At 53.0% G+C, this 115,343-nt stretch carries 103 protein-coding genes and 1 tRNA gene (2 of these 104 cut by a window edge); 69 read left to right on the forward strand and 35 right to left on the reverse strand.

Translation table 11 applies throughout. The features are described from left to right. Nucleotides 1–918 carry the 5' portion of an MBL fold metallo-hydrolase gene (locus tag LMED105_RS00280; protein WP_156799461.1) on the reverse strand. It extends 87 nt beyond the left edge of the window, so 918 of the gene's 1,005 nt are visible here — the first part of the coding sequence; it begins with the start codon at nt 916–918; its stop codon lies off the left edge, out of view. Between the two features lie 67 nt (nt 919–985). Continuing rightward, nucleotides 986–1,567 carry a cytochrome P460 family protein gene (locus LMED105_RS00285; protein ID WP_008246976.1) on the reverse strand — a complete coding sequence of 194 codons (582 nt, stop codon included), beginning with the start codon at nt 1,565–1,567 and terminating at the stop codon, nt 986–988. 282 nt (nt 1,568–1,849) lie between these two features. Here LMED105_RS00285 and LMED105_RS00290 point away from each other — a divergent pair, with 282 nt between their 5' ends. From LMED105_RS00290 to LMED105_RS00320, 7 genes are all read left to right on the forward strand, one after another. Beyond that, a complete protein-coding gene (locus LMED105_RS00290; protein WP_040511992.1) occupies nt 1,850–2,401 on the forward strand; it encodes a hypothetical protein in 552 nt (183 codons plus the stop codon). Between the two features lie 10 nt (nt 2,402–2,411). After that, the gene (locus LMED105_RS00295; RefSeq protein WP_040511994.1) at nt 2,412–4,058 is read left to right on the forward strand and encodes a methyl-accepting chemotaxis protein; all 1,647 of its coding nucleotides are present in this window, start codon (nt 2,412–2,414) and stop codon (nt 4,056–4,058) included. Nucleotides 4,059–4,174: 116 nt separating this feature from the next. Then, the gene (locus tag LMED105_RS00300) at nt 4,175–5,566 is read left to right on the forward strand and encodes an alkaline phosphatase PhoX (protein ID WP_198006756.1); all 1,392 of its coding nucleotides are present in this window, start codon (nt 4,175–4,177) and stop codon (nt 5,564–5,566) included. Nucleotides 5,567–5,600: 34 nt separating this feature from the next. Continuing rightward, nucleotides 5,601–7,340, forward strand: a complete 1,740-nt coding sequence (locus LMED105_RS00305; RefSeq protein ID WP_008246980.1) for an alkaline phosphatase — start codon at nt 5,601–5,603, stop codon at nt 7,338–7,340. A gap of 71 nt (nt 7,341–7,411) precedes the next feature. Then, a complete protein-coding gene (locus tag LMED105_RS00310; RefSeq protein ID WP_008246982.1) occupies nt 7,412–8,329 on the forward strand; it encodes an acetyltransferase in 918 nt (305 codons plus the stop codon). A 69-nt stretch (nt 8,330–8,398) separates the two neighbouring features. Then, the gene (locus tag LMED105_RS15945; RefSeq protein ID WP_008246984.1) at nt 8,399–8,743 is read left to right on the forward strand and encodes a hypothetical protein; all 345 of its coding nucleotides are present in this window, start codon (nt 8,399–8,401) and stop codon (nt 8,741–8,743) included. Nucleotides 8,744–8,839: 96 nt separating this feature from the next. Continuing rightward, nucleotides 8,840–10,900 (forward strand): TonB-dependent receptor, encoded by a 2,061-nt coding sequence (locus LMED105_RS00320; protein ID WP_198006758.1) that lies wholly within the window; start codon nt 8,840–8,842, stop codon nt 10,898–10,900. A gap of 15 nt (nt 10,901–10,915) precedes the next feature. On the opposite strand, the gene LMED105_RS00325 is transcribed toward LMED105_RS00320, so the two are convergent. The 4 genes from LMED105_RS00325 to LMED105_RS00340 are packed head-to-tail and all read right to left on the reverse strand — an operon-like array spanning nt 10,916 to nt 13,875. Then, entirely contained in the window at nt 10,916–11,467 is a 552-nt protein-coding gene (locus LMED105_RS00325) for a copper chaperone PCu(A)C (protein WP_008246989.1), read from the reverse strand. 5 nt (nt 11,468–11,472) lie between these two features. Further along, nucleotides 11,473–12,174: a DUF4197 domain-containing protein gene (locus LMED105_RS00330; RefSeq protein WP_198006760.1), complete on the reverse strand. Its 702-nt coding sequence runs from the start codon at nt 12,172–12,174 to the stop codon at nt 11,473–11,475. Nucleotides 12,175–12,197: 23 nt separating this feature from the next. Further along, nucleotides 12,198–12,893, reverse strand: a complete 696-nt coding sequence (locus tag LMED105_RS00335) for a response regulator transcription factor (RefSeq protein WP_008246993.1) — start codon at nt 12,891–12,893, stop codon at nt 12,198–12,200. A gap of 22 nt (nt 12,894–12,915) precedes the next feature. Beyond that, nucleotides 12,916–13,875, reverse strand: a complete 960-nt coding sequence (locus LMED105_RS00340; protein WP_008247001.1) for a patatin-like phospholipase family protein — start codon at nt 13,873–13,875, stop codon at nt 12,916–12,918. Between the two features lie 190 nt (nt 13,876–14,065). Between LMED105_RS00340 and LMED105_RS00345 the strand changes: the two genes are divergently transcribed. From LMED105_RS00345 to LMED105_RS00375, 7 genes are all read left to right on the forward strand, one after another. After that, nucleotides 14,066–15,787 (forward strand): NAD(P)H-dependent oxidoreductase subunit E, encoded by a 1,722-nt coding sequence (locus tag LMED105_RS00345; RefSeq protein WP_008247003.1) that lies wholly within the window; start codon nt 14,066–14,068, stop codon nt 15,785–15,787. Beyond that, complete coding sequence (gene fdhF / locus LMED105_RS00350) at nt 15,784–18,522, forward strand: formate dehydrogenase subunit alpha (RefSeq protein ID WP_008247004.1); 2,739 nt, start codon at nt 15,784–15,786, stop codon at nt 18,520–18,522. Before LMED105_RS00345 ends, fdhF begins: the two co-directional genes overlap by 4 nt. A 154-nt stretch (nt 18,523–18,676) precedes the next feature. Further along, entirely contained in the window at nt 18,677–20,545 is a 1,869-nt protein-coding gene (locus LMED105_RS00355) for a hypothetical protein (RefSeq protein WP_156799463.1), read from the forward strand. An 83-nt stretch (nt 20,546–20,628) separates the two neighbouring features. Next, nucleotides 20,629–21,789, forward strand: coding sequence for a cyclopropane fatty acyl phospholipid synthase (gene cfa, locus LMED105_RS00360; protein WP_008247006.1), 1,161 nt, complete (start codon nt 20,629–20,631; stop codon nt 21,787–21,789). 86 nt (nt 21,790–21,875) lie between these two features. After that, complete coding sequence (locus LMED105_RS00365) at nt 21,876–22,313, forward strand: MarR family winged helix-turn-helix transcriptional regulator (RefSeq protein ID WP_040511997.1); 438 nt, start codon at nt 21,876–21,878, stop codon at nt 22,311–22,313. Beyond that, nucleotides 22,310–22,726, forward strand: a complete 417-nt coding sequence (locus LMED105_RS00370; protein WP_008247008.1) for a PaaI family thioesterase — start codon at nt 22,310–22,312, stop codon at nt 22,724–22,726. Before LMED105_RS00365 ends, LMED105_RS00370 begins: the two co-directional genes overlap by 4 nt. Beyond that, complete coding sequence (locus LMED105_RS00375) at nt 22,726–23,193, forward strand: PaaI family thioesterase (protein ID WP_008247010.1); 468 nt, start codon at nt 22,726–22,728, stop codon at nt 23,191–23,193. The genes LMED105_RS00370 and LMED105_RS00375 overlap by 1 nt, the downstream gene beginning before the upstream one ends. A 10-nt stretch (nt 23,194–23,203) precedes the next feature. Here LMED105_RS00375 and LMED105_RS00380 read toward each other — a convergent pair whose 3' ends face one another. From LMED105_RS00380 to dnaA, 4 genes are all read right to left on the reverse strand, one after another. Further along, entirely contained in the window at nt 23,204–24,706 is a 1,503-nt protein-coding gene (locus LMED105_RS00380; RefSeq protein ID WP_040511999.1) for an MFS transporter, read from the reverse strand. Nucleotides 24,707–24,800: 94 nt separating this feature from the next. Beyond that, complete coding sequence (gene gyrB / locus LMED105_RS00385; protein WP_008247015.1) at nt 24,801–27,326, reverse strand: DNA topoisomerase (ATP-hydrolyzing) subunit B; 2,526 nt, start codon at nt 27,324–27,326, stop codon at nt 24,801–24,803. Nucleotides 27,327–27,358: 32 nt separating this feature from the next. Further along, nucleotides 27,359–28,465 (reverse strand): DNA polymerase III subunit beta, encoded by a 1,107-nt coding sequence (gene dnaN / locus LMED105_RS00390; protein ID WP_008247016.1) that lies wholly within the window; start codon nt 28,463–28,465, stop codon nt 27,359–27,361. Between the two features lie 228 nt (nt 28,466–28,693). Then, nucleotides 28,694–30,082: a chromosomal replication initiator protein DnaA gene (gene dnaA / locus LMED105_RS00395; protein WP_040512124.1), complete on the reverse strand. Its 1,389-nt coding sequence runs from the start codon at nt 30,080–30,082 to the stop codon at nt 28,694–28,696. Between the two features lie 283 nt (nt 30,083–30,365). Here dnaA and rpmH point away from each other — a divergent pair, with 283 nt between their 5' ends. The 5 genes from rpmH to mnmE all read left to right on the forward strand — a co-directional run bounded on the left by rpmH (nt 30,366) and on the right by mnmE (nt 34,188). Then, entirely contained in the window at nt 30,366–30,500 is a 135-nt protein-coding gene (gene rpmH / locus LMED105_RS00400) for a 50S ribosomal protein L34 (RefSeq protein WP_008247028.1), read from the forward strand. Nucleotides 30,501–30,605: 105 nt separating this feature from the next. Beyond that, nucleotides 30,606–30,893 (forward strand): ribonuclease P protein component, encoded by a 288-nt coding sequence (locus tag LMED105_RS00405; RefSeq protein ID WP_232222681.1) that lies wholly within the window; start codon nt 30,606–30,608, stop codon nt 30,891–30,893. A gap of 20 nt (nt 30,894–30,913) precedes the next feature. Then, nucleotides 30,914–31,105, forward strand: coding sequence for a membrane protein insertion efficiency factor YidD (yidD, locus tag LMED105_RS16585; protein ID WP_349677627.1), 192 nt, complete (start codon nt 30,914–30,916; stop codon nt 31,103–31,105). A gap of 28 nt (nt 31,106–31,133) precedes the next feature. Beyond that, a complete protein-coding gene (gene yidC / locus LMED105_RS00410) occupies nt 31,134–32,837 on the forward strand; it encodes a membrane protein insertase YidC (RefSeq protein WP_040512002.1) in 1,704 nt (567 codons plus the stop codon). After that, entirely contained in the window at nt 32,809–34,188 is a 1,380-nt protein-coding gene (gene mnmE, locus LMED105_RS00415) for a tRNA uridine-5-carboxymethylaminomethyl(34) synthesis GTPase MnmE (RefSeq protein WP_008247035.1), read from the forward strand. The genes yidC and mnmE overlap by 29 nt, the downstream gene beginning before the upstream one ends. Before the next feature lie 3 nt (nt 34,189–34,191). On the opposite strand, the gene LMED105_RS00420 is transcribed toward mnmE, so the two are convergent. Further along, nucleotides 34,192–34,593 carry a hypothetical protein gene (locus LMED105_RS00420; protein ID WP_008247036.1) on the reverse strand — a complete coding sequence of 134 codons (402 nt, stop codon included), beginning with the start codon at nt 34,591–34,593 and terminating at the stop codon, nt 34,192–34,194. 224 nt (nt 34,594–34,817) lie between these two features. Between LMED105_RS00420 and LMED105_RS00425 the strand changes: the two genes are divergently transcribed. Further along, on the forward strand, nt 34,818–35,474 hold the full coding sequence (locus LMED105_RS00425; RefSeq protein ID WP_008247037.1) for a response regulator transcription factor: 657 nt from the start codon (nt 34,818–34,820) through the stop codon (nt 35,472–35,474). Nucleotides 35,475–35,480: 6 nt separating this feature from the next. Here LMED105_RS00425 and LMED105_RS15950 read toward each other — a convergent pair whose 3' ends face one another. From LMED105_RS15950 to LMED105_RS15955, 4 genes are all read right to left on the reverse strand, one after another. Continuing rightward, a complete protein-coding gene (locus tag LMED105_RS15950; protein WP_008247038.1) occupies nt 35,481–36,080 on the reverse strand; it encodes a hypothetical protein in 600 nt (199 codons plus the stop codon). A gap of 19 nt (nt 36,081–36,099) precedes the next feature. Next, nucleotides 36,100–36,552 carry a hypothetical protein gene (locus LMED105_RS00435; RefSeq protein ID WP_232222682.1) on the reverse strand — a complete coding sequence of 151 codons (453 nt, stop codon included), beginning with the start codon at nt 36,550–36,552 and terminating at the stop codon, nt 36,100–36,102. A 141-nt stretch (nt 36,553–36,693) separates the two neighbouring features. Beyond that, complete coding sequence (locus tag LMED105_RS00440; RefSeq protein WP_008247048.1) at nt 36,694–39,690, reverse strand: ATP-binding protein; 2,997 nt, start codon at nt 39,688–39,690, stop codon at nt 36,694–36,696. Nucleotides 39,691–39,726: 36 nt separating this feature from the next. Further along, nucleotides 39,727–40,401, reverse strand: coding sequence for a LuxR family transcriptional regulator (locus LMED105_RS15955; protein WP_008247054.1), 675 nt, complete (start codon nt 40,399–40,401; stop codon nt 39,727–39,729). A 222-nt stretch (nt 40,402–40,623) separates the two neighbouring features. Between LMED105_RS15955 and LMED105_RS00450 the strand changes: the two genes are divergently transcribed. Next, entirely contained in the window at nt 40,624–41,136 is a 513-nt protein-coding gene (locus tag LMED105_RS00450; protein ID WP_008247055.1) for a hypothetical protein, read from the forward strand. A gap of 13 nt (nt 41,137–41,149) precedes the next feature. Here LMED105_RS00450 and LMED105_RS15960 read toward each other — a convergent pair whose 3' ends face one another. Continuing rightward, nucleotides 41,150–43,528 carry a GAF domain-containing protein gene (locus tag LMED105_RS15960; RefSeq protein WP_008247057.1) on the reverse strand — a complete coding sequence of 793 codons (2,379 nt, stop codon included), beginning with the start codon at nt 43,526–43,528 and terminating at the stop codon, nt 41,150–41,152. A gap of 120 nt (nt 43,529–43,648) precedes the next feature. Further along, nucleotides 43,649–44,110, reverse strand: a complete 462-nt coding sequence (locus LMED105_RS00460) for a DUF1499 domain-containing protein (protein ID WP_008247058.1) — start codon at nt 44,108–44,110, stop codon at nt 43,649–43,651. A gap of 66 nt (nt 44,111–44,176) precedes the next feature. On the opposite strand from LMED105_RS00460, the gene LMED105_RS00465 reads away from it, so the two are divergent. After that, on the forward strand, nt 44,177–44,446 hold the full coding sequence (locus LMED105_RS00465) for a TIGR03643 family protein (RefSeq protein ID WP_008247059.1): 270 nt from the start codon (nt 44,177–44,179) through the stop codon (nt 44,444–44,446). Between the two features lie 52 nt (nt 44,447–44,498). Further along, nucleotides 44,499–45,527: a hypothetical protein gene (locus tag LMED105_RS00470; protein ID WP_008247060.1), complete on the forward strand. Its 1,029-nt coding sequence runs from the start codon at nt 44,499–44,501 to the stop codon at nt 45,525–45,527. A gap of 6 nt (nt 45,528–45,533) precedes the next feature. Here the strand turns inward: LMED105_RS00470 and LMED105_RS00475 are convergent, their stop codons facing one another. Beyond that, nucleotides 45,534–46,139 carry an MOSC domain-containing protein gene (locus tag LMED105_RS00475; RefSeq protein WP_040512006.1) on the reverse strand — a complete coding sequence of 202 codons (606 nt, stop codon included), beginning with the start codon at nt 46,137–46,139 and terminating at the stop codon, nt 45,534–45,536. A gap of 258 nt (nt 46,140–46,397) precedes the next feature. Here LMED105_RS00475 and LMED105_RS00480 point away from each other — a divergent pair, with 258 nt between their 5' ends. The 22 genes from LMED105_RS00480 to LMED105_RS00585 all read left to right on the forward strand — a co-directional run bounded on the left by LMED105_RS00480 (nt 46,398) and on the right by LMED105_RS00585 (nt 69,445). Continuing rightward, nucleotides 46,398–48,239 carry a phosphoenolpyruvate carboxykinase (GTP) gene (locus LMED105_RS00480; RefSeq protein WP_008247067.1) on the forward strand — a complete coding sequence of 614 codons (1,842 nt, stop codon included), beginning with the start codon at nt 46,398–46,400 and terminating at the stop codon, nt 48,237–48,239. Between the two features lie 97 nt (nt 48,240–48,336). After that, entirely contained in the window at nt 48,337–49,137 is an 801-nt protein-coding gene (locus LMED105_RS00485) for a TSUP family transporter (RefSeq protein ID WP_008247068.1), read from the forward strand. A gap of 579 nt (nt 49,138–49,716) precedes the next feature. Next, a complete protein-coding gene (mnmG, locus tag LMED105_RS00490; protein ID WP_008247070.1) occupies nt 49,717–51,669 on the forward strand; it encodes a tRNA uridine-5-carboxymethylaminomethyl(34) synthesis enzyme MnmG in 1,953 nt (650 codons plus the stop codon). Continuing rightward, on the forward strand, nt 51,666–52,343 hold the full coding sequence (gene rsmG, locus LMED105_RS00495) for a 16S rRNA (guanine(527)-N(7))-methyltransferase RsmG (RefSeq protein ID WP_008247076.1): 678 nt from the start codon (nt 51,666–51,668) through the stop codon (nt 52,341–52,343). Before mnmG ends, rsmG begins: the two co-directional genes overlap by 4 nt. A gap of 30 nt (nt 52,344–52,373) precedes the next feature. Further along, nucleotides 52,374–53,150, forward strand: a complete 777-nt coding sequence (locus LMED105_RS00500; protein ID WP_008247077.1) for a ParA family protein — start codon at nt 52,374–52,376, stop codon at nt 53,148–53,150. 21 nt (nt 53,151–53,171) lie between these two features. Then, the gene (locus tag LMED105_RS00505) at nt 53,172–54,053 is read left to right on the forward strand and encodes a ParB/RepB/Spo0J family partition protein (protein ID WP_008247079.1); all 882 of its coding nucleotides are present in this window, start codon (nt 53,172–53,174) and stop codon (nt 54,051–54,053) included. 161 nt (nt 54,054–54,214) lie between these two features. After that, the gene (locus LMED105_RS17115) at nt 54,215–54,547 is read left to right on the forward strand and encodes an ATP synthase subunit I (protein WP_083797047.1); all 333 of its coding nucleotides are present in this window, start codon (nt 54,215–54,217) and stop codon (nt 54,545–54,547) included. Between the two features lie 2 nt (nt 54,548–54,549). Beyond that, complete coding sequence (gene atpB / locus LMED105_RS00515) at nt 54,550–55,410, forward strand: F0F1 ATP synthase subunit A (RefSeq protein WP_040512007.1); 861 nt, start codon at nt 54,550–54,552, stop codon at nt 55,408–55,410. A gap of 59 nt (nt 55,411–55,469) precedes the next feature. After that, nucleotides 55,470–55,712 carry a F0F1 ATP synthase subunit C gene (gene atpE / locus LMED105_RS00520; RefSeq protein WP_008247085.1) on the forward strand — a complete coding sequence of 81 codons (243 nt, stop codon included), beginning with the start codon at nt 55,470–55,472 and terminating at the stop codon, nt 55,710–55,712. Between the two features lie 75 nt (nt 55,713–55,787). After that, nucleotides 55,788–56,258, forward strand: a complete 471-nt coding sequence (locus LMED105_RS00525) for a F0F1 ATP synthase subunit B (protein ID WP_040512009.1) — start codon at nt 55,788–55,790, stop codon at nt 56,256–56,258. A gap of 25 nt (nt 56,259–56,283) precedes the next feature. Beyond that, nucleotides 56,284–56,817: a F0F1 ATP synthase subunit delta gene (locus tag LMED105_RS00530; protein WP_008247087.1), complete on the forward strand. Its 534-nt coding sequence runs from the start codon at nt 56,284–56,286 to the stop codon at nt 56,815–56,817. Nucleotides 56,818–56,849: 32 nt separating this feature from the next. Beyond that, nucleotides 56,850–58,391, forward strand: coding sequence for a F0F1 ATP synthase subunit alpha (gene atpA / locus LMED105_RS00535; RefSeq protein WP_008247088.1), 1,542 nt, complete (start codon nt 56,850–56,852; stop codon nt 58,389–58,391). A gap of 73 nt (nt 58,392–58,464) precedes the next feature. Further along, entirely contained in the window at nt 58,465–59,334 is an 870-nt protein-coding gene (gene atpG, locus LMED105_RS00540; RefSeq protein ID WP_008247094.1) for a F0F1 ATP synthase subunit gamma, read from the forward strand. Nucleotides 59,335–59,372: 38 nt separating this feature from the next. Next, entirely contained in the window at nt 59,373–60,764 is a 1,392-nt protein-coding gene (atpD, locus tag LMED105_RS00545; RefSeq protein ID WP_008247095.1) for a F0F1 ATP synthase subunit beta, read from the forward strand. A 69-nt stretch (nt 60,765–60,833) separates the two neighbouring features. Next, the gene (locus LMED105_RS00550; RefSeq protein ID WP_040512011.1) at nt 60,834–61,253 is read left to right on the forward strand and encodes a F0F1 ATP synthase subunit epsilon; all 420 of its coding nucleotides are present in this window, start codon (nt 60,834–60,836) and stop codon (nt 61,251–61,253) included. Between the two features lie 134 nt (nt 61,254–61,387). After that, a complete protein-coding gene (locus LMED105_RS00555) occupies nt 61,388–61,777 on the forward strand; it encodes a hypothetical protein (RefSeq protein WP_008247112.1) in 390 nt (129 codons plus the stop codon). A gap of 35 nt (nt 61,778–61,812) precedes the next feature. Continuing rightward, entirely contained in the window at nt 61,813–62,637 is an 825-nt protein-coding gene (locus tag LMED105_RS00560; RefSeq protein WP_008247114.1) for a metallophosphoesterase, read from the forward strand. After that, nucleotides 62,634–63,443, forward strand: coding sequence for a hydroxypyruvate isomerase family protein (locus LMED105_RS00565; RefSeq protein ID WP_008247123.1), 810 nt, complete (start codon nt 62,634–62,636; stop codon nt 63,441–63,443). The genes LMED105_RS00560 and LMED105_RS00565 overlap by 4 nt, the downstream gene beginning before the upstream one ends. 31 nt (nt 63,444–63,474) lie before the next feature. Further along, nucleotides 63,475–63,903, forward strand: coding sequence for a CoA-binding protein (locus LMED105_RS00570; protein ID WP_232222684.1), 429 nt, complete (start codon nt 63,475–63,477; stop codon nt 63,901–63,903). Between the two features lie 25 nt (nt 63,904–63,928). Further along, nucleotides 63,929–65,023 carry a uroporphyrinogen decarboxylase gene (gene hemE / locus LMED105_RS00575; protein WP_008247126.1) on the forward strand — a complete coding sequence of 365 codons (1,095 nt, stop codon included), beginning with the start codon at nt 63,929–63,931 and terminating at the stop codon, nt 65,021–65,023. Nucleotides 65,024–65,355: 332 nt separating this feature from the next. Continuing rightward, entirely contained in the window at nt 65,356–67,398 is a 2,043-nt protein-coding gene (locus LMED105_RS00580; RefSeq protein ID WP_008247127.1) for a primosomal protein N', read from the forward strand. Between the two features lie 46 nt (nt 67,399–67,444). After that, entirely contained in the window at nt 67,445–69,445 is a 2,001-nt protein-coding gene (locus LMED105_RS00585) for a UvrD-helicase domain-containing protein (RefSeq protein ID WP_008247128.1), read from the forward strand. Nucleotides 69,446–69,464: 19 nt separating this feature from the next. Here LMED105_RS00585 and LMED105_RS00590 read toward each other — a convergent pair whose 3' ends face one another. The 3 genes from LMED105_RS00590 to LMED105_RS00600 form a co-directional block, all read right to left on the reverse strand. Then, nucleotides 69,465–69,830 carry a response regulator gene (locus LMED105_RS00590; protein ID WP_008247129.1) on the reverse strand — a complete coding sequence of 122 codons (366 nt, stop codon included), beginning with the start codon at nt 69,828–69,830 and terminating at the stop codon, nt 69,465–69,467. A 37-nt stretch (nt 69,831–69,867) separates the two neighbouring features. Next, nucleotides 69,868–70,530 (reverse strand): NAD(P)H-binding protein, encoded by a 663-nt coding sequence (locus tag LMED105_RS00595; protein ID WP_008247130.1) that lies wholly within the window; start codon nt 70,528–70,530, stop codon nt 69,868–69,870. Nucleotides 70,531–70,604: 74 nt separating this feature from the next. Then, complete coding sequence (locus LMED105_RS00600) at nt 70,605–71,501, reverse strand: SDR family oxidoreductase (RefSeq protein WP_008247131.1); 897 nt, start codon at nt 71,499–71,501, stop codon at nt 70,605–70,607. 112 nt (nt 71,502–71,613) lie between these two features. Between LMED105_RS00600 and LMED105_RS00605 the strand changes: the two genes are divergently transcribed. After that, nucleotides 71,614–72,282 (forward strand): TetR/AcrR family transcriptional regulator, encoded by a 669-nt coding sequence (locus LMED105_RS00605; RefSeq protein ID WP_008247132.1) that lies wholly within the window; start codon nt 71,614–71,616, stop codon nt 72,280–72,282. A gap of 69 nt (nt 72,283–72,351) precedes the next feature. Here LMED105_RS00605 and LMED105_RS00610 read toward each other — a convergent pair whose 3' ends face one another. After that, nucleotides 72,352–72,879: a cytochrome c5 family protein gene (locus LMED105_RS00610; protein WP_008247133.1), complete on the reverse strand. Its 528-nt coding sequence runs from the start codon at nt 72,877–72,879 to the stop codon at nt 72,352–72,354. 245 nt (nt 72,880–73,124) lie between these two features. On the opposite strand from LMED105_RS00610, the gene LMED105_RS00615 reads away from it, so the two are divergent. The 3 genes from LMED105_RS00615 to LMED105_RS00625 all read left to right on the forward strand — a co-directional run bounded on the left by LMED105_RS00615 (nt 73,125) and on the right by LMED105_RS00625 (nt 74,911). After that, nucleotides 73,125–73,673: a cytochrome b gene (locus LMED105_RS00615; protein WP_232222686.1), complete on the forward strand. Its 549-nt coding sequence runs from the start codon at nt 73,125–73,127 to the stop codon at nt 73,671–73,673. A 34-nt stretch (nt 73,674–73,707) separates the two neighbouring features. Continuing rightward, a complete protein-coding gene (locus LMED105_RS00620) occupies nt 73,708–74,265 on the forward strand; it encodes a YceI family protein (RefSeq protein ID WP_008247136.1) in 558 nt (185 codons plus the stop codon). Nucleotides 74,266–74,332: 67 nt separating this feature from the next. Beyond that, nucleotides 74,333–74,911: a YceI family protein gene (locus tag LMED105_RS00625; protein ID WP_008247144.1), complete on the forward strand. Its 579-nt coding sequence runs from the start codon at nt 74,333–74,335 to the stop codon at nt 74,909–74,911. Between the two features lie 67 nt (nt 74,912–74,978). On the opposite strand, the gene LMED105_RS00630 is transcribed toward LMED105_RS00625, so the two are convergent. Continuing rightward, nucleotides 74,979–75,977 carry a TerC family protein gene (locus LMED105_RS00630; RefSeq protein WP_008247145.1) on the reverse strand — a complete coding sequence of 333 codons (999 nt, stop codon included), beginning with the start codon at nt 75,975–75,977 and terminating at the stop codon, nt 74,979–74,981. 135 nt (nt 75,978–76,112) lie between these two features. On the opposite strand from LMED105_RS00630, the gene LMED105_RS00635 reads away from it, so the two are divergent. Further along, entirely contained in the window at nt 76,113–76,988 is an 876-nt protein-coding gene (locus tag LMED105_RS00635) for a LysR family transcriptional regulator (protein WP_008247146.1), read from the forward strand. On the opposite strand, the gene LMED105_RS00640 is transcribed toward LMED105_RS00635, so the two are convergent. The 4 genes from LMED105_RS00640 to LMED105_RS00655 form a co-directional block, all read right to left on the reverse strand. After that, nucleotides 76,985–77,581, reverse strand: coding sequence for a CBS domain-containing protein (locus LMED105_RS00640; RefSeq protein ID WP_040512135.1), 597 nt, complete (start codon nt 77,579–77,581; stop codon nt 76,985–76,987). The genes LMED105_RS00635 and LMED105_RS00640 overlap by 4 nt on opposite strands. A gap of 218 nt (nt 77,582–77,799) precedes the next feature. Continuing rightward, complete coding sequence (locus tag LMED105_RS00645; protein ID WP_008247148.1) at nt 77,800–78,525, reverse strand: triacylglycerol lipase; 726 nt, start codon at nt 78,523–78,525, stop codon at nt 77,800–77,802. Nucleotides 78,526–78,612: 87 nt separating this feature from the next. After that, nucleotides 78,613–80,811: a cyclic nucleotide-binding domain-containing protein gene (locus tag LMED105_RS00650; protein WP_008247149.1), complete on the reverse strand. Its 2,199-nt coding sequence runs from the start codon at nt 80,809–80,811 to the stop codon at nt 78,613–78,615. Between the two features lie 52 nt (nt 80,812–80,863). Continuing rightward, nucleotides 80,864–82,375 (reverse strand): CoA-acylating methylmalonate-semialdehyde dehydrogenase, encoded by a 1,512-nt coding sequence (locus LMED105_RS00655; RefSeq protein ID WP_040512137.1) that lies wholly within the window; start codon nt 82,373–82,375, stop codon nt 80,864–80,866. Nucleotides 82,376–82,594: 219 nt separating this feature from the next. On the opposite strand from LMED105_RS00655, the gene LMED105_RS00660 reads away from it, so the two are divergent. The 5 genes from LMED105_RS00660 (at nt 82,595) to LMED105_RS00680 (ending at nt 91,916) form a co-directional block, all read left to right on the forward strand. Continuing rightward, nucleotides 82,595–85,324 (forward strand): penicillin acylase family protein, encoded by a 2,730-nt coding sequence (locus LMED105_RS00660; RefSeq protein WP_198006763.1) that lies wholly within the window; start codon nt 82,595–82,597, stop codon nt 85,322–85,324. Nucleotides 85,325–85,456: 132 nt separating this feature from the next. Further along, nucleotides 85,457–86,446 carry an ABC transporter substrate-binding protein gene (locus LMED105_RS15965; protein ID WP_008247158.1) on the forward strand — a complete coding sequence of 330 codons (990 nt, stop codon included), beginning with the start codon at nt 85,457–85,459 and terminating at the stop codon, nt 86,444–86,446. Next, nucleotides 86,443–89,160: a response regulator gene (locus LMED105_RS00670; RefSeq protein ID WP_008247160.1), complete on the forward strand. Its 2,718-nt coding sequence runs from the start codon at nt 86,443–86,445 to the stop codon at nt 89,158–89,160. The genes LMED105_RS15965 and LMED105_RS00670 overlap by 4 nt, the downstream gene beginning before the upstream one ends. 120 nt (nt 89,161–89,280) lie before the next feature. Continuing rightward, nucleotides 89,281–90,273 (forward strand): ABC transporter substrate-binding protein, encoded by a 993-nt coding sequence (locus LMED105_RS00675; RefSeq protein WP_008247161.1) that lies wholly within the window; start codon nt 89,281–89,283, stop codon nt 90,271–90,273. Between the two features lie 26 nt (nt 90,274–90,299). Beyond that, entirely contained in the window at nt 90,300–91,916 is a 1,617-nt protein-coding gene (locus LMED105_RS00680; RefSeq protein WP_008247163.1) for an ATP-binding protein, read from the forward strand. A gap of 18 nt (nt 91,917–91,934) precedes the next feature. On the opposite strand, the gene LMED105_RS00685 is transcribed toward LMED105_RS00680, so the two are convergent. Together LMED105_RS00685 and LMED105_RS00690 are read right to left on the reverse strand one after the other, a co-directional pair. Beyond that, a complete protein-coding gene (locus LMED105_RS00685) occupies nt 91,935–92,291 on the reverse strand; it encodes an Hpt domain-containing protein (RefSeq protein WP_008247166.1) in 357 nt (118 codons plus the stop codon). A gap of 9 nt (nt 92,292–92,300) precedes the next feature. Next, complete coding sequence (locus LMED105_RS00690) at nt 92,301–92,774, reverse strand: acyl-CoA thioesterase (RefSeq protein WP_008247167.1); 474 nt, start codon at nt 92,772–92,774, stop codon at nt 92,301–92,303. 70 nt (nt 92,775–92,844) lie between these two features. On the opposite strand from LMED105_RS00690, the gene LMED105_RS00695 reads away from it, so the two are divergent. The 5 genes from LMED105_RS00695 to LMED105_RS00715 all read left to right on the forward strand — a co-directional run bounded on the left by LMED105_RS00695 (nt 92,845) and on the right by LMED105_RS00715 (nt 97,927). Further along, complete coding sequence (locus tag LMED105_RS00695; RefSeq protein WP_008247168.1) at nt 92,845–93,669, forward strand: YdcF family protein; 825 nt, start codon at nt 92,845–92,847, stop codon at nt 93,667–93,669. Next, nucleotides 93,666–94,697, forward strand: a complete 1,032-nt coding sequence (locus LMED105_RS00700; protein WP_008247169.1) for an amino acid ABC transporter substrate-binding protein — start codon at nt 93,666–93,668, stop codon at nt 94,695–94,697. Before LMED105_RS00695 ends, LMED105_RS00700 begins: the two co-directional genes overlap by 4 nt. A 12-nt stretch (nt 94,698–94,709) precedes the next feature. Then, nucleotides 94,710–95,537: an ABC transporter permease subunit gene (locus tag LMED105_RS00705; RefSeq protein ID WP_008247170.1), complete on the forward strand. Its 828-nt coding sequence runs from the start codon at nt 94,710–94,712 to the stop codon at nt 95,535–95,537. Continuing rightward, complete coding sequence (locus LMED105_RS00710) at nt 95,534–96,532, forward strand: amino acid ABC transporter permease (protein ID WP_008247173.1); 999 nt, start codon at nt 95,534–95,536, stop codon at nt 96,530–96,532. Before LMED105_RS00705 ends, LMED105_RS00710 begins: the two co-directional genes overlap by 4 nt. A gap of 111 nt (nt 96,533–96,643) precedes the next feature. Beyond that, nucleotides 96,644–97,927: a triacylglycerol lipase gene (locus LMED105_RS00715; RefSeq protein WP_008247175.1), complete on the forward strand. Its 1,284-nt coding sequence runs from the start codon at nt 96,644–96,646 to the stop codon at nt 97,925–97,927. Here the strand turns inward: LMED105_RS00715 and LMED105_RS00720 are convergent. From LMED105_RS00720 to LMED105_RS00730, 3 genes are all read right to left on the reverse strand, one after another. After that, a complete protein-coding gene (locus LMED105_RS00720) occupies nt 97,924–98,490 on the reverse strand; it encodes a hypothetical protein (RefSeq protein WP_008247177.1) in 567 nt (188 codons plus the stop codon). The two genes, LMED105_RS00715 and LMED105_RS00720, sit on opposite strands and share 4 nt — an antisense overlap. Before the next feature lie 125 nt (nt 98,491–98,615). Beyond that, nucleotides 98,616–101,462 carry a hybrid sensor histidine kinase/response regulator gene (locus LMED105_RS00725; protein WP_008247179.1) on the reverse strand — a complete coding sequence of 949 codons (2,847 nt, stop codon included), beginning with the start codon at nt 101,460–101,462 and terminating at the stop codon, nt 98,616–98,618. A 49-nt stretch (nt 101,463–101,511) separates the two neighbouring features. Further along, entirely contained in the window at nt 101,512–102,288 is a 777-nt protein-coding gene (locus LMED105_RS00730) for a sulfite exporter TauE/SafE family protein (RefSeq protein ID WP_008247180.1), read from the reverse strand. Between the two features lie 116 nt (nt 102,289–102,404). On the opposite strand from LMED105_RS00730, the gene LMED105_RS00735 reads away from it, so the two are divergent. After that, entirely contained in the window at nt 102,405–103,310 is a 906-nt protein-coding gene (locus tag LMED105_RS00735) for a LysR family transcriptional regulator (protein WP_008247181.1), read from the forward strand. 11 nt (nt 103,311–103,321) lie between these two features. Here the strand turns inward: LMED105_RS00735 and LMED105_RS00740 are convergent, their stop codons facing one another. Next, nucleotides 103,322–106,456, reverse strand: a complete 3,135-nt coding sequence (locus LMED105_RS00740; protein ID WP_008247183.1) for a DUF748 domain-containing protein — start codon at nt 106,454–106,456, stop codon at nt 103,322–103,324. A gap of 77 nt (nt 106,457–106,533) precedes the next feature. On the opposite strand from LMED105_RS00740, the gene LMED105_RS00745 reads away from it, so the two are divergent. From LMED105_RS00745 to LMED105_RS00765, 5 genes are all read left to right on the forward strand, one after another. Continuing rightward, a tRNA-Arg gene (locus LMED105_RS00745) sits at nt 106,534–106,609 on the forward strand. A 526-nt stretch (nt 106,610–107,135) separates the two neighbouring features. After that, nucleotides 107,136–109,094, forward strand: coding sequence for an AAA family ATPase (locus LMED105_RS00750; protein WP_008247186.1), 1,959 nt, complete (start codon nt 107,136–107,138; stop codon nt 109,092–109,094). Nucleotides 109,095–109,185: 91 nt separating this feature from the next. Next, nucleotides 109,186–110,448 (forward strand): hypothetical protein, encoded by a 1,263-nt coding sequence (locus tag LMED105_RS00755; RefSeq protein ID WP_008247191.1) that lies wholly within the window; start codon nt 109,186–109,188, stop codon nt 110,446–110,448. Nucleotides 110,449–110,538: 90 nt separating this feature from the next. Then, a complete protein-coding gene (locus tag LMED105_RS16735) occupies nt 110,539–110,895 on the forward strand; it encodes a 4-fold beta flower protein (protein WP_040512015.1) in 357 nt (118 codons plus the stop codon). Nucleotides 110,896–110,967: 72 nt separating this feature from the next. Further along, nucleotides 110,968–111,897, forward strand: coding sequence for a phage exclusion protein Lit family protein (locus LMED105_RS00765; protein WP_008247193.1), 930 nt, complete (start codon nt 110,968–110,970; stop codon nt 111,895–111,897). A gap of 223 nt (nt 111,898–112,120) precedes the next feature. On the opposite strand, the gene LMED105_RS00770 is transcribed toward LMED105_RS00765, so the two are convergent. Next, the gene (locus LMED105_RS00770) at nt 112,121–112,822 is read right to left on the reverse strand and encodes an SOS response-associated peptidase (protein WP_008247195.1); all 702 of its coding nucleotides are present in this window, start codon (nt 112,820–112,822) and stop codon (nt 112,121–112,123) included. Between the two features lie 4 nt (nt 112,823–112,826). Continuing rightward, a complete protein-coding gene (locus LMED105_RS00775; protein ID WP_040512143.1) occupies nt 112,827–113,036 on the reverse strand; it encodes a helix-turn-helix transcriptional regulator in 210 nt (69 codons plus the stop codon). Nucleotides 113,037–113,163: 127 nt separating this feature from the next. Between LMED105_RS00775 and LMED105_RS00780 the strand changes: the two genes are divergently transcribed. The 3 genes in view from LMED105_RS00780 to LMED105_RS00790 are tightly spaced (at most 9 nt apart) and all read left to right on the forward strand, a layout consistent with a single transcriptional unit that may run on beyond the window. Next, nucleotides 113,164–113,376 (forward strand): hypothetical protein, encoded by a 213-nt coding sequence (locus tag LMED105_RS00780; protein ID WP_008247198.1) that lies wholly within the window; start codon nt 113,164–113,166, stop codon nt 113,374–113,376. Nucleotides 113,377–113,385: 9 nt separating this feature from the next. Further along, nucleotides 113,386–114,840 (forward strand): Arm DNA-binding domain-containing protein, encoded by a 1,455-nt coding sequence (locus tag LMED105_RS00785; RefSeq protein WP_083797050.1) that lies wholly within the window; start codon nt 113,386–113,388, stop codon nt 114,838–114,840. A gap of 2 nt (nt 114,841–114,842) precedes the next feature. After that, nucleotides 114,843–115,343, forward strand: the 5' portion of a protein-coding gene (locus tag LMED105_RS00790; protein ID WP_008247202.1) for a hypothetical protein. Its footprint extends 651 nt past the window's final position; only the first 501 of its 1,152 coding nucleotides appear in the window; its start codon is at nt 114,843–114,845; its stop codon lies beyond the right edge, outside the window.

Below are 115,343 nucleotides of genomic sequence, written 5' to 3' on the forward strand. Positions count from 1 at the left end.
TGGAAGGTCATCCAGCAACTTGGGCATGGGTTTTAAGGCAACCGGGTCACCCTCTTTAATGAGGGGCTGTGTGAAGTCATCCCAGTGAATCAGGTACACATGCTTTGCTTGTGTACGCACGACCATTTCCTGCCAGTAGTTCTCAATGTAGGCGTCGCTTAACTTACCCAAACCACCCATGCCCAAAAACACATGCTTCACAGAAACACCTTTGTTTTGACCTTCGACATAACCGGCACTGGGCTGAATCAGGGCGAATGGCCCAGACCCCAAGCTGGGATGGGACACCACAAAGGAATAGCTGATTCCTTCCTTAAACTGCAAGGCATGGGCAGGAAGATAAACGGGTTTGCTGTTGAACCCACCCGTGAAACCTGTAGGCGCATGGGCAGACTGAATTAACTGAATGTCGAACTCGCCCAGTTTCACGCGGCCGCCACCCGGCACCACTTCCATTTGCGTGTTGGGCAAGTCTTGCCCTTTGGCAATTTGCAGGGTCGATTCTGAACCCACCACCCGCGCGCCGTATTGTTTGGCCAGAAACGGTGCATCCATGGAATGGTCGTAATGCGAATGCGCCACCAGGATGCCACTCAGCACACTGGGCATGTTCAGGCGCTTGAACATTTCCGTGGCCACCGCACCCACCTGAGTTTCATTCACTTTCAAACGGGTGAAAGCAACCTCGGACAAAGGTTGACGCGAGAAAAACCCGTCCACCAGCCAGGTGCTTTGTCCATCGGTCCATGCCATGGACGATGTTCCCAAAAACAGGGTTCGAACACCGGTGGCAGGGTTTTGTTTCAATGGGTCTGGAAATTGAACCGCGGGGTATGAGTTCACCAAGAAAACCAGTGCACCAAGCCCCAACAGGACAAATGCGAACAAGGCAAACAAAGTGAAACGCACAATGCGCATGGCATACCCCAACAAAAAAGCCACCCGGCCTTGGGTGGCTTTTTATTGTATTGAAAAACCCAGAGGTTTACTTGCTTACCAAGGCGGCCAAGTGGGCTTCTTCAACAGACATTGCTACTTTGCCTGCATGACCGTCCAGAATCTGGGCGCTCTTGCGCGTGTCAAAGTACTTGTCGTAATGGAAAATGTAGTCTTTGTCGGCCAATGGCAGGTGGCAACCACGGCAGGTGGCGTAATCCACTTTGGCTGGTTGGCCATTTGCCTCAAACGCGGCATACACCCAATCGCCAGTCTTCATGCCCTCTGGTGCAGTACTGCCCCAGTTGTTACCCTTGTACATGACGAACACTTTTTCCAGACCAGTCTTGGTCATTTTGTCGCCGGTTTTGCTGGCTTTGTAAATTTCCATCACGCTAACAGTGCCATTGGCAAAGGCTTCGCCTTTCTTGGCTGCGGCACCGGTGGGGTTGATGTAAATGTCACGAATGTGACCGGTGGGCTTTTCGATTCCGGCCAGGAATACAGGCCATGATTTGTAATCGGTGGGCTGGGCCAGTTCACCGTCTTTCGGGGCCGGGCCAAACATACCACCAGCAGCACAACCTGCCAATACAACAGCTGCGGAAGCAGCAAGCATCAATTTCTTCATTTTTTCCCCTTTTTTATTTGCGCAACAGTCGTTACCAGTCTAAACATAGCGCCAACCCTTGTTCTACGCAACTGTTGTGTCTAGCCATGAATAGATGCAAGGGTTTACCCTTATTACCCCCCTCCATTTTGACCAACGAATTTTAGTAAGGCCTATTCCCACTGCTTATTAACAAATTGCATTGAGAATCAAATCCTTAACCTAGATACATCCCCCTTGTGGTGGAAAAAATTTAACAATCAACCGATTGAGACCCATGCTCAATCCAATGGAGCACAGCACATGAACCGATTCCAGTCTTTCGCAAAGGCCAGCTTGGCCACTTTCATTCTGACCACAGGCAGCGCCGTGTTTGCAGGCACCGCCAATGATGTATTGCCTGAAATCAAAGCGATTGCCGCCAAACCTGAGGTGATTGCCGCTGTGAAGGCCCAAAACGGAAAAGGGCTGACGCTGGACGCCATCAAGACAATGGACGGCAAATGGATTGCCGCATCGGGCGGTTTGCCAGAGGGCAAAGCCATGATGGAAAGCCCGGTATCAAAAGTGCTGCTGGCGGCTGAAAAAGCCAAGCCCTATTTCACTGAGACCATTTTGACCGACAACCAGGGTGCCAACGTGGCCATCAGCGCCATGACTTCAGACTACTGGCAAGGCGATGAGCCCAAGTTCGTGAAGGCGTGGGCCGACGGCAAAGGCGATGACTACATTGCCCGTGCAAAGAAGGATGAAAGCTCTGGCGCAGTGGTTTCGCAAGTGTCCGTACCTGTAATGGATGGCGGCAAAGCGATTGGTACGTTAACTATCGGCGTGAATGTTCAAGCCCTTCCATGAGCAAGTAACTATGTCTTCCACCTTTATGAACAAAATCATCAATACCAGCCTGAATGTTCGGCTGGGTATTGTCATGGGCATACCCATAGCGGCCTTGCTCGCATTGAGTGTGTTTGCTGTTTATCAAATTCATGCATTGAACCAGTTCAATCAGGAAAACACGGAAAAGCAGGTTTCTCTGTTGACCCAGGTGTCTAACCTGGGCAGTAAATCCGCGCTGCTGGCGCGCGAAGCCCGCAACGTGATTCTTGCCGATGAGCAAGAGCGGTTTGATTTGGCCAAATCACGCATGTTGGCGCTGGATGCTGAAATCGATTTGCTGGGCCAAAGCATGCTGGCCAGCGCGCCCGCGGGCGAAACACGTGGGCTGATCGAAACCATCAACACCGACAACTCAGCTTTGCACAAGGTATACCAGAAGGTCATAGAACAATCCGAGTTAGGCGAAGTACAGGCAGCAACCCTGGTCTTACTGGGCGAAGGCGATCCGCTGGAGCAGCAAATTGACAACGCCATGAATGCGTTGAACTCGAGTGTGAAAAGCACCATGGAAGCCGCGGTAGCCCAAGGCGATTCTGTGTTCCAGAACGCGCTGGTGACCATTGGCATTGTGTGTGTGGCCATTGTGCTGTTGTGCGGCATTACAGTGGGTATGGTGGCGGCCTCGCTGCGCAAGCAAATTGGTGGTGAACCCGCCAAGGCGCTGAATGTGGTGGTGACCATGGCGCAAGGCAATTTGACTCAATCCGTTCCGAAATGCGAAAGCGGCTCGCTGATGGACGGCATGCAGCAACTGCAGGTGCGTTTGCGGGAAATCATCAACCAAGTATCACAAGCCTGCGGTACTTTTAAAACCGCCTCCAGTGAATTGGTGAATGTGGCATCGGGTTTGTCGGGTTCTGCAGAAAAACAGGCCGACAGCTCCAATGCCACAGCGGTCAGCGTAGAGCAGATGAGCGCCAGCGCCAAGTCCATTTCGGACTACGCGCACAAAACCGAAGTGCAGGCCAAGTTATCGGCCGATACGGCGAAAAGTGGCATGGCCTTGATGCAAACCCTGCAAGGCAAAATGAACGATATGGCGGGTCAAATGCAAACCACCACCCAGGAAATTGCGGGGCTTGTGGAACGTTCTGACCGAATCAACGGCATTGTGTCCGTCATTCAGGGCATTGCCCAGCAGACCAACCTTCTCGCCTTGAATGCCGCAATCGAAGCGGCCCGCGCTGGTGAGCAAGGCCGTGGCTTTGCAGTGGTGGCCGATGAAGTGCGCACCCTTGCGCAAAATACTGCTACTGCCACGGATGAAATTCGCACCTTGATCGGTGAAATTTGCACCTACTCCGAGCGCTCCAATAAATCGGTGGAGCAGGTGGGCGAGCACATGAGCGAGAACATGCAATATGCCGACAAGCTCATGGGTGGTCTACAGGAAATTGTTCAACACTTCGAGCAGTCCGTTGAATATGCGCTGGCTGTGGCCAACTCGACCAAGGAACAGGAAGCTGCAAGCATGGACATTTCCGAGCGGGTCAGCGATATTTCTGCCTTGTCCGAACAATTGAAAATGGCGAGCATGCAGCTTGAGGGCCAGTCCCGTCAGGTGGAAAGCATGTCAGAGGACCTGCAGCGGGCGGTGTCTTACTTCAAAACCTGAAGTGCTGCACCTCAGTGTGACAACTTGGTGAATCGTCACACTGAAGACCGCTTCGGAAACCAAAATTCAGTTTGGCGGGTATTACAGGTTGATGTTGTTCAATCTGGATGCCCGCCATGTCGTTTTCACCCGCTTTGCTCCCCAGCGTTCGCCGACGCAATCTGCTTAAAACATTCCTTTACGGTGCCAGTGCCAGCGCGCTGCCGTGGATGGCGGGCTGCGGCAGTTCAGACAACCCTTTGGGCTCAACCGGGGGGCGCGTGGGCGCCTCTGAAACAAACAGGTTTGGTGGAACGGCACTGAGCAACAACCAGTTTCGCTTCCGTAATATCGGCCCACTGGGCGAACCCGATGCCAACGGCGTGCGCACCGCGGCTGGCTTTTCAACTCGCGTAGTCGCCATCAATAGTCTGCCGCCCGCACCGGGCGCGACCCCCTGGCATATCTTCAATGATGGCGGCGGCGTGGTGCCGCGCGAAGATGGCGGCTGGATTTACTGCTCCAACAGTGAAGTACCCGGCGTTGGCACCCTTGGTTTTCAGGTTCCTCAATTGGCTCCCCTCACCAATCCGCTAGAGGCACTGGTGCCCGGCCTGGGTGGTGCAAGCGCGTTGGTGTTTGGCCCGGACGGTACGATTGAAGACAGCTACCGCATATTACGCAACACTACATTTAACTGCGCAGGCGTAATAACACCCTGGAAAACCTGGCTCAGCTGTGAGGAAATTCCGACGGGCCTGGTGTGGGAATGCGATCCATTCGGTATCCAAGCTGCGCGCCCACTCCCAGCATTGGGCATGTTCAGCCATGAAGCCGTGGCCATCGACAGCGAACGCCGCGTGTTTTACATGACCGAAGACATGCCCGATGGCCGGTTCTACCGCTGGGTACCTACCGCAGGTGATTGGCCAGCGGGTGCGGAACGCGCCAACATGAATCAGGGTTTGCTACAGGTGTTAAAAGTGGAAGGGGATGTAGCCGACGCGTTGAACGGCCCCGTGCGCTACAGCTGGGTGAATGCAGCCAACCCCAACGCACCCCAAATGGACAACCGATTGCCTGAAACTGCTGCGTTTGACGGTGGTGAAGGTGTTTGGTACCAAAACGACCGCGTATTTTTCGCCACGAAAGGCGATGATCGGCTTTGGATGTTGAATACCACTGCCCAAACCATCGAAGTGGTCTACGACATGGCCACCGCCACAGCCCCCAACAATATTTTGTCCGGCGTGGACAATATCACCATGACGCCATTTGGCGAAGTACTGGTGGCCGAAGACGGCGGTGACATGCAAGTAGTTGTGGTGTACCCCGACGGCGTGCTGGTACCCCTGTTGCAAATTGTGGGGCAAGACCAATCCGAAATCGCAGGCATTGCCTTCAGCCCTGATGGCAAGCGCATGTACTTCACCAGCGACCGGGGAGGCCCCAACCTGCAAGGCGGTTATGGCCTTGGTTTGGGCATGCTCTACGAACTGATGATTCCCGACACCCTGCCCAACGCATAACAAACACACTCAAAACACTTTCAGGAATACCGCCATGTCAGGTCCACGCCGCAAACGCAGTCGAATTCAAAAACGCCCTGGCATTACACGCCGCTTCTTTTTGAAAGGTTTGGGACTGGGCACAGCCGGAGTGGGTGGGCTAAGCCTGCTGCAAGGTTGTGGCAGTGACAACAACAACGGCCTGACCGATGGCCGCACCACACCGAATGAAGAAACCTCCACGCAGAATGTGCAGTTCTTGCACAGTGTGGCCAGTGGCGACCCTGCATTCGACAGCGTGGTGCTGTGGACTCGCATTACGCCTGAAAATACAAACCGCACCATTGCTGGCCGCGTGGATGTGTTCAAAGACGAAGCATTGACCATGTTTGTGAAGTCCATGGACTTTCAAACCTCCTCGGCACAAGACTTCACCGTGAAACTGATTTGCGACGGTCTTGAACAGGACACGGTGTATTTCTACCAATTCCGCAGCAACGGCAAAACCAGCCCGGTTGGCCGCACCCGCACCACGCCCGCAGCAGGCAACAAACGACCCTTGAATTTTGGTGTGGTTAGTTGCTCCAGCCTGGCGCATGGCTTTTTCAATGCCTATGCCAAACTGGCCGAGCGCGACGACATCGACGCCATCATTCACCTGGGCGACTATATTTACGAATACGGCACAGGCCAGTACGGCAACGTGCGCGAGTACGAACCGGCGACAGAAATAATCTCGCTGTCCGACTACCGCACCCGCCACGCGCAATACAAGCGCGACGAAGACCTGCAGAAGCTGCACCAGCGCTTCCCGTTCATCACAATTTGGGACGACCATGAATCCACCAACAACTCTTACCGCGACGGTGCAGAAAATCACACCGAGGGTGCGGAAGGTGTGTGGGAAGAACGCAAGGGATTTGCCCAGCGCGCCTACGACGAGTGGATGCCGATTCGCCTGCCGGAGCCCGGCAACCGCGCGAAAATTTTCCGCCGCGTGCAGTTTGGCGACATGGTGAACCTGTTCTTGCTCGACACCCGCCTGTTTGACCGCGACATTGAGGCTGCAACACCCGTAAACCCCACCGACGGCGTGGCCAGCCAACCCGACCGCACCATGATTGGTGAAGAGCAGTACAACTTTTTGATTAACGGCATGCGTGCATCGCAAGCCCAGTGGAAGCTGATTGGCAACCAGGTGGTGTTTCACCAGTGGATCATCAAGCCCGGTTTGAATAATCCCGCACCGGCGCAATTGGGCGAGCTGCTTGCGCCATCGGGTCTGAATGGCGACGCTTGGGACGGCTACAGCGCCGAGCGCCAGCGCATCATCAATGCCCTGCGGGGTGACGATGGTGGCGAAGCCATCAACAACGTGGTGATTCTGACCGGCGACGTGCACACCAGCTGGGTAGCTGACATCACCGACAACCCCAACCAGCCTGTCGATGTGGTGGGCGGCTACAACCCAATCACCGGGCAAGGCAGCGTGGCCACCGAGTTTGTGGTGACTTCGGTGACCTCACCCGGCCTGGATCTGCCCAACCAGATCATTCAGGCCATTCGCCTGACCAGCCCGCACATCAAGCACGTGAACGTGACGGAACGCGGTTACAGCGTACTGCGTGTAGCCGAGGACAAAACCACTTGTGAATACTGGGCAGTCAGCACCATTCTTGAGCGCGGCGGCTCCGAAACTTTGTCCGCCGCTTTTGAGGTGGCCGATGGTGCCAACCGAATCACCCCACAAGGAATTTACCCCGTGGACGTGGTCACCGGCCTGTTGGGTGTTTAAGGGTTTCTGGGGTAAGATCCGGGCTGTTTGATTGAACAGCCCCCAAAGCTACAACGCCCCGGATCCCCAAAGTGCCATTGTCCAAAATTCTTCCCGCTCCCATCATCGGTGTACTCACCGTCACCTTGATGAGCCTGTGCATCACCTTCTGGTTCATCGTGATGTTTCCCTTCATCATGCTGCGCCTTGTGCCGGTGTACCGTGTGCAACGCGTGGCATCCAATTGCTGCGTGCAAATTGCCACTTGGTGGGTGGGCTCGGACAAGCAACTGTACAAACTGCTGCATGGCCAGCAGGGGCAGGTTGAAATTCATGGCAAGTTCAAACCGCACAGCAGTTATTTGGTTGTCAGCAACCACACGGCTTGGGCCGACATTGTGGTGTTGTTCGATGTGCTTCACGGCCACGCACCTTTTGGCCGGTTTTTCCTGAAAAAAGAACTGATTTGGGTTCCCATTGTGGGCGTGGTGTGTTGGGCCATGGACTTTCCCTTCATGAAACGCCACAGTCGCGCCGCCATTGCGCGCAACCCGGTGCTGGCCAGCCAGGACCTGGAAACCACCCGCAAAGCCTGCGAAGTGTACAAGGAAAGCCCGGTCACCGTGATCAACTTTCTGGAAGGTACCCGCTTTACGTCCGCCAAAAAGGCCAAAACCAAATCACCCTACACCAACCTGCTGGGCCCGAAGTACGGCGGCCTGTCTGCTTCGCTCAACGCCATGGGCGAACAATTTGAAGGCATGGTCAATGTCACCATTGCATATGGACCAAGCCAAGGCAACATCACCTGGAGTTGGCTGTGTGGCAAGCAACCCAATATGCAGGTGCACATTGAAATTTTGCCCATTCCTGCCGACATGATTGCGGGCGACTTCCGCAACGACCTTGAATTCAAAAATCAATTCAAGACCTGGATTGGTGACATTTGGACCCTGAAAGACAAACGCCTGGCGGAAATGCGGCGCAAAGCCGGGCACCCATCACCGTGAACCACACCAGCCCCGCTTGACAGGTTTGCTAAACTACACAAATCGCAGTTACTCGAAGTGATTTCCCCAATGCCCACCCGCTGGTTCCAACACATGCTGATCGCGCTGGCCGTTTTGGCCACGCAATGGGCAGGTCTTGCCCACAGCATTGAGCACCGGGACACGCTGCAAGCCGAATCGCACGGCCACGCACACAGTCACAACAGCAAACACGCTGCCGCCAGCGATTTACTGCATTCCTGCCTGCTGTTCGATGGGCTTGCCACCGCACAGGCTGCGGTTTCCAATCCACCCACCGGCTGTGCATTGCCCCTGCTGGCCCAACTGGGCATTCAAAGCAATGCGGTCGCAGCGCCCAGAAATACCCTGTTCGCGCAACGCGTTCGAGTGCGCGACCCACCCCATTTTTCCTGAAGCAAACAACCCCATTTAATTTTTGTGTCGCAGCGCCTGTCCTTGTGTATTCAACACAAGGCAGGGCAGCGGCGTGCTGTACTTCAGGAAATGAACATGAACCAATCTCAATTTCAGCGCCGTGCAGTTGCACTGGCCAGCTTGCTTTTTATTGCCCAAACCCACGCCATGGCCCAGGAAGCCCTGCTCGAGTCCGTGGTGGTCACAGGCACGGCCGAGCAGCCCGAGTCCATCACCAAACCCTTTTCAATCATCACAGCCGATGAGCTGAATGCCAATGGTGCCAGCACTGTGGGCGAGGCACTGCGCTATCAACCCGGTGTGTCGGCCACTGGTTTTGGTCCCAACTCAAGCCGCCCGATTGTGCGCGGCCAAGACGCGGATCGGATCAAGATTCTGCGAAATTCAGCCGCCACGGTGGATGTATCTGCACTGAGCTTCGACCACGCCTTGCCAGTCGATCCTTTTGCATTGCACCAGGTTGAAATTCTTCGGGGTCCCGCGGCGCTGGCTTACGGTGGCAATGCGGTAGGCGGTGTCGTCAACCTGATCGACCAGCGAATTGCGCGCAAACCTGTGCAAGGCCTTCAGGGCGAAGTCAATTTGCTGGGTGGAGGCGCAGCCGACCAAACAGCAGGCGGCTTCAAACTCGATGCCGGCTTGGGGCAGGGCGTCAGCATTCACCTCGATGGCTTCAAACGGACCACGCGCGACCTTGAAACCCCCACCTTCACCGACCCTGAAGGCGTCACCGGAAGCCGGGTACAAAACTCGTCCTCAAAATCCGATGGCGCTTCAATCGGCGCGTCGTTTCAAACCGGCAATGGTTACATTGGCGTGTCCGCAGAACGTTACAACAACGAATACGGTGTGCCGAAATCGCTGGATGTACGCATTGGCATGGAAAGTGAACGCTACGCACTGGAAGGCGAACAAAATTTCAACGGTGCAGCGTTCAAGCAAGTGAAATACCGCTTGGCCAAAACCGATTACCAACACCAGGAATTTGAAGACGGCGCACCGGCTACACTGTTTGTAAATGATGGTGTCGACGGCCGCGTGGAAGTTGCTTTGCAGCCATTTTCAATGGCCGGCATGAACATCAATACCAGCACCGGCCTGCAGTTTGAGCGAACCGACTTCTCGGCGATCGGCGATGAAGCCTTTGTGCCCAGCACCAGCACCGATCAAACCGGCGTATTCACAATTTTCCGCGCCAGCCGCGGACAAGAAAACAGTGGCGTGTTCGAGTTTGGCTTGCGTGGTGACCAGGTCGACGTGAATGCCGCCACCAGTGGTTTGTCGGCCTTGAACGGCCCTGTCGCAGGTGCCGGTGTCGACGCTGGCCCCGCCATCAACCGTTCTTTCACACCCAGTTCAGTGTCGCTGGGCTACACCGCACCCATCGGCAATGGCTGGTCACTGGGTGGTTCGTTGTCTCGCGTTGAGCGCGCACCCTCCAGCTTCGAGTTGTACGCCGACGGCGTGCACGTGGCCACCGATGCCTATGAAAAAGGCAATCCGAATTTGCAGGAAGAACGTGGCCGCCACGTTGAAGTGACCAGCACTTGGGCGCAAGGAGAATCCAAATTCAATGCCACTGCGTTTGCAAGCCGGTACAGCAATTACATCGCCTTGATTGGCCGCACAGGGGCCGATGCCGAATTTATCGAAGCGCCGGGCGAGCCACCCATTCAAGTGTTCGACTTCACCGCTGTGCCCGCGGAATTTCAGGGCATCGAGCTGGGCTATCAAACCGCCTACGCCATGGGTGCAGGCCAATTGCAACCCAGCATTCAATACGACCTTGTTCGCGGCAAACGCACCGATGGCGGCGGCAACCTGCCTCGCATCAGCCCGCAACGTGTGGTGGCCAGCGCGGCATACACACAAAGTGGCTGGACTGTTACACCAGAGCTGATTTGGGTCAGTGACAGCAAGGCCGGTGCGGGCGATATTGAAGTAGAGGGTTATGAGCTGGTGAACTTGCGCATCGGCAAGGCATTCACTTGGGGCAATACTGGTGGCGAAGTATTCGCCAACCTGCAAAACCTGACGGATGAGTTGGCATTTTCAGCCACCACGCTGAACACCGTGCGCGGTTACACGCCACTGGGTGGGCGTTCCGCGCTGGTGGGTGTGAAACTGGCTTTCTAAAGCGAGTTTAATTATTCAATGTTTGTGATCACCACCGCCATGGCTGTGGTGGTCACCTGCGGCATTCTGGCCTGCCACCGCCTTCACCGGCATTTCAATTTTGCTGCCATCGGCTTTTTCAAATTGCAGGCTCAATTCAATTTCCTGACCTGCCTCTACCGGTGCAGTCAAGGCCATCAACATCACATGGTAGCCACCCGGCTTTAATTCCAACGGTTCACCTGCCTTCATTTCAATGCGCTCGGCCATGCGCATGCGCATGATGTCGCCATCCATTTTCATTTCATGCACTTCAGCAATTTCAGCCGCAGGCGTGGCCACGCCCACCAAAGCCAAGGGCTCCTCGCTGGTAATGGTCAAGTAGGCACCGGTGGCATCTTGTTCACCCACGGTGGGGCGCACCCAGGCGTTCTGAACCGAAATACCGTTCTGAACCTGTGCGGGAGTTGAGGCTTGCTCCACCGCAACAGGCGCATCGTGAGAGTGGCCCGACTCTGCACCATGGTCATGATGTTCAGAACAGGCTGCCAAAGCCACTGCGGCAGACAAGGCCGCCAGTTGAATCATTTTCTTCACTTCAAACTCCCAAACACTTTTTTAAGCACGGCGCTACCTGCCGCAACCGGATTGGCCCGAATCGCTTTCTCTTCCTCGGCCACCATCAAAAACAACGCATCAAGCGCTTTGTTGGTGACATAACCTTCCAAATTGGCGTCTTCCGCCTTCACCAAGCCAAAGCGACTGCCCTTCTCGGCCAATGCATTGTATTGTTGAGCCAAGCCCACCTGCGCGGTTTTGCCCTTCACAATCGGCAAAAGCTGGGCGTACAAATCAGCCTGGGATTTGCTTCTGAAAAAGTCGGTTACTGCCGTGTCACCGCCACTCAACACCTGTTTGGCGTCTTCAACTGTCATGTTCTGGATTGTTTTTTTCAACACGGCTTTGGCTTGCGGTACCGCTGCTTCCGCCGCGCGGTTCATGCTGATTTCCATTTGGTCGAGCTGGTCACCCATGCCCACCATTTTCAGCAACCCCTTGCTGTTTTCCAGGTACTCCGGCAACTTGATTCTCACCGCGGGGTTGCCCAGAAAACCATCAGCCTTACCCAAACTGCCCACCGCAGCATCAGCTCCCTTGCTAAGCGTAGTGCGCAAGGCCGTTACCGCCTCTTTGCTGGTGATGCCGCTTAAATCTGCGGCCACCACCGTACCCGTAAAAACCACGGGGAACAAAGTCACAAACAAAGCAAATATGGAACGCATCGAACGGATCATCTAGGCCTCCCAGCCAAGGGTGTTCAAGAATCGAGCAAACGTGCCTTACGCTCGGCGCGAATAAAAATATCAACTGCCTGACCTTTGTTTTTAGCGCCCAGCCGCAAGAATATTTCCTTGATGTGCCCCCGCACCGTGTCCGGACTGATGTCCATTTCACGCGCCACTTCCTTGGCCGACAAGCCTTCAGCAGTTTTGCGCATAATTTCCACCTGCTTCCAGGTCAAGGGTTTGTCCGATCCCGGGGCATAAATGTTGGAATGGTATTCATTGGCCGCCTTCTCCACGCCTTTGGGCACCTCGTCCAGCACACCTGCCTCTATCAGCAGGTTTTGAAGGGCACGAAGCAGTTCGGGGTAAGTACTGGCTTTGTTCACATAAAAATAGCCCGCGCGCTCGGCCTCACGCGCCAGGTTTTTGTCCAGCACACCCGAACAAATCAATTTTGGGCATTGGGGAAACAGCACCGCGAAGGTGTTGATGGTGTTCACACCTTTGGAGTCGGGAAGATCCAGATCGGCGATGACCAGGTCTGGTTGAACCTGAATCGCTCTGGCTTTTTCCATGCTTTCCACCACGATGATTTCGCTGTGGTTGACCAGCTGGTCAATCATGTCAGCCAACATAATGGAAATCATCGGGTGATCTTCAGCGATCAAAATCGTGGGTTTGTCCGTCAGCGAACCCATGTCTGCATGCCCTGTTTTTTCTTTTGTCATCAGGGCATTGTACTGCGAAAATTTAGAGCCGTGCCTGCGGGTTTGCCTGTGCCATCAGCCGTTCACGGCTTCCCTGTATGGCGGCCTGAATTTTTGGCACCAGTTTCTGAGCCACCTTTTCGCCCTCCAGCAAAAACTCGTGTCGCTGGTCGAGGTTCAATGCGTCGGCATGCTGAACGCTGGGTTGTATCACCACATCGGCGCGGGCCAGCTCGGCACGAATGGCTTGCTGGCTCAGAATATTAATACTTTGATCCAGCAGCCCCCACCATCCCATCGCACCAGCTCCAGTGCGTGGTTTGGCAGAAATATCCACAGCAATCACCACATCGGCACCCATTTCCCGGGCAGTCAAAACCGGTACCGGACTTACCAAACCGCCATCCACAAACTGGCGTTTTCCAATTCGAGTGGGCAAAAACACATTCGGAATGCTGCACGAGGCACGCACCGCCTGCCCCGCGTTTCCATAGTTGAACGCCACTTTCTCACCACTTTCAAGGTCGGTGGCCACCGCTGCAAAACGTATTGGAAACTGGTGAATGGCTTTGTTCTTCACCTGTGTATTCACATACTGCTGCAGTTTGTCGCCAATCAAAAAACCCTGGCTGCTCAAAGTCAGGTCGCGAATGTCGGCCTCCTGCATGCCCAAAGCCACGCTTTGCAATGTGTAGGCATTCATGCCGCTGGCATACAAAGCGCCCACAAAGCTGCCCGCACTGGTGCCCACCACAATGCTGGGCTTAATACCATGGTTTTCCAGCACCTTGATCACACCCACATGGGCAAAGCCTTTCACGCCACCACCACCCAATACCAAGGCAATCACTGGCTCGCGGGTTTTCGGGGCAACCGGGTCTTGAGCCTGGGCGGCCGGTACTGGTTCAGGCGACGGCGCCACGGGCGGTGCAACCGTTGCACAAGCTGACAGCATCAAGGCCAACATAGACGCCAATAAAATGCCAAAAGGCTTGTTTTTCATACACATTTTTCAAAAACATATTAAGAACAGGATGCTACCGCAGTGCAGCATACTTGGGTTGACAGAATGCACTAACGGCGAATCGACCCGCAGGTTTACGATGAACTTCACCGCAACCCCCTGGTCCTAGAAAGGGCCGTGTAAGTTCAATAACGGCCTAATAGGGCAAACAACAGAAGGTGGAGACAAGATGAACCGGGCAATCATACCGATTGCAACTGCTGTTGACTTTGCGCAACAACAACGCGGAAAACCCAAAGGTCGGCAAGCTGCTGCACTCGACATGTCAGAAGTGCTGGCCATTCTGGGCCCCGGTGCACACCGCCGAGACCTGCTCATTGAATACCTCCATCAGTTACAAGACCACTTGGGCTGTCTGCCCAAAACCCACCTGTCCGCACTCGCTGAGTGCCTGAAACTGTCTCAAACCGAAGTATTCGAAGTTGCCACTTTTTATCACCACTTCGATGTGGTCGAGTCAAAGAACGCGGTGAACCACACTTTAACCGTGCGCGTTTGTAATGGCCCTTCTTGCTGCATGGCTGGTGCGGAAGAACTGATCGAAAAATTGCCAACACTCCTGGGCAGCACCGTGCGGGTTCAAGCTGTGCCCTGCATTGGTCGTTGCGAACAAGCCCCGGCTGTGGCTGTGGGTCAGCATGAAATGGGCTGGGCCAATCACCACCAAATCATGGAAGCGGCGTTTGGGCAACATACCAAGGCCTTGCCACCGCACTGCGCCAGCGAACCCCAATACAAAGCCACTGGGGGTTATCAGCTTTTGCAAGCGTGTGTATCGGGGCAACGCACAGTTGAGTCGGTCATAGACACGCTGTCCAGTTCCGGTCTCCGGGGTTTGGGTGGCGCAGGTTTTCCGGCGGGGAAAAAGTGGGCCATTGTGCGCGAGCAAACTGCGCCCCGTTTAATGGCGGTGAACATCGACGAAGGCGAACCTGGCACCTTCAAAGACCGCAGCTACCTTGAACGCAACCCACATCAATTTTTGGAGGGTATGCTGATTGCCGCTTGGGCCGTAAACGCCAGCGCAATCTACATTTATCTGCGCGACGAGTACCACGCCTGCCGGTCCATGCTGCAAAACGAACTGGCCCTGCTCAAAGCCAAACCGCCAATGCCCAATATGCCCGTGATCGAACTTCGTCGTGGTGCAGGGGCCTACATTTGCGGTGAAGAATCGGCCATGCTGGAATCGATTGAAGGCAAACGGGGTTTGCCCCGGCTGCGCCCACCGTATGTGGCCCAAGTGGGTTTGTTCAACAAACCCACCCTGGTTCACAACTTTGAAACCCTGTACTGGGTTCCAGTCATTCTTGAAAAGGGCGCACAGTGGTTCGCTTCGCAAGGTCGACACGGGCGTGGCGGATTCAGGTCTTTTTCTGTGTCAGGCCGGGTTAACAAACCCGGTATTCACCTGGCGCCTGCGGGCATTACCCTGAATGAACTGATTTCAGAGTACTGCGGCGGCATGCAGACTGGCCACACGCTTTATGGTTATTTGCCGGGCGGTGCATCGGGCGGAATATTGCCCGCAGTGCTGGCCGATGTACCACTCGATTTCGACACGCTGCAGCCCCACGGCTGCTTCATTGGTTCTGCCGCCATTGTGGTCTTCTCACAAGCCGACAGCGCCGTGAATATGGCCCGCAATCTGATGCGTTTTTTCGTACATGAAAGTTGCGGCCAATGCACCCCCTGCCGCACTGGCACGGCCAAAGCCCTGGCCTTGATTAATCAGCCCCAATGGAATGTGCCACTGCTACAAGAACTGTCCGCAGTGATGCGCGATGCCTCCATTTGTGGCTTGGGCCAGGCCGCCCCCAACCCGATCGACTGCGTCATTCGCTATTTCCCGCAAGAACTGGAATCCCGGCCAAAAGGCAAACAACCATGAACGCCTCGCAAATGATCCGCCTTCAGTTAAATGGCCAAACCGTTGAAGCGTTGCCCGGTGAAACACTGCTGCAAGTGGCGCAGCGCGAAAACATCGATGTGCCCCACCTTTGCAACAAAACCGGCCTTGAACCCGCCGGCAACTGCCGCGCCTGTGTGGTCGAAGTGGAGGGCGAACGCACTTTGGCTGCATCGTGTTGCAGGCAGGCCGCACATGGCATGGTGGTCCACACCGATTCAGGCAAGGCCATCGCCGCGCAGAAAATGGTGCTGGAACTGTTGCTGGCCGACATGCCCGATCACGCAAACCCCACGCCCTTAAAAACCGACAACGAGTTGACCCGTTGGTGTCAGCAAATGGGCATTGAAGGCACCCGATTCGAAGCGCGGGCAGCCGTGCCTGCTGACCTGTCCCACCCAGCCATTGCGGTGAACATGGACCATTGCATTCAGTGCACCCGCTGCGTGCGTGCCTGTCGGGAGGTGCAGGTTAACGATGTCATTGGACTGGCTTTTCGCGGTGAACACGCTGCAATTGTGTTTGATCAAGGTGACGCTTTGGCCCAATCCACCTGCGTGGCCTGTGGCGAATGCGTGCAAGCCTGCCCCACAGGTGCGTTGAGCCCGGCCAAACCTGCGGCACACCAGCCCGCGGATAAAACAGTGGATTCCATTTGCCCTTATTGTGGGGTGGGCTGTCAGCTCACTTATCACGTGAAGGACAACACCATTTTGCGTGTTGAAGGTCGACTAGGACCAGCCAACCACGGGCGCCTGTGTGTGAAAGGGCGTTATGGCTTTGACTACGTTCACCATGAACAACGCTTGACTCAACCACTGATTCGCCGTGACGGTGTTGCCAAGAACCCAGTCAATCTGCTGAATCCTGAAGAGGTGAACCACGCGTTTCGCACCGCCACGTGGGACGAGGCCTTGGCGTTGGTTGCGAAGAAACTAAACCACATCAAACATGCTCACGGTTCAAACGCGCTGGCGGGTTTTGGTTCTGCCAAGTGCAGCAATGAAGAAGCCTATCTGTTTCAAAAGCTGGTGCGTACAGGCTTCGGTACCAACAATGTCGATCACTGCACACGCCTTTGCCATGCCTCGTCGGTGGCCGCCTTGCTGGAGGGTATTGGGTCCGGCGCAGTGTCCAATCCGGTGATGGATGTCCAGCAGGCCGAGGTGATCTTCGTAATTGGCGCCAACCCCACCGTCAATCACCCCGTGGGCGCCACCTGGATTAAAAATGCTGTGAAAAACGGCGCCAAACTGATTGTGGCTGACCCCAGGCGTTCAGACCTGGCCCGGCATGCCACCCATTTTCTGCAATTCAAAGCCGACAGCGACGTGGCACTGCTCAATGCCTTGCTGCACGTCATCATCAAAGAAAACCTGATTAATCAGGAATTCATCGATCAACGCACAGAAGGCTTTGACGAGCTGAAGGCGAATGTAGCGGCCTACACGCCCGAAGCCATGTCACCTATCTGCGGCATTTCACCCACCGAATTGCGCGCAGTGGCCCGCCTGTATGCCGGCGCCAGCGCATCGATCATTTTGTGGGGTATGGGTATTTCCCAGCACACCCACGGCACCGACAATGCACGTTGCCTTATTTCACTGGCGCTGATTACCGGGCAAATTGGTCGACCTGGCACGGGCTTGCACCCCCTGCGCGGTCAAAACAATGTGCAAGGTGCCTCGGACGCCGGGCTAATCCCGATGATGTTTCCAGACTACCAAAAGGTGTGCAATCCCGAGGCGCAACAACGGTTCGAATCCCTTTGGAACTCCTCACTTTCCAACACACCCGGGCTGACCGTGGTCGAAACCATGCAAGCCATTACCGCTGGCACGGTGAAAGGCATGTACATTCTGGGCGAAAACCCCGCCATGTCCGACCCCGATTTAAACCATGCCCGCAAAGCCTTGGCTGCGCTCGATTTTCTGGTGGTGCAAGACATCTTCCTCACAGAAACAGCAAGCCTTGCCGATGTTGTTTTGCCCGCCAGCGCCTTTCCCGAAAAAACCGGCACCTTCACCAACACCGATCGCCTGGTGCAGCTTGGGCAACAAGCCATTGACCCGCCAGGGCAAGCACGTCAAGACCTGTGGATTATTCAAAGCATTGCACAGGGACTTGGGCTGGACTGGCACTACCGCAGTGTAGAAGAAGTGTTTGATGAAATGCGCCACGCCATGCACAGCATTGAGGGCATCACTTGGCAACGCCTGGAACGCGAACATGCGGTGGTGTACCCCTGCGCCCATGAAGGGGACCCTGGCCAGCCTGTGGTATTTACCGAGCACTTCCCGACACCCAGCGGCAAAGCCCGACTGGTGCCCGCGCAATTCCGCCAAGCCGCCGAAACACCCGACACCGAATTTCCATTCGTATTGATCACCGGGCGACAGCTGGAACATTGGCACACCGGCAGCATGACGCGCCGTGCCAGCGTACTGGATGCCATTGAAGTTGAACCCACTGCATCGCTTCACCCCAACGATCTAAAGGCCTTGAACATTGAGGCGGGCGGCACCATTCGACTCCAATCCCGTCGCGGTGAAGTGCAACTATTTGCGCGAGCCGATGCGGGTACACCAGTGGGACACGTGTTTGTACCTTTTTGTTATGCCGAGGCCGCGATCAACAAACTGACGCACGCAGCGCTCGACCCCGACGGCAAAATTCCAGAGTTCAAATACTGCGCTATTGCGGTGCACAAAAAATAGGGAAAACCCTGGCTTTGTCAAACTTTAATGAATAAAGTGACACAGAACAGGTGATACCTCTTTGCCCGCTTTTGGACAAATTCACAGTTTGTGACATGTTTAAGGTCAAAGAAAAATCGAAATGCACCCGAACCGTGCGTTCTGGAGACCTGTCGTGGCCTTGCAAATTACTGCCTCACCCAACTTGATAACGCCTGCGCTTGACCGCGGGATCAAGAACAACATTGCCCGCAAATCGGGCAATAAACACGTGCATGGTGACACTTACAAACAGCGCACCACCTGGAAAAAAGTATGTGACTTTGTGGGCTCAACGCGCGCCGTTAACGTTGTCGGCAAAGCGCATTTTGAATCCAAACAATACTCCGAAGCCGCCATTTTGCGCAAAGACTACCAAGCCACGCAAAAATCGGAGGTGCTGGGCCGCGATCTGACCGACAAGGAATACGACGACGCGGTGTGGAATTCCACCGGCGTTCAAAGCCGCTTGATGCGTGAAGACTATATTCGCTACAGCCCGAACTACTACAGCAAGGAAAACGGCACCACCTCACGCAATCTGTGGGCTCGCCGATTCTCCAAACTAAGCCATTGTTTGCATGGTTTGTGTGAAATGAATGCAGCACCCACGGGTATGACCTATAACGTGATGCGTAATGCCGGTACAAGTGGTGTTGATGAGAAAAGTACCAAAAACAAAATTCTCATGTTCGGTTTGCTGGGTTTTATTGGTGTAGCCACTACTGAATTGTTGACCGCAATACGTGGCCTTTCCAGCAACAGTGCCACTTTCCTGGGTCAAGGTATTCTGGGTTTGCTGGTCGCATTCCCGGTGGCTTCCTCTGCCTTGGGGTTCTTGGGGTTTTGTGCAGGGCTGGCCAGCCAAATTGCGGTTCAAAAACACAAAGTAAATCCGAAACAAAAAGAAGATTTGTCAAAAGACGTCAGCGAGAATCTCCAAAAAATACTGTCGCAACTCAAATCCATCAAAGACAAACCCGAGCTGATTCAAGTCATGGCCAAAGCCATGCAGGGCAAGCACCATGTGCTGAAGAAAATCGGGCCAGGCAGTGTGGATGCTCAAGGTATTCCCACTATTCTAAATTCCTCTCTCGCAGCAATCGACCCTGTTAAAAGCGACCTGGAAAACATGCAGGCGCTCAGAAATGCTTTGGGGCAATACATGCAGGTGGAAAAGCCAAGCGCTGAATCTGCAACCCTGTGGGCGCGCTACCGTTATGCCAAAGCAATAACCACCAAAGAAAGCCATTACGTCGCGCTGGCCAGCACCGTTGACCACATGGAAATTGCAAACCCCCACGCAAAAGCGATGAAGGACGCGCGCCGACAAACCGAAGAAATTGCAGCACCTGCCTTACACAATTTCGTGCTGAGAACACTGGCTTATCCAGCAACTTTGCTTGATCGCGTGGCCAACACCCAAATAGCGCCCACCTTGCGAAAATGGGCCAGCGAAAGCTACCAAAAAGAACAGATCAAGAAAATGAGTGATCCCGACCGAGCCTCAAAGAACTGTTTCAAAGGCGAGTACATGGCCAAAAATATTCACCAATATGGTCCCGTAACCCGTGCATGCATCAAAATTGCTGAAGGCATGCGTTTGTTCAACATGAATGTGGTCTTGGCTTCGAACGCCAACCTGTCACGAATATTCAACAACATTGCGCTTCTGGCCCACAACGCAGTCGGCACCAGCCCAGCCTCACGTTCCATGTGCAACAGTCTTGGGCGTTTCTTTGGGGGCGCTGTACTGGCGATCATCTTCGGCACTTTCATTCCGATAGCGGCCGACGCAACAGGAGGCCCGTCAACCGTCAGCACCAATGGGAATTTTCCGGTGAATTTTTCCATGACCAACATTGGTATATTGATGTTCTTGTTGTCTGCACCCACGTTGCTGGTTCAAGGGCTTGCGCACGTCGCAGCGCGTGTAGAAGGCTGGAATGGCAACATCGCCAAAACCGTTCCAAACGGAGTTCCTGCATTTCAATTTTCGCGCTGAAATTTCACGCCAACAACGGGTTTGGCAAGCACCATTCAAGTCTGCAATAATCAGTTTGTCGTCATAGCCACTTCACAGGTCCTATGAAAACAAACACCCACGATTTAGTCGATGCCCAAAGGGTGCCCAAGCCCATTGCCAGTCTTTTACACAGCGCTGGCATACACATCAATGGCGCCGAACCCCACGACATTCAAATACTCGATGAACGCTTGTTCAACGCAGTACTCAGCCATGGCTCTCTAGGCCTGGGCGAGGCCTACATGAACGGATGGTGGACAGTCGAGCGGCTCGATGAAATGATGTTTCGCCTGATGCGCAACAACGCGGATGAACACACCAAAGCCTGGACCAAAATGCAATGGTTGATGTTGGCTTTGCGTGAGAAGGTCATCAATCTGCAAGCACCTACTCGCGCCTTTCAAGTGGGCGAACACCATTACGACACAGGCAACGATTTGTTCGAAGCCATGCTTGATCCGCTGATGATTTATTCCTGCGGATACTGGGAAAGTGCCAATAATCTGGAACAGGCCCAGCTCCACAAACTCGACATGATTTGCCAAAAGTTGCAGTTGCAGCCTGGCGAAAAACTGTTGGACATCGGTTGCGGCTGGGGTGGGCTGGCCTGGTATGCGGCAAGCCATTTTGATGTGCAAGTGCTGGGCATCACCGTGTCGGCCCAGCAGCAACAATACGCCCGTGCGCGTTGTGCCGGTTTGCCTGTAGAAATTGAATTGATTGATTACCGCAACCTGCAAGGGCAGTTCGACAAAGTGGTGTCTGTGGGTATGTTTGAACATGTGGGTTTGAAAAACTACCCGGCCTATTTTGATGCGGTACATCGGCTGTTAAAACCCGATGGGCTGTTTTTATTGCACACCATTGGTGGTTTTAACAAAACCGAGGCTACCGATCCCTGGATCGACAGATACATTTTCCCGAACGGAAAAATTCCTTCACCCAGCGAAATAACTGAGCACATTGACGGCAAACTGGTGCTTGAAGACTGGCACAACTTTGGCTCCGATTACGATAAAACTTTGATGGCCTGGCATGCCAATGTTGAAAAAGCCTGGCCTGCACTCAAAGCAAATTACGACGAACGCTTTCACCGCATGTGGACGTATTACCTGATGACCTGCGCGGCCTACTTCCGTGCCCGAAAGGGCATGCTGTGGCAACTGGTTCTCAGTCACCGCGAGCACCCACAGGTTTACCGAAGCAAACGACCCCGGTTCTGAATTCATTCGATTTATTACACACACGTAATAATTGACTCCTCTCTTTCATTCCCATATATTACGCATACGTAATAGTTGGAATCCACATGGATCGTCGTCTTTTCTTCATGCTCAACCGGGCACGCGCAGTGCTTTATCGCCACGCGGACAGTGGTGTTGAACAGGCCATTGGGGTGCCCGCCGCGCAAGTTAGTTTGCTGTTTGCACTGGATAAATTTCCACAAGCTTCCATGCAAGAACTTGGTGAAGTACTTGGCTTAAATAGCTCTGCCATGACAGGTCTGGTACAGCGCATGAAAGTTGCCAAGCTGATTGAACGGGTGGTTTCACACGAAGACGCCCGCGTGGCTCATCTGCGAATGACCAACAAAGGCAGGGACAAGATGATTGCAGCCAAACCCCTGTTGGCCAAGCTGAACAAACAATTGGTCGAAGGTTTTAGCGTAGACGAAATCAACACCGTGCTTAAATTTTTGAACACTGTACACACACGTTTCTCGCAACCCAAAGGAGACACTGAATGAACGCCATGCGCCTGGCCCAAACACTGGCCAGCAATCCTTTTTTCCAGTTTGCAAAACTGGGCACTGTGAACAAAAACTCCGAGGAACATCTTCGACTGGGTTTCGATTCTTTCTTGAAAAATCACATTGGTACATTGCATGCTGGTGCCTTGTTCACAGTGGCACAAGCCGATGCACACTCAAACCTGGTGCATGCCCTTGAGCAACACAACCCCGGTTGGAAAGTTGCTACCTACACCAGCCAGATTTTTTATGAACGACCCGCCAAAGGACCTGTGTGGGTCAACACTACTGCACCCACCCTGGATTGGGAAAAAAGAGTTGCGCACACGGTCAGCACTTTGAACAGTGAGACAGATGAACCAGTGGCCGAACTTCATATTGAGTTCAGGCTGACCCAAGGAGAACTGTAATGCTGGACGCACTACTCACCTTGATCATGCGGCCTTTGGTCAAAATGCAAATGGGTGGAAAAGTACCTTTTGCCAAAGCCTGCGGCGTGCTTTTAAACAGCATGGGCAACGGCGTTGCTCATTGTGAAATGCCGCAAAAACCCGAGTTGCTCGACAGCACAGGCCATGTTGCCGACGGCGCACTATTCACCCTGGCAGAGACATGCTCCGGCGCAGCCATGGCTGGTGGTTTTGCCTCTGTCATTCTGAGTGTTCGACCTGTCGCCGCCCAAGTGGAATTTGAAGTGCTTCGGCCAGCATCTGGTCTTGTGCATGCCCAAGCCAAAGTTGCTCAAGCCATTTCACCGTTGAAGCAAACACTTCGAACAGCCGGAAAAATCAATTTTCCGGTTGAGGTCGAGGTCAGTGATGCAAGCGGGCAAACCGTAGCCCAAATGCGTGTTATCTGGAATTTGAAGAAAAATTAAACCAGCCGTATTAACCGTGTGCGTTCAGATGTTTGAGGCTTTTGTAGGCTAAAACGCTTGCCAGCAACATCAGCAAGGCGCCCGCTATCGAAGTCAGCTGCATGCCTTCCATGAAGGCATGCCTGGAAGCCTGCAACAGTCCAGTTTGCTCCACCAGTGGCAATTGCGCGGCCGATGCTACAGCACCACCCAGTGTGTCTTGCGCAGCGCGCTGCACCTCACTTGGCCAGGTCGGGTTCAGCAAAGTGTCCATTCGGGCGCGATAAATGGCCACACCAATACTGCCAAAAACCGCAATGCCCACGGCGCCCCCAAATTCAGCACCTGTTTCAGCCAAGGCAGAAGCAGCGCCAGCCTTTTCGGGTGGTGCACTGTTGATGATCAATTCAGTGCCCAAGGTAAACATCGGCGACAAGCCCAAAGCCAGCACCACAGTGGCAATGACCAGCAAAATCATGTCCGCTTGTACCGTCAACAACGCCAGGCCTGCAAAACCAATGCCCGTACCCACCAAACCACACACCACCAAACGGGCTTGGCCCAATTGTTTCGCCAACCAGGGCGTTATGTTGGTGCCCACCACAAAGGCCAGTGCCCAAGGTACTGTCCAGGCACCCGCCACCAATGGTGTTAAACCCAAAACCAATTGCAGGTATTGAGCGATGTATACATACACACCAAACATGGTCAGGCAACTTAACAGGTAAGTACCCAACACAGCCTTGAAACCAGGTGCTTTGAACAGGTTTAAATCAATTAACGGATCTTTCAAGCCGGCTTGCCTGCGCACAAACCACACACCCAGCCCTAGGCCCATGGATAAACACATAGCACCCGTCATATTGACACCCATTTCCGCAGTGTGTTTCAAGGCATAAATAACCAAAAGCACTGCACTCAGCGAGAGTGCCGCGCTGGGAATATCCATTCGGCCGGCTGATTCATCCTTGTATTCAGGCAATAGACGTGGCGCAAGCACCAGAAGCAGAATCATCACGGGTACATTGATCAGAAAAACCGAACCCCACCAGAAGTACTCGAGCAGTACACCGCCAACCAATGGCCCCATGACCGCACCGATTGAGAAACTGCTGATCCAGATGCCAATCGCCTTCATACGCTCGGCGGGATCATCAAACATGTTTCGAATCAAAGAAAGTGTGGAAGGGGCAATCGTTGCGCCCGCCAAACCGTGTAAAGCGCGCGTCACGATCAACATTTCTGCGCTGTTTGAAAAGGCCGCCAACACTGAGGCCACACCAAAAGCAGCTGCACCAATCATCAACAGCCGCCTGCGACCAATTCGGTCACCCAGTGTGCCCATGGTGATCAAAGCACCAGCCACCATGAATCCGTAAATATCTACAATCCACAGCAGTTGTGCGCTGCTGGGCTGAAGATCTGCACTGATGGCGGGAATTGCCAGGTTCAATACCGTCAAGTCCATGGAATACAACACACAGGCCAATGCGATCACTGACAGGCCCATCCACCTCGCTTTGCTGGATTCCATCAAACTTGCGTCCCGAATAAAAAAACCCCACAACGGAATGTGTGGGGTTTGAGCTTAATCGAAGATTGTGATTATCTGATCAAGGGCGTTGTGCTTACACGTCAATATTGCCCGCTTTCAAGGCGTTGCTTTCAATGAACGCACGCCTGGGTTCAACTTCATCGCCCATCAGGGTCGTGAAAATTTGATCTGCCGCAATGGCGTCTTCAATTTGAACACGCAGCAAACGGCGCACGGTGGGGTCCATGGTGGTCTCCCACAACTGCTGTGGGTTCATTTCACCCAGACCTTTGTATCGCTGTTTGGTAATCGCTTTTTCAGCCTGTTCACGCAACCAGTGCATCGCTTCACGGAAGCTTTGCACCGCTTGTACTTTTTGTTTCTCGCCTTCGCCACGCTGAATTTCAGCGCCTTCCATGATCAGGCCTTTGAAAGTTTTCGCAGCGTGGGCCAGCAATGGATAGTCAGCACCGTGAACAAAATCTGGGTCGATTGTGGTCACACGCACATTGCCATGGTGGCGGCGGTGAATCAACACACGGTGCTTGTCGCTTTGTTCGTCAAACTGCGAGAACACTGTCATGATGGTTGGGTCAAGCACTGCTTGCAAACGGGCTGCACTGGCCTTGGACGCTTCTTCAGAATCAAGATCCAGCTCAACGCCCTCCACAATGGCGTTCAATACATCGGGATCAATCATTCGGCTTAAACGACGCACCACGGCTTCAACAGTCACAAACTGGCGAGCAAGTTCCTCCAGAGCTTCGCCCTTGATCGGCTCTTTGCCTTCACCAGGAATCAACCCGGCTTTTTCCAAAGCAATGCCCAGCATGTACTGTGCTTCTTCCTGGTCGTCTTTCAGGTAACGCTCGTCTTTGCCGTGTTTGACTTTGTACAGTGGTGGCTGTGCAATGTACACATGCCCATGTTCAACCAGTTCCGGCATTTGACGGTACAACAGGGTCAACAACAATGTTCGAATGTGTGCACCGTCCACGTCCGCGTCGGTCATGATGATGATGCGGTGGTAACGCAGTTTGGCGAGGTTGAAATCGTCCTTGCCAATGCTGGTACCCAAGGCTGTAATCAGCGTAGTAATTTGCTCCGAAGTCAGCAGCTTGTCGAATCGTGCTTTCTCTACGTTCAGTACCTTCCCGCGCAACGGCAAAATTGCCTGAAACTTGCGATCGCGGCCTTGCTTGGCCGAGCCACCCGCAGAATCACCCTCGACGATGTAAATTTCACATTTGGCAGGGTCACGCTCCTGGCAGTCAGCCAACTTGCCAGGCAAACCAACGCCGTCCAGTACGCCTTTGCGGCGTGTCATATCGCGCGCTTTGCGCGCAGCTTCACGGGCACGTGCCGCTTCAACAATCTTCAAACAAATCAGTTTGGCATCGTTGGGCCGTTCTTCCAAAAACTCACCGAGCACCTTGGCCACAATGTCTTCCACAGGTGCACGCACCTCGCTGGACACCAGTTTGTCTTTGGTTTGGCTTGAAAACTTGGGTTCAGGTACCTTCACCGACAACACGCAACACAGGCCTTCTCGCATGTCGTCGCCTGTCACTTCAACCTTTTGCTTCTTGGCAATTTCATTGACTTCAATGTATTTACCAATCACGCGCGTCATGGCCGCACGCAAGCCGGTCAGGTGGGTACCACCATCGCGTTGCGGAATATTGTTGGTAAAACAAAGGACCGATTCATTGAAACCATCATTCCATTGCATCGACACTTCAACACCAATGCTTGTGCCTGGAATGCCACCGTAAGTTTCAGCCGGACGTTCGCCCGCTGCATAAAACGTATTCGGGTGCAGAATTTTTTTGTTCGCGTTGATGAATTCAACAAAACCCATCACACCACCGCTACCCGCGAAATCGTCTTCCTTGCCGGTTCGCTCGTCTTTCAGGCGAATGCGCACACCATTGTTCAGAAAGCTGAGTTCACGCAGGCGCTTGGCCAAAATTTCATAGTGAAAATCATTGTTCTGCTGAAAAATCTGCGTGTCTGGCAAAAAGTGAACTTCAGTGCCTCGTTTGTCAGTGGTGCCCACAATTTTCATGGGCGACACATCGACACCGTCGACTTGCTCAATGATCCTGTTTTGAACAAAACCACGTGCAAATTCAAGCTGGTGAACTTTGCCTTCGCGGCGAACAATCAAACGCAACCAGCTTGACAAGGCATTCACACAACTTACACCCACACCGTGCAAACCACCGGAAACCTTATAACTGTTCTGGTTGAATTTACCGCCAGCGTGCAATTCGGTCAGCGCAATTTCAGACGCAGAGCGTTTGGGCTCATGCTTGTCATCCATTTTTACGCCGGTCGGAATGCCCCGCCCGTTGTCGGTCACACTGATTGAATTGTCTGCATGTATGGTGACCACGATGTCATCACAGTGACCAGCCAAGGCCTCATCAATCGAGTTGTCAACAACTTCAAACACCAGGTGGTGCAAGCCAGTACCATCGGAAGTATCACCGATGTACATGCCCGGCCGCTTTCGAACCGCTTCCAGGCCTTCGAGAATTTGAATTGAGCCTTCGCCGTAATCTGCGTTGTTGCCTTGCACTGGCAAGTCACCGCCGTTCTGTGTTTCTGAAGTCATAAGGGTGTTGTTGTTTTCGTTTTATTGTCGTTTTAAATACGCATGGGCATAACGACATACTTGAAATCGTCTTTGCCTGGGGTGGTCACCAATGCACTGCTGTTTCCGTCTTGCAACGTAAACTGCACGGTTTCCGACTTGAGGTTGTTCAACACATCCAACAAGTAGTTTACGTTAAAACCAACATCAATCTCCGGACCTTGGTACTCGACTTCCATTTCATCCCGCGCTTCTTCCTGGTCCGAGTTGTTGGCCACAATGGTTAAGCCATTGGCACCCAGTACCCAGCGAATGCCACGAAATTTGTCACTGGTCAATATTGAAGCGCGTTGCAATGAATGCAACAAGGCATCACGAGCAATCACCACATGGTGCTGGTGCGTTTTTGGAATAACCCGTTGGTAGTCGGGAAACTTGCCCTCAACCAGCTTGGTAATCAGAGTGATGTCCGAAAAAGTGAATTTCGCTTGGTTGCTCGCCAAATCAATGGTGACAGTGTCATCGGTATCATTCAGCAAACGCGACAACTCAAGCACTGTTTTACGCGGAATGATCACTTCATGCTTGGCAGTGCCACCTTGACCGGGTGCATCTGCATAGGCCAGGCGGTGTCCATCGGTGGCCACAGCACGTACACAGGCACTTTCAATCACCAACAAAACACCGTTCAGGTAATAACGCAGGTCTTGTTGAGCCATGGAGAAGTGAACCATGCCCAACAGGTTCTTCAACATTTTCTGCGGCAAACTAATTTGTGTGACCCATTCCTTGGGTTCCTGCACCAGCGGGAAATCTTCTGCAGGCAGGGTTTGCAGTGCAAAGCGGCTTTTTTTGGCTTGCACCGACATCTTCTTGCCGTCCAGTTTCACCATCACATCTGAATCTTCAGGCAGCGATCTCAAAATATCCAGGAATTTTCTAGCAGCCACAGTGGTTGCGGTGTCTTCACCACCTGCACCCACTTCAGCACTGGTTTCAATCTGCATTTCAATGTCTGAAGACAGCAGTGTCAGCAGGCCGCCCTGTTTCTTCAACAGAATGTTGGCCAACACCGGCAAGGTGTTTCGACGTTCGACGATGTTGCTGACGATTTGCAGTTTTCGAACCAATGCATCGCGTGAGCTATGAATTAATTCCATTTAATATTTCCTTATAGGATTAGTTAATAGAGTTGATTCAATTCTGTGGACAACTCTATTTTTCCCTTTGAATTGAGCTTCTTAGGTTCTTTCAAAATTGGTGTAGAACTTCTGGGACTCGATCTGCATACTGTGGATAACTTTTTTCGAATTTCCTGGGTTCTTTTTTTTCTGTGGATAACTCGTGTTGTTGTGCACGGTTGTTACACAGTTATCCACAATTCTAAATCAACCCTTCAAGGTTTGGTCCAGCACATGCAGCGCATGGTTCAACTCTGAGGATTGATTTCGCAATTCCGATATCTTGTTTACTGCATGCAGCACGGTGGTGTGGTCTCTTCCGCCAAACAACTCACCAATTTCTACATAACTTTTCTCGGTCAACTCTTTGGCCAAGTACATGGCCACTTGGCGCGGCAGCACAATTTGCGCCTGCCTGCGCTTGGAAAACATGTCTGCAACCTTGATTTTGTAGTAATCAGCCACTGTTTTCTGGATGCTTTCCACGGACACCTGCCCATGGTGCACTGAAATCATGTCGCGCAAGGCTTCACGCACCAGGTCCATGGTCACGGGCTTGTTGTGAAAACTGGCAAATGCCATGATTCGTCGCAGGGCGCCTTCCAGCTCGCGGATATTGCTGCGCATGTGCTTGGCCACAAAAAAGGCCACGTCTTCCGAAAACATTATTTTTTGCTGTTCAGCTTTTTTCAGCAGAATAGCCACTCGCATCTCGAGTTCGGGCGGTTCAATGGCCACGGTCAAACCACTGTTGAAACGGGAAATCAGCCGGTCGTCCATGCCCTGAATGTCTTTTGGGTAGGTGTCGCTGGTGATGATAATTTGCTTCTTGGCTGCAATTAATTGTTCAAAAGCATAGAAAAATTCTTCTTGCGTTCGGCTTTTGCCCCCGAAAAACTGAATATCGTCGATCAAAAGCAGATCAAGCGAGTAATAAGAGCGCTTGAATTCTTCAAATGCCTTCTTTTGATAGGCCTTCACCACATCGCTGACGTATTGTTCTGCGTGAATGTACCGAATCTGGGTATTGGGGTTTTGTTCCAAGAGGCGGTTGCCGATGGAGTGAATCAAGTGGGTTTTGCCCAGGCCCACTCCGCCATACAAGAAAAGCGGGTTGTAACTAACGCCGGGGTTGGACGCCACTTGTTCAGCGGCAGCCCTGGCCAGTTGGTTGGCACGGCCCGAGACAAAATTGGAAAAACAAAGGTCGCGATTCAAACGGCTGCGTTCGTAAACGGTGGCAGCAATTTCGTCGCGCTTGACGGCAGCAACCTTGGGCGCTCCTTGCGTTACTGCTTCACTGTTGTTTTTGGCTGCGGCCGGGGGAGGGGCCACCAAAGGGCTGGCCTGTTTGGCAGCCACTTGCCATTGAATGGCCATGTCGCAACCAAAAAACTCGGTGGCCAATTCATTAAAACGGCCGCCATAGTTATTCAGTACCCAGTCCAGCTTAAAGCGGTTAGGAGCAGCCATGCTCAGGCTAGCGGTGTCTTCATCAAATTCAACCACAGTCAGTGGTTCGATCCACAGCTTGATCTGTTGGGCTGGAATTTCCTTCCGAAGCGCTTCAACACAGTGGTTCCAGAATTGATCAATCACGTTATGAACAGCCTTATTATTCGGATGAACTGCTTTGCAGGAATTAAAACTCAGCGCTCCATTGTATCCAAACCCCCACGGATTGAGTGAGTGATTGGCCGCCTTCAAGCGAACTTGCAGATTTTTCTAGGTTTTTCCCGAATTTGCCTCTATAATTTCGGGTTCCCTTGGTGTGAGCTTCGATCCTTATTGTTTTCGTCTAATATGCCAACTCAAGGGCCAAACCAGTTTTAAACTATTTTTCGCCAAATTTTAAGCCCATGTGGGCCAGAGGCTTGCCATGAAACGCACTTATCAACCTTCTAAAGTTCGCCGTCAAAGAACACACGGCTTTTTGGTACGTTCACGCACCCGTGGTGGTCGTGCCGTGCTGCGCGCACGTCGCTCCAAAGGTCGTGCACGTTTGTCCGTTTAAACCTGGCGCTTTGAACATTCTGAATTGCACAGGGTGGGTTCCGGGTCGCATGCGACAAAAATCACTCGATCTGAAACATTTGGTGGTCTGTTAAAAACCAGGCCAGTGGCCAAAACAGATCGATTGATGCTTCACGCGTTGTTCGAAGACAGCCCACCGCAGTTCGGAATACTGATTCCCAAGCGCTTGGCCAAACGTGCCGTGGATCGAAACACGCTTAAACGCTTAATCCGCCATGCCTGCCAAGATGCACTGGGTAACTACCAAGGCAAATTTCTGGTTCGCTTAAGCAAGCCAGTGTGTGCAGTAGGTCATTCAGATCGAGCGGCGTGGTGGACAGAACTCCAACAACTTTTCAACGATCTCTCACGGCGCGTGCCATCACAGCACTGATCCGTGGTTATCAGCTCGCTGTGAGCCCCCTTTTCCCGCCTTCTTGCCGTTTTTACCCCAGTTGCTCGGAATATGCCCTTGAAGCAGTTAAAATTCATGGCGCATGGAAAGGCGCGGCTTTGTCTTTTGGCCGCATTTGTCGATGCAACCCCTGGAATGCCGGCGGTCTGGACCCTGTTCCTGAAGCGCACCGCACCAGTCACGACTCTTAGTCATTAAGCTTAGTAATTAAGGATTTAAATGGAAACGCGCAGGCTAGTCCTCTTGATGATATTCAGCTTGTCTCTCATCATGCTTTGGGACAACTATCAGGCTTCTATCGGTAAACCCACCTTGTTTGGGTTGAGCACAGGCGCTCAAACCAGCGACAAAAGCGATGCTGCCAAGGCTGGTAATTTGCCAGCTGGCGGTTCCAGTGCAGCCAATGACCTGCCTCAGGCAGTGGCTCCCACTGCTGGTGACGTTCCTGCCGATCCAAATGCAATTGCCCCCAGCATTGCTGAAGCGGCACCTGCTGCACAAACCATCACTGTTAAAACCGATGTACTTGAATTGCAGTTTTCAAGCCAGGGTGCGCAGCTGATTACTTCAAAATTACTGAATCACCCGGCTGCCGAGAATCCAGACTTGCCAGTACAACTTTTTGAACAAACAAGCAATCGAACCTATGTGGGTCAAGCTGGTTTGGTGGGTGTACCCGATGCGCCCAATCACCGTACCTTGTTTGAGTTGGTGTCTGGTTCTACTGAATTTGCACCAGGTCAGGATCAATTGAAGCTGGTGTTCAAAGCTACAAGCGGTGGTATTGAAAACACAACCACCTACACCATTTTCAAGAATCGCTATGACATCGATCTGGTAATCAACGCACGCAACACAGGTGTTGAGCCCGTGTCACCCAGTGCCTATGTGCAGATTACCCGCGACGGTAACCCGCTTGAAAGCGATTCTTCACTGTACGCAACCTTCACTGGTCCGGCTGTTTATACACCCGAGAAGAAATACCAGAAAATCGATTTTGAAGACATCGCTGATCGCAGTGCGGACTATGTAAAAACTGCCGATTCTGGCTGGCTCGCCATGATTCAGCATTACTTCGTGTCGGCAATTGTCGGTCAGGATGGTCCCCGTGAGAATTACACGCGCCAGGTAGACTCCAACTTGTATTCCATCGGCCTGGTCAGCAGCCTGGGCACTTTGGCGCCCGAGCAAACTGCGACTTACACAGCCAAGTTGTACACGGGTCCGCAAGATCAAAGCGTGTTGGAAGCCTTGTCACCTGGCTTGGATTTGGTGGTGGATTACGGTTGGCTTACCGTGATTGCTCAGCCCATTTACTGGTTGCTCGAAAAAATTCACAGTTACATTGGTAATTGGGGTTGGGCCATTGTGGTGCTGACCATTTTGATCAAGCTGGTGTTTTTCCCCTTATCGGCAGCCAGTTATAAATCAATGGCAAAAATGCGCAAAGTAGGCCCGCGCATGCAGAAGCTGAAAGAGCAATATGGCGACGATAAAATGGGCTTTCAGCGCGCCATGATGGAAATGTACAAGCGCGAAAAAATCAACCCCTTGGGTGGTTGTATGCCGATTCTGATTCAGATCCCGGTGTTCATCGCTTTGTACTGGGTGTTGCTGGCCAGTGTGGAAATGCGCAATGCTCCCTGGTTGGGTTGGGTGACCGACTTAGCTGCGCCGGACCCCTTCTACATCTTGCCGGTGATCATGGCAGTAACCATGTTTATCCAGACCAGGTTGAATCCAACGCCGCCCGATCCCGTTCAAGCCAAGATTATGATGATCATGCCTTTGGTATTCTCAGTCATGTTTATTTTCTTCCCAGCTGGCCTGGTGTTGTACTGGGTGGTCAACAACATTTTGTCCATTGCCCAACAATGGGTAATTACGCGTCAAATTGAGTCTGCACCAGCCACAGCACGGTGACCCCATCGTTGCCATTGCCACCGCGCCCGGCAAGGGCGGGGTGGGGGTGGTGCGGTTTTCTTTTCCTTCCTCCTCCAGTTTCCAGGCCTTTTGTGCGGCTTTTTGCGGCAAGTTGCCCAAGCCCCGAATGGCAACGCTTTTAACGCTTCGAGATGTTGATCAACATGCCATCGATGAAGGCATTGCCTTGTTGTTCAATGCGCCGGCGTCATTCACGGGCGAGCATGTTCTGGAGTTTCAAGGCCACGGGGGTCAAGCGGTGTTACAAGGCGTTGTGGCGCATGCCTTGGCCGTTGCCCGGCAGCTCAACATTCCGCTGCGGCATGCCATGGCAGGTGAATTCACACAGCGTGCGTTTTTAAACGACAAACTGGATTTGGCTCAGGCTGAAGCGGTGGCTGATTTGATTGATGCCGGTTCCATGGCCACTGCCAAAGCCGCTGCGGCTTCGCTGAGCGGCGTGTTTTCAAGGCAGGTCAATGAGCTGGCCGACCGAATTGTGCATTTGCGTTTGTTGCTTGAGGCCACGCTCGATTTTCCCGAAGAGGAAATCGAGTTTTTGGAGAAGGCCGATGCGAAGGGGCAGCTTGCCGGAATTTTGAATGCGCATGGTCAGCTGCTGAATGCCGCGCAGGAAGGCGTGAAATTTCGCGATGGCTTGCAAATTGTGTTGGTGGGCGAGCCCAATGTGGGCAAATCGAGTTTGCTGAACGCCTTGGCTGGCGAAGAAATTGCGATTGTGTCGGCCATTGCGGGCACCACGCGGGATCGAATTAAACAAGAACTGAATATTCGAGGCATACCGTTGGTGCTGGTTGATACCGCAGGTTTGCGTGAAACCGTGGATGAGGTAGAACGAATCGGCATTGAGCGAACGCGAAAGTCAGTTCAGGAAGCCGATTTGTTGCTGATCCTGAAAGATGCAACACAGGGCCCCCACGATGCCTTGCATCAGCACCTTGAATTGCCAGTGCATTTGCCGACCCTTACGGTTTTAAACAAGGTTGATTTGCTGCCCGAGGCGCCACAATTGCTGCAAGATGTTTTGCCGGTGTCTGCAAAGAATGGGCAGGGGCTAGAGCAGCTGAAGGACGCAATACTGGCCAAAGTGGGCATTGCTCACACGCCCGATCATGGTTTCATGGCGCGGCAGCGTCATGTAGATGCATTGTTGGTCTGTGGTCAGCATTTGGTTGCTGCGCATGAGTTTGCGCAACAGGACGATCGGATTCTGGACTTGTTTGCCGAGGAGTTGCGCTTGGCGCATGATGCTTTGGGCGAAATCACCGGGCGTATGTTGCCCGATGATTTACTGGGCTTGATTTTTAGCCGGTTTTGTATCGGCAAGTAAGTGTTAGTCGCACAACACCAATTGTGAATCGGCGAAAGCCATTTGATCGATCAATTCAGATTCCTGTTCAAACACGGCACTTAAAAACACCAACTGTTCGCACAGTGATTCAATGGAATCATGGTGGCTTTCCGGATCGAGGTGCACGACCTGTTGGGTGCGTTCGACTTCGTCAAGGTATTGGGCCAGCAGGGTTTGCAGGGTTGGTTTATTCAGTGTCCAGGTTTTAAGCTGAACCACCAATGCAAAGCATGCTTGCGCCGAGCTGGTTTTGCGCAATTGTTGAGCAAAATGTTTCAGGCCATGGGCAACGTTGTCCAGTTCCATGGTGACTCTGGCTTCGGACTGGCGAAAATAAAGTGGCTCACAATCGTGTTGGTGATGTTGGACCAGTGCAATTGTCATGATGGCTTGCTCCGCAAAGGATTCGGTATAAGTCCATCTTACTGACTTGAATTTTCCTGCCCATTCCGTGAAATGAGGATGCTTGTTTCTGATGCCCCCCCGAAATGCGGAACCCTTTGTAAAAAAAGGCAAAATGCGGACTTAATTGTTGCTCTGAATTCATGTACTCTTTGGGTGGAAGAAGAGACCCAAAGGTCCTGTGTGCCTGACTTAGCCTGCGAACAATGAAAAATCAAAAAATATTGGTGCTCGAAGATCACCCGCTGATTTCGATGGTAATCGAGGACGTCTGCAAAGACATGGCCCCCCACGCCCAAATCCATGTGGCGACAAGCCTGGTTCAAGCCCGAGAACATCTGTTTGAAAAACCTGATCTGATTATTTTCGACTTGACCTTGGTAGACTCCAAGGGCCAAGAAACCATTGACTGGCTTGATTCCATGTTTCCCAAAGTGTGCGGCTTGATTTATACCGGCTTTGTAAGCGAGGCCATTGAAGCACGTGCCGCGCAGTCAGGTTACTCGGTGGTGGAAAAGACCTGTAGCCAGTCGGCCTTGGCTCATGAAATCGAGTCTGTACTTTTTAAGTCCGGTATTTTGAATGGCAGCTCTGCAGACAGTGTGCCGGCCAATGAACATCAATCCAATATTGTGGCGTATCCCGGCGCTAAACCTTTGACCTGGCGCCAAGTCGAAATCATGCGAATGACAGCCGAAGGTTTGTCGGCAAAAATGGTGGCTCAGCGCATTGGTCTCAGTCCTGAAACTGTGCGTGGCCACATTCGGGAAATTTTCAAACGCTTGGAAGTATCGAACAAGGCCCAAGCGGTGAATGTGTTTCTGAAGGCCGAGCGCAGCGTGAAAATGAAGCTGAACGATTAATTTGCTTTAGTGGTTGGGGTGGGGCACTCGCTTAAGGTCCACGCCCACTGTCAATGTGCCTATCATGTAATCTCCGTCATACACCGGTACGCTCACCTGGGCAATCATGGCTTTGGTGCTGTCGTCCCAGCGGGCTCGGGAAATGTGTGAGTCGGGTTTTCTCGAGGGCAAGTTGGTGTCGAAAATGGCTGTGAATTTTTCTTCGTCGCCTTGCCAGTAATCGGTGGTCACAATGTTCATGGCAACCGTTTCACCCTGGTTGCCAGTCAAAATAGCTTCCTTGAAATAACTTTGCATTTTCATTTCTGTGGCCAACACAGCGGAAGCTTTCGAATTCTTGATTTGATCGGCTTCAGGAAGTCGGCCTTTTAGTTTGATCCACTTCTCGTCCAGTTCCAGGACTTGTTCTTTGGAAAGCTGGCGTGCGTTGGACGCTTTGACAGCCTCGATTATTTCGGGTTTGGCAGCGATCGATTTGATCTCTTTGATTAAGGTGCCTGCGCAAAAGGCATAGGCGTTGGCGCTTGCGAGAAACAAGGCCACGAATAAAAGGCCCAGGCGCGCAAAAGGCCCTTTGCATTCAAACTTTAGGCTGGGCTTTTCCATGATTTGTTTTCTGGACCGTTTATTCGGCCAGTACCTTGATGAATTTTAATTTAGACCTTGCTGCACTGCCTTGCAACTCTTTTCGGGTGAGGTAGCCCAGAGCGTTTGGATTGTTGGCCAGAAGGTCGACCATGTGCTGGCTGTCGCGCGCCACGGTGGGTGCTTTGCTGATACCAATGCATTCCAGAAGTCGCTGAACGGTGCGAAATTCTTCAGTGGTGAAACCCAGGGTGCCTGAAATAAACCGACTGCGTTCGCCAAATGCGTCATCCCGATCAATCACCAACACGGCGGTATCGCCCACCGCCTGGCTTTGGCCTGTGTACAGATCGCGCAGTTTTGTTTTCGAAATTTCATTGAAGTGAATGCTGCTGGAGCCCACCAATACCACTTCGGCTTGAACCACGCCGGGGGCTCCGACCATCGTCAACAACGCGAGGCTGGTAATCATTGAATGCAAAAAATGTTTCACGTCAAACCCTTGAAAATACTTTGACTACTTTGGGTAAGTTCTTGACACTACAAATACTAGGAACTTTTTATTTTGTTAAATCTTGTGAACTCAGTGTAAAACATGCCGTGTACGAAAACAATTAGTTGCGCACGGCTTCGCTCAATGTTTTCCGAAACGATTAATCAACACCAGAATTTTCTCGGCCTCATCCACGATGGTGGGCCACACATCCTTGATTTCAGTCATCACCGTGGTTTGTGCTGTCGGGTCTTCCAGTGATTTGTCCATTCTTGAGAACTGTTGTTTCACACTCTCTGTGCCCAACATGCCCAGTACACCGGCCAAAGAATGAATTTCTCGCTTGAAGGTCTGGATGTCATTGGCTTTTGCGCAATCCTCCAGGCGTTCAATCAGGTTTTCACTGGTTTGTAAAAACTTGCCCAAGTACTTGGCCATTCGTTCGGGTTCGAAGCTGTCGACCTTGAAAATCGCAGAGTGGCGCGGGCTTGTTGCAGGTTCTGTGGCCGTGGCGGCGTGCTCTGACAAAGGCAAGCGAGGCGCTTCAAGTCGGGTTTCAAACCCGGTCAACACACCTTCCTTGTTGCGCAGGCAGCGCTTGATGGCATCGAACAGGTTTTTCTCGTGAAATGGTTTGGTGAGCACATCATTAATGCCATGTTCTTCGCAGCGCACACGGGTTTGTTCAAAGGCATGCGCTGTCAAGGCCATGATCGGTGTGACGCAATGCACCGCATTTTCGCGAACCCAGGTGGCCAACTGGTAGCCATCTACGAACGGCATCTCCAGATCCGAGATCATCAGGTCAAAAGGCTCCGGTGTGTTCTTCAGTATTTGAATTGCTTCGCGACCGTCTTTGGCACAGCGAATCTGGTAATTTTTCGGGCTCAGAAAATCAAGCAGTAATTCCATGTTCAAAGGGTGATCTTCCACGATCAACAGTTTGGCTGAACGCGCCTGCGTTGCATCACTTACCGGTGTTTCGCTGGATTGGACCGCCTTGTTCGGAGCGGTCGTTTTCGTGATTGAGGCAGGTGTGGACTGCTGTACTTGACGCTCGGCCAGTTTCATCAGGTGAACCGGCAATATGGGTGTGGTCAACACGCGGTTGTTGGGATCTGCCCCATGAATGCGTTGCAGTTCGGTAGCGTTGCGGTTGGATAGCCAAACCAGATTGTTGTTTTGGTTCAGATGATTTGCTTTGAGCAAAGACAACAGTTCGGGCGACGTCGCGGCAATGTCACTGTCGATGAACACAATGTCTTTGGCTTCAAACGGACGTTGGTCTGTGACAAGTTCTTCTGCCGACAACGCGGCCAGAGGTACATAGAACTGGTCAAGAATGCTGGAGATTGAACGATGCAGCTTTTGGTCCAGCGAGCAAATATAGGCGCGTTTAATGTCCGGGCCATGCAGCAAATTCGGATTGCGCGCGGGCGCTTCCGCTTCCTGGGTTTTCAGGTTCAGGGTGAAGTAAAACACCGATCCGCGCCCGGGTGTGGAGTGGGCATGGATATCACCTTCCATCAGATGCACTAGCTCCTTGGCAATACTGAGGCCCAGGCCGCTGCCTCCAAACATGCGCGTGGTGCTTGAGTCAGCCTGGGTGAACTTGTCGAACACCCGTTGCAGCTGGTCTTTGCTCATGCCAATGCCAGTGTCACTGACACTGAATTGCAAGGTCACTTGATCATCGAGTTGCTTGAGCACCTTGACGGTGAGGTTGATATGCCCTTCGCTGGTGAACTTGATTGCATTGCCGATCAGGTTTTTTAGAATTTGTCCCACGCGCAAAGAGTCGCCGACCAGCCGGTTCAGGGTGGACTGCAAACCTTTGCCTTGCAGGGTGTACAGCAGGCGAATGTTTTTATCCAGCGCAGAATTACCCAAGGTGCCAAATACTTCTTCCAGCACATCATCAAGGCGGAAGGGACGCTGTTCAAGCTTGAACATGTCCGATTCAATTTTCGACAAGTCCAGAATGCTGTTGAGCAAGTGAAGCAAGTTGTCGCCCGACAATTGGATTTTCGTCAGGTAGTCTTTTTGCTTCTCGTTCAAATCAGTCTTCAGTGTCAGCGCAGTCATGCCGAGAATGGCATTCATGGGCGTGCGAATTTCGTGGCTCATATTGGCCAGGAATGAGCTCTTGATTCTTGATTCATTCTTGGCCCGTTCTTTTTCGACGTTGGCCAGGCTGACTTCTTCAAGCGCTTGTTTTACGCGTTCGCTTTTTTCCAAATCCCGCTGGAATGAGCGAATCATTCGGTTGAATGCGCGAATCAGCAAGTTGATTTCGTGCGAACCAGTGCGGTTATTGACACGTACGGTGTAATCGCCCTTCATGATTTCTTCACTGGCGTTGTACAGCGAATTGATCGGATCGATTACTTTTTTCTTGATGGATACCAAGCCTACGAACAAGCCCAGGAGGAACAGCAAGGTGAACACCACGTCCAGATAAACGCTGTAAGTCAGTTCTTTGCGGGAGGCATCAATTAAACCCAGGTAGCGGCTTTTCTCACGTGCAATGAAGGAGGACAGTTCCGCGGACAAGGCGTTGGTCAGCTCAATGTGTTCGCGATCAAACAACACACCGAATGTTTCTTTGACTTCGGGTGGTGACAGGTATTGGCCTTCCTGTTTGTCAACGAAACGGGTAATGCCACTGGCAAAGGCGCTCAGTTCATTTTTCTCAAGTTGATGTCGCAGGTCGAGTATTCGCTCAATGGCAGGCTCGTTCTCCGCGATAAATCGCAGTGAATAAAGCCTCTCACTGAGGTTTTGCCCAATGCCCCACGACACGGCAGAATCTTTATTCTGTCCAGTGATGACATCGACCCAGTAGTCTGCTTCCACTTCGGTGGTGTAAATGCGGCTGCCGTTGTGCAGACCCACAATGTCAAGGTAATGGTTGATGTACTCGGGGTTGCGACTGGCTGCGTACAGCAACACCAGTTTTCGCATGGCTTCGAACTCGGCAAGTGTGCGAGTCAAAATGGCTTCGTCGGAAGCCCAGGCCTGATAATAATCTTCCTGAACTGTTTGCTGGTGAATCGAAATACTCTTCACACCGATGCCGAATACCGAGAACACCAGAATGAGTAAACCAAATATTCGAATCAGCAGGGTCAGTTTCATGGGCCAGCCTTGTTATTGGAATTGTTCGGCCCTGGCTCAGTGACTCTGCGCTTCTTCAAGTAACCGCGATTGTCGTTCTGCCTTGGTGAAAATAGACACTGCATGGGCTCGGTTTTGAGCGCCTAGTCTAACAAGTACTTCACGCATGTGGGCTCGAACAGTCTCTGGACTCAAGTTCATGTCACGGGCTGCTTCCTTCGCGGTCATGCCCACAGCAATGCGACGCATGATTTCGACCTGCCGCCATGTGAGTGGTTTTTTCGAGCCCGGTGCGATGATGTTGGACTGAAACTCGTTCTTTGACTTCATCTTGTCCGCACTCATTCCTTCCTGGCAGCTTACGCCTGTGGCCATCAGCCCCTTCATGACCGCATCCAGCAGTTCATGGTAGTCAGCGGATTTGCGCACACAAGGAATTTCCATCTCGGCCAGTTCCAGAAGGATGTCGTCGTGCGTGGTTCCAGTAAATGCCAGCAGTTGTGAGAACGGAAACAGGTCGCGTACACGCTGGGCAGAATTCACCCCTTCGCAGTCGGGCAAGTTCAGATCAAAGATGACAAGGCGCGGATTCTCATGAATATGTTGCTCGCTGGCCTGAATGGTGGGCACTTTGAGCACACTCAGGTCTGGGGCATGCTCGGTCAGCATGTCGGCCAGCATCATGGACACCAGTGGATGATCTTCAATTAAAAGTACAGCGTTGGGGTTCATTCGGCAACCTCCCAATTTGTTTGCCAAAAATAAAAACCGGTATTACCGATAATGTTCAAATCATGTTACGTGTGAACCCTCGAAGCGATGCCCCTTCATTTGGAGGATGGCTTCATTTGAAGCGTGCGAGTACGAATTGATTTCTCCCTCAAATAGGGGGGGGTCTCTTTGTGTTGATAGCGGCATCCCGGCTATCCACTAACCTAACGTTATTGAGTCTAAATGCCGTTTGGCCAGGTGAATGTAGTGAGTGAGTCAGAATCAAAACCATTGGAAGTCTGGGTCGCTGAAGATTCACCGTTCTACCGGCTTGTGGTGGAAGAGGCCATTGAAGAAATTGCCAAGGTGACTTACCTGTCCATTTCGCTGACTGTGTTCGAGCGCTTTGGTGACATCCGTGCCGCCTTGGATCAAGCGGAACGCGGCTTGCGGCCTTTGCCGGCAGCCGTGCTGTCCGATCTTCACTTTCCTGACAATGCACACGACGACTTGCAAGACATTTTGGTGTTTTACAGCAGGTATGTGCATGCAGTGCCAGTGTCTTACATGTCTTGTAATCTTGAAAGTCTGGAGCTTGCTGAAAGCCTTGCCGAGCAGCGATCGGACGCCATGCAGCAGGCCCGGTTTTTGCGCAAAGACACCGCAGAAACCATGACCAACCTGGTCAAGACCATTCATGCCATGGTGTTTGCACCACGCACTCAACACTCAAGTCTTGGGGCCACGCTGGCCTGAGTTTGAGTTCAGATCAGCTTTCAAATACCCGGAATACAATCAGAAAACACGGCGCGTTGCGTGCAGTGTCCAAAAACGGTGAGATCAAAATGTCGCAAGGCACTTTGTTCTCCGGGTTAATCTCGTATTCGGTTTTCACCAGAATTTTCTGGTGGCTTAGAAAACCGACGAGTAACTGGCGATAGTGTCTGGTCGGAATGCGGCCATGGATCAGGTGGTATGGGTTGCGCCCAAGCCATTTGTCTCGACCCTGGCCGACAAATGTTTCGAAAGCAGAGTTCACATACAACAAGCCAAAAGGATCTTTGGTGTTGCGAATGTCGTTGGTCACCATGATGACTTCCCGGATTTGTTCAATCGCCGAGTTCAACATGTACAAATCGCTGCTTTGATTTTTACGTTTGGTGATGTCTTTGATCAGGATGGTATAGCCAGTACCCGATTTGAACACACGCAGTGAAATCCAGCGTTTGATGAATCCTACAAACTGTTCTACCGATTTTGAGAAACCCACCTGATTTACGGTTTCCAGCAAAGCGGCAAATTGGGTTTTGTCGAGGTCAGGAATCAGTTCATTCAAGGGCATTGCGTGGACAAACAGCTCTTTGTCTTTTTGCAGCAAGGTTTTTGCATTCCGGTTTACAAAGCTCACATTCAGGCTGGAATCAATTTCGACCAGGCCATCGGTGAGGTTGTCGACAATCAGGTTGTAGGTCAGCAGGTTCTTTTCCAGTGCCTGCTCGACACGGCGTGTTTCGGAAATATCAACAATCGAGCCATAAAGGCCCATGGGTACGCCCTCATCACTGATGGAGGGGCGAATCATCATGCGAAACCATTTCTTTTTTTCATGTTGCCCAAGTGCCTCAAATTCAAGACTGGCCGGCTTGCGGTTGTTGATGCACTCAATAAAAAGTACCGCGATATTGCGACCAGACAATCTGGAGAGAATCGAGCTGAGATGGAAAATTGAATTGAGGGAGTCTTTGCTGGAGCCCAGTACTTCGCGGAGTATTTCAGTGGTTTTTAGCGATCCACTTTCAAGGTGATAATACCAGCCACCCACTTTGGCCAGGGTTCCGGTCAAATTCAAAAGACTTTCATCAAATATTGATTTTTGAACGGAAGATGACTTGTTGATCATTGCCGTGAAATTGGCGATCACCGATGGTTTCTTGAATGCAGTGAATCCTTTTTTTGGGCAAAGCTCCATGCGCAGCCAGGTACTGTTCTCATCTTGAAAGTTCAGGCGTGCCCACACCTCAGAAGGTGAGTTGTTTTTCAGGCATTGATTCAGGATTTTCGAGAATGTTTCCTGATCTTCACCGTAAAGCAAATCAATAAAACTTTCTTTGTGTTTGATCTTTGTGAATTCTTCGTCACCCGCGTTGGCCAGGCCGGTGATCAATCCTTGATGATCCAGGGCAAGCCTGCCTTTTACTGTCTCCCTCAAGAAAGACTTGGGAAACTTTTTCAGGTCCTGAGCGGGTTCCATGCGTGGCAAGCCGTCGGGGTCGCTTGGGGCCTCTTTGTGAAGATTTTCCAAAGCAGGTTCGCTGATTTTTTTTACCAAACCAAACAAGCGGGTATCACCTGCGTTGCCGCTGTCATAGACCTGTTCTTCAAAACGCACAATGTCGCCACTGGGCAAACGGACGCGGTACACAAAGGCATTTCCATCGCGTTCAAGTCGTGCCTTTTCGACCATTTCACGATCTTCATCGATCGGTAAACTGTTGAACCAGTTGGCCTGTACCACACGGGTTTGTGAGAGATTCAACCATTTCTCCATGGAGGGCGACAATTCAATCAGTCCGCCATGATCGGTGTTCTTCCAGCTACCCAAACCTTGATTGTTGTAGTTGTGTTGTTGTTTGGAATTCAATTCGTTTGATTCTTTGGCTTTCAACGCACGTTCAACAAGACTGTGTTCAACCAGTTTGGCCAAGGCCATTGCAACGGTCACTTCAGATTTGGTCCAGGTTCGCGCAGTGTTGTCGAGCAGGCAGAATGTGCCAATGTTGTTGCCGTTCACAGAGCGAATGGGGATACCCAAGTAGGCGCGAATCCAGGGGCTACCGAGCACCAGGGGGTTGGTCTTGAACACAGGGTGTTCAAGGCAGTCGTTGATCACATGCGGTTGATCGTGTTGAATGGTGTGAGAACAAATGGAAAGATCGCGCGGGACTTCCCGTACCTCGAATCCACGTTTGGCTTTGAACCAAAGTCGATCAGAATCAACAAACGCAATGAAGCAGAATGCGCAATTGAACGCGGATAAGCCCAGGTCCACTAACGCTTCAAAGTACTCTTCTTTTTCCGTGTCCAGAATATCGAGTTGGTACAGCTCAGTGAGCCTGACCGCCTCGTTGATTTCCTTTGGACTGCTCATTGTGGAAGTGTCTCCGTCCCTTTTTCCTCTCGGTACTCACTTTACACTTTGTCACCCGTACGAGGGACCACACTTTTGAACTACCCAATAAAAAATAGGAAAGTTTCGTGAGTAATTACCCTAGTTTGTGCTTAAAAGCACCCGCATTTGCTCTACACGTTTGCGGTTCGCGTCCAGGTCGCTGTATCCAACTCGCGAGGCAGAGCGAACATGAAGCAGGCCGCTGCCTTGATCAACGCGAAACTCCACATCATCGACAAAGCCAAAAAGGTCGCTCGTGAAAGTACTGGCCATGTATTGATCGTTGGAAAAATTGACATCGCCACCCAAGAGTTCGATGACTTCTTTCACTTTCAACAGGGGTTCCTCCCCCATGCCTGGCGTGATCTGCAAAGCGGCGATGGCGTGGTCGTCAGAAGGAGAGCTCTCGCTGCTTACACAGTTGGGTTTATTGGGGCAGGGGGCCAACTGGCCATTGGCCAGTCCGGGGGGCGCACCGGTTTCTGAGTACAGGCCCAAGCCGAAGAAGACAACGATCACCAATGTGATCAACACGATCAAGCTGAGCAGTGCTCTTTTCACTTAGTAGCCCCTTCTGTCATATACTGATTGTTAAATTTTCTCCAGTTTAGCGGTCAGTGAGATCAGATGTCCAAGCCTTTGCAGTTTAAGTTGTCCGAAGAAGATATTTCCCGCATCGTAGAAATGGCCTGGGAAGATCGAACGCCATTTGAAGCCATCGAACTTCAGTTTGGTTTGAATGAATCTCAAACCATTGAGCTGATGCGCGCCAGCATGAAAGCCAGTAGTTTCAAAATGTGGCGTGAACGTGTCACTGGCCGAAAAACCAAACACCTGAAGTTGCGTGGCTTTGTTCGCACCAAAGCCTATGCGCCAGGGCATTACAAAGTTCGCTGACTGAGTTTGTTCACCGAGTGACTCGACACCAGTTTCAATCGGGAGGTCTGAAATGCTAAAAGAACAGCACAACTCCCCACTGGCCGCGCGTAGTGGGCGGGACTGGATGCTGTGGTTCGGGCGTGCCTCGCAGCATTTGCCCGACCTTCACCGTGCGTTCCAGTTTTTGGAAAGTAGTTGTGAGCTTCTTGACGCCACTGATGAGGCCGAGTCAAAGTCCAGACTGCGCAAACTCAAACAACTGATTAATCGCTATGTTGGGCAGGCCCGTTGCCCTTCAGCCCAATCGTGCGAGCGAATCGCGATACGCACACAAGTACTTGATGGATGGTTGCAATCGGAACTGCAGCGCCAGCAAGACCCCAATTTGTTGGTGGAGTTGGGCGCGCACGGACTACAAAAATTGCTGGCCATTTGTGAAGGTGCTGACGACAAGCATGGCTTGTTGCTCAAAGCTGTGCGCGAATTCACGCGCGATTGGCTGAGCATTGTTTCGGCGCGGATTGAAAACCCAATTGAGCGCGCTTACTTGGTGTATCCGGTGGCCATGCTGGATCAGGCTGGCTTGGTCGATCCGTCCTGGTGGTGGAAGCAGATTGCCTTGTGTGATCGTCACACCGTTCTGGGTTTGCTTGAGCTTGAAATCAATGAAATGAACGAAATGCAGCCCACCAGCAATGTGAGTTGGCGTTCTTTCGACAAACGGTGGAGAAGGTTGCGTGTTCGCGCACTTCTTGAATATCTTGGTGAAAAGCGCCTGTTGGCTGAGTTGCTGCGAAAGTCGGCTGTTGATGATTTTGAGGCTGTAGTGGCAGTTCGTATGTTGCGTGAAACGGGCCGTTCACGCGATGCGATTGTGCAGGCCGAGCAATGGCTGCGCGCCCTTCCAAGAAGCCCGGTACTGGCTGAAGCTTTGTTCGATTTGTACTGCGATGACGGCTGGGATGAAGAGGCACTGGCGCTGGCTGTGACCCACTATGGTTACGACCCTAACCCAGTGTGGATTGATCGATTGGGGCGTTTGGTGTCGCCTTCAGCCAAGGCACAAATCAGGGTTTGGAAAAAGCAGCCAATCGCCTAGGCGCCACTAAAGCAGGTCCATTTGTCCTTTGCGGGTTTTAAAACGAAAGGACTCAAGCACAGTTTTGCCCTGCGGGTTGGCAAAGTGTTTTAACTCCACGCCTGCATGCAACTGCCCTGCTTGCACAACGCGCAAATACCAGCCGCAGTTGCCCTGCTGAATCATTTGTTTTGGGGCTGCGCTGTAACCCATGCGAATGGCAAATTTGTGGCATGGTTCGCGCGGATCAGTTACCCGAAGCCGTACTGCGCCCAACTCAAACTCATCACCTATCCGTACTTGGGTTTCATCCAGACCTTCTACCACCAGGTTTTCACCCAAGAATCCCCACGGTAGATCGGTGTCCAGGTTCTTTTCCTGGCGGCGCGCTTTCCAGAATTCATAGTGCTCAGCCGGCATCATGTACACGGCCTTGTCCAATCCACCATGCACCGACAAATTGCATTGCTCATCGCCTTCCAGACCCAGCTTTTTCAGTTCGATGGGGATCGGGTTTTGTTCAGTGCTTACAGCCTGTTTTTTGATCCCGCTTGCCTCGGTTTTGATGTCACCGGATGCTGTTCGATAGACCAATGGGGCGACCAGTCCCGTGCAAATTGCAATCAGCTTCATGAGGCTCCCGTATTCGTTCAGTTTCGCCACTTTACATGGCCTGTGTCGGAAAGCAAACACCGTATGCGATTAGGTGATAATGCCTATAGGAAAAACTTATTTCCGTTTGCTTACAACATGTTAAACTCGAGGGCTAAGTTTGCGGATAAGCGACATACTGATCGCCCGTGTGCTTGGTGTCATGTTCCGGTCACACTGTAGAGCAGCGCCAAAGCCCCCGCACAAAAGAATTACATTTGTCTATCTGGAGGTTTTAGCATGAGTGCAGTGCTGTCTATGGTCAGCCAGACCGTGCCGTCATACGTCAAGCACAAGAAGCTTGTGGCTTGGGTGCAAGAAATTGCAGCCCTTACCGAGCCCAAGAACATTGTGTGGTGTGACGGTTCACAAGAAGAGTACGAACGCCTTTGCGCAGAAATGGTTGAAGCAGGAACACTGCGCAAACTCAACCCTGAAAAGCGCCCCAATTCTTACCTGGCTTGGTCTGATCCCTCAGACGTGGCCCGCGTGGAAGACCGCACTTACATCTGCTCTGAAAAGAAAGAAGATGCGGGCCCCACCAACAACTGGGAAGACCCCGCCAAAATGCGCGCCACCCTGAACGGTTTGTTCAAAGGTTCCATGCGCGGTCGCACCCTTTATGTGGTGCCATTTTCAATGGGTCCTTTGGGTAGCCCAATTGCACACATTGGTGTTGAGTTGTCCGACTCAGCCTATGTGGTTGTCAACATGCGCATGATGACGCGCATGGGCAAAGCCGTTTACGACGTGCTGGGCGAGAGCGGCGAGTTCGTGCCTTGCGTACACACCGTGGGCGCACCCTTGGAAGCTGGCCAGAAAGACGTTGCATGGCCTTGCAACCCAAGCACCAAGTACATTGTTCACTATCCAGAAACCCGCGAAATCTGGTCTTATGGCTCCGGCTACGGCGGCAATGCATTGTTGGGCAAAAAGTGCCTGGCCTTGCGCATTGCGTCGACCATGGGTCGCGATCAAGGCTGGTTGGCCGAGCACATGCTGATTTTGGGTGTTACCAACCCCGAAGGCAAGAAGTACCATGTGGCTGCGGCTTTCCCGTCTGCCTGCGGTAAAACCAATTTTGCCATGTTGATTCCACCCGCATCCATGCAGGGCTGGAAGGTCACAACAATTGGTGACGACATTGCCTGGATCAAGCCGGACGCCAACGGCAAGTTGCGCGCGATTAACCCTGAAGCGGGTTACTTCGGCGTAGCCCCAGGTACCAACACCAAGACCAACTCAAACTGTATGGCTTCTTTGAACGCCAACGTAATTTTCACCAACGTAGCCCTGACAGATGATGGTGATGTGTGGTGGGAAGGTTTGACCAAGGAAGCGCCTGCGCACCTGGTTGACTGGACCGGCCAGGACTGGACACCTGATTGTGGTCGCAAGGCCTCGCACCCGAATGCCCGTTTCACCGTGGCTGCTGAGCAGAACCCTGTGATCGATAACAACTGGGACAATCCAGCTGGTGTTGAAATCGACGCATTCATTTTTGGTGGTCGCCGTTCAACTACAGTGCCTTTGGTTACTGAAGCTCGCAACTGGGTTGAAGGCGTTTACATGGCGGCAACCATGGGTTCAGAAACCACAGCTGCAGCTTTTGGTCAGCAAGGCGTGGTTCGTCGCGACCCGTTTGCCATGTTGCCATTCTGTGGTTACAACATGTCTGACTACTTCCAGCACTGGCTCGATTTGGGCAAGAAGCTTGAGTCGTCTGGTGCCAAGTTGCCCAGTATTTTCTGCGTAAACTGGTTCCGCACTGATGCAGAAGGCAAGTTTATCTGGCCAGGTTTCGGCGAAAACATGCGTGTTCTGGCGTGGGCCTTGGAACGCGTGGAAGGCAAGGGCAAAGGCGTGGATCACGTATTTGGCACTTCACCCAGCTACGACGATATTTCTTGGGATGGTTTGGAGTTCAGCAAAGAGCAGTTTGATTCCATCACGGCAATCGACAAGGCAGCATGGCTTGAAGAACTCGACCTGCATGCCGAGTTGTTTGAGAAATTGAAGCACAATTTGCCAGCACAGCTCGAAGAGACCAAAGCGCAAATCGCCAGTCGCTTGGCGGCCTGATCTGGCTTGAATGTTTTGACTTTATTCTGATACTCCGGAATTAGTCCTATGGCGGGCGCCCACAAGGCGCCCGTTTTCTTTTCTGCGGATATTCTTCATGTTTGAAAACATTGAGCTGTGGGTACTGGTGGCCTTGTGTGTGGCAGCATTTGGTGCAGGTTTGATCGACGCGATGGTTGGCGGAGGTGGGTTAATTCAAATCCCCGCCTTGTTTGGTTTGATGCCAGGTCAGGGGCATGCCACCTTGCTGGGTACCAATAAGATTTCTAGTGTGGTGGGCACTACATTTGCCGCTTACAAGTATGCCAAGGCCATTCAAGTGCCCTGGAATGCAGTGTTGCCTGCCACGGTCATGGCTTTGATTGGCGCCTATTGCGGTGCCTACATCGTCACCCAAATTTCCACTGAAGTATTGCGTTTGATGCTGCCGTTGCTCCTGATTGCAGTGGCTATTTATACGTTTCTACGTAAAGACCTTGGCAGTGTGCACGCGCCCAAGTTGGATAAGAATCGCGAACGATTCTTTGGTGCCTGTGTGGGTTTGGCGATTGGTTTTTATGATGGATTCTTCGGGCCCGGTACTGGTTCGTTTCTGATGGTGGCTTTTGTTGTTTTCTTTGGTTTTGATTTTCTGGCGGCTACCGCGGGCGCAAAGATGGTGAACATTGCCTGTAATCTGGCTTCGCTGGCGTGGTTTGCACCTGCAGGGCACGTCATTGTGTCGCTTGGTTTGCTCATGGCGGTGTTTAATCTGGCCGGCGCAAGAGTTGGAGCAAGTTTGGCCATTCGTAAGGGTGCAGGTTTTGTGCGTAAAATTCTTTTGGCGGTCGTGTTTTTGCTGATACTGCGTACCAGTTACGACAGTTACTGGCCGTATGTGAAAGCATGGATGGCGTGATTGTTCCACGTGGAACATGACAGGCTTGGTCGGCTTTTTGGCGTTGGCGTTGGCGTTGGCGTTGGCGTTGGCGTTGGCGAGGCTAGGGCGCTGGCCGCCTTGCCTAAGCAAGTCTTCTGATCCGGCTTGATGCTTCTGGCTTGGGGCATGCGAAACGCTTAAGCGTCTTCGCATCGGTTCCCCAAGGAACCGCCCCGCGCTTCGAAGCCGCCGGGAAGCCTTGCAAAGCCGGCAAGGCGACACAGCACCCAAGCCTCACCCGTGCTAACGCCAACGCGGTTGCCGCAGTTATAGTCGCTACTGCATGCATCGATGCCAGCGCGCTTAGGGCGGTTAATCAACAACAAGGGGGTTGTCAGGTTTTCTGGCGAAAGAGGGTATGCGCCTGAGCATACTGGGCAACGGGATGCGTCGCCTCTTGGTTGTCTGTTTTCTGTTCCACGTGAAACATGTTCGCTTGGGCAAAATCATGCCGAGGCATATAATTGCGCCATTGTCGCCGAATCGAACGCGTTTGCTTTCGGCATTTGAATTTTGAATCCCACGCTGGATTCCGGCACCAAGTGCCAGGAGTGAAGAATGTTTTATCCCGAAGAGTTTGATGTGATTGTTGTGGGTGGTGGCCATGCAGGTACCGAAGCTGCGCTTGCTGCTGCGCGCGCCGGAAGCAAAACCCTGCTGCTGACCCACAACATCGAAACACTTGGGCAAATGTCATGCAATCCGTCGATTGGTGGTATTGGTAAAGGTCACCTGGTTAAAGAAGTGGATGCATTGGGTGGTGCAATGGCCATTGCCACTGATGAGGCCGGCATTCAGTTCCGTATTTTAAATGGCTCCAAAGGTCCAGCTGTTCGGGCAACTCGCGCGCAAGCAGACCGTGTGTTGTATCGCCAAGCCATTCGCACACGTCTGGAAAATCAGCACAACTTGAGCATTTTTCAACAGTCTGTAGAAGATCTGTTGTTAGATGGCGATCGTGTGTGTGGCGCCGTTACGCAAGTGGGTTTGAAGTTCAAGGCCAAAGCCGTGGTGTTAACCGCAGGCACTTTCTTGAATGGCAAAATCCATGTGGGTTTGCAAAACTACTCCGCGGGTCGGGCAGGGGATCCTCCTTCAATTGGTTTGGGCATGCGCCTGCAGGAAATGAAGTTGCCGCAGGGCCGGTTAAAAACAGGTACGCCGCCACGTATCGATGGCCGCAGCATCGACTTTTCAGTGATGCAGGAACAGCCCGGTGATCTGGATCCGGTACCCGTATTTTCTTATTTGGGCAACACAGCCATGCATCCGCGGCAGTTGCCTTGCTGGATCACGCACACCAACCAGAACACCCATGACATCATTCGCGGTGGCCTGGACCGCAGCCCGATGTACACAGGCGTGATCGAAGGTGTGGGGCCACGTTACTGCCCGTCGATTGAAGACAAAATCCATCGCTTTGCTGACAAGGAATCACACCAAATTTTCCTTGAGCCAGAAGGCTTGACGACCAATGAGTATTATCCAAACGGTGTGTCTACTTCCTTGCCATTCGACGTGCAGCTGAACTTACTGCACTCCATCAAGGGTTTGGAGAATGCATATATCATGCGGCCCGGTTACGCGATTGAGTACGATTACTTCGATCCGCGCGCGCTGAAAACCACGCTTGAAACCAAGGCCATTGAGGGTTTGTTCTTCGCGGGTCAAATCAATGGCACCACAGGTTACGAAGAGGCGGCTGCTCAAGGTTTGCTGGCGGGTGTCAATGCTGCGCTTCTGGTGCAAGGCAAAGACCAGTGGACTCCCCGTCGCGACGAGGCCTATCTGGGCGTGCTCGTAGACGATTTGACCAGCAAGGGTGTGGCAGAGCCTTACCGCATGTTCACCAGCCGTGCTGAGTACCGTTTAAGCCTGCGTGAAGACAACGCAGATCAACGTTTGACGCCGATTGGTCGAAAACTGGGCTTGGTCGACGATATTCGCTGGAAAGCCTTTTCTGAAAAGCGCGAAGCGGTGGAATTAGAGAAACAACGCTTACGTTCCACGTGGATCAATCCGAAAATTGTGGCCCAAGCCGAAGCCGAGCGGGTATTGCACAAAGGGATTGATCGGGAGTACAACCTGTACGATTTGCTCAAACGCCCGGATGTCAGCTATCAAGATCTAAGTACCCTCAGTAAAGAGAACGGCGACCTGGCTTTGTCTAATCCCCTGGAGCAAACGGATTTGATTTCCCAGTTGGAAATTGAAGTGAAGTATGCGGGATACGTACTTCGGCAGCAGGCCGAAGTAGAGCGAGGCGCGGGCAATGAATCAATCCGCCTGCCTGCTGATTTCGATTACTCCGGCGTCAATGGCCTGAGCAAAGAAGTGCAGCAAAAGTTGAACACCCACAAGCCGGAAACGATCGGCCAGGCTGGCCGTATTCAAGGTGTCACCCCAGCGGCGATCTCACTCTTGCTGGTGCATTTGAAGAAACGTGATTTGTTGAATCGAAGCGCCAGTGCAAACAAGTCGGCTGACGGAACCACGGAGCAGGTTGCTTGAATTCACTGCACCGAAAACCAAAGTCTGAAACCCTTGGGTCTTCAGACCAGGATCTGCTGGAAAAGGGAATCGCAAATCTGCGTTTGGGTTTGAATTCCGAACAGCATGCACAGCTTTTTAAATATGGCCAGCTGATTCAGAAATGGAACCGGGTGTACAACCTTACTGCCATTCGCAACAATCGCGAGCTGATCACACACCATTTGCTGGATTCCCTGGCGGTACTGCCCGAAATTGCATTTGCCTTGCAGGCCACTAGCAGCCCAAGAATTCTGGATGTGGGTGCAGGCGCAGGTTTACCCGGTTTGGTATTGGCGATTGCGCAGCCTAACTGGCAGATCACGCTGATCGACACGGTTCAGAAAAAAGCCGCTTTCATGCAGCAAGCCATTGCCACCCTGGGTTTGAAGAATGCGCAGGCAGTGCACGGGCGGGTCGAAGAGTTTCAGGCCGATGTCCCGTTTGATCTGATTTGCTCCCGTGCCTTTTCCAGCATCGAGAATTTCATTGCGCTGAGCCAGCATGTATTGGCTGAGCATGGCCAGTTCGCGGCTCTGAAGGGCAGGGTTGAGGTGGACAGCGAAGTTCCTGCCGGTTGGAGAATTGATGCGCTTCATCCAATTGAAGTGCCATTCTTGGACGAGGCAAGGCACTTGTTCATGATTAAACGCTAAAATCAAAGCATTCATTCACAGGACAAGAAGATGGCGAAAGTTTTCTGCATTGCCAACCAGAAAGGTGGCGTGGGAAAAACCACCACAGCGGTGAATCTGGCAGCAGGTTTAGCCATGGCCAAACAACGCGTGCTGCTGGTCGATCTGGATCCTCAGGGCAACGCCACCATGGGCTGTGGTATCGACAAGCGCAGCGTCAAACACACGGTGTACCAGGTTTTGGTCGGCATGGTGGGTGTGGCCGAGGCCACTGTTCGTGCAGAAGGCGAGTTTGATGTTCTGGCAGCCAACCGTGAACTTGCAGGCGCAGAAGTCGAAATGGTCGAGTTTGAAGACCGTGAAATCAAGCTGCGTGAAGCCATTTCCGAGGTAGACGATCAATACGATTTCATCTTGATCGACTGTCCGCCCGCGCTGTCTTTGCTGACCCTGAACGCCCTGTGTTGTGCCAATGGCGTGGTCATTCCCATGCAGTGCGAATACTACGCACTGGAAGGTTTGAGCGATCTGGTCAACACCATCAAGCAGGTCTGTAAAAACTTGAACCCCAACTTGACCATCATTGGCTTGTTGCGGGTGATGTACGACCCACGAATGACACTGGCTCAGCAGGTTTCCGCTCAGCTGGAAAAGCATTTCGGCAACAAGGTGTTCAAAACCATCATCCCCCGCAATGTTCGCCTGGCCGAAGCGCCCAGTTATGGGGTCCCCGGTGTGTTGTTCGACAAATCCAGCAAGGGTGCCAAGGCCTATTTGGACTTCGCCAATGAAATGGTCGACCGGCTGGGTCTTCCCATTGCTGCATAACTTAATCAACGACAAGAAGATATGAACGCAATCAAACGCACGAAAGGCCTGGGCCGTGGCCTGGAAGCGCTTTTAGGCCCTTCTGGTGACGATGTCAACAAAGACATGGGTGAGCAGGTCATGACGCTGCCCCTGGGCAAGCTGCAGGCCGGTAAATACCAGCCACGATCCCGCATGGATGAGTCGTCACTCATGGAGCTGGCTGAGTCCATCAAAAGTCAGGGCATCATGCAGCCCATTCTGGTTCGCCCGATCGGCTCTGGAAAATACGAAATTATTGCGGGCGAGCGTCGCTTCCGCGCTTCCAAACTGGCGGGTTTGGAAGAAGTACCTGTGTTGGTGCGTGCTGTGCCCGACGAATCAGCGCTGGCCATGGCGCTGATTGAAAACATTCAGCGTGAAGACCTGAACCCGCTTGAAGAAGCCCTGGGCGTTCAGCGCCTTATTCGTGAATTCAATTTGACCCATGAAGACGCCGCTCGTGCCATTGGTCGATCCCGCAGTGCAACAAGCAATATGCTGCGCTTGCTCAACCTGGCTGAGCCTGTTCAAACCATGTTGCTGGCTGGCGACATTGAAATGGGTCATGCCCGCGCGTTACTGGCCTTGACTGCAGCCGAGCAAATTGCCTGCGCCAACGAGGTGGTGAACAAGCGCCTTTCTGTGCGTGAAACTGAAAAGCTGGTCAATGACTGGTCCAGCGATGCAGATCGTCAATCAGCCAAGCCCAAACAAACGGCCGATGTACGCCGGCTTGAAGAAGGATTGGCAGACTGGCTGGCCAGCGCTGTTCAGTTAAAAGCCAATGCAAATGGCAAGGGCAGTGTTACTATTAAATTCAATAATTTGGACGAGCTGGACGGTGTGCTGGAGCGCATCGGCTTTCCCAAAGAAGAGCTTTGAGTTTTGCACCAAATCGGTGTGAAAAATAAGCCGTTTTCGTTTGACTAGGGGCCGTACAAACCCCTATAATCTGGCGGTTTGTCAAAAACACGTGAGCCTTGCGGAAAATACGTACCCGACATAGGTACTCAACCAAGGTTAAATGTGGCAGCGCAGCAAATATGTGGAAAATAGTTGGACTCCAATGGGTCGTCGGGGTGGCAGTTTGCCTCCTCATGTTGTTGGTGTCCCCAATTCACGCGCAGTCTGCCGCTTGGGGTTTCGTTGCTGTCGCGTTGCCGAGCACTTTGTTCGCCGCACGGTTGGCCTTGGGTAGTAAAACCCCCATGGGCGGAACCTTTGTGTTTTTGGCCGGAGAATTCCTGAAGGTTGGCGCAACAATCGCAATCATGTTTGTAGCGAGTCAAGTTGATCCGAACATTGTTTGGTGGTCCTTGATCCTCACAGCGGTCGTCACCCTCAAAAGCTATTTTTTGGCATTTTTCTTGAGATAAGTATGGCATCTTCACCGAATGGGCTAACCCCCTCAGAGTACATCGTCCATCACTTGCAGCATTTCGCTACCGATAAGCAAAAATTTATCGTCGATTTCTCAGTGATCAACCTGGACACGATGTTTTTCTCCATCCTGTCTGGTCTAATCGTAATCTTCATGTTGCGCAAAGCGGCTTCCAAAGCCACTTCTGGCGTGCCAGGCCGTTTTCAGGGCTTTGTAGAAATGATGGTGGAAATGGTCGAGAACCAATCCAAAGCCATCGTTCATGGCGATCGCAGTTTCATCGCTCCCCTGGCATTGACCGTGTTCCTCTGGATTGTGGTCATGAATGCCTTTGACTTGGTGCCTGTGGATCTCATCCCCATGGCGTGGGGCGAGTTGCTGTATGCGCTGGGTTTTGCTGCCAGCCCCGGCGACCCCTACATGCGCGTAGTGGCCACTGCTGACCTGAACGGTGCACTGGGCATGTCCTTGGGTGTGCTGGTACTCATGCTGTACTACTCTGTAAAAATCAAGGGTGCAGGTGGCTTCGTTCATGAACTGTTCTGTGCACCGTTCGGTTCCAACCCACTGCTTTGGATCCCCAACTTTGTATTGAACCTCATTGAATTTGCCGCGAAGACCGTGTCCCTGGGCATGCGACTGTTCGGCAACATGTACGCAGGCGAATTGGTGTTCATGCTGATCGCTTTGCTGGGTGGCGCTGCTGCGTTGTCCTTGGGTGGAGCATTTGCCTTCTTGGGCCATGTATTGGCCGGAACAATCTGGGCGATTTTCCACATTCTGATCGTGTTGCTTCAGGGCTTCATTTTCATGATGTTGACCTTGATCTACATTGGCCAGGCGCATCAGGGCCACTGATCGATTTTTAGTTTTTTTGGTTTTTTTAATTTTTCATTTTTTCAATTTAAGGAGTTGTCATGACTAACGTTGCTTTCGTAGCTCTTGCTTGCGGCATTATCATTGGTTTGGGTGCTATCGGTGCCTGTATCGGTATCGCGATCATGGGTGGTAAGTACCTGGAAGCTTCTGCTCGCCAGCCAGAACTGATGAACGAACTGCAAACAAAGATGTTCGTTTTGGCCGGTCTGATCGACGCTGCGTTCCTGATCGGTGTTGGTATCGCGATGATGTTCGCGTTTGCTAACCCATTTGTTGGTTAATTTACAGCCACTTCCTTCGAACAACACCGCACGAATGTTTTAAGTCCAATTCGTGCGTTTTAGAGGAAACATGCCGTGAACTTAAACGCAACGCTGTTTGCTCAGCTCGTCGTTTTCTTCATCTTGGCGGTCTTTACGATGAAATTCGTTTGGCCCCCGCTGATCAAGAGCATCGATGAGCGTGCAAAGAAAATCGCAGACGGCCTGGCCGCTGCAGAACGTGGTAAGCAGGCTTTGGCAGATGCTGGTCGTAAAGCTGAACAGGAATTGGCTGCAAGCCGTTCTGAAAATCAGCAGCGTCTGGCTGAAGCTGAAAAGCGTGCCCAGCAGATTATTGAAGAGGCAAAACAACAAGCCGAAGTTGAGCGCAAGCGAATTCTTGCGCAGGCTGAAGCGGAAGCTGCGAACGAAGCACAACGTGCCCGTGACCAGTTGCGCGATCAGTTGGCAACACTCGTGGTGAAAGGCGCAGAACAAATCCTGAAGAAGGAAGTGAACGCCCAGGCCCACGCAGATTTGCTCAATCAACTGAAAGCGGAACTGTAAGCCTAACGAGCTAAGGAAACACAACATGGTCGAACTATCCACCATCGCCCGTCCTTACGCTGAAGCAGCGTTTGATGTTGCCAAAACATCGAACCTGAATCAGTGGAGTGATTGGCTACAGTCGTGGTCGGCAGTCGCAAGCAACGAAGACATCAAATTGCTGGTCAGCAACCCAAAGTTGACTGACGAGCAGGTGTTGAAAGTGTTTGTTGAACTGACCAAGACACCGGCGGAAGCGCAAGCAATGAATTTCTTGGGTGCGCTTGTGGAAAATGGCCGTTTGCTGGCCTTGCCAGAAATCGCTCGACAGTTCGAAGAATTGAAGAACAGCCATGAAGGTTCTGCAGATGCGATCATCGCCTCTGCATTCCCCATGACTGATGCTGAAGTTCAAAACGTACGTGGTGCATTGGAAAAGAAATTTGGTTCCAAATTGAACGTCACTGTTCAAGTGGATGAATCGCTGATTGGTGGCGTTTGCGTCACTGTGGGCGATCAAATTTTGGATAGTTCGGTGCGCGGCAAACTCAACGCGATGAAGGCGGCTTTAACAGCCTAACTTGGCCCTCAAACGTAATTGGAGCAATCAATATGCAGATTAATCCCTCTGAGATCAGTGAACTGATCAAGAGCCGGATCGAAGGCCTCGGATCATCGGCCGACATCCGGACACAAGGTACTGTAGTGTCCGTGAGCGACGGTATTTGCCGCGTTCATGGTTTGTCAGATGTAATGCAAGGTGAAATGCTGGAATTCCCAGGCAACACCTTTGGCTTGGCGCTCAACCTGGAACGTGATTCCGTGGGTGTCGTTATTTTGGGTTCTTACGAGCACATTTCTGAAGGCGACATGGTCAAGTGTACCGGCCGTATTCTGGAAGTGCCAGTGGGTCCCGAGTTGCGTGGTCGCGTGGTAAACGCATTGGGTGTGCCTATCGACGGCAAGGGCCCAGTGAACGCCAAGATGACCGACGTGATCGAAAAAGTGGCACCTGGTGTGATTGAGCGTAAATCAGTAGACCAGCCACTGCAAACCGGTGTAAAGGCGATTGACGCCATGGTTCCTGTTGGCCGTGGCCAGCGTGAATTGATCATTGGTGACCGCCAGACTGGTAAAACAGCTGTTGCGATCGACGCGATCATTAACCAGAAAGGCACTGGCGTAACTTGCGTGTACGTGGCTGTGGGCCAAAAAGCCTCTTCCATCGTAAACGTGTTGCGCAAACTGGAAGAGCACGGCGCACTGGAATACACCATTGTTGTGGTGGCTTCCGCTTCAGAATCAGCAGCCATGCAATATTTGGCTCCTTACTCTGGTTGCACCATGGGCGAATATTTCCGCGATCGCGGTGAAGACGCCCTGATTGTGTACGACGATCTGTCCAAGCAAGCTGTAGCCTACCGTCAAATTTCCCTGTTGCTGCGTCGTCCACCCGGTCGCGAAGCTTACCCAGGTGACGTGTTCTATCTACACAGCCGTTTGCTGGAGCGCGCATCACGCGTGAACGCCGAATACGTTGAAAAATTCACCAAGGGTGAAGTGAAAGGCAAAACAGGTTCTTTGACCGCGCTGCCAATCATTGAAACCCAGGCGGGTGACGTAACAGCGTTCGTTCCAACCAACGTAATTTCGATTACTGACGGTCAAATCTTCTTGGAAACCGACTTGTTCAACGCCGGTATTCGTCCAGCGATTAACGCGGGTATTTCCGTGTCTCGCGTGGGTGGTGCAGCGCAAACGAAGGTGGTCAAGAAGCTGTCAGGCGGTATTCGTACCGACTTGGCGCAGTACCGTGAATTGGCTGCGTTTGCGCAGTTTGCTTCTGATCTGGATGAAGCAACCCGCCGCCAGCTGGAACGTGGTCGCCGTGTGGTTGAATTGCTGAAGCAGCCCCAGTACGCCCCATTGAAAACATGGGAAATGGCACTGGCCCTGTTTGCAATCAACAATGGTTATTTGGATGATGTCGAGGTATCGAACGTTCTTCCTTTTGAGGTTTCCCTGCGTCAATTCATGCAGACAAGCCACAAGGACCTGATCGATCGTATCGAGCAGACTTACGAATTGTCGAAAGACGATGAGCCTAAGCTGCACGAGGCCGTGAAATCATTCAAGAAAACTGGCGCGTATTAATCAGAGCGATCTGATTGTACCCACCGCATAACTCGGAAGGTCTTGCACCTTCCCAGTCATTGGAGGAAATACGATGTCAGGAATGAAGGAAATCCGGACCAAGATCAAGAGCGTGCAAAACACGCGAAAGATCACGAAGGCGATGGAAATGGTGGCTGCGTCCAAAATGCGCAAAGCCCAGGACCGTATGCGTTCGGCTCGTCCCTATGCGGACAAAGTTCGGAATATTTGCGCCAACCTGGCCAAGGCAAACCCTGAATACCGCCATGAATACATGGTGGCGCGCGACGAAATCAAAAACGTGGCTGCGATTGTTGTGACAACGGACAAAGGTCTGTGTGGTGGCTTGAACACCAACATTCTGCGTCTGGTCACCAGCAAGTTTCAGGAGTTTGGTGCCAAGGGCGCAAAGGTACGAGCAACCGCAATCGGTACAAAGGGCGCTGGCTTCTTTAACCGCATTGGTGTTGACGTGACTTCCAAAGTGACGGGTCTTGGCGACAAGCCCCACCTGGAAGCACTGATTGGCGCGATCAAGGTTCAACTTGATGCGTACGTTGCAGGCGAAGTGGATGCCGTTTATCTGGCCTACACCAAGTTTGTGAACACCATGAAGCAAGAAGCCGTGTTCGAGCAATTGCTGCCCCTGGGTGGCGAAAGGCTGCAAGCCGATGAGGGTTCCACGTCGTGGGACTACATCTATGAGCCGGATGCGAAGGCCGTGATTGACGATTTGTTACTGCGTTACATCGAAGCATTGGTGTACCAGGCAGTGGCAGAGAACATGGCTTCAGAACAATCAGCACGTATGGTTGCGATGAAGGCAGCGTCAGACAACGCCAAGAATGTGATCAGTGAACTGCAACTTACCTACAACAAAGCCCGTCAGGCTGCCATTACGAAAGAACTGGCAGAGATCGTCGGCGGCGCAGCGGCTGTGTAAGCGGATGTTCGGAACGATTTTGAATTAAGGAAATAACGATGAGTACTGCGACAAACGAAGGAAAAATCGTACAGTGTATCGGCGCGGTTATTGACGTTGAGTTTTCACGCAACAACATGCCGAAAGTGTACGACGCGCTAACCATGGAAGGTTCCGAACTGACACTGGAAGTTCAGCAGCAGCTGGGTGACGGTGTAGTTCGTACCATCTGTTTGGGTGCATCAGACGGCTTGCGCCGTGGCATGGCTGTGCACAACACAGGCAAGCCAATTTCAGTTCCCGTGGGCCAAGGCACACTGGGCCGCATCATGGATGTATTGGGTCGCCCAATCGATGAAGCAGGTCCCGTAACCACCGACGCAACACGTGCCATTCACCAGAACGCCCCTGCTTTCGACGAACTGTCACCCTCGACAGAACTGCTCGAAACAGGCATCAAGGTGATCGACTTGATCTGCCCGTTCGCCAAAGGCGGTAAGGTAGGCTTGTTCGGTGGTGCGGGTGTGGGCAAGACCGTGAACATGATGGAATTGATCAACAACATCGCCAAGCAACACGGTGGTTACTCCGTGTTTGCCGGTGTGGGTGAGCGTACTCGTGAGGGTAACGACTTCTACCACGAGATGAAAGATTCCAACGTGTTGGACAAAGTGGCACTGGTGTATGGCCAGATGAACGAGCCTCCCGGCAACCGTCTGCGCGTTGCGTTGACTGGCTTGACCATGGCTGAATACTTCCGTGACGAAGGCCGTGACGTTCTGCTGTTCGTAGACAATATTTACCGCTTTACATTGGCCGGTACTGAAGTGTCTGCGTTGCTGGGTCGTATGCCTTCTGCGGTGGGTTACCAGCCAACACTGGCCGAAGAAATGGGTCGCTTGCAAGAGCGTATTACTTCGACCAAGAAGGGCTCCATTACTTCCGTGCAAGCGGTTTACGTTCCTGCGGATGACTTGACCGACCCGTCACCTGCGACAACGTTTGCTCACTTGGATGCGACAGTTGTGTTGTCTCGTGACATCGCTTCCTTGGGTATTTACCCTGCGGTGGATCCACTGGATTCCACATCACGCCAGGTTGACCCCAACATCATCGGTGAAGAGCATTACAACGTGGCCCGTGGCGTGCAGCAAACACTGCAGCGTTACAAGGAACTGCGCGACATTATCGCGATTTTGGGTATGGACGAATTGTCTCCAGAAGACAAGTTGGCCGTGGCCCGTGCGCGTAAAATCCAGCGTTTCCTGTCACAGCCTTTCACAGTGGCTGAAGTGTTCACCGGTTCGCCCGGCAAATACGTGTCACTGAAGGAAACCATTCGCGGCTTCAAGATGATTGTGAACGGTGAGTGTGACCACTTGCCTGAGCAGGCTTTCTACATGGTAGGTACCATCGATGAAGCCTTCGAAAAAGCCAAGAAAATTCAGTAATCCGATTGGTGTGTCGTGTACCGGCAAAGGTGAAAACCCAAGCCGGTGCCCATCACAAAGGAAATGAGTATGTCGACAATCCGCGTGGACGTGGTGAGTGCAGAAGAATCAATCTTCGAAGGTGAAGCAGAGTTTGTTGCTTTGCCCGGAGAGCAGGGTGAGCTGGGTATTTACCCACGCCACACCCCGCTGATTACACGCATCAAGCCCGGTACAGTTCGCATCAAGATTGCAGGTCAGGCTGAAGAAGAAGTGGTGTTTGTAAACGGTGGCGTGTTGGAAGTACAACCCAACTCGGTGACCGTTCTTGCAGACACGGCCCTTCGTGGCAGCGACCTGGATGAAGCCAAAGCAACGGAAGCCAAGCGTTTGGCCGAAGAAGCATTGGCCAATCGCAGTGCGGACATTGACTATGCTCAAGCACAGGCTGAATTGGCTTCCGCGATTGCGCAGTTGCAAGCCATCAAGCGCTTGAGAAAAGTACGTTAAGTAATACAGGGTTGAAAAACCAGTGAGAAGCCACGGTGAAAACCGTGGCTTTTTTCTTGGGCAGACCCATTGTGAAAGTCTGTGGAACCTACCCGCATGGATTCGCAACATAAGTGGCAATCAAGGAGCCATTTATGTACCAACAATTCGATGCGCTGTTGAAAGACCTCCAACAGAATCGCCCCAGTAACATGACTCCCTCAGGGCGTGTGTTTTTCTTCAATGATCAGGCAGTACTGCTTCAGCCTGGGGAAATGGAAGGCATTACCTGGGTTGATATTCACATTGAATTAAAACGCTTTCGCCTCGATAACCTCGCTGCTGCCAAGAAAGTGCTGCAGGCCAATCGTGAAATGGGCGCTTCAACACCCATCCCCTCTTGGTTTGCAATCGATCCGAAAAATGATTGCCTGGTATTCGTCAATCGACTGGACTGGCGGCATATCAGCTGCAAAATTCTGGAAGATCATATTCTGCGGTGCATTGAACAAATGGGCAGTGCGCTGGCGACTGAGGGTGTGTAATCCGCTTTGACTCCTCTACAGGTTAGAATAAAGGCATGAAAATCGCCTTGTACTCTGATCTGCATCTTGAGACGATGCGCCGCTTCCCCGCTTTGGCGGCTGTTCCACAACCCGCTGAGGATGTGGACTTGATGATCCTTGCCGGAGACATTCACCAAGGGACGCAGGGTTTGCAGGCGCTCGCCGACCTGGGCGAGAAACACAATATTTATGTGGCGGGCAACCACGAGTACTACAACCACGACATTGAAATTCTGGACGACCATTTGTTTGAACTGGCCGCGAGGAAACAATTGAATTACCTGCAGCGAACCAGCGTGGTAATTCAGGGCGTGCGTTTTCTGGGTTGTACCTTGTGGACCGATTTTAATATACAGCCCGGTTGGCGGTTTGGTGCCGAGTTGGTGGCCAAGGCATTTTTGCCAGATTACAAATTAATCCGCATGCGTGGCAAACAGTTTTCCCCCAGCATGGGAATCGATTTGCACTATCAGAATATTGACTGGCTGGAGTCTGCACTGGCCGTACCGTTTGATGGAAAAACCGTGGTGATTACTCACCATGCGCCGCATCCGCAAAGCATTCACCCGCGTTTTAATCTCAGCCCGATCAACGCCGCATTTGTATCCGACCTCAGTCGCTTGATGGGCAAGGCCGATGTGTGGGTACATGGGCACATGCACGATTCATTTGATTACACAGTTCACAACAACGGTGGTCAAACCCGCGTGCTGGTGAATCCGCGAGGTTATGTTCGCAAAAAAGGCAAAGCCCGAAAAATGGAGCGCGGACAGGTACAAGTGACGCCACAGGCCTTCGAAAACCCGTTTTTCAATCCACACTTGGTGTTTGAAGTATGAAGCTGGCTGCCAACCTAAGCTGGCTGTACACCGAATTTGATTTCCCGGACAGATTGCATACTTGCGCTCAAGATGGCTTCAGACACGCTGAGTGTATGTTTCCCTATGATTATCCAGCTGAACTGTTGCGCGACAAGGCGCTTGAGGCCGGCGTGCAATGGGTGTTGATCAATGCACCGGCAGGCGATTGGACTAAGGGCGATCGGGGATTGGCCTGTTCGCCCGCACGGCGCGATGAATTCAGGCATTCAATTGAACGCGCTGTGAATTGCGCCACGGTGCTGGGTGTGCGCAAGGTGCATGTGCTGGCAGGCGTTTTGAATTCAAGCGAAGGACAAAGTGCGCAGGCTGCGTGGGATTGTTATGAAGAAAACCTGTTGTGGCTGGCCGGCACCATGAGCGCTGAGCCGATTGACTGGTTGATTGAACCCATCAACCATTTCGATGTGCCCGGTTACCTGTTAAGCAGGCAGGCTGACGCACACGAATTGCTGATCCGCTTGAACAAACCTAACCTGGGCGTGCAAATGGACCTTTACCATTGCCTACGCACCGAAGGGGAAGTCTTGAAAGCACTGAGCGATTACTTGCCCACCGGGCGGGTAAAACACATGCAACTGGCGGGTGTGCCCAATCGCGATGAACCAGGGGCCGAAGTGTACGCGCCGGTGTGTGCCCATTTGAAGATGTTGGGCTACAACGGCCACATGGGTTGCGAGTATCGGCCCAAGGCCGGCACCCGCGATGGCTTGGGCTGGATCCGAAGCACTGGTTTTTCAGGCACAATGGAGTCCTTCGAAACTTGAGCTTAGGCGGGCAACCGCTGGAAGAATGCGCATGCAAGACGCTGAACTGAAGCAACTGCTCGAAAACACCAAAACGATCGCTGTGGTGGGCTTCTCCTCGCAGGCTCACAAGCCCAGTTTTTTTGTGGCCAAGTACCTTCAATCGCAGGGTTATCGAATTTTGCCAATCAATCCGGCTTTGCAGGGGCGACCCAGCGGCTTGATGGGTGAAACCTGCTACCCCGATTTAAAAACAGCGATCGCAGAAACCGGTTTGAAGATTGATTTGGTGGATGTGTTTCGCCGTGCCGAACACACCCCCGATGTGTTGGCTCAGGCCATGAATGTGGGTGCCGGCGCTGTATGGTTGCAGCAGGGTATTCGCAATGATCTGGTGGAAGCCAAGGCCCGCGCAGCGGGTTTGCCCTTTGTGATGGACCGTTGTTTGAAAACCGAACACCAGCGTCTGTTTTTAGTTTGAATTTATACAAGAAGCACTTACGAACATGAGCAGTTTTCAGCCCGTCAAGAACGACACCTTCCTGCGCGCATTGCGTCGCGAAGCCACCGAGTACACCCCTGTCTGGCTGATGCGCCAGGCGGGCCGCTATTTGCCTGAATACCGGGCAACGCGCGCGAAGGCCGGTAACTTCATGGGTTTGTGCACCAACCCTGAGGCGGCCTGCGAGGTAACACTGCAGCCGCTGGAGCGTTACAAGTTAGATGCCGCCATTCTGTTCTCCGACATTCTGACCGTGCCCGACGCCATGGGCCTGGGCCTTTACTTCGCGGAAGGCGAAGGCCCGAAGTTTGAGCGCCCCCTGGTGACTGAGGCTGACGTGGCCAAGCTGGCCGTGCCTGACATTGGCACCAGCCTGCGTTATGTGACTGACGCAGTCAGCACCATCCGTGGTGCTCTGGGCGGGCGCGTACCGCTGATTGGTTTTTCAGGAAGCCCGTGGACATTGGCTTGTTACATGGTGGAAGGCGGGGGCAGCAGCGATTTCCGCAAGGTAAAAACCATGTTGTACAAACGGCCAGACCTGATGCACCGCATTCTGGAAGTGACCACCGAGGCGGTCAGCCAGTACCTGCGCGCGCAGATTGAAGCGGGCGCGCAAGCTGTGATGATTTTCGACAGTTGGGGTGGCGCCTTGGCCGACGGTGCATTCCAGAAGTTCAGTTTGAATTACGTCAAGAAAATTGTGGCCAGTTTGCCTTTGCAGGCCAACCGCGGCAGCTTTACTGAAGACATACCCTCGATTGTATTTACCAAGGGTGGTGGACTGTGGCTGGAAGATATTGCATCCAGCGGTGCCAGCGCCGTGGGTGTGGACTGGACTGTGAACCTGGGCCAGGCCCGGGCGCGCATTGGTGACCGTTGTGCCATTCAAGGTAACCTCGATCCCAATGTGTTGTTTGCCGAGCCGGCGCAAATTGAGGCTGAAGTGGCCAAGGCTCTGGAAAGTTTTGGTGTGCCACAGGCCGGTGCGGGCCATGTGTTCAATCTGGGGCATGGCATTTCCCAATTCACCAATCCGGACAGTGTGGAAGTGATGGTGAACGCGGTGCATGCCTATAGCCGCAAACAAAGGCAGTAAAAACTTGGACTTATGCACATTTTTGGCGCAAGGCAGAAGAAACATTTTTTTGCATTGCACGACGAATGGAAAAGCAGGCTGGTCAGTTAAGTCATTGTTTTAAATAAACAAAAAGGCATTTTACAAAATTTGTACTTTACATGTATGCCTACATCCTGTACTGCACCCGTGGATTATTTCCACGGATGTCCACAAAGTTATCCACATTGACTGTTAAAAATTTTGTATTCCGTTTAATTCAAGCCAGCTAGTCCATGAACTTAAAGTAAGCTGTGAAGACAGACCTAAACCAAAACACGTCATCTAACCCGATCAAGGGACACACTTTGCTGGTGAATGTGTTGGTTGCTGCACCGCTTCCTAAAGCTTTCACTTACCAATGGCACAGTGAACACACGCCCCGATTTGGGATGCGTGTGATTGTGCCTTGGGGACGTCAGCATCGAATCGGTCTGGTTCAGGGCGCCGCCCCCGATCAGCAAATGGCCGAAAACATCAAACCAGTGCACTCGGTATTGGATCATGGTGAATGCCTGAGCGCCCATTGGCAGGCCCTGATTGAATTTGCCGCCAAGTATTATCACCACCCATTGGGCATGATCGCGCTGGAGGCATTGCCCAAGGCCTTGCGTGTGTTGAATGCCCGTGGTGAAGAACCTGTGATGGTGGCCAAATCCCGGGAGCATGCGCAGAAGCTGCTGGCCGAACGGAATGACCCGCTTGCTGCAAGCAAAGGGGGTAAGGCCAAGATTGATCAACTTGAAAAGCCAGTGTTGAACGCTGAACAACTGGACGCTGTTGCACAACTGTCGAGTGCCGCTGGTTTTCAGCCTTTTTTGCTGTACGGCGTGACCGGCAGCGGCAAAACCGAGGTGTACCTGCACACGGTGGAGGAACGGCTAAAGCGCGGTGAGCAGGTGTTGGTGCTGTTGCCTGAAATTAACCTGACCCCGGCTGCACAAGCCTTGTACAAAGAGCGCTTGGCGCCCCACCGCGTGGTGGTGATGCACAGCAACCTGGCTGAATTGACCCGAACCAAGGCGTGGTTTGAAGCTGCAACGGGCGCCGCCGATGTGATCATCGCGACCCGGCTGGGCGTGCTGACCCCATTGCCGAGATTGGGCATGATTGTGGTGGATGAAGAACACGATCCTTCGTACAAACAGCAAGACGGCATGCGCTACCACGCCCGGGATTTGGCCCTGATGCTGGCCAAACAGCGCGAGGTGCCGATTGTTTTGGGTTCGGCCACCCCAGCCCTGGAAAGTTGGTTGAAGGCCGACCTGGGCGCTTACAAAAGGCTGAGCTTGAAAAACCGGGCCGTGCTGGGTGCCAGTCTGCCAAAGGTGGAATTGATCAACACCGCCAATTTTCCAGCCAAAGAGGGATTGAGCGAGCCGGCCATGCAGGCGCTGGTGCAAAACTTCGAGGCTGGCAAACAAAGCATTGTATTTTTGAACCGCCGGGGATACGCGCCACAGATGGTGTGCAATGCCTGTGGCTGGGTGGCCAATTGCGACCACTGCACAGCGCACATGGTGTGGCACAAAAATGAGCGCATGCTGCGCTGCCACCACTGTGGCGCTGGGCAGCGCGTGCCCACGCACTGCCCCACTTGCGGAAACCAGGACCTGACCGGCTTTGGCCGGGGCACGCAACGAATTGAAGAAACGCTGGCGGGTTTGTTACCCACGGCCAATATTTTGAGAATCGACGCCGACAGCACCCGCAACAAGGGGCAAATGGAAGCCTTGCTGCAACAGGCACACAGCGGGGAAGCTGATGTGTTGGTGGGCACGCAAATGATTGCCAAGGGGCACGACTTTGCAAATGTAACCCTGGTGTTGGCTTTGAATGTGGATGCCTCGCTGTATTCGCACGCCTACCGCGCGCCTGAACGACTGTTTGCGCAGTTGATGCAGGTGGCTGGCCGGGCAGGGCGCAGAGCAGGTGATGCGCGCATGGTGGTTCAAACCCGTTACCCACAGCACCCCCTGTTTGATGCCTTGAAAGCGCACGACTACGAAAGCTTTGCCAGCCATGAAATGCAGGCTCGCAAAGACGCACGCATGCCGCCGTTTTCTCATCAGGCCACCATTCGAGCCGACCATAAAAAGCTGGCCAACTGTTTGCAGTTCCTCAGCACAGCGAGGGAGCTGGGTGAACCCTTGGTGGACGCTGACAACCCTGTTTTTATGTGCGACCCGGTGCCGTTGACTGTGGTGCGGGTGGGTGGCATTGAGCGGGCGCAAATGCTGATTGAAAGCGAATCGAGGCCCGCACTTCACCGGTTTTTAACGCAGTGGCTGGCGCAATTGCACGAGCTGCCCGGCAGTGTGCGCTGGTTTTTGGAAGTGGACCCGGTCGATTTGTAAGTACCCTCTGGTACAGTAATGCCTTCCCCTGGAGTTTCCCCCCTGTATGTCTGTTGGCCTGAACAAAGCCCAAAGCGAAGCCGTGAATTATGTGGATGGTCCCTGCCTGGTACTGGCGGGTGCGGGTTCGGGTAAAACTCGGGTGATCACGCAAAAAATTGCACACCTGATCCAGAACAAGGGCGTGAGTGCCAAGAATATTGCAGCGGTTACCTTTACGAACAAGGCCGCCAAGGAAATGGAAGAGCGTGCGGCCAAGTTGTTGCATGGCAACGAGGGCAAGGGCTTGTTGGTGTGCACGTTTCACAGCTTGGGCATTCGAATTTTGCGGGAGGAACACAAACACGCAGGTTTGAAGGCGCGCTTCTCGATTCTGGATGCGACCGACACTTACGGTTTGGTACAGCAGTTGTACGGCACCACCGACAAGCAATTGATACGCAAGGCCCAAAGCGTAATTTCGCTGTGGAAAAACGGCCTAATTGACCCCGACACTGCCCTGGCACAAGCCACTACCGAGGATGAAGGGCAAATTGCACGCCTGTACAAAAGCTATGAGGCCACATTGGCTGCATACCAAGCGGTGGATTTTGATGACCTGATTTTGAAACCCACGCGTTTGTTGGCCAGCAACGATGAAGTGCGCAACCGCTGGCAAAACCGGCTGCGTTATTTGTTGGTAGACGAGGTGCAAGATACCAACGCCTGCCAGTACGATTTGCTGCGTTTGATTGCCGGGCCACGCGCCATGTTCACCGCTGTGGGCGATGATGACCAGGCCATTTATGCCTGGCGAGGCGCAACCATTGAAAACCTGCGCCAGTTGACTGAAGACTACCCGCAGTTGAAAGTGATCAAGCTGGAACAGAATTACCGGTCCACCTTGCGCATTCTTCAGGCGGCCAACCGCCTGATTGAAAACAACCCCAAGCTGTTTCCGAAAACACTGTGGAGCGACCACGGCCCGGGCGAACCGATTGTGATCAGCCCCATGGCCGATGATGAACACGAGGCCGAACAAGTGGCAATGATGCTCAGCGGTCATCGCTTCGAGCGCCGTGCCAAGTACGGTGACTATGCCATTTTGTACCGCAGTAACTTTCAGGCGCGTATTCTGGAGCAGGCTTTGCGCCGCCAGAAAATTCCGTACATTTTGAGTGGCGGGCAAAGCTTTTTCGAACGTGCTGAAATCAAGGATGTGATTGCTTATCTGCGCTTGCTGGTGAACCAGGACGACGACCCCGCATTTATTCGCGCGGTGACCACGCCCAAGCGCGGCATTGGTCAAAAAACACTCGAGGCCCTGGGCACTTATGCGGGCACACGTGGCGTTTCATTGTTTGAGGCGCTGTTTGAAACTGGCGCTGAGAGCCACCTGAATGCAGGCATGGTCGATGCGCTGCGCACTTTTGGCACCTTCATCAACAAGCTTGAATACCGCGCGCAGCGCGAGCCAGCCCGTGATTTGCTCAATGAGTTGCTGAGCACCATCAAGTACGAGGAGTGGCTTTACGAGCAGCAAGACGAGCGCGGCGCACAAGCCAAGTGGCAAAACGTGCTCGACTTTGTGAAGTGGATGGGCGACAAGGGCGAGGAAGAAGGTTCAACCCTGCTGGACCTGACCCAGAAGGTGGCCTTGATGACCATGCTGGACCGGCAAGACGATGGCACCAGGCCCGATGCCGTGCAGCTCAGTACGCTGCATGCCGCCAAGGGGCTTGAATTTCCGCATGTGTTTTTGATTGGTTGCGAAGAGAGTATTTTGCCCAGTTTTGGCGACGGCGAAGGCCGTGAACTGACCGACGACAGGCTGGAAGAAGAACGCCGCCTGATGTATGTGGGCGTGACCCGCGCACAGCGCAGCCTGAACATTACCTGGTGCAGAAAGCGGAAAAAGGCACGCGAGCTGGTGAGTTGTTTTCCATCTCGGTTCATCAAAGAGCTTCAACTGGAAACCGACAAAGACCTGCCCGACGACACGCCGAAGATGAGCCCCAAAGACCGGCTGAGTGCGCTGAAAGGTTTGTTGACCAAGGTAGCGACTTAAAAGAAAACCTGGGTAAAAATTAAGCTGTACCCAGCGCCGAGTTTGCTTTTTGGATCAGCGCTTCGGGAGTAACGGGTTTGAGTAACCAGCCAGCAAGGCCAAGTGTTTTGGCCCGTTGAATCATTTCCTTGTCGGAGTACGAGGTGATCACCACGATCGGCACGGTGGCTCCGGTTTTTCGGATTCGGTTGCACAATTCCAGCCCGTCCATGCCCGGCATGTCAATGTCGGTGATGATCAAATCGGGCGCCCCACTTTCTACGATGTCCCTGATTCCTTCCTCTGCACTTGCTGCTGTACGCACCACGTGACCTGCTTGGGTCAGGATGTGGGCGCAAACTTTTCGAATGGTGTTCGCGTCGTCGATCAGCAGAATATTGGCCATGGGATGCTTGGGTGGAATTGTAAGTTGATGTGCACAATCATACCGCGTCAGATTGAAATACTTCCGACTCTAGAACCTTCACGCCGTGTTCGGCTTTCAATGCCTCGTGCAACATGACACGGGCCAGTTTTTCAACTTTTACGCTGCGCAAACGTTTGGGTAAAAGTGGGTTGAACACGCGACTGGCCACGAGACCAATTTCTTCGCCGAGTCGAAACTCTTCGCGCTGACCGTCAAGAAGACCAGGGCGCGCGATCACAACACTGGAAATACCCGCATTCTTGACCGCCTGTTCTGCTTCGCCCTTGGTGCGCAGGTAGAGGCCTTTCGCTTTGGGATTTGCCATCATGGCCGAATTCAACACGAAGCAAGGCACTGAATGTTGTGCAGCCAGTGCAGCGAATTGGGCCACAAGTGTGTAGTCTACAAAACGGAACTGCTCGGCGGTTTTGGCCACTTTGATGGTGGTGCCCAAAGTGCAAATGACCGCATCGGCTTGCCACCATGGTGCTACTTCAGGAATGGCGTTGAAGTCGATCAACTGGTTGAGTAACTTGGGGTGTGGTGTGAGGGGTTTGCGGGTTAGTGCAACAACCTTGCCCACCTGCGGGTGAGCCAAGGCTTGCGCCAACACATGGTGCCCCACCACACCGGTAGCACCGATCAGCAGCAGGGTTTTTTGAATGTTCGTTGAACTCAAATCAAGTCCCCAATAAAAAAAACGCGGCAGTCTTAAGACTAACCGCGTTTTGCAGTGAAAGTCCAAACGCGTTGTTATGCGCTCTGAGTTTGCTTTTCTGCTGCTTTGCGCTTTTTGCGGGCAATTTGCTTGTCGCGCATTTTTTTCATTTGGCCTACGATAATGGCCTGATAGGTTTCAGGCAGTGTGCGCACCATGGCATCCATGGCAACGGCATCCGGACCCACCAGCACGCGGCGCTTGTTGCCTTTCACGGCTTTCAGGATAATGTCAGCGGCTTTTTCAGCGCTGGTGATAAAGAACTTTTCAAAGAATTCTTTGCCCTGTTCAGAGTCGGCACCTGTGAACTCTTCAATTTCAGGGGATGCAATGCTTTTGCGGGCAATCGCTGTTTTAATACCGCCGGGGTGAACGCTGGTGGCGGATACGCAGCAGTTCATCATGTCGAGTTCTTGACGCAGGCTTTCTGTGAAACCGCGCACAGCGAACTTGGTTGAGTTGTAAGTGCTTTGTGTGGGTTGAGCACACAGGCCGAACAAGCTGCTGGTGTTGATGATGTGACCTTCACCAGATGCCTTCAGGTGTGGCAAGAATGCTTTGGTGCCGTAAACGACGCCCCAGAAGTTGATGCCCATGATCCACTCGAACTTGTCGTAGTCGATGTGTTCAACGGGGGTTGCGTAAGCCACGCCAGCGTTGTTGAAAATCAGGTTGACTTTGCCGTGGTCTTTCGCGGTTTGATCAGCCCAGGCGTACATGGCTTCGCGATTGGACACGTCCAGCTGCTGGCTGGTGACCTTGACATTGGGGGCCGCTGCTTTCACCAGTTTTACGGTTTCGGCCAGGCCTTTGGTGTCAACATCAGAGATGGACACATGGCAGCCGTCTTTGGCCAGTTGAAGGGCAAGAGTGCGGCCCATGCCAGATGCGGCGCCAGTGATTGCGGCAACTTTGCCGTTGAATGATTTCATGTGTCGGTCTCCAATGTGCTGTGTTGTAGCTGTAATTTGACAATCGTGGTTGTCAATTTAATGTTGGGCCTGCATACTGTCAATGCCTATTTTTTGAGTATATCTTCCAATTATGAATGCGAAAGCACCGGAGCAAATTGCCAAAGCCGCAGGGCGTCGTTACCGCGGGGTCTCCAATGAAACCCGCAAGGCGGAGCGTCGGCTCAAGTTGATTGAAGCGGGCATCAAGGTGTTCGGGTCGACTGGTTACCATGCGGCCACGGTGAAAGGCCTGTGCCAGGAGGCAGGGCTGACTGAGCGATACTTTTACGAAAGTTTCAGCAATGCCGAGGCTTTGTTTACGGCCTGCTACCTGCACATTACCGATACCCTGCGTGAGAAGCTGCAAAAGGTGTTGTTGGGTATGGAGGACGACAATCTGGAGCAGGCCACCCGTACGGGTTTGACCGTGTTTTTCAGCCAGTTCAAGGAAAGCCCGCAGGCGGCCCGTATTTTGTTGGTCGAGGTGCTGACAGTGAACCGGCACCTGGAAGAATTGAGTTTAAAAACGCTGTACAGCTTTGTGGAAATGCTGGAAACACTGGCCAAACCCTTGATTGAACAGCGAAAGGACGGTGCAGTGAAAGGCCTTGATTCAACTTTGCTGGCCTCGGGCCTGGTGGGGTCGGTGCTTTACATGGCTGCACGCTGGAGCATGGACGGTTGCAGGAAGCCGGTAGAGGATGTGGTGGAAAATGCCATGCTGATATTTCGTGGCGTGGGCATGCTGCTGACCGAATAAAAAAACCCGCCGGATGGCGGGTTTTTTACAGCGGACTTATTTGATTGGCCTTGCCAGTTAAATTGCCGGTTACTTCGCAGCTTCAGCGGTTGCGGGAGCGGCTGGTTCGGGTGCAACATAGTCAGCGCCCACTTCCTTGCCCATGTAGGCCACTGCTCGGGCCACTTCGATGTCGTCGAGGTCGGAATTGCCGCCCTTGGCAGGCATGGCACCAATGCCATTCACCGCGTTTTGCCAAAGGGTATCAAAGCCCTTGGTCAAGCGGCTGCTCCACTGGCCTTGATCGCCCAGTTTTGGGGAACCAGCAGCGCCAGAGTCATGGCAAGCTGCACATGCGGCGGCGTAAACCTGTTCACCTGTTTTCAGAACACGGGGAGCGCTGGCATCAACGAAGTCGATGGTGCCCACGGGCGCAAGGCGTGCGGCAATTGATTCTTCAGAAAATGCATTGCTGCCAGCGGCGGGTTTTTCGCTGCTGCTGACGTAGTAAGCCAGCAAAATAATGACGAAAATCGGAATGACAAACGCTGCAATGACGGCATAGATCAGTTGCTTGGGTGTCTTGATTAGAAGTTCGTGTTCGTTTGAATCGCTCATACGACGTCCTGATTGAAAGCGCTGGTTGAAACGTAATTATTAGGGCTGCACAATACTGGCTGATTAACGCCTATGAAACGCCTATGAAACGCCTATGGACGTGCCCGATAGATGTTTAGGCCTTGCGGCATGTACGCAGCTTCAAAACAACTGTAAATTGTATCTTGAAAAAGGCTTTAAACCCAACTATTTATTGCTGAAAATGCAAGCCTGTGCTGCAAAGGGATGAGATTTTGAAAAGTGCATTGAGCGAAAACCATCGATATGGTTTGCCCATGGTGTTGGTTCACTGGTTAATGGCGGTGGGCATTTTGACCGCATTTGGTGTGGGTTTGTACATGGTCGACATTCCCGGTATTACCCCGTTCAAGCTGAAACTGTTCAATTGGCACAAGTGGTTGGGCGTTACCCTGTTTGCCTTGGTGTTGTTGCGCATGGTGGTTCGAATGTTGTCGAAAACCCCCAAGTACCCGGCACATTGGGGACACAACACGGTGCTGCTGGCCAAAATGGGGCATTTGGCCCTGTACTTGTTCATGTTGGGTGTGCCCGTGTTTGGTTACCTGTACAGCCTGGCCTCGGGCTACCCAGTGGTTTGGTTCGGTGTGATTGAACTGCCGGTGGTGATCGAGAAAAACGCGGAATTAAAAGAGTTGTTTAAAACCTTGCATGAACTTTCAGGCAAAGGCTTGGTCTTGTTGGTGGTGGGCCATGTGTTGATGGCCTTGAAGCATCACGTTCTGGATCGCGACGGTATTTTGGGTCGCATGATTCCCGGGATGCGAGCCGATTAGTCTCCGATAGTTCTCAAGCTCTGCAGGATTCACTATGACATATCCGTTCGCCAAGGCGCTTTCAGGCCTGGTACTCTCAGTTTTAACCTTTCCTGCCGTGGCTGCACCCCTTGACGTGACGCAGAGCGAGGTCAAGGCCACGTTCAAACAGTTCAATGTGCCGGTGAGTGGCAATTTCAAGAAGTTTTCCGGCGATGTGCAGTATGACCCTGCCAAGCCCGCAAACACCAAAGCCACCCTGAGCGTAGACACAGCCAGTTACGACCTGGGCGATCCTGAGTACAACAAAGAGGTTGCAGGGAAAGACTGGTTTGATTCAAAGAATCATCCCAAGGCAACTTTTGTCATCACGGGTGTAACGGGCAGTGGTAACAATTTGCAGGCAACCGGCGATTTGACCATTCGTGGCATTAAAAAACCGTTGAAGTTTCCCGTAAAAATTCAAACAGCCGGCGGCAAGCACACTTTCACTGGCAAAACCCAGATCAAGCGCCTGGAATACAAGGTGGGTGCCGATGGTGAGTGGGGCGACACCAGCCTGGTGGCCGATGAAGTGGTGATCGATTTTAAATTGGTGGCGCCTGCGAAGTGAGCAGGCACACCGCGTAATACACAGCAACAACAGGGAGTTAGGGATGTTCAAACAAGTATCAAAAACAATGTTGGGCGGTGCGGTTGCACTGGGTATGTTCGGTGCGCTGGGCTCAGCAAATGCGGCGGTGGATACCTATGTCATTGATCCAAGCCACACCTTCCCATCGTTCGAGGCGGACCACATGGGCGGGCTTTCATTGTGGCGTGGCCAGTTTGAGAAAACCAAGGGCATGGTGACCCTGGACCGTGCCAACAAAACCGGCACCGTGGACATTGAAATTGATGCGGCCAGCCTTGATTTTGGCCATGGCAAGATGAACGAGCATGCCAAAGACGTGGACATGTTTGATGTGGAAGCGCACCCCACAATTACCTACAAAGCCAGCAAAATGCGCTTTGAAGGCGACAAGCCTGTGGAAGTGTTGGGCGATTTGACTTTGAAGGGCATTACCAAGCCAGTGCCTTTGAAGATCAACACCTTCAAGTGCATTATGCACCCCATGAAGAAAGCCGAGGTGTGTGGGGCCGATGCGGTGGCTGAATTCAAGCGCACGGATTTCGATCTGGGTTATGCAGTAGACAGGGGGTTTTTCCCGGAAGTGAAAGTGCTGATCACCATTGAGGCAGTGAAGCAACCCAAGTAAATCTGGATTGGAAATAGAAAAAGGCCGGTGACTTTAAAATCACCGGCCTTTTTGTTGTCAGCAAGGCTTACTTGTTTTCTGTGACGTGTTCCAGTTTTTCAGCTTTGTTGTCGCCGCGTGTTTTCCACAGAGAGAACACCACGCCACCGGCGATCAGACCCAAGGTCACGCTGAGCGAGAACGCAGGCGGGAACTTGCCAATGAAGTTCACCAGGAAAATTTTGCTGCCGATGAACACCAATACCATCGCCAAAGCGTACTTCAGGTAGTGGAAGCGGTGGATCATCGCGGCCAGTGCAAAGTACAGGGCACGCAAACCCAGAATTGCGAAAATATTGCTGGTGTACACAATGAACGGGTCGGTGGTGATTGCAAAAATTGCGGGTACGGAATCCACCGCGAAAATCAGGTCGACAAACTCGATCAATACCAAAGCCAACAACAGGGGGGTTGCAAAACGCACCACCTTGCCGGTTTTTGGGTCAGGCTCGTTGACCACAAACGCGTTGCCGCGCAGGCCTTCGGTAACACGCATGCGTTTGCGCAGGAACTTCAGGATAGCGTTGTTCTCAATGTCGGGTTCGCTATCGGCCATGAACCACATTTTGATACCGGTGATCACGAGGAACGCACCGAACAGGTAAAGCACCCAACTGAATTCTTTCACCAGTGCAGCACCCAGACCAATCATGATGGCGCGCAGCACAATGACACCCAAAATACCCCAGAACAACACGCGGTGCTGGTACTGGCGTGGAATGGCGAAGAACGAGAAGATCATGGCGATGACAAACACGTTGTCCATCGACAGTGATTTTTCAATGGCAAAGCCGGTGAAGTAGTTCATGCCGCTTTCGGAGCCCAGGTAATACCAAATCCAGGCACCGAACAAACACGCTGCGGTGATGTAGCCACCCGAGAGCAGCAGGCTTTCCTTGACCCCAATTTCGTGGTCATCCTTGTGCAGCACGCCGAGGTCGAAGGCGAGCAGCGCAACCACAATACCGACAAACAACAGCCAAATCCATGCGGCTGTGCCGAGAAAGTCGGTGTGCATGAATTCCATTAAAACGTCCACTTTGATACTCCATGAGGGTTGAATTGAACACGGCGCCATGGTGTACCAGTTGTGAGTTCGGAAAAATCAGTATTTAATGAACTGTTACTGCGGTTTTTACGAAGTTAATTGGTGGGGTTTTGAATGAACTTGAATTATCGTCATTTGCATTACTTCTGGATGGTGGCCAAAGAAGGTGGTTTTGCCCGTGCAGCTGAGCGCATGGACATGGCCATTCAAACGGTTAGTGCGCAGGTGCGCGAACTTGAGAAAGACCTTGGGCTCCAGTTGTTGAAACCGGATGGCCGAGGTGTGACTTTGACCGAGGCTGGACAGGTGGCTTTTGCCAAAGCGGAGGAAATTTTTCAACTGGGCCAAAGTTTGCCGGAGCTGGTGCGGGCGGTGGCCAGCAAACCGGTGAAGCGTTTCAGGGTGGGTTTGTGCGACGGAATTTCGAAACTGGCGGTGCACGCTTTGCTGAAGCCAGTGCTGGATACTGAAGACCTGCACTTGACCTGTCACGAGGGTGAGCCTGAGCAGTTGCTGGCTGAGTTGGCTTTGCTTCACCTTGACTTTGTGTTTGCTGGGCAACCCCCGCCAGCCAACCCCAACTTGCGCATGCAAAGCCGCGTGTTGAATACCACTACGGTGGATTGGTACGGAGCTTCGAGGTGGGTGAAAAAAAGCAGTGTGAGCCATTTTCCGCACTGCCTGGCAGAACTGCCCGTGTTGCTGCCCACGGGGCATTCCCGCTTGCGGGTGGACTTGAATTACTGGTTTGAGCAGCTGGGAATTGTGCCCCATGTGGTGGGCGAGTTCGAGGACAGCGCTTTGATGTCGGTGTTTGCCGCCCGTGGCCTGGGTGTATTTCCGGTGAGCCGCTTGGGTGTGTACGATGCGGGCACTTTAAGCGGTTTGCGCTTGTTGGGGCAGTGCCCGGATCTGCACGAGGAAATTCATGGTGTGTGGAATGTGAAGGGAATCGACCACCCCTTGGTGGTCGAATTGCTGAAAGTTTAAGCAGCGGCCACCGCGGCTTCAATTTCAGCGAAGGTGCTGGCTTTGACAGGGTCCATCACGGGAATGCCCATTTGCCGCGCAATTTGTGTAGAAGAGAACAAACCCACTACACGCATTTTGCCTGTGCGGTTGTCGACCACCAGTGCGTGTTGCCGGTTGTGTTCGCGCAGTGTGGCAATAATGTGACCCACTTCAGCGCGCGATACGGCACCGAACTCCAGAAACTCCAGGTCTGGCAGTTTCACCATCACGTCATTCACCGTGAGTTCAGGCACATTGCGATTGCTGGAAGAAGCTTCCTTGATTGCGCGCTCGCCGGCCAGGTCATTGGCGGTGAGCAGGCCTTGCAAATGACCATGGCTGTTTCTAACGAACAGCAGCTTGACGCCACACACGATCATGGTGGTGCGGGCTTGCTCCAGCGTTTCAGAGCCGGAGATGCTGACGGGGTGTACACGCCGAAGGTCTGTCATGGCGTCGAAGGCTGGCGAATCTGCTGTCAGCTTCAAAGGGCGGCTGGGGTCGCTGACCGTGATGGTGTCGGTGGCGCTGGCGCTGATGTGTTCGAGTGCTTGGTAGTGTTGTCTGATCATGTTGAAACCCTTTTTGACACACAGTCGTATTGCATCCGCAGGCTTGGGGCCGACGGGCGAGTTTGCAGGACGGACTGCATGCAAAAGAGGGTACAGGCACAAGGGTTTGTTGCCTTGTGTCGTGGCAGCGCAAGCACCGTCCACTAGAAATTTAGTCTACGCTGCTGGCGAAAAGTTTCAAGTCAGTAAAAGCCCGGAGGACACAGGTGAATACCCGCCTATTTCAGCGGTGTACCCAAGGCATAAGGCAGCAGGTTCATGACTTCCTTGCTGACACCCATGGCCAGGTGGGGCGTGTCGATCTCGATGTGTTCAACATTGGGGCTGAAGCGGTCGATGCAGGCCTGCCAGCTTACGATCGAGTCTTTCTTGCAATACAGCGCAACGATGGGGCACACAATGGGGTGCTCAAAGCGCTTCAGGGTGCTGTTTTCAATGGACTCGACATCGAGTCCGCGCATGTCATACAGCGTTTTCACGGCGGTGTATTTGGGCCCGCCAATCACTGGACTGCCAATAGTGACAATGCGGCTTACGTTTTGTTGTACTTCACGTGCTGCCTCGCGGGCCAGGTAACCACCCAGGCTCCAGCCCAGCAATTTGATGGGTGCCTGCGCCTGCTCGGAATGTTCCTTGATGTCGGCGATGACTTGCGGCAGCAGTTTGCCCACTTCGCCGTGGTTAAAACCGGCTGACCAGTGAACGGCTTTGTAACCCAGTGAGTTCAGATAGCGTTTGATGAAGGTCATGCTGCTGGAGCTGGCCCCGAAGCCTGGCAACAACAACACGGTTTGGCCTTGCCCCACGTTTTTGCGTGCCAGAAAACGCCATCCCACGGCTAGTTTGGCGGCCTCAAACGGGGTTTTGGCCTCGCCCAAAAGTAAGCTGAGCTTGGGTTTGCCAATGGAATTGCCGTAGCGTTTCTGGAATTCTGCTTTGTTCATGGGGTGTTACAAGGTTGTGCACATCCGAGAAAATACGGCAAGGCGGGGCTGTACACAAAGAGGAAACCCTCTATTAGAGCCTTCAGGCTACTGGGTTAGCGAAAGGCTTTGGTTGGCTAGCCGTATTCGCAGGGCCAGTTCACGGGCCAGGTTGTTTTGCAGAATCTGGCTTAACTCGGGTTGCTGCATCAGCAGTTGGTCAAATTGCGCAGTGGGCAAAAATAGCAGGGTACAGGCTGTGTCTGCGCGTACGGTGGCCGAGCGTGCCTTGCGGTCAATCAAGGCCATTTCGCCAACCATGCTGCCGGGGCAAAAGCGCATGAGTCTTTCATTGCTGTGCCCGGTGTGGTGCCATGCGCTTAATTGCCCTTGCAGCAACACATACAAGCCGCAAGGCTCAGCGCCTTCGGTGAACAGGGCTTGGCCTGCAGGCAGGGCGGTGGTTTGCCAGTGTGCACAAAAGGCTTGTGTTTGTACGGGGCTCATGTGGTCGCACAGGTGGCTGTTTTTCAGGGCGCTCTCGGGGCTGCAGGCGAGATTGTCATAGGCAGTTTGGTCCAGCAACTGGTTTTCAATGTGCCAAAAAGCGTCGTCAATGTGGCCTTGTGTAGCAATGCCCAAACGCGCAAGGCAGCCGCGCAGCAGGGGCATTCCGCCCGTGGCCTGTTCGTGTGTGGGTAGCACGGCCACGGTGTGGGCTCGAGGCAGGCCTTGTTTAAAAAGCCGTTCGAGACAGTCGCAAGCGGTGTCGTCAATGTAGCGAAGGTGGGTGAAATCGAGTAAAGCCGATTGCGCCGGTGCCAATTCATCTTGCAGGCGGATGGCAATGGCGGGTGCGTTGCCAAAAAACAGGTTGCCCTCAAAGCGCACCCAGGCCAGGTGTTCAAAGGCGCTGTCTAGTTGTTGGCGATGGGCGCGCGGGCGCATGCTGCGAGAACGTGCAGCGGGCTTGAATTCAATGCTGCGCAAGCCGCTGCCGGATTGTTGTTGAAGAAAGTAGGCCGCGACAAACAGAACGCCGGCCAGGGTGCCAATCAACAAATTACTGATGCCGGTGACAAATACCATGCTGAGCACCACCCACACGGTAAAGCGTTCGGTGGGTGCCATTTGGCGGCGTGTGCCGGGCATTGCAAAACGTTTCAGCAAGCCCAGTGTGCTGCCTTGAATGAGGAAAAGAGAACTGACCGCCACAGCAGTGGCAAGAATGTGCAGGGGCAATTGGGACAGAATTGGCCAGCTCAGCAGCAAAAGCAGGCCCAGTAAACCCACGTACCAGGCTTCGCTTTGGCGGCTTTTCGCGCCGACACCCAGCGCGGCATTGCTTCTGGAAAAGTAGTTGGAGCTGGGCAAGACCAGCGCAAGGCCGCACAGCACGTTGGCCAGTGCCAGTGTGTTCAATTCACGGCGGGTGTTGTGCCGAGTCCCCAGTGTTTGATCCACTTGCAACAGCGACTGCATGCTTTCCAGCACAACGAGCAGGGCCAGCACTGCCGCACCCACCAGGACCTGCAAAAGCAGGCCGGGTGTACTCAATAACAGGTCAAGCACTTGTTGCAGGCCATCAAGAATGGCTGGCGTGGGCTGGGTTTGAGCGGTTTGTAAAAGCGGGTGGCTGGGCATGGCTGCCACGGTTTGTATGGGCAGTGCGCCTGGCCATGCCCACAGCAACAGGGCGTGCAGTGTAAAGCCGCAGGCCAGGCCGTACACCAGCCCCAAGGGGTTGGGGCGTATGGCGCGGAAGTACAGCAGTACAACAACCGTGATTGCCGACACGCTGAGTGCCGTGGGAGAAAACAGGGCCGGGGTATTGGCGGCTTGCAGGGCCGTGGTGTACACCGCAAAGCCCAGCATGGCAGGCAATAGTTTGTAGGCCGAGAAAAGGCCCAGTGTGGTGTTCATGCCAATAAGCACCGGGGCAGGCAAAAACTGCATTAGCTTGCCCACACCCTGTTGTTGAGCCAGTGCAATCAACAGGCCTGCCAGCACAATTTCAAGCGCCAGCAACAGCATGAGTTCGGTGTGCTTGTCGGTAATTTGAAGAAAGCCCAGCAGTGAGCCGGCAACAATAAGGGCGGTGGAAGAGCGTGGCCCACCGAATTGAACAGGCGCTTTCCCGATCAGGGCACCCAACAAACCGCCCAGCAACGCGCTGGCCAAGCCCGCGTAGATGCCGTAGGCCAGCCCGGCTTGCCCCAGTGGGGCAAAGGCCAGCATGCCGTACACAATTGCTTGAGCGTATCCACCGAATGCGACCAGTGCGCCCGCTTTGAATTCGGTGTTCAAGGAAGAATTCGCGCAGCCGAAGTTGAGTTGAACCTAGTCTACGCGAATTGGTTTATTTCGAGGTGGGCATGACAAATTCCGCGCCCTTCTCGATGCTGTCTGGCCAGCGCTGCATGATTGATTTCTGGCGTGTGTAGAAACGAACACCTTCTTCACCGTATGCATGCATGTCGCCGAACAGGCTGGCTTTCCAGCCGCCGAAACCGTGCCAGGCCATGGGCACAGGAATGGGCACGTTGATGCCCACCATGCCCACCTGCACCTGGCGACCAAATTCGCGGGCCACGTTGCCGTCGCGGGTGTAACAGCTGACACCGTTGCCGTATTGGTGGCTGTTGATCAGGTTCAGGCCCTCAGTGAAGTTGGCCACGCGCACGCAGCTGAGCACAGGCCCGAAAATTTCTTCGAGGTAAATGCGCATATTGGGCTTTACGTTGTCGAATAAGGTGCCGCCGGTGTAAAAACCGTTTTCGAAACCAGCCGGTTTTTGGCCGCGGCCATCGACGACCAATGTCGCGCCTTCATCCACGCCAATCTGCACGTAATCTTCAATGCGCTGGAGTGCTTCGGCGGTGACAATCGGGCCCATTTCAGCGGACAAATCCATGCCGTCAGTCACCTTCAGGGTTTTCAGGCGGGCGGCCAGTTTGGGGATTAGTTTGTCGCCCACGTCGCCCACCATCACGGCCACGGAAATGGCCATGCAGCGTTCGCCAGCGCTGCCGTAAGCAGCGCCGATCAGTGCGTCGGTGACCTGGTCCAAATCGGCATCGGGCATCACCAGCAAGTGGTTTTTCGCACCGCCCAAGGCTTGCACGCGTTTGCCGTTGCGGGCGCCAGTTTCGTAGATGAACTTCGCAATGGGGGTGGAACCCACAAAGCTGAGTGCGGCCACATCGGGGTGATTCAGCAGGGTTTCAACGGCCAGTTTGTCGCCGTGTACCACGTTGAATACGCCATCGGGCAGGCCTGCCTCTTTCAGCAGCCGAGCCATGAAATTGCCGGCGCTGGGGTCGCGTTCGCTGGGCTTCAGAATGAAGGTGTTGCCGCAGGCAATCGCCACCGGGAACATCCAGCACGGCACCATGCAGGGAAAGTTGAACGGCGTAATGCCTGCCACCACGCCCACGGGCTGGCGCAGGGTCCAGTTGTCGATGTTGGTTGACACCTGTTCGGTGTAATCGCCTTTCAACAATTGCGGAATGCCGCAGGCAAATTCAATGATGTCGATGCCCCGGCTGACTTCGCCTTGGGCATCGGTAAAAACCTTGCCATGTTCAGCGGTGATGATGGCGGCCAGTTCGTCGCGATGTTGGTTCATCAAGGCCAGGAACTTGTTCATGACGCGCACGCGCTGCAGAGGTGGCTTGTTGGCCCAGGCCGGCAGCGCCGCTTTGGCGGCTTCCACGGCTTTGTTCACGGTGGCGATATCGGCCAGCTCGACCTGACGGGCTACGTTGCCCAGTGACGGGTTGAACACATTGGCTGTTTTGCTGCCAGCAATGCTCACGGTGTTGCCGTTGATGAAGTGGGCGACAGTTTGATCGTTCTTGTAGGGTTGCATGGCGGGTTGCATGTGTTTTGGCCTGCTTGGTTGCTTCTGAAGACCTCTATTGTCGCGCAAGCCGGGTGCGGGTTGAATCGGTGCTAACACCAAGCTTTCGGAAATTTTCGGTGAGCGCACCATGCACAGGCAATTTACTGAAGCCTGTCGGTAAAGCCCTGATTTTTAATCCAAATGTAATCAACGGAGGTACTACTAACACATGGCATGCCTCGATGCATGCCCAGAATTAAAGCAGAGGAGACAGCAGTGATTACAGGCTTGAAGAACAAGGCCGCGTTGCGGCGCGGGTTACGGGTAGGCGCGGTCAGCGTCGCCCTGTTGGTGTTGGCGGGTTGCCTGGGCAGCAGCAACAACGAGATTGCCGGCACGGACGGCCGCACCAATCCGAACGAGAACCCCAACCTGAAATACGACGTGAGCATTACCCGCACCACCTATGGCGTGCCGCACATTCGTGCCAAGGACTATGGCAGTTTGGGTTATGGGCAGGGCTATGCCTTTGCACAGGATAACCTGTGTGTGTTTCTTGAAGACCTGTTGACGATTCGCGGTGAGCGCTCCCGCTTTTTTGGACCCGACGGCACCTACACCATTGAGCCCAATGGTTCGACGGCCAACAACGTGGCCAGCGACTTCTTCTGGAAAAGCCTGTTTGCCTTTGAAGAAGAGGGCGCCGATGGGGTGACCCGCAATGCCTGGCAGCGCACGCGCGACAAAACCATTCCTGATTTTCAGAACGTGGTGACGGGTTATGCAGATGGTGTAAACCGCTACATTGCTGAACTGAAAGCAGGCGAGCATGAGTACGAGCAGGCCGACGGCAGCAAGGTGCCTGCGCATGCCGCTTGTGCCGATGCTGAATGGCTGGCCCCAATTACGACAGACGACATGTATCGCCGCTTTGTGCGCCTGGCTGTGTTGGCCAGCAGTTCGGTGTTTGTGACGGAAATTGGCAATGCCCAACCTCCGGGTGTGTTGCCCGGCTTGCCCGCGGGCGGTGGTGCCCCTGCCTTGCCTGTGGCCAGTGCGGGTAAAAAAGCCAAAAGCCCAGGTATTGCCGAGCAAGTGGCTTTGCTCAAGGCCAACCCGAACCCCTTCACTGCGATGCAGAACAAGGATCACTTTGGCAGCAATATGTACGCCTTTGGCAAAGACGCAACCGCCAATGGTCAATCACTGGTGTACGGTAATCCTCACTTTCCTTGGAAGGGCACCGAGCGCTTGTACCTGAGCCACAATATCCTGGAGTTGAACGGCGAGAAGGCCATGGACATCATGGGTGTGGGCCTTTATGGCGTGCCTGCCGTGTTGATTGGCTTTAATGAGCACGTGGCGTGGAGCCACACGGTTTCAACGGCTTTCCGCTTTACGCTTTACCAGTTGCAAATCAACCCGGCCAATCCGACCCAGTACATGTACGAAGGTGAAATGGTCGACATGATAGCCCTGCCCACCGAAATTGAAGTGAAGCAGCCCGATGGCAGCATTACGACCATGCAGCGCACCATGTACCGCAGCCACTACGGGCCCATGTTGGTATTGGAGGCCAGTGGAGTACCGGTGCTGGGCTGGAACCAGTTGATGGCTTTTACCCTGCGGGATGCAAACGTGGAGAATGATCGCCTGATCAACCAGTTTGCCAAGTGGAACATGGCGAAGTCGCTGGAAGAATTTATTGGTTTACATGGCAGTGAACTGGGTGTGCCTTGGGTCAATACCGTGGCCAGCGGCCCTGGCAAGCCTGCGTACTATGGTGATGTGACTGTGGTGCCGCATGTGACCGATGAAAAAATTGCCGATTGCGCAGCTGAGCCTTTCAACACTGTGGTGGGCCAACTTTCACCAGGCTTGCCCGTACTGAATGGATCTCGCGAGGCCTGCGAATGGGGCAGCGACCCCGATGCACCTGCGCCTGGCATTTTTGGCCCAGGTAATTTGCCCACGCTTCAGCGTGACGATTACGTAACCAACTGCAACGACAGCCATTGGTTAAGCAATCCACGTCAGCCACTGACTGGATTTGACCGGATTATTGGAGACGAAAACGCAGAGCGAACTTTGCGCACCCGCTTGTGTACCCTTCAAGCGGAACGCCGTTTGGGTGGTGCCGATGGTTTGCCAGGCAACCGGTTTACGCAAGATAACCTGAAAGAAGTTGCACTGAACAGTGAAATTTACTCGGCGACGCTGGCCAAGCAATCAGTGGTCGATGCGTTGTGCCAAGTGCCTGTGCTGCTCAGTACCAGTTTAATGCCTGTGCAAACAGCCGACGCCTGCGCTGCTTTGGGTGCGTGGGACGGCAAGGCCAACCTGGAGAGCAAAGGTGCGCACCTATGGCGCGAATTTTGGAGCCGAGCCATTGCCAACCCAGGTGGTTTGCCGGTGGGCGTGCCGCAATTGCATTTGCCGTTTGATGTGCCTGTGCCTTTGTCACTGCCGACCAATTTGTGGGCGAATGGCTTCAATGCGGTTGATCCGGTCAACACCCCCAACACGCTGAATATTGCCAATCCATTTACGGCTGCTGCCCTGGCCGATGCGATTTTGGCGGTGCAAACGGCTGGTTTTGCGCTGGATGAGCCTTTGGGCAATATTCAAAAATCTGGAGTACAGGCCAGTGCCACGCCAATTTTCGGGGGTACAAGCCCTGAAGGTGCGTTTACGATTGTGAGTACAGAACCAAGCCGTCTGAATTCTGAAGGCTACAAAGTTACGTACGGCAACAGCTACATTCAGGCTGTGACCTGGGATGCGAATGGCAAACCACAGGCCGACGCCATGTTGACCTATTCACTCTCGACTGACCCAGCCAACCCACACTTTGACGATTACACCAAGGCTTATTCTCAGAAAAACTGGGCTCGCTTGCCCTACACCGATGCTCAAATTCAGGCGGCCAAAGTGGGTCAAACCAAGGTGTTACGCCAGCAAAGGGCGTCAAACTGAGCATGTTACAAATGTTAAATTGACAATAAGTGTAAAGTAACAATAAAAGGGGGCGAAAGCCCCCTTTTTCTTCGATTGCTTCCTTGCAAAACGCGCACTGTGGGTGAGTTATCACTTTGATTTCAAGCCTCCATGTTCAGTCGCCTGCGTGTTGCGCGTTTTTCCACCGTCATGTTTTGTGCATTCATGGGCTTGTCTTCCTTGGGATGGGCCAGTGAGCCACGCATTGCAGTGTCCAAATCGCCGTTATCTTTGCCATTTTTTGTGGCCAAAGACAAAAACCTGTTTGCAAAGCACAAGGTTGAGCCGGTGTTGATTGAATGCCTGGGTGGCAACCGGTGTGTGAAAGAACTGACCGATGGACGAGTGGACATGGCCACGTCTTCGGAACTGCCATTCATGTTTGCGGTTTTTCAAGGTAAACCAATTGGCCTGGTGACCACTTTCAACACCAACAAAGACGACATGAAATTCGTGGTTCGGAAGGCGGCGGTGAAAGGTGGCACCAAGGGTTTGACTGGCAAGCGAATTGGTTATGTGGAAAAGGCCTCTTCCCATTACTACATGGATTTGTTTTTGTTGTACAACGGCATTGATCCTAAAACCACAGTACCGGTGCCCATGGGCGCAGAGGCCTTGGCGGCTGCCTTGGCCAAAGGCGAGGTGGATGCAATTTCGGTGTGGGAACCCTGGGGGCAAATTGCATTGAACCTTGGTGGTGACGAGGTGGCAGTAGTTGATGCTCCGAAGTTGTATAGCCAAACCTTCAACCTGTTGGCCAGCAATGAATATCGCCTGGCACAAACGCGCAAATCGATTGCTGTGTTGAGTGCGCTGGACGAAGCAATTCAGTTCATCAAGAAGAACCCTGACGAGGCCAAACGCATACTGGCACGTGATGTGGGTGTTGACCTTGACACAGTGAAGGCCGCATGGCCCACCTATCAGTTCGAGTTGACTTTGCAGCAGTCACTGTTGAGTACTGTGCAAGGCCAGGCAAGGTGGGCGAGGCGTGAAGGGCATGTTGCCCCAACCCTGGCTGAACCCGAATTTCTGAATTTTATTGACGCTAGCCTGCTGCGAAAAATTAAGCCCAATGCCGTTGATTTTGTGTATCCATGAAACCTTTGTTGCGACTTAAACAAGGCGTATTAATAGCCTTGGTTCTATTGATTGGCCTTGTGGTGGTGGCAACTGCTACGGTCGTTTCCATTAACCAGCAACGCAATGACGTGCTGGAACAAAGCGTTGCTGCGCGCAAAATTTCCCGGTTGTCCACGCGTATGCTGGTGTTGACGCACACTGCATCGACCTACATGACCGAGACCAATATTCGCCAGTGGTGGGTGGTGCATCAATCGATTTCCGATGAGCTTGATCACCTTCATTTTTCGGATGAGAGCGGAGAAATTTCCACCAGGCTGGAGGAGCGACTTAGCGACTTTGCGGCCCTGTTCAGTGGTTTTTCGCACATGCTGACTTCTCAGGAAATTGATTTGGACGAAAGGCGCAGCAGTGTGTTGACCGACCGTTTGATTTCCGAGGCTGAACAACTCGCAGAACTGAGTTACAAAGTCTCAGATGCTGCGTTTTCACTGCAGGAGGCCCTGACACAGAAGCGAAGAAATATCCTGTTCATTTTCGCTGTGTTGTTTACGGCGAATTCTTTCTTGTTGTTGCTTTTGATTCGTTACCGGGTGGTTAGGCCACTTGCGCAAATTGAAAACGTGGCCAATGCGATGCGTGCGGGCGATTTGAATGCACGTTGCAATTTGCCGGAAGGCGATGAACTTGGCGATGTGGCCGCAGCGCTCGATTCACTGGCCCTTGAACTCAACAACAGACTGGCCGATTTAACATCGACCACGCACTTGCTGGAGGTGGCTGGCCGAATGTGTGGTGTGGGTGCATGGACTCTGGATGTCAACACCCATGCGTTAAGTTGGTCAAAACAAATTTACGACATTGTTGAAGCAGACTTCACGCATCAGCCTACACTGGAAGAAGCGATTGCACTTTATCCCGAAGATTCCGCTGCGAAGCTGTCCAAAGCACTGGAGGATGCTACGCGCGCAGGCTGCGATGTCAACATTGAACTGCAATTGCGCACCTACAAAGGCAAGCTGATCTGGGTGCATGTGTTTGGCGAAGTCATTTGGCGGGGGGATGGTGCACAGCGCAAACCCTGGATGATTCGGGGCGCTTTTCAAAATATTACCGAACGTCGCCGCGTTGAAGAGGAAATTCGACAGGCCAAAGAATTGGCCGAATCGGCCAGCAAGGCCAAAGGCGAATTTTTGTCAAACATCAGCCATGAAATTCGCACCCCACTGAATGCAGTGGTGGGGCTGGCTTACATCTTGAAGCAAAGCAAGCTGGACTCATCTCAACTGGAGTTTGTTGAAAAACTTGAAAATGCAGGCCGAGGCCTGATTGATTTGGTCAGTGGCGTGCTGGATGTTTCCAAGATTGAAGCTGGTGCCATGGAGTTGGAAACCCGGCCATTCTCAGCCCGGCAATTAATGGATTCGCTGGCTGATTTAATGACGGGTTCCCTGGCGGACAAGCCCATCGAGTTTGTAGTTGCTGTAGCCCCCAATGTGCCCGACCAGTTGGTGGGTGATGAAACCAAACTAAGGCAGGTACTGGTGAATTTGGCGGGCAATGCCATCAAGTTCACCGAGAATGGCTATGTCAAGGTGGGCATAACTTTGGATCAGCTGGACACCCAACATTGCGTGTTGCGTTTCATTGTTCAAGACACAGGTTTGGGCATGGATGCTGGTGCCATGAAGCGTTTATTCCAGTCATTCTCCCAAGCAGATTCATCAATTTCTCGCCGTTTCGGCGGCACGGGCATTGGCTTGGCCTTGAGCCAAAAACTGGTGGAGTTGATGGGCGGCACTATATCGGCCGTGAGCGCACCGGGGCAGGGTAGCCTGTTTGCATTCTCGCTGATGTTGAACCTGGATTCGCAGGCCAGCGCAGCGCCTGTTGCCACCGGGTTTGCTTACGATGTGGTGGTCATTGACAGTTTCCAAACCCAACTTGAAAGTGTGGCCCAAATGGTGGAGTGGACCGGCGTGGTTCCCCAACGTTTTGTGAACCCGGAGCAGGCTTTGAGCTTGCCCCCTGGGCAGCGGCCACGATTGTTCGTGGTTAACAACCAGTTGAACCACACCAGCGGGCTGGAATTGGCTGACAAACTGAAAGCCGCGCATGCCCCGGCATCTGCCAAGGTTGCCCTGATGGTGCGGCCCAAAGATGTGAAGCAAGTACAAAACCCGCTTTCCACAGGCCAACTTGATGCGGTGTTGATGAAACCCGTTTCTTTCTCGGCTTTGAAAAATGTATTGCAAGAGGCCACGGGCAATTCGCAGGGCAAGACCAGCGCTGTGAACCGTTTGTTGAATCAAAACGAGTTGGTGTTTCTTGCTGGCTTAACCGTGTTGGCTGTGGACGATCACAAACTGAATTTAATGATTCTGAAAAAAATTCTGGAAACCCATGGAGCCAAAGTCATTTTGGCAGAATCGGGGCAAGCCGCGATTCAAGTGCTTGGTCAGCCCAACCACAGTGATGTGGATGTGTGTTTGATGGATGTGCAAATGCCAGACATGGATGGCATGGAAACCTGCCACTACCTGCGAGACCAGATGGGCTTGCGGCAGCTGCCCATACTGGCTTTAACTGCGGGCGTAATGGAGGCCGACCACCAGTTGGCCCTGGCTGCGGGCATGGATGAAGTGCTGGTGAAGCCCTTGCAAATTGACAAAGTGCTGGACGCTGTAAAGCGTTGGGGTGCGCAGATCAAGTTGAGAGCTCAAATACACTGAATGTTAAATTGTGAACTAGTGTAAAGTAACAAACTAAGGGGTTGAAATCACCCTTATTCACCCATGCGAGTTGTTCTCATCGATGCAACATGGAGTTGTTAAATCGTGAGGGCAGGCGCTATGAAACAATTTCAGTTGAGCACATGGATCTACTCCCTGCTGCTGGCTTTGCTTTTGGCTGCTCAAAGTGCAGACGCTGCCGATGTGGTGCGAATTGCAGTGCCGCCCACTGTCATGTCTTTGCCGGTGTACGTGGCCACGGAGCGAAAGTTCTTCGAGAAACACCAAGTGAATCCCGTGCTGATTGAGTGCAGCAGTGGACAGGACTGCATCAAAGCTCTGGGGCAGGGAAAGGCTGACCTTGCCAGTTCTTCGGAATTGCCGGTGATGTTTGCTGCATACGACAACAATCCGATTTCGGTGCTGGCTACCCTGGTGACCAACAAGGACGATCTGAAGTTTCTGGTGTCACGCAACTTGCTCCAGAACGGTCGCTTGAGTCTGGCTGGCAAGCGAATTGGCTATGTACCCAAATCTTCATCGCACTATTACATGGATACCTTTTTGTTGTTCAAGGGGGTTGATCCTCAGCAGGTAATTAAGGTGCCCATGGCCGCATCTGAACTTCCCCAAGCCTTGCAGCAAGGCCGGGTGGATGCAATTTCGATTTGGGAACCCATGGCTGAACAAGCCCTACAACTGGGTGGCCGTGACATTGTGCAAGTGGATGCGCCACGCCTTTATACCCAAACCTTCAATGTCAGTGTGCGAAACCAATTCAAAAACAAACACGCGGCGCAAGTGCGCGGTGTGATGAAAGCCTTGAGCGAGGCAGTCGATTACATTCGCGATTATCCCTCCAGGGCGCAGGCATTGCTGCTGAGAAAAAAAATGGTCAGCCAGGAACACATCGAGAAAAACTGGAATGACTACACCTTTCGAATGACTTTGCAACAGTCGCTGGTGAGCACCTTGCAAGGCCAAGCCAGGTGGGCCATGCGCGAGGGTCACGTTCAGAATAATTTGCCCAAAGAACCCGAATATTTGAACTATATTGATGCGAGCTTCCTGAGAGAACACAAATCGGGTCAAGTTGATTTTGTGTATCGCTAAACGATTTTTATCCAAGTGATTGGCCAATGAACAATGTGATCGAGTACCTGCCGCACGGCTTTTGTATTGCGTGGAATCCACAACTGCTGGCCATGCACGTCATTTCAGACCTCTTGATTGCCATCGCCTACTTCTCGATTCCAATCGGCATTGTGTACGTGGCCAAGAAGCGACCCGACGCCGAATTGCAGCCTATTTATTACCTGTTCGCGGCATTTATTCTGGCCTGTGGTGTGACGCATGTCATGGGCATTCTCACCTTGTGGGTGCCGCTGTATTACACACAGGGCATTACCAAAATTGTGACAGCTCTGGTCTCAGTGGCCACTGCAATTTATTTACTGCCCAAGTTAAAACACATCATGGCCTTACCTGACCTGGGCAAACTGACGCAAATTAATACCGCATTGGCACAGGAAATTGTGTCGAGACGCCAAAGCGAAGCGTCGCTAAGGCAGTCCCAAGAACTCGCCTTGCAGGCTCAAAAAACGCAGGCTGCTTTTTTGGCAAACATGAGCCACGAAATTCGCACCCCCATGAACGGCGTGCTGGGAACGCTTGATCTGTTGCTCGACACTGAATTGAAACCTGAACAACTTCAACTTGCTGCAGCTTCCAAACGCAGCGCAGCCTCCTTGCTTAGCTTGTTGAATGACATTCTCGATATTTCAAAAGTGGAAAGTGGGCAACTAACCCTGCGCCACAGCCCACTTGAACTTGCTGATGTGTTTGCCGATGTGGAAGCCGCACTGGCCTTTGATGCCAACAGCAAAGGCATTGAACTGCAATGCCCTGCAGAGCGTGTGCCCAATACAATTTACCTTGGTGATTCGGTGCGCATGCGTCAAATTTTATTGAACCTGGTGGGCAATGCAATCAAGTTCACTGATGTGGGCCACGTAAAAGTGGTTTGTCAGGAAGTGTCACGAACCGCGCAACAAGCCGTACTCGAATTTACTGTGAAAGACACAGGCATCGGCATTGCGCCCGAGCATCAAAAAAACCTGTTCAAACGATTCACGCAGGTGGACAACTCCAGCACACGACGCGCGCAAGGCAGCGGGCTTGGCCTTGCCATTGTTAAGGAGTTGGTCGAGCTGATGGGAGGAAAAGTTCGCTTGCACAGCGAGCCAGGGCGGGGCACTGAAATTGTGTTTTCCCTGAAATTGGGTTTGCCAGCGGATAGCGGTCAACTGAAAGGTGATGAAACAATTGAAACCACGCCAGGTACCGATACAGCAACTGCGCCAACGGTGCAGCAATTTAACGGAAAAGTGTTGGTGGTCGAAGACGCTGCCATGAACCAAATGGTGGTGTGCAAAGTGCTTGAACGCTTGGGTCTTGCCAGTAAGGTTGCCAACAATGGCCAGGAGGCGATTGATTTGCTTGCACAAGAGCAATTTGATTTGGTGTTAATGGATGGCCAAATGCCGGTGATGGATGGCTATGAAGCCACAGCGATGATTCGAAGTGGCAGCGTGCCGGGCATAAACCAGAATATACCTGTGGTGGCGCTGACCGCACATGCCATGGTGGGAGAAGACAAAAAATGCCTGGATGCAGGAATGAACGACTACCTCACCAAGCCCCTGGACCGCGCGAAGTTGATTGAAGTGTTGGGCAAGTACCTGCAAAAGGCTTGAGCGAATTTCAGACAGGGTTCACGCAGCTTGCATGCTTTTTCTCAGGGCCAGAATGTGGCGTGCAATTTCACGCAGGGAATCGAGTGCCTGAATGCAGCCCGACGCGTCGCCTTCTTTGGCTGCTTGCTCAAGGTGTTGAACTTTTGGCAAGAACCGCTCTAACCCGAGGTTCTGCGCGACACCTTTGAAGTAATGTGCTTTGCTGGCCAACCCTGTGTAATCTCCCGTATGAACCCGGCTCAACAAGTTGGCCTGTTCTTTCGCGAACTCATCGAGAAACAAATCGAGAATTTCAAGCAGCAAAGCCGAGTCTCCACACAGGCGGTCCAGCGTGGTTTCCAAATCAATCTCGGCCGATAAATGACTTAAGTTCATCTCTTCAGTCTACTTCAAATTGTTCATGCGCTCTTCATGTTCTTTGCGCAATATTTTGCGCAACTCGGCGTTGGCATGCCGCTTCTTTTCTTCGTCAGTGCTGGGTTCCAGAGGAGGCACTTTGCCAGGAGTTCCATCGGCGTTCATGGCCACCATGGTGAAAAAGCAACTGTTGGTGTGAGTGGCAATGCCTTTGTGAATGTCTTCAGACACCACCTTGATGCCCACCTCCATTGAGGTGTTGCCGGTGTAATTGACACTGGCCAGGAAGGTCACCAGTTCACCCACACGAATGGGCTGGCGAAACAACACCCGATCAACTGAAAGCGTGACCACGTACATGCCCGCATAACGGCTTGCACAGGCATAGGCCACCTGATCGAGCAATTTCAGAATATGCCCCCCATGCACCTTGCCGCTGAAGTTGGCCATGTCGGGGGTCATCAGCACGGTCATGCTGAGCTGGTGGTTGGGAAATGGCATGGTAATTGGCAGGCATGAGTGGTCGAAGAAAGCAGTGTAGCGCGCTTGTGTGCGGGGTAGCACGTCTACAATGACCCTTGATTCATTTGCGGAGAATACTGTGGCTGCCGAGCTGACCAAGTACGCCATCTGGCTGTTAAGCCCCCTGGGGTTGTGGATCGCCCTGACTGTGTTTGCGGGCTTGGGCCTGTTTGGCCGAGGGCAGTGGCGTGTGCATCTGTTGGTGTTGGCACAACTGCAATTGCTGGCGTTCAGCCTTCCATGGGTAGGCGACAGCTTGTTGGGCCGGCTTGAAGATGAGGCATTGGTGCTGGAAGCCAACCGACCCTTGCCCGCACAGGTCGATGCCATTGTGGTGCTGGGTGGTGGACTTGAGGGGCGGTTTGATGGTGTGCGCGCCTTACCCGATTTGAACGATGCCGGCGACCGTGTGTGGCAAGGCGCAAGGCTATACAAGCAAGGCGTAGCCACACGAATCGTGTTGAGTGGTGGGCAGTTTCAAACCGATCCCCGCAAGGAAGCCGAAGCCCCTGGTATGAAAATGTTCATGCTGGACATGGGGGTACCTGAAGACGCTTTGGTGATTGAGGACAACTCCCGAACTACTTTTGAGAATGCCGTACGCACCCGCGAATTGCTGGGCGAGCGTGCACGTTCTATTGCGCTGGTCACGTCTGCATTTCACATGGGGCGCTCGGTGTTGTGGTTCGAAAAAGCAGGGTTTACCGTGTACCCGGTGCGCACTGACATTCGCGTGCTGAATGAAAGCCGTGCCTTCTGGGAATGGTTGCCCAAGCCACAGGCACTGGATGAAAGCACCGTTGCGATTAAAGAATACCTGGGCCGGCTGCAGTTGAAAGTAAGCGGTGCTTATGAAACAGGGGGAAGTCAGTGAAGCTGCTCAAACTTCGGGCAACACGCTTGTTGGGCACCTTGTTTTGCCTGCTGGTGGCCAACACCGCGCAGGCAGGCCCGGTGCTGGATGCCATTTACAAACGCGATGCCGTGCGTTGCGGGGTGAGCAGTGGCGTGGCTGGTTTTTCGGCCCTGGGTAGTGACGGACAATGGCGTGGGCTGGACGTGGCCGTGTGCCGTGCTGTGGCCGCAGCTGTGTTGGGTGATGCACAAAAAGTACAGTTCACCCCATTAAGTTCACAGCAGCGCTTTGCTGCTTTGCAGGCTGGGCAAATCGACATTCTTTCCCGCAACACCACCTGGACCTTGGGTCGCGATGCAGGCCTGAACGCGCACTTCGCCGCCATTACTTATTACGATGGGCAGGGCATTTTGATGCACAAACGCTTCGGCGTAAAAAGCGCCAAAGAATTGAAAGGTGCCGAGATTTGCGTTCAATCGGGCACCACCAATGAGAAAAACCTAAGCACTTATTTGGGCTCGCAAGGCATTACAGCCAAAGCCATTGTGTATGACAATTTTGAGGCAGCCTACAAAGCCTTTTTCAGTGGCCGTTGCCAAGCATTTTCAACTGATGTGTCGGCACTGATTGGCTTGAAAAGCAGCCAAAGCGGTCGGCCTGATGATTATGTGGTGTTGCCTGAAGTTTTTTCCAAAGAACCTTTGGGCCCTGCGGTGCTGCGTGGCGATGACGAGTTTTTTGCCATCGTGAAATGGGTGGTGTTTGCCATGATTGAGGCTGAAGAACTGGGGGTTGGAAAAGGCAATATTGAACAAGCGTTGAACAGCAGCAATCCAGCTGTGCAACGCTTGTTGGGCGGCGCAGAAAACTTGGGGAAACCACTGGGCCTGCCGCGCGACTGGGTGGTAAAAATTTTGCAACAAGTGGGCAATTACGGCGAAGTGTTTGAGGAGAACCTGGGCAAGCAATCGCCCTTGAAACTTGAACGGGGCTTGAATGCGCTGTGGACCCAAGGCGGGCTGATGTACGCCCCACCTTTGCGCTGAAGGTGCTTGCCCGTGAACTTTGAATTTCTCAGTGACCCCGCCGGTTTTGGACTCAGTGAAGGCTGGCTGCAGGTGGCCTTCAGTTCGCCCTACTGGCAAATACTGTTGGCAGGTTTGTTGAACACCTTGAAAGTGGGCCTACCTGCCTTGCTGATCAGTACGCTTCTGGGCTTGTTGATTGGATTGGGGCAACTGGCACACCACCCCTTGTTGAAAGGGCTGTGCAAGGGCTATATCAACCTGTTTCGCAATGTGCCATTGTTGTTGCAACTGCTGGCCATTTACTTTGCCATCACCCAGTTTTTGCCCATCGCCAGCCAAGCCTGGTCGGTTGGCGACAGCGTGTTTTTAAGCAAAAGCGGTTTGGCTTTTCCCTCGTTTTCGGAAGCCCCGGTGCGCGGGCGTTTTTCAATTGAAGGGGGTTGGGTACTTAGCCCTGAATACCTGGCCGTGCTGCTGGCGCTGGTGGTTTACACTGCCGCCTTTGTTGCCGAAATAGTGCGCGCAGGCGTACAGGCCGTGAGGCCAGGCATGCGCCAGGGCGCGCTGGCCTTGGGCTTGAGCAACGCGCAAACCACCCGGTACGTGGTGCTGCCCTTGGCCTTGCGTGTGGTGGTGCCCTCGCTTTCCAACCAATATTTGAACTTGCTGAAAAATGCCTCGCTGGGTGTGGCTGTGGGTTACCCCGAACTGGTGTCGGTGGCCAACACCGCCATCAATCAAAGCGGCAAGGCGGTGGAATGCGTGCTGATCATCTTGGTCACTTACGCACTGCTCAGCGCCGTGGCTGCTGGCTTGATGAATGCGCTGAACACGCGTGTCAACAGGGGGGCTTTGTGAACACCAACCTGTTGCTTCATCGCTTTTTCAATGGTTTTCTGTGGCTTGCGCTGCCATTGCTTTTGGCACCAGTGGCTTGGGCACTGGCGGACTGGGCTGTGTTTAGCGCCGTATTTCGCCCCGATTTACAAGCGTGCCAACAGGCCGGCGGGCAGGGTGCCTGCTGGGGTGTTGTGGCTGAAAAGTGGCGGGTTATTTTGTTTGGCCGCTATCCTCTTGAAGAACAATGGCGCGCGGGTATCGTGTTGTTGTTGTGGTCGGTGTTGCTGTTTGCAACGGCAGCACGGTTGTTTAAAAGTAAAACCGCTTTTTCGCTTTGGGCGTTGTTGTTGCCTGCCAGTGCGGTGTTGCTGCACGGTGGTGTTGCCGCCCTGCCCACAGTACCCACTAACCTGTGGGGCGGCCTGCCACTCACCCTCATTCTAAGCACTGTGGGTTTTGCCTTGGCCCTGCCGCTGGCCGTGCTGCTGGCCTTGGGGCGACAATCTGCATTTGCACCACTGCGCCGATTTTGTATTACGTACATTGAATTGTTGCGAGCCTTGCCATTGGTCACAGTGCTGTTTCTGGCCGCTTTTGTGTTGCCCTTGTGGTTGCCAGGTGAGGGGCTGGACCTCTTCACCCGTGTGTTATTCACCATCGCATTGTTCAGCGCCGCCTATTTGGCCGAAGTGTTGCGCGGTGGCTTGCAGGCTGTGCCAGCCGGTCAGGGGCAGGCCGCCAAGGCACTGGGCCTGAATCGGGTTCAACGCAATGTGCATGTGGTGTTGCCCCAAGCCATTCGGGCCTGTTTGCCCAGCTTGATCAACAGTTTCGTGACCTTGTTCAAAGAATGCTCATTGGTCACCATTGTGGCCTTGTTTGAATTGACTGGTGCCCTAAGCCTGGCCCTGGCAGGGGACGTGCAATGGCGCAGCTTTTACCTGGAAGGCTATTTGTTCATTGGCCTGGTGTATTGGGCCTATTGCTTTGGTTTGTCGAAAACGGTCAAATAGAAATCAACAGGCGCTTCTTAGAGTTGAATTTCTAGCGCGGAAAAATAATTAAGTGTACATTTGTACACTAACAAGAAAATACACCGTCGAATTCCGATTCGGAGACACCGCATGAGCAAGAAAGAAGAACCCAGCACCAGCGAAAAACTGGAAGGCACCCTGATGTTTGTGGGCGACACCATTGCGCAAGCCACCACGCGGGTGCATGAATTTCATCGCGCTATCAGCGACATGCCATTCAAGGCGGTGGGTGCAGCCACGCTCAATGCCAGCAAGCCTGTTGAATCGGTTCACAACGAAATTACCGACCTGGTGTACGGCGCTGTTCGCGAAGCGGGCAAAGGCGTATTTTCTGGTGCGGCCTGGGTGGTTCGGCAGGCCAACCAAAGCCTGGCCTCGCCACAAGTGATAGACCAGGCCATGGGTGGGGAGTTGATGGACGATGTGGACCACTTGCCCGTACCGAACATGCCGAATGCAAAAACGGACAAGCGGGTGTCGGCCATTTCCAGCGCGATCAACGGTGTGTTTGGCGACCACTTGGCCGCCACACGCAACCCCATGCAAGTGCACATGAACCTGTATGCCAATGGCCAGCCTTTGCAGGCCGATCAGGCTGCGCTGATGGCGCAGTTTCCCGATGCACAAAACCACCTCATTATTTTTGTACACGGCCTGTGCTGCAATGAAGACAGCTGGCAGATGTACTACAACCCCAGCGAACCAGCCACTCGCCCGTATGGCGACAAGCTGCAAGACGACTTCCCCGTTACCGCGCTTTACCTGCGCTACAACACGGGCCGCAACATTGATTCCAATGCGCGCCAGTTCAAGCGCATGCTGAACAAGCTGGTTCGAAACTGGCCTGTGGCTGTTGAAGGCATTACCTTGGTGGGCCACAGCATGGGTGGTTTGGTCAGCCGTGCAGTGGTTGAAGCACTGACTGACGACGACATTATTTTGAAACGCGCCATTCGCGATGTGGTGTGTTTGGGTTCACCCCATGCGGGTGCACCGCTGGCCCGCCTGGCCGCCGCAGGCGAGCAGTTGTTCAGCAAGTTTGAATTGGCCAAGCCGATTGGCCGGGTGCTGGGCGTGCGTTCACGCGGCATTCGCGATTTGGACCACGGCCTGGGTGCGCTGCAAACTCGCGACGGGCAAGAAGTGATGTTTCACCTGATCGGTTCGACGATTGGCGACCATACTTCATCCTGGCTGAACACCACTGTGGGTGATGGTTTGGTCACGCCTGATTCAGCACTGGCCGACGACACAGGCAAAGCGCAACGGGTGACCTTCGCGCAAAAGCATCACATGACCTTGCTGAATGATCCCGATGTGTTTCTAGAATTGAAAATGGTATTGCGCCAACACCTCAAGCCCAAACTGAATTAAAAGTTGTAGGTTGAGGTTTTGCTTTCCTGCAAGAACACGCGTTGCGTGGTCAGCAGGTAGTTCACCAACAGGTCAGCATAGGTGCGTTTGAATTTGGACTCACGCATGCCTGTTTCAACCAGGTTCAGGCCGTAGTACTTCAAGGCCAAGTGGGCCTGTTGGCATTCTTTGGTCCAACAGTCCAGCGGTTCCAGAATTTGATTCACAGCGTCTTGAAAACCGGTGGTGAAATTCAGGAAGTCTGCTTCATTCATGTCCTCAATCAACTCCAGCGCATTGTGCTCGGCATGCATGTGCTGTGCATGGGCGCCATTGCGTGGCCGGGTTTGAAACACATTCAGAAATTGAAACAGCAGTGGCTCGGGCAAATGCGAGCTGGGCACGCCGTACAGCAACTGCACACGGCTCAAATCGATTTGTAGCTGCATGGCGAACAGGCCACTGACGTTGCGAGAACTCAACGCCCAACAGGCACCCAGCGTTTCAAAAAACACCTCGCGCTCGAAGGAGTATTTTTTGTAAGGGCTGCTGTGCAGCACTTGGTAGGGTGCTCGAATGGTCATGCTGAATCCAATGCCTTGCCGTTCATCGTTTAAGTATTGTCGACTGCATTGCTTTGGCGTGGCATCGCATAGGTGAGGGTTCACCGTTTACGGGGAGGTTCACCATTTCAGGGGGTAGGTTTCCCCTAGGAGGGGGTGGCTTTCTCGGCCAGTTCGGAATACTTCTTCACCAAGGCAGGCCACACGGTGCGAATTTGATCCAACACCTCCTTAGCGTCAATGGTTTGGTTGTTCAAGCCCTGCTCAAAATCCCGAAACACAAGGTGCAAGGCCTTTTCACCCAACAAAGCCAGCAGGCTGACCATGGAATGTATTTCACGCACAAACGCCCCTTCATCCAGTTGATCCAAGTGGCCGCGCAGCTTGATCGGCAGGTCGGTACAGTGCTCCATGAACAAATTGGGCAGGGCTGGTGGCGAAGGCAAGGGCGAAGGTATTTCAGTGTGCAAGAGGTCGGCCAGGGTTGCGTATAGCACGCGGGCCTCCACGGGCTTTGCAATAAAGTCGTCCATGCCCAAATCCAGACAACGGTTGCGTATTTCTGAAAAAGCATGGCCGGTCAGGCCCACCAGGGGGGTGTCCATCCAGCGAGTCTGGTCGCGCAACCAAGCTGTAAATTCATAGCCGTCCATCACTGGCATTTCAAGGTCGGTGATGATGACATCAAAATGAGGCGCGTCATCGGGGTCCAGCAATTCAACGGCCTCTTGGCCGTGTTCACACAGGGTTACGTGCATGCCGGCCGCTTTCAGGTAGGAGCAAACCAATTCCTGGTTCACCGGGTGATCCTCCAGTATCAGGGCGCTTTTCCCCTGAAGGCTCTCGGGATATTCCCGAGGTGCATCGGACCGCGGCAAGATGGGCAAGTCGGGTCGCGGTGCTGCACAAATGTCTTGCATTAACACCGGGTGCGCCAGGTGTATCAGTTGTTTGGTGATGTCGGCGGGCAACATTTGCAGCAGGGCACTGTCGGCTGACAGTAGATCGCGGTCAATCGCCACCACGCGCAAGGCCGGGTTACTCAAGTGTTCCAGCAGTTCAGCGGGCAGTGGTTCGCTGGGGTCGAGTAAATCCGATTGAATAAATACCCAGTCGCAAATGTTTTCGTCCAAGTGCCTTATGCATTGCCCCAGCGTGCTCACCAAGGTCGCTTCCATGCCGGTGGCAGTCAGCACTGACATCACGCAGTCGGCCACAGGCCCAGGCTGGTGTAACAGCACACCACTCTGGTAATCCAGTGGCAGGGGTTCAATCAAAATATCGCTGTCGTAAACCACGGGCACCGAGAACCAAAAACAACTGCCCACACCGGGTGTGCTTTCCACTGAAATTTGGCCACCCATGCGGATCACCAACTCGCGGGCGATACTCAAACCAAGGCCCGTGCCACCATACACCCGGCTTACGCTTGAATCACCTTGTGCAAATTTCTCAAAAATTCGCTCCACTTGCGATTTGCTCAAGCCTGAACCGGTGTCGTGCACCTCAATCCGCAGGTCAAGCCCGGTGTCTGAACGGGTTTGGAGTTTTGAAAACACACGCACCGAACCGCTTTCCGTGAATTTCACCGCATTGCTCAGCAAATTGCTAAGCACCTGCCGCAGGCGTGAGGGGTCGCCCACCAAGCGTTGGCCCAACTGGTTGGAGTAACCAGGCGCAACCTCGTTCAGCAGCATCAGTTTGCGGCTGGCCGCCTGGCTTTGTACGGCAAGAAATGAATTGGCCAGCACTTCATCCAGAGTGAACGGAATGTGTTCAAACTCCACCATGCCAGCCTCGGCCTTGGAGTAATCCAGGATGTCATTGAGCAAACCCAGCAGCGACTTCGCAGCATCCTGCACTTTCAGCAAGTAGTTGCGTTCCTGCTCGGGCAAATCCGATTTCAGGGTTAGCGCGGTCATGCCCAAAATCGCATTCATGGGCGTTCGGATTTCATGGCTCATGTTGGCCAGTAACATGCCGCGTGCTTCTACCTGTGCCTCGGCTCGCTCACGGCCCATTTTTGCCTCGAAGGCGATCATCTCGGCTGATCGGGCTGCCTCGCCTTGTTCCAGCTCGCGCTTGAATGATCCAATCATCAAGGCAAAGCCTTTCACCAGGTTCGTCATCTCGGTCACGAAGCGGGGCTCGGGCAAGGTAACACTGTAATTGCCCTGTGCAATCTGTTTGCTCACCTTGTTCAGTTCGCGCAGCGGTGCCACCACAAAGCGCTGCAACACGGCCAGGCCTACCAGGGCCATCAAGGTAACAAGCAAGCCCAGGTACAGGTCGAAATTTGCGGTGGCCTTGATGTTGTTGGCCTGGGCAGCAATCACGGTTTGAAAGCCAAGTTCCACTGCGCGAATTCGACCCTGAATTTCAGCGCGAATGGCGTTGGTCATGCCCAGGTATTCTTCCGAGAACAGCATTTGAATGGCCAGGTCGTCGCGAACGGGCGCCTCCGACACATACTTGCCTGCATCGGGGTCGTACAGGCCCTGGGTGAGGGCAAACACAATTTGCTCGCGTTCGCGCAAACGCTTGCTCAAGTTCAAAATATTGTCGACCGAGGCTTTTATATCGCCACTCAGGTTGGGCGCCACGTTTTGTGGGGCGAACAGGCGGCTTTCAAGGGTTTCACCTTTGGCGGGCACCAAGGGCACGGCTTCGGTGTTGCCGGCGATCAGCTTGCTCCAATACACATTGTCGACAGGCTGGGCATATTTTCGTGCGCCTGCGTGGGCATCCAGCAGCTCGTAATAATTCACCAAGTGTTGGCTGTTTTTGCTGACCACAAAAGCGGCCACCAGTGTTTGCAGTGCATCGAATTCAGATTGCAGCAGGCGCAGTTCGTTGATGGCATTCAAACGCGCAGTGAGTAGGGCTGTTTGTGAAGTTTGCAACTGGTCCGCCCGCTCGCCCATCCACACATTGGAGGCCAAGCCAAGCAAAGTGGCAAATAACACAAAACGAAACAGGGCCGCCAGCTTCATCAAGCAAAAAAGGCAAGTGTGGACAAGCCCCTATTCTTACCGGAAAAGCTTAGTGCGTGTGTAGTGATTGCAAAATCAGCCAGAAAGCTGCAACGATCATGACTGCTGCAAAGCTTCTTCGAAGCGCCTTTTCAGGCAAGTAGTGCGCAATGGCCACACCGGCCGATACCGTAAACAGCCCGCCAAACGCCAGGGGTAAACCCAATTCCCAGTTCACGCGGTGGGCATTGGCATAAGTGGTCAGTGCCATCACAGAGCTGGGTGCCACCAAGGCCAGTGACAAAGCCTGCGCCGTGGTTTGAGTGTGTTTGAACACGGTGGTCAACATGGGTGTGGCCACCAAACCGCCCCCCATGCCCAGCAAGCCCATGCTGGTGCCGCCCAGCACACCCACAATTGGCATGGTTGCGGTGCGGGGTTGGTCGCTGTTGTCTGAATTCGCGCTGGGGTTTTTGCGCAGCAACAGCATGCGCAGGCCCACTGCCAAAATAAACAGGTTGAATATCCAGTGCAGCAGGTTTTGATCCAGGCGAACGGCCAGCTTGGCGGTTAACCAGGTGGTGATAGTGGCAGTAATACCAATGGCGGCCACGGCCAACCACGGCAATTTGTGGTGCTGGTTGTAACGCCACCAGCCAATCAACAAATTGGGCACCATCAACACCAGTGCGGTGCCTTGGGCCAGGGCCTGGTCCATGCCAAACCCGATAATAAAAAGCGGGACGGCAATAATACCGCCCCCGATACCAAACAGCCCACCGAAGAAACCCAAAGCCGCGCCCAACGACAAAACAAGGAGCAAATCAGGAAGAGCGAGCCAAGACATGGGTGGTGTGCCGTAGATGTGGAAGCGCCCAGTGTATTCGTTATAAAAATATCTACAATGATTCAATATTTAAAATATTATTAACAAATACGCACGAATCATTGTTGAGGTAGTTTTTGAAGCATTTGTCCGATCTTGCTTTTTTCAGTGAACTGGTGCGCCACGAAAGTCTGGCCAGTGCGGCCATGGCTTTTGATGTGACACCGCCTGCTGTCAGCCGCCGACTGGCTGCACTGGAAAAAAGGCTGGGTGTTCGCCTACTTCACCGCAGTACGCGGCGCATTGGTTTGAGTGCCGAGGGTGAACGTTACCTGGCCGAGGGGGCCAACATTCTTCGTCAAATTGATGTGCTGGAGGCCACCTTGCGTGCCGGGCAAGACACCCCGCGCGGCCTGCTTCGGGTCAACGCCAGTTTGGGTTTTGGTCGCAAACACGTGGCCAATGTGGTGTCGGCTTACCATGCCGAATTCCCGGCGGTGGAGGTGATTCTGGAACTGACGGATCACCCCATTGATTTAATCGAGGGCGGCTTTGATTTGTCGGTGCGCTTTGGTGAACCGCCCGACCAAAGGCTGATTGCCCAGAAGCTGGCCAGCAACCGGCGAATATTGTGTGCGGCGCCGTCGTATTTGGCTGCGACGGGTGAATTGAACACCCCTGGCGATTTAACCCGGCACGACTGCCTGGTGATTCGGCAAGAGAACCACACGTTTAACAATTGGCAATTGCGCAACGGCAAGCAGGAGACCACCGTCAAGGTGCATGGGCCAGTGAGTTCAAACGATGGGGATGTTTCCGTGCAATGGGCCTTGCAGGGCAAGGGTGTGTTGTTGCGCTCGGAATGGGACATTCAACAAGAACTGAAAACTGGCGTGCTGGTGCGTGTGCTGCCCGACTGGGCAGGGGCACCAGCCGATATTTTTGCCGTGTGCCCTTATGCCAATCCCATGCCCGCCAAAACCCGCGAATTTATTCGGGTAACCCGCGAGGTGTTGGCCAGCCAGGCGGGGTTTATTGTCTAGCTTTTGGTGGCTTACTTGTTCACAGCCACACCCAGTTCCATCGGCACGGTTTTGTCATCATTGGCTTTGGTTTCCTTGGGTGTATCGGTTTTCACGCGCTCGGCGGGCACACCCGCTGTGGTCAGGCCAGTGCTCACCAGTTGCTGGCGCTCTGTGGCCAAGGTTTGCAATTGTGCAGTGCTTACTTCTTCAGAATCTTGCAGCTTTTGCGCAAGCACGGCGTAGAAGTTTTTGCCTTTCAGTGCATTCACTTCAGCGTCGCTCAGCTCGCGTGTGTCTTTGAACAAATTGGTGATTTGTCCCAAGGCTTTGCCTGCCACACCCTGTTCCAGTTGGCCCGGGTTGGCTTTTCTGAAACCGGTTTTCAGCGAGGCCAGTTCGCCACCGCTGAAGCGTTTTTCAAACAGTGCTTCAATTGCTTTTTGAGTGGCTTCATTGTTCAAGGCCAGTGGGCCGGGGTTTTCACCCGGCTGCAGTTTTTCGCCTGCCTGTGTGGCTACAGCGCGGCGCATTTGCAGGTTTTGAATTGCGGTTTTGTCGGCTGGTGCCCAAGTGCCTTGCACGGTCAGCGCGAGGTTGGGGCGGGTGGTCAGTGCTTCGCCCAATTTTTTCAAGCCTTCCCGCTGAGAAGGGCTGAGCGTATTGGCCCCGGCGGTGAATTCAATCTTGCCCAGTTCATCTGAATCGCCACCACCGAACAGGGCACCCAGGGCCCGGAAGGGTGCCGTCACGATTTTGGTCAGCACATTGCCAATGGCTTTCCAGACAATGGCACCGTAGCTGAACTGGGGATCGTTCAAGTCGCCTGTGATGGGCAGGCCCAAATCGATTCGGCCATTGCTGTCTTCCAGAATGGCAATTGCCAACTCAAGGGGCAGGTCGCGGCCTTGCGGGCTTTGCACACGTTCGCCCAGTTTCAGTTTGTCGACAATCACTTGGTTGCTGCTGTTGAGTTGCTGGTTTTCAATGTTGTACACCAGGTTCAACGACAACTTGCCCGACTCGATTTTTCGGTTCGCAAAGGTGCCGGAATAGGGTGTCAGGTTGCGCATTTCGACATTGCTGAATTTCACGGCAATGTCCATGTAGGCGGTGGGGTCCAGCAGGTTAATGGTGCCTTGTGCATCGGCCTCACCAAACTCATCGACTGCGCCCTTCAAAGCCAGTTCACCACGGGTACCGGGCTTGTTCGACAAGCCATTCACCACGCCCTCCAGGCTGTGAATACGCGTACCAAACGGAATGAACAGCGACTCATCGGCAAAGTCCATTTCACTGTTGGCAATATTGAAGCGGTCAATATTGACTGCGAATGCAGAGGGAGTGTTGTCGGCCGGCTTTGCAGGTTCTTCCTTGTTGACCAAAATTCGGCTGATGTTGGTTGATTTGTCTTTCGCAATCAACAGTGCTGTGTCCAGGCCTTCAAGTGTTAAGCGCTGAATGTTCAAGCCTTGGGCATTCACGCGCAGGCCGGGGGTAAACAGCTTTCTGAATTCGAAAAACGAGTTGTTGGTGCCGGCTTCATTCAGGCGCAGGCTGCCAATGGTCAAGCTGCCGACATAGCCCTGTTCTTTGGCGTTGTAGGTGGCTTTGCCTTTGGTGTAAACCGCCCCACTGACCAGATTCAGTTTGGCAAACTGGCCGATGAAAGGCTGAGCTGGTTTCAAGGCCAGCGCATTCACTTCCACAGTCATTTGGGTGGCGGCGGTGCTGGGGTTGAAGTTGCCATTCACGGCGATGCTTCCGCCACTGGCCACATTCAGGCTTGCTTTCAGTGGCAGTGTTTTGGAAAGGTCTTGTGTCACACCGTTGGTTGACACCGCAATATTGTTCAAACCAATGTTCAACGCAGGGCTTACCGTTTGGTCTTGAATATTGGCATTGATGCCGGAAAGGTCGATGGTGTTGACTGCATAGGTCCAGGGCCGGGCTGGTGGATCATCGGCTGCTTTCGCAACGGGCTTGTTGGCTGGAATCCAGTCGTTAATCGTCGCCATCAAATCAAGCTCGCCCTTGGCGTTGCGCTTCACATTCACTGCACCACCTTTCACGGTGGCTGCGTTTACTTCTGCATGTTGCTCAGTCAAGTCCACTGCAATTGGACCCACTTCAATGGTGTCCAGTCCAATCGCCTTGGCTTTGTTGCTGTGGTTTAGTTGCAGGCCGGCCAGCACAACACCCGCAACGTCGGCTTTGTTGGCCTGTAAATCGAAGTTTGCATTGTTGAGGTTCAGTCTGGAAAATTTCGCAGCCGCTGATGCACCTTGGGGCTTGGCTGCAAGGCTGAATTCACGCACTTCCGCGTTGATGTTGTTGATCAGTACTTTGGGTTGTGCGGCTTCGGCGCCCGGTGTGGTCGCAGGTTCTTCTTTCAGGTTCACATCAAAGTTCAAGGCCAGGTCGGCACTGCCGGCAGGTGGGGCTGTGGGCAACAGCGGTGCCAGCAGGGGTTCAAGCTTGGCGATGTTCAAGCCGGTCAGCGAGAATTCACCTGTGGCCGACGGGTCAGCCAACTGAATTTGCGCGCGCAGTTTCAGCTCGGCGTCCAGCCCGGTCACAGCGTTCAACACAAAGTCGCCATCGGTTTCGGAACGGGTGGCCAGGTCGCGCAGCTCCAGGTTCAGTGGCGCAAAGCGGGTTTTCAGGCCATCGGGCTTGCGGCGGTCTTCGAAATCAACAGCCGCATCACTAATCAACAAATGGCTTAACAAAAATGCGGGTGGCTCGGTATTTTCTTCTTCGGGTTCATCGGTCTTGAATGTATCCAGCAGGGCGGTGAAGTTGTTCTTGCCTTCGGGCAGCAGCGCCACATTCAGGTTCAGGTTTTTCAGGTCAATTTGATCCAGCGCAACAAGGCCGGTGAACAGGTCGGCACCGGACAAATCGACGAACAGGTGGTCAAAGGCCACCAACTGCTCGCCCTCGGGTGTGGCCAGGCTCAGCTTGGGGATACGCACGGTCAGTTTGAAGGGGTTGACTTCGGGCAGTTCCATTTTCAGTACATGGCCCGAGCGTTCCAGCACCTGCTTTTCGGCTTGCCAGTGCACCAGGCGCGGCAAGCCAGCCCAGGCGAACAGGTAGAACAACACGACAATGGCGAGTGGAATCAACAGTGCTTTTGAGCGCAGAATAGTCGTTAATTTCATTTTTTAGGTGCAATACGGTGGATAGTTGCCGTCAGTATCCTAGATACCAGCGCTGGTGTACACTAACGCCTTCTCGCGCGGCTGTAGCTCAGTGGATAGAGTATTGGCCTCCGAAGCCAAGGGTCGTGGGTTCGATCCCCGCCAGCCGCGCCATTTTCGTTTTCCTCCGAAAGCCCGCCGTTTGGGTGTTTCCGTCAAAAACTAGTCTTCTCTATCCAAAATCTGCTTGTTTTTCTCAGCATGTTTGTGCCCATTCTGTGCCCAAAAATTTTGGGCACGATGGGCACAAGAGTATCGGTTTGAAATAGGGCACACTTGTGCCCAAATTATTCGCTTGTTTTGATTGAGTAACCGCAATTCGGCCGAAGAAGCCATTAGGACTGATGGCTGGGACGTCTGAGTTATTTGCAAAAGCAGACTTCGGAACCTTAGCAGTTGTCGATGATAGATCTGACCTTCGAAATCGAGTTCCAGGTTCAACATTTTGCGGCGAATAACCTAGGTTTATTTTTCATCCTGTTCATGCGATGCTTTGTAAATATTTGAAATAGTTAATTTAAAGAAATCTTTTGCTATGTGCGGATAAATGGATATCGCCTTTGTTATTCGATAAATCAAGTTAGGCGACCAATCCTAGCCCGCTCGCAGTTGATGGAATCATGAGAAATCGGAGGGCATAGTGCTAACACTCGTCAAGGCGCAGGTCTGGAAATACAAGTCCATTGAGGATTCAACGCCCGTGGCGCTTGCCGATGACGTGACGGTGCTGGTTGGCAAGAACGAGTCCGGCAAGACGGCCTTCCTCGAAGCGCTGTATAAAGCGCTGCCGCTCGGCGCCGCCGGATACGACTACGTCGCCGATTACCCGCGCAAGGACCTGGTGCGCTACCGACCTCAGCACGAGGCGAAAAACTATCAGAAGGTCGTGCAGTTGACTTTTCGCATCGAGAAGGAGCTGGCCGACACGATCAACAAGGAAGTCTTCGGGGGTGCGCAGATCGTCGCCGCCGGCAGTACCTTCATACGCGATACGACCATCGCCAACACGAATACCATCGGCTTCCATATCGACCAGAAAGCGGCCTTGGTCGCGCAGCAGAAGCCGCTAAGCGATCTGGAGCACCAGGACGAAGTCTTTGCCGGGGCCACGTCGCTCGCCGACGTGCTTGCCAAAATCGAAGGCCTGAACCTGCCAACGGACAACCGCCTGGCGAAGTTCGCTGCACAGTGGCGTGCACGGGCGATCAAGGCGAACGGCTGGGGACTGGTTGACGGCCATATCTGGCAGACCTACCTGTTGCCGGCACTGCCAAAGTTCCTCTACTTCGACGACTACAAGCTGCTCGAAGGCAAGATCAATCTGCCTGCGCTGCAGCAGCGCGAAGCCGCGAAGCAATTGACTGACGCCGACGAAACCGCGCAGGGGCTTCTGCAGCTCGCCGGAACGACTCTGCAGGAGTTGATGAGCGACGAGGGCTACGAAACCGCGAAAGCGAAGCTAGAAGCCATCGGCCTGAACATCACCCAGAAGGTCTTCGAGTTCTGGAAGCAGAACCAGGACTTGGACGTAGAGTTCGATCTCAAGACCGATAGCAAGGACGTTGCGCCCTACAACAGCGGTGTCAACCTCTATATCCGCATTAAGAACCGCCGCCACGGCGTCACGGTGCCGTTTGACCAGCGCAGCAAGGGCTTCATCTGGTTCTTCAGCTTCTTGGTCTGGTTCGACGCCGTGCAGTCGCGCGCCGCGACGCAGGACGCGCTCGTTCTTCTGCTCGACGAGCCGGGCCTGAACCTGCACGCGCTGGCGCAGGCCGACTTCCTGGCCTACATTCGCGAGCTGTCGACGCAGCATCAGATCATCTACACGACACACTCGCCTTTCATGGTGGACAGCGCGTGCCTGGACGAAGTGCGAGTCGTCGAAGACCGCGTCAAGGAAGGCACCAAGATCACCGGTGACTTGGCCGGCTCATCGGACGAAAGCGTGTTCCCGCTGCAGGCCGCGCTCGGCTACTCCATCGCGCAGAACCTCTTCATCGCCAAGAAAAACGTCCTGATCGAAGGGCCGGCGGACCTGATTCTGCTGCAGCATATGGGCGCGTTGCTGGAAGCCAGCGACAAGCAGGGGGTGGGGGACGCGATTCTGGTGCCGGTCGGCGGTCTGGACAAGTTGGCTACCTTCGTCGCGCTGCTCGGGTCGAACAAGCTGAAGCTCGTGGTGTTGCATGACCGCGCCGCCAGCCCTAACCAGAAGCTGGAAGACCTGGTGCGGCAGAAACTGATCGAGCGCAAGCGCGTCCTCGACTTCTCCATGTTCATCGACCCGGCTCCGGCCGAAGCCGACATCGAAGACCTGTTGCCCACCGACGCCTATATCGAAGCGTTCAACCAAGCCTACGGCAAGGAGTTGAACGGCGTGACGCTGACCGCGGCCGATCTTGGCGCGCAGCCGCGCATGATCGAGCGCATCAACCACTGGCTCAAGGCAAAGAACATCACGCTGCTGAAGGATGGCGGCTTCAACCACTACCGCGTCGCGCAGGCGGTACTGCCGGCGCTGACGGCTGCGACACTTAAGCCCGATGAACTGGCACGCTTCGAGCGCCTGTTCTCCAAAATCGGTGAGGTGCTGTGACAGTCTCCCCTTGGTCGCCTAACAACAGCATGCAGCGGACGGCGCTTCGCGCCGCCGCTGATGCTGGGCGTTAGACCTCGTTGGTGACGCCGTGGGTCCAATAGCGCTCTTCGACAAATCCTTCTTGCAGTCTCTCACGCTCGATGAGTCGGTGTGGTTTGATCATTTCTTTCTGCCTGTCATCTGCCCCTTGTTTTTTGTTGAAACCCTCGCCGATCTGAGCAAGCGAACCCGTGTAGGTACACGAACTCCTGAAGACCTTGTCCGCATCATTGCGGACAAAACGCCTGTCATGTCGGGAGCGCCTTGCGTACATCACTCACAGATCTGCATAGCGAACCTGATGGGTCATGAGGCGCCGCACTTTGGTCAAGTTCCCCTTGCAGGGGGCCGACCGGTCAGAGGCGTAGACGGCAAGGCGGGCGTCGTGTTCAAGAATTCTCCCGAAGCCGAAGCCTTCTCCCGATGGCAGCGCGGGCAATTTCAAGACATTGAACGGGAGTCGGCTTCTGCTTGGCGTGCAATGCTGTCGGATCTCAATCTGCCTGAAGTTGCGTCGAGGATGCGCGCACTTGGCATAACGCCTCAAAGCTGCAAGACGATTGAGCAAGCGTATGGCATCGCCGCCTCGCTTGTGAATACGAGATTTGCGCCGGAGCAGCAACTCGGTCTGCTCTTCTCCTTCGTTCATATCCCGCAGCATCTGTGGGGTCCCATTATTCAGCGTTGGTCGGACGCAGGCTTTCCGTCGCTGGCGGAGTTCGCAAGCTATGCGGCGCACGTGCTGAAAGTCGAGATCTTCTTCCAAATTGCGCTCGCGGCCAATCTGATCTCTTCCGATCGGCCCTCGAATCGTGCTGACATTGCCTATCTTTTCTACTTGCCTTTCTGCCACATCTTCGTGTCGGGGGACAAACTCCACCGTCGCTGCGCACCAGCATTTCTGAGTAAACGGCAAGACTTCGTCTGGGGTCCGGACCTGAAGGCCGATATCACGCGAATCAATCAGGAACTCTCCTCTATCCCAGAGGAGGAGCGTCAGATCGGCTTGCACAAGTTGGCTCCCCAGCCGCCGGGTGACCCCGGTGGCGTCGTCGCCTCGCTGTGGAGAAAGCATGCCCCGAATGCTCAATCCTCTCGTGAGGCTCCCATCCCCTTGTCTCCGGAGGTGGAGCGAAAACTTGTCGAACACCTCAAATCGTTCACGAAGGCTCCGACGGCGCCAGATGTCGCTCGGCTACCTCAAGATAATCTCGAAAACATCGCAATCGAACGGCTGGTCCCGGCGAAGAGAGGCGGATGGTGGATCATTCCGAAAGAAGTCGCAGATCGAGAACGGGGCGAAGAGGTATAACATAGCAATAGACACGGACGGCCTATCGGTATGCGTTCGCGTGCCTAATGTTCGCTGGTCATTTCTACGTTAAGCGTCAAGGAGAGGAATGTGTCGGATTGGATGTTCGGGCGAAATGGTCAAGCCACCGTCATTTTCGATAATGATTGTTTCCGCAATAATCGAGGCCAAGTTGTAGCGTGGATAAACGGAGAAAACGTCTATTCGCTCAGAGGTCAGCATATTGGTTGGTTCGAAGGCGGTGTTCTTTACGATAACCGCAATCAAGCTTTGGGATTTCTTCGAAATTCGACTGGTTACCTGCCAAGTCGGCCCGGGATCGGTGGTACACCGGGTGCGCTTGGTTTTGGCGGTAAGCCGGGGCGACCCGGATTAGCAGGAGCTCCCGGCAAACCAGGTCGAGGTAGCTGGTCACAGAATGACCTGGAGACGTACTTCAATGCTTGACAATTACGTCAACGGGATTAGTTTTCCGCTGGCGCTTCAAACCAACCCGTTAAGTTAGTGTTAGGTGGCTTTATGAGTAAGTCTAGGCTCCCAATCTCAATCCTGGAACACAACGTTGTTTATGAATTTGAACGACGTGCACAATCTAATGCACACGATCTCGAATTGGCTGTGGCGAGTAGAAAAGTGGTCCCGACCCTAGAGTTGATTCTCGACAAGGTCCCTCCGAAAGTGCCACATGCAAACGTGAAAACAAGAGAGATCACAATCTATGAATCACATCTTGCATATTTGTGGGCATTTGTTTACTCGAGCTTCGTACTTTACGAAGAAGGCATACAGAAGCCAATGCTCGCCGGCACTTTCAGCGGAAGTTTAGAGTTCAACAATTCGTTGCTTCAACGTGCGGCAGCGCTACAGAGCTGGGCTATCAAGTTTGTCCGTTGTTATTCCGACTGGAGCATAGATGAACTCCCAAATCCAGCCAAAGTGGAGAGCGAAGCTGAGCAGTTTTACGTACCAAAGGTGAATAGCCTTTTTTTGCAGGCCGTGAATTTTTTACTATTTCACGAGTACGGGCACCTAGTGTTGGGACATGTCGTAAATGAAGACAAAGACTGGACTCTTGACCAAGAAAAAGATGCGGATAATTATGCAACCACATTTTTCATTGAGGCGGGTACAAACGAAAGTGAGCGCCGATTTGTAGGGGTTTCAATCGTTTTGCTGCTCGTCTCTTGTGTCTTTATCCCTGAGAAGATTTCGGGTCTGTGGCAGGTAAAGCACCCTCACCTACATGACCGCATCCGAAACGGTATCAGTTCGCTCAATTTGGAGGAGGAGGAGTCGAAGTTCTACATTTACTATCTTGCAAGTATTGCCCTCCAAAAATACCTTCTTGAGAAGGGCGTAGATTGTGCACAGCTTGAAATAGAAACGGCTGAGGAGCTGTTTTTTGAGTACTTGGCGAGGATTGATGAGTTTCGAGAAAGCGGCATCTAACAAATCGATACAGTGGACATTTGACCCGTCACCCATTTTTGCTTCCGCAAAAACAGGCATCGCCTCAAATGCCGCCGAACTCAGGTGTTACACAAAGTCCGTTTAAGATTTCTCTGGAGACGTTCTAAGTCAAAAGTCACAGGTCCGCTCTGGCCGACAAGCGGAAGCAGTAATCAATGCATTAAACTCATTTATTACTTTAAAGGTCGTTCTTTCGCGGGCGTTATTCAGGTTGGTACGGGTCAATCAGGCCCTGGGAATCAATCCTATTCTTCCCAACCCCACTAACGCCAAATCCTACAGCATGAAAATTCAAGTCGTCGCTACTAGAAATAAGTTGCCTTAGTGCCTTCACATCTTGATTCTTTGGATCCAACCACACAGCCCAATCCTCTTTCGAGATCATCACTGGCATGCGGTCGTGAACTTGCTTCAGCTTCTCGCTAGGTTCGGTGGTAATGATGGCAGTGCTCATGACAAGCTCACCACTTGTTTTATCGATCCAGTGATCACAAACGCCAGCCATTGCGAAGTAGGGTGTTTCATTGGGGTAAATATAAAAAGGTTGCTTGCGGTTTTCACTGCCCTCTGACGGGGCTTGCCATTCGTAGTAGCCGCTTGCGGGAATTAAACAGCGAAACTTTTTGAAAGCTGTTCGAAAAGATGGCTTCTCATGGACAGTTTCTCCGCGAGCATTATTCAATTTCGCACTTCCAGATTTGTCTTTTGCCCAATGGGGAATCAGCCCCCAAACATGGTTGAGAATTACCCGTTTGCCTTCTCGATTTATTCGCACCACAGGTACCCATGTAGTGGGTGCAATGTTGTAGCTGTTCTTGAAGCGGCTCTCTTCTTCCGTATAACGTGCATCGAAATATGCTGTTAACCGGGAAACTGGTCCTTCGAGAACATACCGACCGCACATATCGCTAGTCCTGCTCGTCTACCAATTCAAACAAGTCGCCCACCTGGCAGTCGAACAGCTTGCACAGCGCCTCAATTGCTGCCAAATCAACCCTAGTGGCGGTCTCGTTGTAAAGCAAAGTAATCGTATTTCTATTCAGTCCAGTGGCTCTCGCCACGTCTATAACCTTCAATTTTTGCTCGCCCATGAGCCTTGATAAATGGCATTTAATCATTCTAAAAATCCAAATGTCATTCAGGATGACAAAAATAGTTGACATATGCATTTTAGCGTGGCAATATGTCATCCAGGATGAATAAAAATCATCTGGAGTGCAGAAAGTTTAACGTAATGGAGGCTATATGTCACAAACTTTTTTAACCACTGAAGAGCTATCGACACGAATCAAATATGACGTGCGCACCATCCGCGATCGTTTGAAAGATTCAGTGTTGCTGGAAGGTCGCCATTATTTTCGTCCTTTTGGTGGCCGCAAGATTTTGTATATCTGGGAAGCGATTGAAGCCGATATGCAGAAAGCAGCATCCACCAAATTGATGGCCTCTGGCATCTAAGGGGACATCATGGGAAGCGTACGCGCAAGAAAAGACAATGGTCAGCTTTTCCTTGATTTTAGATATCTTGGGGAGCGCTGTAGAGAACGATCCGTTTTGCCAGATTCGAAACAGAATCGATACAAGCTCGAACATCTGATGAACCAGATTGAGTCTGAGATCAAAGCAGGGCAGTTTCGCTACAGAAATTACTTTCCAGGTAGTAGTCTGCTCGAGAAAATCGAAGCCCTTGAAACTCAGCAATATCAACCCGCCTCGCCAATGGTTTCCATTCCAATGACCAACCAGTCGGTGCGGCAATCAGTGGAAAAAATTTCCACCGCAGGTCATCCCACCTTCACTGAATTCGCTCAGAAATTCATTGAAGAAAACGAGTCGCTGTGGAAGCGCTCGAACATTCGCACCAAGCGGGACATCTTGGAAAAGTGGTTGATCCCGCAGTTCGGAAACAGGGTGATCAGCAGTATCACCAAACAGGACCTTCTGGAATTTCGCTCAGTTCTCGCCAAAGCCCCGGGCAAAAAACCAGAAACAACAATGTCAGCTTCACGGATCAATCATGTGATGACGTCTGTGAAACAGGTCTTAGATGAAGCCGCTGATCGATTCAACTTTACCACTCCGTACCAGAATATCAAACGGATGCGGATCAAAAAGACAGATGTCACGCCCTTCACGATTGAAGAGGTGGAGATGATCATCAAGTACTGCCGCGAAGACTTTCGAAATTACTTCACGGTGAAGTTTTTCACGGGCATGCGCCCTGGAGAAATTCATGGGCTGAAGTGGAAATACATCGATTTCGAAAAGCGCCTGGTCACCATTCGCGAAACCATTGTGGATGACTACGAGGAAACGCCCAAAACAGCCGATTCCAACAGAGATATTCAAATGGCACCGCAGGTGTATGAGGCCCTTAAAACCCAGTGGGAAGTTACGGGCAAGAAATCGCCATTTGTGTTTGCCAATGGCAATGGCGGGCCGCTGACCAACCGCAACATGAGTAACCGGGTGTGGTACCCCATGCTGCGCTCACTGGGGTTAAAACTCCGTACGCCGTACCAAACCCGGCACACCTTTGCCACGCTGATGCTGGCCGCAGGTGAGTCTCCAGAATGGATAGCATTTCAGATGGGGCATTCCTCCACGGAAATGCTGTTCAAGGTGTACTCACGCTATGTACCCAATTTGACTCGTCGTGATGGCTCAGCGTTTGAGCGCATGTTGGCTGCCAACTTGGGTCCCGGTGTATCACCGCCGATTGCTCCGAGTTCTGTGGCGGTGGCGGAAAAGTCCTCTGTTTCGGAGGCCCTAGAGCAAGCCCAGCCACCACGAGTAGCCAAACCGGCACCCACATCCGCCGCACCTGTTACCGGCGTGAATCAAGCTTCCAAACCTGCCATTCAAAGCCCATGGCTGCAAATGTTTGAAAGCTACCAAAACAAGAACACTCAGGGAGAATAATCATGATCAATCCAAAACTTCAAACCGGTAATATCTCTCTTAGCGCTCAAGCCGATAAAAAAACAGTCCGTTCAAGCCAAGGTATTCACGCCAACAAAGTTTGTGTTCAGAAAATGGTTCGCATCAATCCAGATGCTAATCAGCTTTTCACTGGTGCTTTCTCTGGTCTGAATATGCCGCAGTTCGCAAAACTTGGTACTGGCATTTGCGTGGCCAAACATGGCTATGTTTCGCAAAGACAGCAGCGTGAGGGCGTAACTTACGTGAAGCTTGGTATACCGGTTTACGCTGCGGCTGATCGAATCTACCAAGGAATGCTGTTTGTAAACCTAGCCTGTAGTGGCGCAGATGGCCTGGGAGATCACTCGGTCGTGAAGGTTGTTCCCTCGTTGTGGGCCCGTGCTGTTGATGATGGTAAGAACTGCTGGGTGTCGGGATTGAGCCCAGCTGAGGGTGAGCCTGAATACAATCCTTTCGACTACGCAATAGCTCAATTGCCTTCC

Origin of the sequence: Limnobacter sp. MED105, from assembly GCF_000170915.1 — a bacterium.
Classification (GTDB): Bacteria; Pseudomonadota; Gammaproteobacteria; order Burkholderiales; family Burkholderiaceae_B; genus Limnobacter.

What these genes read in the sequence shown, in the direction of transcription:
- LMED105_RS00730 (WP_008247180.1), bottom strand. Translation starts at nt 102,288, where the DNA reads ATGTCTTGGCTCGCTCTTCCTGATTTGCTCCTTGTTTTGTCGTTGGGC.
- LMED105_RS00420 (WP_008247036.1), bottom strand. Translation starts at nt 34,593, where the DNA reads ATGACAATTGCACTGGTCCAACATCACCAACACGATTGTGAGCCACTT.
- LMED105_RS00680 (WP_008247163.1), top strand. Translation starts at nt 90,300, where the DNA reads ATGAACAATGTGATCGAGTACCTGCCGCACGGCTTTTGTATTGCGTGG.
- LMED105_RS00570 (WP_232222684.1), top strand. Translation starts at nt 63,475, where the DNA reads ATGCAAGACGCTGAACTGAAGCAACTGCTCGAAAACACCAAAACGATC.
- LMED105_RS00340 (WP_008247001.1), bottom strand. Translation starts at nt 13,875, where the DNA reads ATGAAAAACAAGCCTTTTGGCATTTTATTGGCGTCTATGTTGGCCTTG.
- LMED105_RS00725 (WP_008247179.1), bottom strand. Translation starts at nt 101,462, where the DNA reads ATGAAGCTGGCGGCCCTGTTTCGTTTTGTGTTATTTGCCACTTTGCTT.
- LMED105_RS00610 (WP_008247133.1), bottom strand. Translation starts at nt 72,879, where the DNA reads ATGAGCGATTCAAACGAACACGAACTTCTAATCAAGACACCCAAGCAA.
- hemE (WP_008247126.1), top strand. Translation starts at nt 63,929, where the DNA reads ATGAGCAGTTTTCAGCCCGTCAAGAACGACACCTTCCTGCGCGCATTG.
- rpmH (WP_008247028.1), top strand. Translation starts at nt 30,366, where the DNA reads ATGAAACGCACTTATCAACCTTCTAAAGTTCGCCGTCAAAGAACACAC.
- LMED105_RS00670 (WP_008247160.1), top strand. Translation starts at nt 86,443, where the DNA reads ATGAAACCTTTGTTGCGACTTAAACAAGGCGTATTAATAGCCTTGGTT.
- atpE (WP_008247085.1), top strand. Translation starts at nt 55,470, where the DNA reads ATGACTAACGTTGCTTTCGTAGCTCTTGCTTGCGGCATTATCATTGGT.
- LMED105_RS00325 (WP_008246989.1), bottom strand. Translation starts at nt 11,467, where the DNA reads ATGATTCAACTGGCGGCCTTGTCTGCCGCAGTGGCTTTGGCAGCCTGT.
- LMED105_RS00330 (WP_198006760.1), bottom strand. Translation starts at nt 12,174, where the DNA reads ATGATCCGTTCGATGCGTTCCATATTTGCTTTGTTTGTGACTTTGTTC.
- LMED105_RS00500 (WP_008247077.1), top strand. Translation starts at nt 52,374, where the DNA reads ATGGCGAAAGTTTTCTGCATTGCCAACCAGAAAGGTGGCGTGGGAAAA.
- LMED105_RS00605 (WP_008247132.1), top strand. Translation starts at nt 71,614, where the DNA reads ATGAATGCGAAAGCACCGGAGCAAATTGCCAAAGCCGCAGGGCGTCGT.
- atpB (WP_040512007.1), top strand. Translation starts at nt 54,550, where the DNA reads ATGGCATCTTCACCGAATGGGCTAACCCCCTCAGAGTACATCGTCCAT.
- LMED105_RS00555 (WP_008247112.1), top strand. Translation starts at nt 61,388, where the DNA reads ATGTACCAACAATTCGATGCGCTGTTGAAAGACCTCCAACAGAATCGC.
- LMED105_RS00775 (WP_040512143.1), bottom strand. Translation starts at nt 113,036, where the DNA reads ATGATTAAATGCCATTTATCAAGGCTCATGGGCGAGCAAAAATTGAAG.
- LMED105_RS00585 (WP_008247128.1), top strand. Translation starts at nt 67,445, where the DNA reads ATGTCTGTTGGCCTGAACAAAGCCCAAAGCGAAGCCGTGAATTATGTG.
- LMED105_RS00740 (WP_008247183.1), bottom strand. Translation starts at nt 106,456, where the DNA reads ATGAAATTAACGACTATTCTGCGCTCAAAAGCACTGTTGATTCCACTC.
- gyrB (WP_008247015.1), bottom strand. Translation starts at nt 27,326, where the DNA reads ATGACTTCAGAAACACAGAACGGCGGTGACTTGCCAGTGCAAGGCAAC.
- LMED105_RS00560 (WP_008247114.1), top strand. Translation starts at nt 61,813, where the DNA reads ATGAAAATCGCCTTGTACTCTGATCTGCATCTTGAGACGATGCGCCGC.
- LMED105_RS00485 (WP_008247068.1), top strand. Translation starts at nt 48,337, where the DNA reads ATGTTTGAAAACATTGAGCTGTGGGTACTGGTGGCCTTGTGTGTGGCA.
- LMED105_RS00550 (WP_040512011.1), top strand. Translation starts at nt 60,834, where the DNA reads ATGTCGACAATCCGCGTGGACGTGGTGAGTGCAGAAGAATCAATCTTC.
- LMED105_RS00505 (WP_008247079.1), top strand. Translation starts at nt 53,172, where the DNA reads ATGAACGCAATCAAACGCACGAAAGGCCTGGGCCGTGGCCTGGAAGCG.
- LMED105_RS15965 (WP_008247158.1), top strand. Translation starts at nt 85,457, where the DNA reads ATGTTCAGTCGCCTGCGTGTTGCGCGTTTTTCCACCGTCATGTTTTGT.
- LMED105_RS00365 (WP_040511997.1), top strand. Translation starts at nt 21,876, where the DNA reads ATGGATCGTCGTCTTTTCTTCATGCTCAACCGGGCACGCGCAGTGCTT.
- dnaN (WP_008247016.1), bottom strand. Translation starts at nt 28,465, where the DNA reads ATGGAATTAATTCATAGCTCACGCGATGCATTGGTTCGAAAACTGCAA.
- LMED105_RS00465 (WP_008247059.1), top strand. Translation starts at nt 44,177, where the DNA reads ATGTCCAAGCCTTTGCAGTTTAAGTTGTCCGAAGAAGATATTTCCCGC.
- LMED105_RS00765 (WP_008247193.1), top strand. Translation starts at nt 110,968, where the DNA reads ATGAGTAAGTCTAGGCTCCCAATCTCAATCCTGGAACACAACGTTGTT.
- LMED105_RS00295 (WP_040511994.1), top strand. Translation starts at nt 2,412, where the DNA reads ATGTCTTCCACCTTTATGAACAAAATCATCAATACCAGCCTGAATGTT.
- LMED105_RS00290 (WP_040511992.1), top strand. Translation starts at nt 1,850, where the DNA reads ATGAACCGATTCCAGTCTTTCGCAAAGGCCAGCTTGGCCACTTTCATT.
- LMED105_RS00345 (WP_008247003.1), top strand. Translation starts at nt 14,066, where the DNA reads ATGAACCGGGCAATCATACCGATTGCAACTGCTGTTGACTTTGCGCAA.
- LMED105_RS00285 (WP_008246976.1), bottom strand. Translation starts at nt 1,567, where the DNA reads ATGAAGAAATTGATGCTTGCTGCTTCCGCAGCTGTTGTATTGGCAGGT.
- LMED105_RS00785 (WP_083797050.1), top strand. Translation starts at nt 113,386, where the DNA reads ATGGGAAGCGTACGCGCAAGAAAAGACAATGGTCAGCTTTTCCTTGAT.
- LMED105_RS00690 (WP_008247167.1), bottom strand. Translation starts at nt 92,774, where the DNA reads ATGCCATTTCCCAACCACCAGCTCAGCATGACCGTGCTGATGACCCCC.
- LMED105_RS00780 (WP_008247198.1), top strand. Translation starts at nt 113,164, where the DNA reads ATGTCACAAACTTTTTTAACCACTGAAGAGCTATCGACACGAATCAAA.
- LMED105_RS00305 (WP_008246980.1), top strand. Translation starts at nt 5,601, where the DNA reads ATGTCAGGTCCACGCCGCAAACGCAGTCGAATTCAAAAACGCCCTGGC.
- LMED105_RS00530 (WP_008247087.1), top strand. Translation starts at nt 56,284, where the DNA reads ATGGTCGAACTATCCACCATCGCCCGTCCTTACGCTGAAGCAGCGTTT.
- LMED105_RS15945 (WP_008246984.1), top strand. Translation starts at nt 8,399, where the DNA reads ATGCCCACCCGCTGGTTCCAACACATGCTGATCGCGCTGGCCGTTTTG.
- LMED105_RS15960 (WP_008247057.1), bottom strand. Translation starts at nt 43,528, where the DNA reads ATGAGCAGTCCAAAGGAAATCAACGAGGCGGTCAGGCTCACTGAGCTG.
- LMED105_RS15955 (WP_008247054.1), bottom strand. Translation starts at nt 40,401, where the DNA reads ATGAACCCCAACGCTGTACTTTTAATTGAAGATCATCCACTGGTGTCC.
- LMED105_RS17115 (WP_083797047.1), top strand. Translation starts at nt 54,215, where the DNA reads ATGTGGAAAATAGTTGGACTCCAATGGGTCGTCGGGGTGGCAGTTTGC.
- LMED105_RS00630 (WP_008247145.1), bottom strand. Translation starts at nt 75,977, where the DNA reads ATGGAATTCATGCACACCGACTTTCTCGGCACAGCCGCATGGATTTGG.
- LMED105_RS00480 (WP_008247067.1), top strand. Translation starts at nt 46,398, where the DNA reads ATGAGTGCAGTGCTGTCTATGGTCAGCCAGACCGTGCCGTCATACGTC.
- cfa (WP_008247006.1), top strand. Translation starts at nt 20,629, where the DNA reads ATGAAAACAAACACCCACGATTTAGTCGATGCCCAAAGGGTGCCCAAG.
- LMED105_RS00715 (WP_008247175.1), top strand. Translation starts at nt 96,644, where the DNA reads ATGAGCAAGAAAGAAGAACCCAGCACCAGCGAAAAACTGGAAGGCACC.
- LMED105_RS00695 (WP_008247168.1), top strand. Translation starts at nt 92,845, where the DNA reads ATGACCCTTGATTCATTTGCGGAGAATACTGTGGCTGCCGAGCTGACC.
- LMED105_RS00625 (WP_008247144.1), top strand. Translation starts at nt 74,333, where the DNA reads ATGTTGGGCGGTGCGGTTGCACTGGGTATGTTCGGTGCGCTGGGCTCA.
- atpA (WP_008247088.1), top strand. Translation starts at nt 56,850, where the DNA reads ATGCAGATTAATCCCTCTGAGATCAGTGAACTGATCAAGAGCCGGATC.
- atpG (WP_008247094.1), top strand. Translation starts at nt 58,465, where the DNA reads ATGTCAGGAATGAAGGAAATCCGGACCAAGATCAAGAGCGTGCAAAAC.
- LMED105_RS00300 (WP_198006756.1), top strand. Translation starts at nt 4,175, where the DNA reads ATGTCGTTTTCACCCGCTTTGCTCCCCAGCGTTCGCCGACGCAATCTG.
- atpD (WP_008247095.1), top strand. Translation starts at nt 59,373, where the DNA reads ATGAGTACTGCGACAAACGAAGGAAAAATCGTACAGTGTATCGGCGCG.
- LMED105_RS00620 (WP_008247136.1), top strand. Translation starts at nt 73,708, where the DNA reads ATGACATATCCGTTCGCCAAGGCGCTTTCAGGCCTGGTACTCTCAGTT.
- LMED105_RS00675 (WP_008247161.1), top strand. Translation starts at nt 89,281, where the DNA reads ATGAAACAATTTCAGTTGAGCACATGGATCTACTCCCTGCTGCTGGCT.
- LMED105_RS15950 (WP_008247038.1), bottom strand. Translation starts at nt 36,080, where the DNA reads ATGGAAAAGCCCAGCCTAAAGTTTGAATGCAAAGGGCCTTTTGCGCGC.
- LMED105_RS00565 (WP_008247123.1), top strand. Translation starts at nt 62,634, where the DNA reads ATGAAGCTGGCTGCCAACCTAAGCTGGCTGTACACCGAATTTGATTTC.
- LMED105_RS00470 (WP_008247060.1), top strand. Translation starts at nt 44,499, where the DNA reads ATGCTAAAAGAACAGCACAACTCCCCACTGGCCGCGCGTAGTGGGCGG.
- LMED105_RS00320 (WP_198006758.1), top strand. Translation starts at nt 8,840, where the DNA reads ATGAACCAATCTCAATTTCAGCGCCGTGCAGTTGCACTGGCCAGCTTG.
- LMED105_RS00425 (WP_008247037.1), top strand. Translation starts at nt 34,818, where the DNA reads ATGAAAAATCAAAAAATATTGGTGCTCGAAGATCACCCGCTGATTTCG.
- LMED105_RS00375 (WP_008247010.1), top strand. Translation starts at nt 22,726, where the DNA reads ATGCTGGACGCACTACTCACCTTGATCATGCGGCCTTTGGTCAAAATG.
- LMED105_RS00685 (WP_008247166.1), bottom strand. Translation starts at nt 92,291, where the DNA reads ATGAACTTAAGTCATTTATCGGCCGAGATTGATTTGGAAACCACGCTG.
- LMED105_RS00655 (WP_040512137.1), bottom strand. Translation starts at nt 82,375, where the DNA reads ATGCAACCCTACAAGAACGATCAAACTGTCGCCCACTTCATCAACGGC.
- yidC (WP_040512002.1), top strand. Translation starts at nt 31,134, where the DNA reads ATGGAAACGCGCAGGCTAGTCCTCTTGATGATATTCAGCTTGTCTCTC.
- mnmG (WP_008247070.1), top strand. Translation starts at nt 49,717, where the DNA reads ATGTTTTATCCCGAAGAGTTTGATGTGATTGTTGTGGGTGGTGGCCAT.
- LMED105_RS00645 (WP_008247148.1), bottom strand. Translation starts at nt 78,525, where the DNA reads ATGAACAAAGCAGAATTCCAGAAACGCTACGGCAATTCCATTGGCAAA.
- LMED105_RS00335 (WP_008246993.1), bottom strand. Translation starts at nt 12,893, where the DNA reads ATGACAAAAGAAAAAACAGGGCATGCAGACATGGGTTCGCTGACGGAC.
- LMED105_RS00440 (WP_008247048.1), bottom strand. Translation starts at nt 39,690, where the DNA reads ATGAAACTGACCCTGCTGATTCGAATATTTGGTTTACTCATTCTGGTG.
- LMED105_RS00370 (WP_008247008.1), top strand. Translation starts at nt 22,310, where the DNA reads ATGAACGCCATGCGCCTGGCCCAAACACTGGCCAGCAATCCTTTTTTC.
- LMED105_RS00475 (WP_040512006.1), bottom strand. Translation starts at nt 46,139, where the DNA reads ATGAAGCTGATTGCAATTTGCACGGGACTGGTCGCCCCATTGGTCTAT.
- fdhF (WP_008247004.1), top strand. Translation starts at nt 15,784, where the DNA reads ATGAACGCCTCGCAAATGATCCGCCTTCAGTTAAATGGCCAAACCGTT.
- LMED105_RS00600 (WP_008247131.1), bottom strand. Translation starts at nt 71,501, where the DNA reads ATGAAATCATTCAACGGCAAAGTTGCCGCAATCACTGGCGCCGCATCT.
- LMED105_RS00660 (WP_198006763.1), top strand. Translation starts at nt 82,595, where the DNA reads ATGCCCAGAATTAAAGCAGAGGAGACAGCAGTGATTACAGGCTTGAAG.
- LMED105_RS00450 (WP_008247055.1), top strand. Translation starts at nt 40,624, where the DNA reads ATGCCGTTTGGCCAGGTGAATGTAGTGAGTGAGTCAGAATCAAAACCA.
- LMED105_RS00380 (WP_040511999.1), bottom strand. Translation starts at nt 24,706, where the DNA reads ATGGAATCCAGCAAAGCGAGGTGGATGGGCCTGTCAGTGATCGCATTG.
- LMED105_RS00590 (WP_008247129.1), bottom strand. Translation starts at nt 69,830, where the DNA reads ATGGCCAATATTCTGCTGATCGACGACGCGAACACCATTCGAAAAGTT.
- LMED105_RS00770 (WP_008247195.1), bottom strand. Translation starts at nt 112,822, where the DNA reads ATGTGCGGTCGGTATGTTCTCGAAGGACCAGTTTCCCGGTTAACAGCA.
- LMED105_RS00720 (WP_008247177.1), bottom strand. Translation starts at nt 98,490, where the DNA reads ATGACCATTCGAGCACCCTACCAAGTGCTGCACAGCAGCCCTTACAAA.
- LMED105_RS00635 (WP_008247146.1), top strand. Translation starts at nt 76,113, where the DNA reads ATGAACTTGAATTATCGTCATTTGCATTACTTCTGGATGGTGGCCAAA.
- LMED105_RS00640 (WP_040512135.1), bottom strand. Translation starts at nt 77,581, where the DNA reads ATGATCAGACAACACTACCAAGCACTCGAACACATCAGCGCCAGCGCC.